88 protein-coding genes and 1 tRNA gene are annotated in these 85667 nt (G+C 69.1%); 53 read left to right on the top strand and 36 right to left on the bottom strand.

Features of this window, described 5'->3' with window-relative positions; genetic code table 11:
- The 5 genes from RIE08_05515 to RIE08_05495 all read left to right on the top strand — a co-directional run.
- Positions 1 to 438: hypothetical protein (locus RIE08_05515; GenBank protein MEQ8717051.1), on the top strand; the 438-nt coding region annotated here is incomplete at its 5' end.
- On the top strand, positions 389 to 970 hold the full coding sequence (locus RIE08_05510) for a sigma-70 family RNA polymerase sigma factor (GenBank protein ID MEQ8717050.1): 582 nt from the start codon (positions 389 to 391) through the stop codon (positions 968 to 970). The genes RIE08_05515 and RIE08_05510, both read left to right, overlap by 50 nt.
- Before the next feature lie 173 nt (positions 971 to 1143).
- A complete protein-coding gene (locus RIE08_05505; GenBank protein ID MEQ8717049.1) occupies positions 1144 to 1512 on the top strand; it encodes a glutathione peroxidase in 369 nt (122 codons plus the stop codon).
- Between the two features lie 141 nt (positions 1513 to 1653).
- Positions 1654 to 2283 carry a hypothetical protein gene (locus tag RIE08_05500; GenBank protein MEQ8717048.1) on the top strand — a complete coding sequence of 210 codons (630 nt, stop codon included), beginning with the start codon at positions 1654 to 1656 and terminating at the stop codon, positions 2281 to 2283.
- A complete protein-coding gene (locus RIE08_05495) occupies positions 2280 to 2546 on the top strand; it encodes a hypothetical protein (GenBank protein MEQ8717047.1) in 267 nt (88 codons plus the stop codon). The genes RIE08_05500 and RIE08_05495 overlap by 4 nt, the downstream gene beginning before the upstream one ends.
- A 211-nt stretch (positions 2547 to 2757) precedes the next feature.
- Here RIE08_05495 and RIE08_05490 read toward each other — a convergent pair whose 3' ends face one another.
- Entirely contained in the window at positions 2758 to 3897 is a 1140-nt protein-coding gene (locus tag RIE08_05490; GenBank protein MEQ8717046.1) for a ScyD/ScyE family protein, read from the bottom strand.
- A gap of 166 nt (positions 3898 to 4063) precedes the next feature.
- Between RIE08_05490 and RIE08_05485 the strand changes: the two genes are divergently transcribed.
- Positions 4064 to 5227 (top strand): low temperature requirement protein A, encoded by a 1164-nt coding sequence (locus RIE08_05485; GenBank protein MEQ8717045.1) that lies wholly within the window; start codon positions 4064 to 4066, stop codon positions 5225 to 5227.
- 17 nt (positions 5228 to 5244) lie between these two features.
- Here RIE08_05485 and RIE08_05480 read toward each other — a convergent pair whose 3' ends face one another.
- Entirely contained in the window at positions 5245 to 5667 is a 423-nt protein-coding gene (locus RIE08_05480; protein MEQ8717044.1) for a hypothetical protein, read from the bottom strand.
- 159 nt (positions 5668 to 5826) lie between these two features.
- Between RIE08_05480 and RIE08_05475 the strand changes: the two genes are divergently transcribed.
- Positions 5827 to 6285 (top strand): CBS domain-containing protein, encoded by a 459-nt coding sequence (locus tag RIE08_05475; GenBank protein ID MEQ8717043.1) that lies wholly within the window; start codon positions 5827 to 5829, stop codon positions 6283 to 6285.
- Positions 6286 to 6294: 9 nt separating this feature from the next.
- Here RIE08_05475 and RIE08_05470 read toward each other — a convergent pair whose 3' ends face one another.
- Positions 6295 to 6774, bottom strand: coding sequence for a CarD family transcriptional regulator (locus RIE08_05470; protein MEQ8717042.1), 480 nt, complete (start codon positions 6772 to 6774; stop codon positions 6295 to 6297).
- 127 nt (positions 6775 to 6901) lie between these two features.
- Here RIE08_05470 and RIE08_05465 point away from each other — a divergent pair, with 127 nt between their 5' ends.
- The 5 genes from RIE08_05465 to RIE08_05445 all read left to right on the top strand — a co-directional run bounded on the left by RIE08_05465 (position 6902) and on the right by RIE08_05445 (position 12388).
- Positions 6902 to 8062: a hypothetical protein gene (locus RIE08_05465; GenBank protein MEQ8717041.1), complete on the top strand. Its 1161-nt coding sequence runs from the start codon at positions 6902 to 6904 to the stop codon at positions 8060 to 8062.
- Between the two features lie 971 nt (positions 8063 to 9033).
- Entirely contained in the window at positions 9034 to 10590 is a 1557-nt protein-coding gene (locus RIE08_05460) for a DNA methyltransferase (protein ID MEQ8717040.1), read from the top strand.
- Between the two features lie 20 nt (positions 10591 to 10610).
- Positions 10611 to 10934, top strand: a complete 324-nt coding sequence (locus RIE08_05455) for a hypothetical protein (GenBank protein ID MEQ8717039.1) — start codon at positions 10611 to 10613, stop codon at positions 10932 to 10934.
- A gap of 12 nt (positions 10935 to 10946) precedes the next feature.
- Entirely contained in the window at positions 10947 to 11960 is a 1014-nt protein-coding gene (locus RIE08_05450; protein ID MEQ8717038.1) for a hypothetical protein, read from the top strand.
- The gene (locus tag RIE08_05445; GenBank protein ID MEQ8717037.1) at positions 11957 to 12388 is read left to right on the top strand and encodes an HIT family protein; all 432 of its coding nucleotides are present in this window, start codon (positions 11957 to 11959) and stop codon (positions 12386 to 12388) included. The genes RIE08_05450 and RIE08_05445 overlap by 4 nt, the downstream gene beginning before the upstream one ends.
- 15 nt (positions 12389 to 12403) lie before the next feature.
- On the opposite strand, the gene RIE08_05440 is transcribed toward RIE08_05445, so the two are convergent.
- The 3 genes from RIE08_05440 to RIE08_05430 are packed head-to-tail and all read right to left on the bottom strand — an operon-like array spanning position 12404 to position 14839.
- Positions 12404 to 13117 carry a DUF429 domain-containing protein gene (locus tag RIE08_05440; GenBank protein ID MEQ8717036.1) on the bottom strand — a complete coding sequence of 238 codons (714 nt, stop codon included), beginning with the start codon at positions 13115 to 13117 and terminating at the stop codon, positions 12404 to 12406.
- A complete protein-coding gene (locus RIE08_05435) occupies positions 13114 to 14043 on the bottom strand; it encodes a glutaminyl-peptide cyclotransferase (GenBank protein MEQ8717035.1) in 930 nt (309 codons plus the stop codon). Before RIE08_05435 ends, RIE08_05440 begins: the two co-directional genes overlap by 4 nt.
- A gap of 43 nt (positions 14044 to 14086) precedes the next feature.
- Positions 14087 to 14839 carry a DUF4389 domain-containing protein gene (locus RIE08_05430; protein MEQ8717034.1) on the bottom strand — a complete coding sequence of 251 codons (753 nt, stop codon included), beginning with the start codon at positions 14837 to 14839 and terminating at the stop codon, positions 14087 to 14089.
- 98 nt (positions 14840 to 14937) lie between these two features.
- On the opposite strand from RIE08_05430, the gene RIE08_05425 reads away from it, so the two are divergent.
- Both RIE08_05425 and RIE08_05420 read left to right on the top strand, forming a co-directional pair.
- Entirely contained in the window at positions 14938 to 16203 is a 1266-nt protein-coding gene (locus tag RIE08_05425; protein MEQ8717033.1) for a sulfotransferase, read from the top strand.
- A complete protein-coding gene (locus RIE08_05420; GenBank protein MEQ8717032.1) occupies positions 16200 to 17930 on the top strand; it encodes an ABC transporter substrate-binding protein in 1731 nt (576 codons plus the stop codon). The genes RIE08_05425 and RIE08_05420 overlap by 4 nt, the downstream gene beginning before the upstream one ends.
- Here the strand turns inward: RIE08_05420 and RIE08_05415 are convergent.
- Genes RIE08_05415 through RIE08_05400 form a run of 4 tightly spaced genes read right to left on the bottom strand, consistent with a single transcriptional unit; the run spans position 17885 to position 22657 of the window.
- Positions 17885 to 18952 (bottom strand): ATP-binding cassette domain-containing protein, encoded by a 1068-nt coding sequence (locus tag RIE08_05415; protein MEQ8717031.1) that lies wholly within the window; start codon positions 18950 to 18952, stop codon positions 17885 to 17887. The two genes, RIE08_05420 and RIE08_05415, sit on opposite strands and share 46 nt — an antisense overlap.
- On the bottom strand, positions 18952 to 19959 hold the full coding sequence (locus RIE08_05410) for an ABC transporter ATP-binding protein (protein MEQ8717030.1): 1008 nt from the start codon (positions 19957 to 19959) through the stop codon (positions 18952 to 18954). The genes RIE08_05415 and RIE08_05410 overlap by 1 nt, the downstream gene beginning before the upstream one ends.
- 38 nt (positions 19960 to 19997) lie before the next feature.
- A complete protein-coding gene (locus RIE08_05405; protein MEQ8717029.1) occupies positions 19998 to 21158 on the bottom strand; it encodes a DUF459 domain-containing protein in 1161 nt (386 codons plus the stop codon).
- Positions 21158 to 22657 (bottom strand): MBOAT family protein, encoded by a 1500-nt coding sequence (locus RIE08_05400; GenBank protein ID MEQ8717028.1) that lies wholly within the window; start codon positions 22655 to 22657, stop codon positions 21158 to 21160. The genes RIE08_05405 and RIE08_05400 overlap by 1 nt, the downstream gene beginning before the upstream one ends.
- A gap of 58 nt (positions 22658 to 22715) precedes the next feature.
- On the opposite strand from RIE08_05400, the gene RIE08_05395 reads away from it, so the two are divergent.
- Positions 22716 to 23870, top strand: coding sequence for an epoxide hydrolase (locus RIE08_05395; GenBank protein MEQ8717027.1), 1155 nt, complete (start codon positions 22716 to 22718; stop codon positions 23868 to 23870).
- Between the two features lie 95 nt (positions 23871 to 23965).
- On the top strand, positions 23966 to 24304 hold the full coding sequence (locus RIE08_05390) for a P-II family nitrogen regulator (protein MEQ8717026.1): 339 nt from the start codon (positions 23966 to 23968) through the stop codon (positions 24302 to 24304).
- Here the strand turns inward: RIE08_05390 and RIE08_05385 are convergent.
- Together RIE08_05385 and RIE08_05380 are read right to left on the bottom strand one after the other, a co-directional pair.
- Positions 24301 to 25230: an SMP-30/gluconolactonase/LRE family protein gene (locus RIE08_05385; protein MEQ8717025.1), complete on the bottom strand. Its 930-nt coding sequence runs from the start codon at positions 25228 to 25230 to the stop codon at positions 24301 to 24303. The two genes, RIE08_05390 and RIE08_05385, sit on opposite strands and share 4 nt — an antisense overlap.
- 45 nt (positions 25231 to 25275) lie before the next feature.
- Positions 25276 to 25710: a DUF983 domain-containing protein gene (locus tag RIE08_05380; GenBank protein ID MEQ8717024.1), complete on the bottom strand. Its 435-nt coding sequence runs from the start codon at positions 25708 to 25710 to the stop codon at positions 25276 to 25278.
- An 11-nt stretch (positions 25711 to 25721) separates the two neighbouring features.
- On the opposite strand from RIE08_05380, the gene RIE08_05375 reads away from it, so the two are divergent.
- The 6 genes from RIE08_05375 (at position 25722) to RIE08_05350 (ending at position 31241) form a co-directional block, all read left to right on the top strand.
- Positions 25722 to 26240, top strand: coding sequence for a GNAT family protein (locus RIE08_05375; GenBank protein MEQ8717023.1), 519 nt, complete (start codon positions 25722 to 25724; stop codon positions 26238 to 26240).
- Between the two features lie 651 nt (positions 26241 to 26891).
- On the top strand, positions 26892 to 28532 hold the full coding sequence (locus RIE08_05370; protein ID MEQ8717022.1) for an alpha-amylase family glycosyl hydrolase: 1641 nt from the start codon (positions 26892 to 26894) through the stop codon (positions 28530 to 28532).
- A 52-nt stretch (positions 28533 to 28584) separates the two neighbouring features.
- A complete protein-coding gene (locus RIE08_05365) occupies positions 28585 to 29232 on the top strand; it encodes a hypothetical protein (protein MEQ8717021.1) in 648 nt (215 codons plus the stop codon).
- 69 nt (positions 29233 to 29301) lie between these two features.
- Complete coding sequence (locus tag RIE08_05360; protein ID MEQ8717020.1) at positions 29302 to 29502, top strand: ferredoxin; 201 nt, start codon at positions 29302 to 29304, stop codon at positions 29500 to 29502.
- A gap of 36 nt (positions 29503 to 29538) precedes the next feature.
- Complete coding sequence (locus RIE08_05355; protein ID MEQ8717019.1) at positions 29539 to 30750, top strand: FAD-dependent oxidoreductase; 1212 nt, start codon at positions 29539 to 29541, stop codon at positions 30748 to 30750.
- Entirely contained in the window at positions 30747 to 31241 is a 495-nt protein-coding gene (locus RIE08_05350; GenBank protein MEQ8717018.1) for a DUF4333 domain-containing protein, read from the top strand. Before RIE08_05355 ends, RIE08_05350 begins: the two co-directional genes overlap by 4 nt.
- A gap of 38 nt (positions 31242 to 31279) precedes the next feature.
- Here RIE08_05350 and RIE08_05345 read toward each other — a convergent pair whose 3' ends face one another.
- From RIE08_05345 to RIE08_05335, 3 genes are all read right to left on the bottom strand, one after another.
- Entirely contained in the window at positions 31280 to 32734 is a 1455-nt protein-coding gene (locus RIE08_05345) for a DUF222 domain-containing protein (protein ID MEQ8717017.1), read from the bottom strand.
- Between the two features lie 89 nt (positions 32735 to 32823).
- A complete protein-coding gene (locus RIE08_05340) occupies positions 32824 to 33966 on the bottom strand; it encodes a hypothetical protein (protein ID MEQ8717016.1) in 1143 nt (380 codons plus the stop codon).
- An 8-nt stretch (positions 33967 to 33974) separates the two neighbouring features.
- On the bottom strand, positions 33975 to 36497 hold the full coding sequence (locus tag RIE08_05335) for a M1 family metallopeptidase (protein ID MEQ8717015.1): 2523 nt from the start codon (positions 36495 to 36497) through the stop codon (positions 33975 to 33977).
- A 68-nt stretch (positions 36498 to 36565) separates the two neighbouring features.
- Here RIE08_05335 and RIE08_05330 point away from each other — a divergent pair, with 68 nt between their 5' ends.
- From RIE08_05330 to RIE08_05310, 5 genes are all read left to right on the top strand, one after another.
- Positions 36566 to 37591: an adenosine kinase gene (locus RIE08_05330; protein MEQ8717014.1), complete on the top strand. Its 1026-nt coding sequence runs from the start codon at positions 36566 to 36568 to the stop codon at positions 37589 to 37591.
- Positions 37588 to 38400: a purine-nucleoside phosphorylase gene (locus RIE08_05325; GenBank protein ID MEQ8717013.1), complete on the top strand. Its 813-nt coding sequence runs from the start codon at positions 37588 to 37590 to the stop codon at positions 38398 to 38400. The genes RIE08_05330 and RIE08_05325 overlap by 4 nt, the downstream gene beginning before the upstream one ends.
- 4 nt (positions 38401 to 38404) lie before the next feature.
- The gene (locus tag RIE08_05320) at positions 38405 to 40066 is read left to right on the top strand and encodes a phospho-sugar mutase (protein ID MEQ8717012.1); all 1662 of its coding nucleotides are present in this window, start codon (positions 38405 to 38407) and stop codon (positions 40064 to 40066) included.
- 10 nt (positions 40067 to 40076) lie between these two features.
- Positions 40077 to 40760, top strand: a complete 684-nt coding sequence (locus tag RIE08_05315) for a methyltransferase domain-containing protein (protein MEQ8717011.1) — start codon at positions 40077 to 40079, stop codon at positions 40758 to 40760.
- A 113-nt stretch (positions 40761 to 40873) separates the two neighbouring features.
- Positions 40874 to 41056, top strand: a complete 183-nt coding sequence (locus tag RIE08_05310; protein ID MEQ8717010.1) for a DUF3796 domain-containing protein — start codon at positions 40874 to 40876, stop codon at positions 41054 to 41056.
- A 25-nt stretch (positions 41057 to 41081) separates the two neighbouring features.
- On the opposite strand, the gene upp is transcribed toward RIE08_05310, so the two are convergent.
- Positions 41082 to 41705 (bottom strand): uracil phosphoribosyltransferase, encoded by a 624-nt coding sequence (upp, locus tag RIE08_05305; GenBank protein ID MEQ8717009.1) that lies wholly within the window; start codon positions 41703 to 41705, stop codon positions 41082 to 41084.
- Between the two features lie 23 nt (positions 41706 to 41728).
- Here upp and RIE08_05300 point away from each other — a divergent pair, with 23 nt between their 5' ends.
- A complete protein-coding gene (locus RIE08_05300; protein ID MEQ8717008.1) occupies positions 41729 to 42421 on the top strand; it encodes a hypothetical protein in 693 nt (230 codons plus the stop codon).
- A 9-nt stretch (positions 42422 to 42430) separates the two neighbouring features.
- On the opposite strand, the gene RIE08_05295 is transcribed toward RIE08_05300, so the two are convergent.
- Positions 42431 to 44362 (bottom strand): sigma-70 family RNA polymerase sigma factor, encoded by a 1932-nt coding sequence (locus RIE08_05295; protein MEQ8717007.1) that lies wholly within the window; start codon positions 44360 to 44362, stop codon positions 42431 to 42433.
- Positions 44363 to 44577: 215 nt separating this feature from the next.
- Between RIE08_05295 and RIE08_05290 the strand changes: the two genes are divergently transcribed.
- Positions 44578 to 45966 (top strand): hypothetical protein, encoded by a 1389-nt coding sequence (locus RIE08_05290; protein ID MEQ8717006.1) that lies wholly within the window; start codon positions 44578 to 44580, stop codon positions 45964 to 45966.
- A gap of 130 nt (positions 45967 to 46096) precedes the next feature.
- Positions 46097 to 46624: a methylated-DNA--[protein]-cysteine S-methyltransferase gene (locus RIE08_05285; GenBank protein ID MEQ8717005.1), complete on the top strand. Its 528-nt coding sequence runs from the start codon at positions 46097 to 46099 to the stop codon at positions 46622 to 46624.
- Positions 46625 to 46629: 5 nt separating this feature from the next.
- Here RIE08_05285 and RIE08_05280 read toward each other — a convergent pair whose 3' ends face one another.
- The 11 genes from RIE08_05280 to RIE08_05230 form a co-directional block, all read right to left on the bottom strand.
- Positions 46630 to 47541 carry a pseudouridine-5'-phosphate glycosidase gene (locus RIE08_05280; protein ID MEQ8717004.1) on the bottom strand — a complete coding sequence of 304 codons (912 nt, stop codon included), beginning with the start codon at positions 47539 to 47541 and terminating at the stop codon, positions 46630 to 46632.
- A complete protein-coding gene (locus RIE08_05275; protein ID MEQ8717003.1) occupies positions 47528 to 48394 on the bottom strand; it encodes a carbohydrate kinase family protein in 867 nt (288 codons plus the stop codon). Before RIE08_05275 ends, RIE08_05280 begins: the two co-directional genes overlap by 14 nt.
- 24 nt (positions 48395 to 48418) lie before the next feature.
- Positions 48419 to 49141 carry an HAD family hydrolase gene (locus RIE08_05270; protein ID MEQ8717002.1) on the bottom strand — a complete coding sequence of 241 codons (723 nt, stop codon included), beginning with the start codon at positions 49139 to 49141 and terminating at the stop codon, positions 48419 to 48421.
- Positions 49138 to 50214 carry an adenosine deaminase gene (locus RIE08_05265; protein ID MEQ8717001.1) on the bottom strand — a complete coding sequence of 359 codons (1077 nt, stop codon included), beginning with the start codon at positions 50212 to 50214 and terminating at the stop codon, positions 49138 to 49140. Before RIE08_05265 ends, RIE08_05270 begins: the two co-directional genes overlap by 4 nt.
- Complete coding sequence (locus RIE08_05260) at positions 50211 to 51065, bottom strand: phytanoyl-CoA dioxygenase family protein (GenBank protein ID MEQ8717000.1); 855 nt, start codon at positions 51063 to 51065, stop codon at positions 50211 to 50213. The genes RIE08_05265 and RIE08_05260 overlap by 4 nt, the downstream gene beginning before the upstream one ends.
- Positions 51062 to 52348, bottom strand: a complete 1287-nt coding sequence (locus RIE08_05255; GenBank protein MEQ8716999.1) for a thymidine phosphorylase — start codon at positions 52346 to 52348, stop codon at positions 51062 to 51064. Before RIE08_05255 ends, RIE08_05260 begins: the two co-directional genes overlap by 4 nt.
- Positions 52349 to 52399: 51 nt before the next feature.
- Positions 52400 to 52798 (bottom strand): cytidine deaminase, encoded by a 399-nt coding sequence (locus tag RIE08_05250; GenBank protein ID MEQ8716998.1) that lies wholly within the window; start codon positions 52796 to 52798, stop codon positions 52400 to 52402.
- The gene (locus tag RIE08_05245; GenBank protein ID MEQ8716997.1) at positions 52795 to 54102 is read right to left on the bottom strand and encodes an ABC transporter permease; all 1308 of its coding nucleotides are present in this window, start codon (positions 54100 to 54102) and stop codon (positions 52795 to 52797) included. Before RIE08_05245 ends, RIE08_05250 begins: the two co-directional genes overlap by 4 nt.
- Positions 54099 to 55229 carry an ABC transporter permease gene (locus RIE08_05240; protein ID MEQ8716996.1) on the bottom strand — a complete coding sequence of 377 codons (1131 nt, stop codon included), beginning with the start codon at positions 55227 to 55229 and terminating at the stop codon, positions 54099 to 54101. Before RIE08_05240 ends, RIE08_05245 begins: the two co-directional genes overlap by 4 nt.
- On the bottom strand, positions 55226 to 56749 hold the full coding sequence (locus tag RIE08_05235) for an ABC transporter ATP-binding protein (GenBank protein MEQ8716995.1): 1524 nt from the start codon (positions 56747 to 56749) through the stop codon (positions 55226 to 55228). Before RIE08_05235 ends, RIE08_05240 begins: the two co-directional genes overlap by 4 nt.
- Before the next feature lie 103 nt (positions 56750 to 56852).
- On the bottom strand, positions 56853 to 58067 hold the full coding sequence (locus RIE08_05230) for a BMP family ABC transporter substrate-binding protein (GenBank protein ID MEQ8716994.1): 1215 nt from the start codon (positions 58065 to 58067) through the stop codon (positions 56853 to 56855).
- Between the two features lie 247 nt (positions 58068 to 58314).
- Here RIE08_05230 and RIE08_05225 point away from each other — a divergent pair, with 247 nt between their 5' ends.
- From RIE08_05225 to RIE08_05215, 3 genes are read left to right on the top strand one after another with little or no spacing between them, the layout of a single operon-like run.
- The gene (locus RIE08_05225) at positions 58315 to 58929 is read left to right on the top strand and encodes a helix-turn-helix domain-containing protein (GenBank protein MEQ8716993.1); all 615 of its coding nucleotides are present in this window, start codon (positions 58315 to 58317) and stop codon (positions 58927 to 58929) included.
- On the top strand, positions 58919 to 60055 hold the full coding sequence (locus RIE08_05220; GenBank protein ID MEQ8716992.1) for a ferritin-like domain-containing protein: 1137 nt from the start codon (positions 58919 to 58921) through the stop codon (positions 60053 to 60055). The genes RIE08_05225 and RIE08_05220 overlap by 11 nt, the downstream gene beginning before the upstream one ends.
- Positions 60052 to 60915: an enoyl-CoA hydratase-related protein gene (locus RIE08_05215; protein ID MEQ8716991.1), complete on the top strand. Its 864-nt coding sequence runs from the start codon at positions 60052 to 60054 to the stop codon at positions 60913 to 60915. Before RIE08_05220 ends, RIE08_05215 begins: the two co-directional genes overlap by 4 nt.
- 20 nt (positions 60916 to 60935) lie before the next feature.
- On the opposite strand, the gene RIE08_05210 is transcribed toward RIE08_05215, so the two are convergent.
- Positions 60936 to 61511 (bottom strand): hypothetical protein, encoded by a 576-nt coding sequence (locus tag RIE08_05210; protein MEQ8716990.1) that lies wholly within the window; start codon positions 61509 to 61511, stop codon positions 60936 to 60938.
- Positions 61512 to 61664: 153 nt separating this feature from the next.
- Here RIE08_05210 and RIE08_05205 point away from each other — a divergent pair, with 153 nt between their 5' ends.
- Positions 61665 to 62465 carry a metallophosphoesterase gene (locus RIE08_05205; GenBank protein ID MEQ8716989.1) on the top strand — a complete coding sequence of 267 codons (801 nt, stop codon included), beginning with the start codon at positions 61665 to 61667 and terminating at the stop codon, positions 62463 to 62465.
- Between the two features lie 156 nt (positions 62466 to 62621).
- Here RIE08_05205 and RIE08_05200 read toward each other — a convergent pair whose 3' ends face one another.
- Complete coding sequence (locus RIE08_05200) at positions 62622 to 63668, bottom strand: PHP domain-containing protein (GenBank protein ID MEQ8716988.1); 1047 nt, start codon at positions 63666 to 63668, stop codon at positions 62622 to 62624.
- A gap of 52 nt (positions 63669 to 63720) precedes the next feature.
- Here RIE08_05200 and ychF point away from each other — a divergent pair, with 52 nt between their 5' ends.
- The 10 genes from ychF to RIE08_05150 all read left to right on the top strand — a co-directional run bounded on the left by ychF (position 63721) and on the right by RIE08_05150 (position 72694).
- A complete protein-coding gene (gene ychF / locus RIE08_05195; protein ID MEQ8716987.1) occupies positions 63721 to 64794 on the top strand; it encodes a redox-regulated ATPase YchF in 1074 nt (357 codons plus the stop codon).
- A 99-nt stretch (positions 64795 to 64893) separates the two neighbouring features.
- Positions 64894 to 65223, top strand: a complete 330-nt coding sequence (locus RIE08_05190) for a DUF192 domain-containing protein (GenBank protein MEQ8716986.1) — start codon at positions 64894 to 64896, stop codon at positions 65221 to 65223.
- Complete coding sequence (gene rsmI / locus RIE08_05185; protein MEQ8716985.1) at positions 65220 to 66041, top strand: 16S rRNA (cytidine(1402)-2'-O)-methyltransferase; 822 nt, start codon at positions 65220 to 65222, stop codon at positions 66039 to 66041. Before RIE08_05190 ends, rsmI begins: the two co-directional genes overlap by 4 nt.
- Before the next feature lie 38 nt (positions 66042 to 66079).
- Positions 66080 to 66451 (top strand): hypothetical protein, encoded by a 372-nt coding sequence (locus RIE08_05180; GenBank protein ID MEQ8716984.1) that lies wholly within the window; start codon positions 66080 to 66082, stop codon positions 66449 to 66451.
- A gap of 71 nt (positions 66452 to 66522) precedes the next feature.
- The gene (locus tag RIE08_05175; protein ID MEQ8716983.1) at positions 66523 to 67749 is read left to right on the top strand and encodes a DNA recombination protein RmuC; all 1227 of its coding nucleotides are present in this window, start codon (positions 66523 to 66525) and stop codon (positions 67747 to 67749) included.
- 45 nt (positions 67750 to 67794) lie between these two features.
- Positions 67795 to 69291, top strand: a complete 1497-nt coding sequence (locus RIE08_05170; GenBank protein ID MEQ8716982.1) for a class I tRNA ligase family protein — start codon at positions 67795 to 67797, stop codon at positions 69289 to 69291.
- On the top strand, positions 69288 to 70058 hold the full coding sequence (locus RIE08_05165) for a TatD family hydrolase (GenBank protein ID MEQ8716981.1): 771 nt from the start codon (positions 69288 to 69290) through the stop codon (positions 70056 to 70058). The genes RIE08_05170 and RIE08_05165 overlap by 4 nt, the downstream gene beginning before the upstream one ends.
- A 172-nt stretch (positions 70059 to 70230) precedes the next feature.
- Positions 70231 to 71088: a transglycosylase family protein gene (locus tag RIE08_05160; protein MEQ8716980.1), complete on the top strand. Its 858-nt coding sequence runs from the start codon at positions 70231 to 70233 to the stop codon at positions 71086 to 71088.
- A gap of 31 nt (positions 71089 to 71119) precedes the next feature.
- The gene (gene rsmA, locus RIE08_05155) at positions 71120 to 71941 is read left to right on the top strand and encodes a 16S rRNA (adenine(1518)-N(6)/adenine(1519)-N(6))-dimethyltransferase RsmA (protein MEQ8716979.1); all 822 of its coding nucleotides are present in this window, start codon (positions 71120 to 71122) and stop codon (positions 71939 to 71941) included.
- 9 nt (positions 71942 to 71950) lie between these two features.
- Positions 71951 to 72694: a 4-(cytidine 5'-diphospho)-2-C-methyl-D-erythritol kinase gene (locus RIE08_05150; protein MEQ8716978.1), complete on the top strand. Its 744-nt coding sequence runs from the start codon at positions 71951 to 71953 to the stop codon at positions 72692 to 72694.
- 117 nt (positions 72695 to 72811) lie between these two features.
- On the opposite strand, the gene RIE08_05145 is transcribed toward RIE08_05150, so the two are convergent.
- Positions 72812 to 72913: an AURKAIP1/COX24 domain-containing protein gene (locus RIE08_05145; GenBank protein MEQ8716977.1), complete on the bottom strand. Its 102-nt coding sequence runs from the start codon at positions 72911 to 72913 to the stop codon at positions 72812 to 72814.
- Between the two features lie 95 nt (positions 72914 to 73008).
- Between RIE08_05145 and RIE08_05140 the strand changes: the two genes are divergently transcribed.
- From RIE08_05140 to RIE08_05100, 9 genes are all read left to right on the top strand, one after another.
- Positions 73009 to 73081, top strand: a tRNA-Gln gene (locus tag RIE08_05140).
- Positions 73082 to 73142: 61 nt separating this feature from the next.
- On the top strand, positions 73143 to 73910 hold the full coding sequence (locus RIE08_05135; protein ID MEQ8716976.1) for a hypothetical protein: 768 nt from the start codon (positions 73143 to 73145) through the stop codon (positions 73908 to 73910).
- Positions 73911 to 74037: 127 nt separating this feature from the next.
- Complete coding sequence (locus tag RIE08_05130; protein ID MEQ8716975.1) at positions 74038 to 74733, top strand: SDR family NAD(P)-dependent oxidoreductase; 696 nt, start codon at positions 74038 to 74040, stop codon at positions 74731 to 74733.
- A 109-nt stretch (positions 74734 to 74842) separates the two neighbouring features.
- Positions 74843 to 76426 carry a hypothetical protein gene (locus RIE08_05125; protein MEQ8716974.1) on the top strand — a complete coding sequence of 528 codons (1584 nt, stop codon included), beginning with the start codon at positions 74843 to 74845 and terminating at the stop codon, positions 76424 to 76426.
- Positions 76427 to 76585: 159 nt separating this feature from the next.
- Complete coding sequence (mftD, locus tag RIE08_05120; GenBank protein ID MEQ8716973.1) at positions 76586 to 77758, top strand: mycofactocin biosynthesis FMN-dependent deaminase MftD; 1173 nt, start codon at positions 76586 to 76588, stop codon at positions 77756 to 77758.
- Positions 77759 to 77857: 99 nt separating this feature from the next.
- Positions 77858 to 78586, top strand: coding sequence for a hypothetical protein (locus RIE08_05115; GenBank protein ID MEQ8716972.1), 729 nt, complete (start codon positions 77858 to 77860; stop codon positions 78584 to 78586).
- Positions 78583 to 78792: a hypothetical protein gene (locus RIE08_05110; protein ID MEQ8716971.1), complete on the top strand. Its 210-nt coding sequence runs from the start codon at positions 78583 to 78585 to the stop codon at positions 78790 to 78792. Before RIE08_05115 ends, RIE08_05110 begins: the two co-directional genes overlap by 4 nt.
- Positions 78793 to 79001: 209 nt before the next feature.
- The gene (locus RIE08_05105) at positions 79002 to 80804 is read left to right on the top strand and encodes a PhoX family phosphatase (protein ID MEQ8716970.1); all 1803 of its coding nucleotides are present in this window, start codon (positions 79002 to 79004) and stop codon (positions 80802 to 80804) included.
- 101 nt (positions 80805 to 80905) lie between these two features.
- Complete coding sequence (locus tag RIE08_05100) at positions 80906 to 81853, top strand: oxygenase MpaB family protein (GenBank protein MEQ8716969.1); 948 nt, start codon at positions 80906 to 80908, stop codon at positions 81851 to 81853.
- Positions 81854 to 82022: 169 nt separating this feature from the next.
- Here the strand turns inward: RIE08_05100 and RIE08_05095 are convergent, their stop codons facing one another.
- From RIE08_05095 to RIE08_05075, 5 genes are all read right to left on the bottom strand, one after another.
- Positions 82023 to 82814 (bottom strand): Stf0 family sulfotransferase, encoded by a 792-nt coding sequence (locus RIE08_05095; protein ID MEQ8716968.1) that lies wholly within the window; start codon positions 82812 to 82814, stop codon positions 82023 to 82025.
- A gap of 114 nt (positions 82815 to 82928) precedes the next feature.
- Complete coding sequence (locus RIE08_05090; GenBank protein ID MEQ8716967.1) at positions 82929 to 83525, bottom strand: hypothetical protein; 597 nt, start codon at positions 83523 to 83525, stop codon at positions 82929 to 82931.
- Between the two features lie 12 nt (positions 83526 to 83537).
- Positions 83538 to 84506 (bottom strand): glycosyltransferase family 2 protein, encoded by a 969-nt coding sequence (locus RIE08_05085; GenBank protein MEQ8716966.1) that lies wholly within the window; start codon positions 84504 to 84506, stop codon positions 83538 to 83540.
- Positions 84503 to 85354 (bottom strand): sulfotransferase, encoded by an 852-nt coding sequence (locus RIE08_05080; GenBank protein ID MEQ8716965.1) that lies wholly within the window; start codon positions 85352 to 85354, stop codon positions 84503 to 84505. Before RIE08_05080 ends, RIE08_05085 begins: the two co-directional genes overlap by 4 nt.
- A 24-nt stretch (positions 85355 to 85378) precedes the next feature.
- Positions 85379 to 85667: IS30 family transposase (locus tag RIE08_05075; protein ID MEQ8716964.1), on the bottom strand; the 289-nt coding region annotated here is incomplete at its 5' end.

Genomic DNA, 85667 nt, shown 5'->3' with positions numbered 1-85667 from the left:
GTCCGCCGGATCATGCGGGGCCGCCGGATCATGCTGGGCCGCCGGATCATGCTGGGCCGCCTGAGGGTGCTGGTCCGCCGGAGGGTGCGGGGCCTCCCGATCATGCTGGGCCGCCTGAGGGTGCTGGTCCGCCGGATCATGCTGGTCCGCCTGAGGGTGCTGGTCCGCCGGAGGGTGCGGGGCCTCCCGATCATGCTGGGCCGCCTGAGGGTGCTGGTCCGCCGGATCATGCTGGTCCGCCGGATCATGCTGGGCCGCCTGAGGGTGCTGGTCCGCCGGATCATGCTGGTCCGCCGGAGGGTGCTGGTCCGCCGGAGGGTGCTGGGCCGCCGGAGGGTGCGGGGCCGCCGGATCATGCGGGTCCGCCCGCCGGGAAGGGCGGCCCGAAATGACCGACCAACGGTCGACGCCGACCCCGACCCCGGAAGCCAGCGGTGACGCCACGCCGCCTCCGGACAGTGGCGATGCCGAGGTCGTCGAGCTTCCCCTGGAGGATGCAGGTGACCTGTACAGACTGTTCTCGCCCGCCGTCCTCGGCTACATCCGGGCGCATCGGTTGCCGGATCCCGAGAACGTTCTCGGCGAGGTCTTCTACGAGGTCGCCCGGGATCTCGACGGCTTCAGAGGCGACCGGGTGGCGTTGCGACGGTGGGTATTCGCCACCGCGCACCGCAAGGTCGCCGAAGCCGAAGGTGGCCCGGCCGACCGTGAGGATCTACGGGCCGACATGGTTGATTCCACACCAGGTCTGCCGGCGTCGTCAGGGCCGGACCCGGACCTCGTGGAGGCGCTCGGCCGACTCACCGAGGACCAGCGTGAGGTCCTCGCTCTGCGCTTCGTCGCCGACCTCCGCCTCTGGGAGGTGGCGGACATCACGGGCCGTTCGCTCAGCGCCGTCAAGGAGCTCCAGGCCCGGGCTCTTCGGCGCCTGAACAGACTGCTGTCCTCGGAAGCCCTGCCGTCCGAGTGAATCAAGAACGAACCCACTTCACGGGGCGAGTCCGGTGCCGGCCAGCGCCTACGCTCTCATCCATGACGACCATGCATGACTTCCACATGACATCGATCACCGGCGACGACGTCGATCTGGCGGACTACGAGGGCACCGTGTGCCTCGTCGTCAACGTCGCCAGCCGCTGAGGTCTGACCCCCCAGTACGCAGGTCTGCGTACCCTCCACGAAGACAACGCCGATGCCGGTTTCGCCGTACTCGCCTTCCCGTGCAACCAGTTCGGCGCACAGGAGCCGGGCACCGACGCCGAGGTCCTCGAGTTCGCGACCTCCAACTACGATGTCACGTTCCCGATGTTCTCCAAGATCGAGGTCAACGGAGACGGCGCCGCCCCGCTGTACGACTTCTTGAAGGCGGACGCACCCGGCGACGACGACCACGGCGACATCACCTGGAACTTCGCCAAGTTCCTCGTCGGCCGTGACGGGCACGTGATCGCCCGGTTCGATCCACAGGTCACCCCCGAGGAGATCGCCGAGATCCTCCCGCAGCACCTCTGACCGTCACTCGTCTGACGACTGTTGCAGTTGACGCGCGAAGTGGTTCTGTGACTAATGGCCGCGCCCGCTCGGTGCGACAATCGCGCCAATGGTGCCGAGTGGTTCACGAAAGGGCGAGCCGCTGTGAGATTGTCGCCCATCGTGATTCTCATCGCCTTCGTAGCAGCGGCATGTGGTTCGGCGGCTCCGACGGCAACCGACGACACGGCGTTCGGTCTGATCCGCGATCGCCAGGACAAGCTCGACGTCCTCGATGTCGACGGGACACTGGTCGAGATCCTCACCGAGCCCCAGCAGCCCGGCCGGGTGATTGTCGAAGCGACCGTCGCCGAGGTGGCCAACGGCGTCGGCATGTTCTGGACCTTCGACGACGAAGAGAACGAGCTGCGCCGCATCGTCGCGTTCGACGACGAGGAGGCCGAGGTCCGCTCGGTTCACCTGACGCTCCGGGTGAACCATGTCGTCGCAGCGGCGGCCGACGTCTCCGTATCGGCGGGCGACGAGGTGGTGGCGGGGCTCACGGTCGACACAGCTGCTGAGACCCAGGTGTTCCGAAGGGACCTGGAGGACCGGTCGTTCGTGTTCTTCCTCCAACCCAGCGTGGTCTTCGACTACGAGCCGGACCTCTACGGGATCGCTCTTGCCGGTTCCCTCATCTGTGAACGCGGTGACACCGTCGAACTCTCGTGCCCGGGCCTGCAGCCCGACATCGCGACGACCATGAAGATCGCAGAGGTCACCGAAGCGATGCTCGTGGCGGTGCCCGGGTGAGGGAGGTCGCCGCGGTCGGCATCCTGTTCGCCGTCGTGATCGTCCTGTTGATCGTTGTGCCACTCGCCGGGGTCGATTCCTGCAAAGCGGAGAACGACGTCGATGTCGACGAGAGCTCGGAGGATGTGCTCATCAGAGTCCCTGTCCGCAAGGAGGAGTGCGACGTGGGTAACTCGGCCAGCGTCGTTCTTGGCGCCCCACTGGGGGAGCGAGATGTCGTCGATGCCTTCACCGGCGAGGTCGAGCCCGTCGCAGATAGCTAGCCCTCGGTTCAGCGAGCGAGGAGTCGATTGGACGGATGCCTCGCCCTACGGCACGGACGGGATGGGCCAGCCTGACAGGTTGCGGATTACGAACCCGTCGAGGAGCGGCACGCGCGGGCCGAACTGCCCGCACGGGCCCGCCACAGGGCGGGTCCGAGCCGCGGAGTCAACCGCGGCGGCGGACCCGCCCTTCACCTGATCAGTCCCGGGGTCAGACGCCGGTGAGCTCGACCACCTGGCCGGCGCCGGTGAGGATGCTGTTGACGGTCATGAAGATCCGTCCGCCCTGCGAAACGTAGAGGCCACCGGGGAAGAACAGGCCGTCCATCAGGAGCTCCGCGTCGCCCTTGTCGCCGCCGCCTGGAGCGAGCCGCCACAGCGCTCCCAACGTGTCGCTGAGCAGTCCACCCGTGGAGAGTTCCAGCACGTAGAGACTGCCGTCCGGGCCGAAGGCGAGGTCCATGATGTTCGTGAAGCCTGTCGCGTACGCGTCCATGGCGCCGGTCCCCGGGTCCACCCGGTAGACGTTCGCGGAGCCCGGTGCGAATGGGAAGCCGGTCAACTGGCCCACGTAGTACCGGTTGTCCGGCCCGCGCACGACGCTCGTCGGGACCGCCTGCGCCGGAATCTGACCCGGGCCGAACGGGTTCGGTTGCATCTGGGTGGGGAACGTCGCGATCGCTTCCACCCGCCCGTCGCTGTGAACCCTGACGAGAGAGTTCCCGCCGGCATCCGCCACGACCACACGGCCTGCCTCACTCACGAGCGAGTTCGGGTTCGAATCCGGGCCTGCTCCATCGGGGTCCGTCTCCTCGAAGGCGGCGGGGTCACCGAGGACCCTGAATCCGCCGCGCATCGGATCCTTGCGGATCAGGACGGTGCCGAAGCGTGCTGCGTAGGGGAGCCCGGCGGCGACCTCCGCCCGTTCAGTTGCGCCGGCGCCGAGGCCCATGCTCACGAGCAGGCGTCCGTGTTCGTCGAACGCCACGTCCGAGGGGCCGCCGCCCTCGCTTCCGTCGGGCGCCGCCGCGGACGGCAGACGATCCGCCACGCGACGGACCAGACCGCCCGACAGGGTCACCTCAGCGACCGAGCCGGTCTGCCCGAAGCAGGTCTCGCCGCCTTCCGGCCCCTCGGTCACGAAACAGAAGTCGGTGCCGCCGCGACCGGACTCGGCCACGAACAGTGTGTTCCACGGGCTCAGCGTGAGACCGCGGGGGTTGTTCAGCCCGTCGGCGACGACGGTCAGCCTCGGGCCCGGGCCAGGCCCCGCGAGCTGCAGGGCATTCGCGGTACCGAAACCTGAGGCCAGGACGGCAACCGCCACGAACAGTGCTGCGAAGGTTCTCATGGGCAACTCCTCCCGATTGGACCGGGCGGTGGGTCGAGATGACGTCGCTACGGCCCCATGGCGCGCACGCTACACCTGCGTGTGGCAGCGTGCCGGCGCGTCGTTACAGAGGTCGGAAGTGTCGGGATCCTGCGGTCCACAGGGTCGCCTTCTACACTCCGCCGCCATGAAGGGCATCGAGGTTCCCGAGCGCGAAGAGGACTTCACCGCCGATCCGGTCGAACTGTTCTTCGACCTGGCGTTCGTCTTCGCGTTCGCCCAACTGGTCGGCCATCTGATCGGGAATCACGACTGGACCGGGGTCGGAGAGGCCGGGCTGATCTTCCTGTTGCTGTGGCTTCCGTGGTCACAGTTCACCTGGGCGGCCAACGCTGTCTCCGGGAACGGTCGCCTGGTGCGGCTTCTGTTCCTCGTCGGTACGGCCGTGAGCATCCCGATGGCGGCGTCGGTGACGACGGCCTTCGACGACGGCGGCCCCGTCTTCGCGATCAGCCTGTGTCTGATCTACGCCCTGGCCCAGGGCACGCAGTTCCTCGCCGCCGAGCGGGGGAGCGCCTACCACGTCGCGGTGCTCACCTGGGCCGTTCCCCAGACGCTCGCCCTGGGCGTGTTGTTGGTGGGGGCCTTCGTCGACGGGTCGGCCCGCGTCGGGTTCTGGGTGGCCGCACTCGCACTGGTGACGATCAACATGATCCGCGCCGGGCGCAGCGAGTGGATCGTGCGCACCGGACACTTCGCCGAGCGCCATGGCCTCATCTTGATCATCGCTCTGGGCGAGGTCATCGTCGCGATCGCCAAGCCCGTCGCCGACCTCCTCGAGGAGGGCGAAGGCCTCTCCGGTGTGAGCGTCACGGCTCTGGTCGCCTCGGGGGCGTTCGCCGCGCTCCTGTGGTGGTCGTACTTCGACCGGCCGGGCCCCGCGCTCGAACACCGGGGCGAGGGGCTCGAAACCGACCGGGACCGGGGGCGCTACGCCCGCGACGTCTACTCGTGGGCCCACGCTCCCGTCGTCGCCGGCGTGATCCTGTCGGCCGCCGCGCTCGAGGAGATCACCCTGCATCCCCGTGACGCGGTTCCCGACTCTTTCAGACTGATGTTCTTCGGGGGCCTCGCGCTCTTCGCCTTCGGCGTCGCGATCGGAGTGTGGCGGGCCTTCCGTGCCGTGGCGATGGAACGGCTCGCTGCGACGGCACTCATCGCCGTGGTCCTGGCGGTCGCCGGATCCTGGGATGGCATCGTCGTGTTGATCGTGGTCGACGCGATCCTTCTGGTGATGCTGATCGCCGAGCACGTGCGGATCGAGCGACCTCGTGAGGCCGCCGGCGCCTGACGCCGACGGCCCCGGGGTCACTCTCCGAGGACGTCGCGCCAGGTGCCGTTGGGCGGCGGCTGCGTCTCGGGATCACAGACGTCGAAGGGACCGACGCTGACGATGTAGAACTCGCAGCCGTCCGGGCCGGCGCTCTCGGAGCCATAGGCGGTACCACCGCGGACCCAGCGGATGTCGCCGGGGACGTAGGTGCCCTCGCCCTCCACGCCGAACTCACCCTGGGTGATGATGTAGATCGTGTCCGAGGGGTGCCAGTGCCCCGGGAACTTCGAGTTGGGTGCGAACTTCGTCAAGAGGAAGGTGTTCCCCGACTCCGGGTCCACGAGCGTCTTCGTCGAGGCACCGGGCGGGATGAATCCCGTCTCGTCCACCACCTCTTCCCACGGCTGCGCGTCGACGTTGATGATCTGCATCTGTGAGAGTGGACCGCGTTCGGCCATCGTTCGTCCCCCTGTCATCTCGTCCGGTCGATCCGGACGACCGCTGATCGTAGTGACCACCGACGGCCGCTGGCGAAGCCGGTCATTGGCACCGGCGGTGTTCGCGGGGCATTGTGATGGGGCTGGCAGATGCCGGTTGCTGTGACAGAGGAGAGCGACATGCCCGACGCCTATGACCCTGTGCGGTCCGTCGCCGCGTTCGACGTCGTGTCGGCGACGACCCACCACACGGTGCGCGACCTCGCTCAGTTGATGGCTGAGAACAACTGTGGTGCGATCGTCGTCACGATGCGCGACGGTCAGGTGGCGATCGTCACCGAGCGCGACATCGTGATGTGCCTGGCGTCAGGACAGGACTCCGACGACGCCTGGGCGGTCGATGCCATGTCGCATCCGGTGCTCGTCGTCGACCCCGACGACGACATCATCGACGCCGCCGAGCTGATGATCGAAGGCGGCGTGCGTCACCTCATCGTCGAGGACACCGAGAACGAGCGGATCGGCGTGGTTTCGGTGCGTGATCTGCTCGAGCCGCTCGTCGAGAGCATCGACGATGCGGATCTCGACGACGATGATCTGGACGACGACGAGGAATCCGAGGACGACGGCGAGGAATGACCCGCCCGGTCAGGTGAGGGTGCCCTCGACCTTTTCGAGGGCCTCGTCCTCGGTCACGTCGAGCGCGAAGCTGAGCTCGGACACGAGAACGCTCTTGGCCTTGGTGAACAGCGTCTTCTCACCGGCGGACAGGCCCTTCTCCTGGTCCCGCAGAGCGAGGTTCCGAACCACCTCGGCCACCTGGTAGACGTCGCCCGACTTCAGTTTCTCCTGGTGGTTCTTGAAACGCCGGCTCCAGTTGGAGGGCTCGCGGATGTCGCGTTTGCGCAGCACCTCGAAGAGGTCCTCGACGTCTTCCTCGCTGATCGGCCAGCGCATGCCGACCTCTTCGGCCTTGTCCACCGGGACCGACAGCATCATCTCGCCGTGGGCCATCCGCAGAACGAGGTATTCGGTCTTCTCGCCGAACACCTCCTTCTTCTCCTTGCGCTCCACCACGGCCGCGCCGTGGTGGGGGTAGACGACTCGGTCACCGACGTTGAAGGTCATCGTTCTCCCGCTGATGCGGCCTCGACAGGGGCGTTCCAGCATGCCAGCACCACGGGCCGGTTGCACCCCCCGGATCCCCGACGGCTGCGCCCGGTCACGTCGTCGGTCGGTCTGTACCGTAGGGGCCGTGAGCGACGACGCCATGACGCCTGACGCAGCGGCACCCGCGGACGCCGTGACGCCTGACGCAGCGGCAGGCGGCGCCGTGACACGTCGGCGTCGCCCGCTGGCGTGGATCGCCGCCGCCGCTGTGGCCGGTGCCGCCGCGGTGCTGTCGGCGGTCCTCGTCGCCGAACCGGATGTCACCCTGGTGCCCGCGCGGGTCGTCTCGGCAGATGTCGAGGTGACGGTGCCCGAGTCGGTAGCGGCGATGGGGGTCCCTGCCGTCCGCACGACCGAGCCCTACGAGGGTCTCGGCACCTGGCTCGACGTCTTCGACTTCTCGCCGCCGTACGGCCCGGGGGGAGAGGCTGCTCTCGACCCGATCGTCCTCGATGAGATGGCGGCGCAGGGTGTCCGGACCGTCTTCATCCAGGCGGCGCGTCTCGAGGAACGGTCGCCTGACGTCCTCGAGGACCGCTGGGTGCTCGCCGAGATGCTCATGCGCGCCGATGCAGCCGACATCGACCTCGTCGGCTGGTACCTCCCGTTCTGGGGCGACGACGGGGAGGACCTGGCTCACCTGAAGGCGATCGCAGACTTCACGTTCATGGGGTTGCGATTCGACGGGATCGCCGTCGACATCGAGTGGAACGCCGACGGTCTCGAACCGGCGGAGCGCAGTGATCGCCTCGTGAGGTTGTCCCAGCAGCTGCGCGACCATGTCGGTCCTGACACGGCCCTGGGTGCGATCACCATGCCGCCGGTGCTGCTCGAGGTCATCAACGAGGACTTCTGGCCCGAGTTCCCCTGGGCCCGGCTCGAACCGCTCTACGACGTGTGGATGCCGATGAGCTACTGGTCGTTCCGGTCCGACGAGTCCGGCTACGGCGACGGCTACGCGTACAACGAGGAGAGCACCCGGCGGCTGCGCAACAACCTCGGTGACCCCGAGGCTCTGGTGCACGGCATCGGCGGCATCGGTGGCGTGGCCGACAACGCCGCAACCCTGTCGGGGCCGGAGCCGCTCGCTGAGGTCGAGGACCTGGTCCTGTTCGCACAGTCACTCGTGGACACCGCTTCGATCGGTGGCTCCATCTATGACTGGCGGACCCTGGACCCCCTTGCACGTGAGACCCTCGACACGCTGTTCTCGGACGGGATCGCAGCCGGCCTCGGCGCCGGCTGAGAGCGTTCCACCGCACAGCGCCGGGTCTGCGAGCACGGCCTGGGAGTCGGCCGGCAACAGGGCGCGTACGGCTTCCGCCAACTCCGCCGGTTCCGGAACGAACGACGCGACCCAGCGGGCGAAGGAACCGGCGTCGAACCACGCGGCCACCGCCGGCGCGACGTCCAGCCAGCGGTGGCGGCCGGCCACGACCTCGGTGCGGACGTTCTCCCATGTCACCGGCATCTGGTCTCGGGCCGTCACCAGAGCGCGGGGCTCGGGTCCGACCTCGGAGGCGAGCGGGTGGGCGGCGAGGATCTCCGACCGCCGCAGCCCCGTCCCGTCCTCCAGGGCCATCGCCACCACGTTGTCGAGCCACAGCGCGAGGACCACCTCGTCCACCGACACCCGTGCCGGTGGGGTGGGTAGACCCAGCACGCGGCGCGCGAGGTCCAGCGCGGTGCCCGCGGCCGCCTCGCCGACCGTGGACACCACGGCGCCACGTCCGATCTGCACGCTCGCCGCGCCAGCCCGTCCGACGCCCAGCGCCATGCGCACAGGGTCACCATCGGGAAGGGCCGGGTCCGGCCGGGTGGTGGCGACGATGATCCCCTGCCAACGGCGGGGGGCCGTGGCCCCCAACATGTCGTCCACCGTCGCGCCGAGAACCTCGACGTCGATGGGTCCATCGTCGTGGGGGTGGACGCCGACGACGACGTCGCCCATGTCGGTCGGTGCAGCGGCGAAGCGGGTGGTGAGCGATACGAGCGCGTCCTCGGGAATCGTGCGGCGCATGGGTTGCCTCCGTTGTGAAGAGTTGGAGGCGACCGCTGACGGGGACCGCGAACCGGCGACCAGCAGTATTCACGGGATGTGTGACAGCGGCCCGGTGCCGTGCGGTGGCCGCGCCCGCTGTCACACCCCCTCCCTAGGATCGCCGTCGTGGGGAGTCACCACTCCTACGATTGGACGATCACAGAAGGGGAACCGAGGTGAGCGACGCGGCCGACGCGGGCGAGGTGAGCGAGGCGGGCGGTCGCCCGTCGCGTTCGAGGTCGACGGCCACCCAGAGCTTCGGGGCGGGCCGGCGTGAGAGCCATGACGCCACCGCGTTCTACGAGCGCTTCACCCCACCCGTCATCTCCGACGACGACGACGTGCGTCGCCACGACGTCCCGGCGGCCGTGCTCGGGTCGCCGTGCCGCCACGGGGACGCCCGTGACATGGCCGATCTGCCCGACGGGTCGGTCGCCCTCGTGGTCACCTCGCCGCCGTACTTCGTGGGCAAGGACTACGAGCAGATCGTCACCGGTGGCGACGACGCCATCCCCACCTCGTACCTCGAGTACCTCCAGATGCTCCACGACGTCTTCGCCGAGTGCGTCCGAGTGCTCGAGCCAGGCGGGCGCATCGCCGTCAATGTCGCGAACCTCGGGCGCAAGCCGTACCGCAGCCTCTCGGCGGACGTCATCAAGATCCTCCAGGACGACCTCGGCCTGCTCCTGCGGGGCGAGATCATCTGGCAGAAGGCGGAGGGTGCGAGTGGTTCCGTCGCATGGGGTTCGTTCCGTTCGCCCGCCAACCCGGTGCTGCGTGACCTGACGGAGCGGGTGATCGTCGCGTCCAAGGGCCGTTTCGACCGGGCCCTGTCGGCCCCCTCACGCCGCAAGGCCGGCCTTCCGAACGAGGCCACCCTGCCCAACGACGAGTTCGTCGAGACCACGCTCGACGTCTGGAAGATGCAGGCGGAGTCGGCCACACGCATCGGACACCCGGCGCCGTTCCCCGTTGAGCTGCCCCGGCGCCTCATCGAGCTCTACACCTACGTGGACGATGTCGTCCTGGATCCGTTCATGGGTTCGGGCACCACGCTGGTCGCCGCGGAGCGCACCCGGCGCGCCGGGGTTGGTTTCGACCTGGATCCGGAGTTCGTGGCACTCGCCGAGACGCGCCTCGCCCGCGAGCGCGAACGGGGCACCCGGCTGCGTGCCGTGCGCGGCGAGCAGGGTTCGTTCGACCTCGGCGAGCTCGACCTGTCCGAACTGGACGACGACGAGCGCCAGGATCACTTCCAGGCGCGGGCGGTCAAGGAGGGCAAGAAGGCCCACGACATCGCCGAACGCATCCTCACCGAGGCAGGCTTCGTGGTGGACGCCGTCAAGGCGAAGGTGAGTGCCGCCGGCGTCCAGTTCAACTTCCGGGTCACCTCCTCCGACGGCGGCAACGAGTTCTACGTGGACGTCTCCGGCGCGTTCACCACCGTGCGGCCCGGCCTCATGCGCACCGACACGCTGTGGAAGACCCTCGGGCGGATCCACGCGCTGCACGGGGTGGACCCCGACGCCCGCGTGCTCGTACTCACGTCGAATCTGCCCCGCCGTGGCTCGGAGGGGGACAAGGCGATGCGGGCGGTCGGTCCCGCCGCTGTCTTCGACGCCATCGAGATGTTCGACCCGACTGCTCTGGACCGCCTCGTCGCCTACGGGACCGAAGGCGTGCGTGAATCCCTCGAGGGGTTCTGGGACGCCGCGGACCTCGACCGGCTCTGACATGGTCCGTCGGCTCTGAGATGGAGGGCGTCGCCTACGCCGTCGTGCGCGAGGACCCGCCGCGTGTCTTCCTCGCCACCGACGTCGAGGTACTCCAGCGTGTCCTCGCCTTCGAACTCGTCGGTCGGCTCGACCCGGCCGGAGTCTCGCAGGGAGTGGTGGAGGACCTGCGGGCGGCCCTGCTCGACGAGCGCTGGGCCGACGCCGTGCTCACATGGATGGACCACTTCGAGGTCGCCGTCGACGTCTATACGCACCTGCCGGTGCACTCCGCCGACGAGTTCCCGGCCGAACTCATCGGCGCGCAACTCCAGTTCGCGCCCATCTTCCGCGGCTCACCCTGATCTAATCGGACCGTGCCGGCGCTGCGAACCGAGATAACCGAGATCGTCACCGGGCTCGCGATGCTCGGCTACAGCGACCTCGACCACGCCCTGTCCGTGCGGCCCCACGTCGTCCACAACGTCACCGACGACCACTTCGCCCGGCTCAGCGCCGCCCGGCGCTCCGGCGACTTCGACGACGAGTTCCGGCTCGCCTGGACCAACGGCTTCACCTTCGCCGCCGCCGATGACGGCCTGCGTGGCCGTCCCCCATGGCGTCTCGAATGGAAGGGCCCGCACAGACCGCCCGGCTACGAACAACTGCCGGCGGACCTGCGGGTGGACCACGTGTACCTCATCAGCTGCAAGTACGGCTCGAACATCCTCCACAACACCTCACCCGCCAACCTCTTCGACCGCCGTCTCGCCGAGCGGGGCGGATCCGGCGCCGACTGGTTCGCCGAGGTCGCGCCCGAGGCCTACCAGGCGTTCTACGACGTCTGCCGTACCGATCTCGGCGGAGACCTCCCCGGTCGGGTCAGCGACCTCGACGCCGGGCACCGGGCCACGCTCAAGGCCGGCCTGCGCTCCGGGCTCTCCGAGGCGGCCTCGGAGGCCTACCGCTGGCTCGCCGCCACGGTGGGCACGATGTCCGCGCGTCGCTGGCTCGAAGGTCTCGACACACCCGCGAGACGTCGCGAGATGCTGTGGCGGCTCCTGCGCCTCGAGGCGGCGCCCTACTTCGTGCTCGGCGCCGCGGCCGACGGGACGCCGCTGCACTACCGCCTCGGTACGCCGTGGGACTTCGACGAGCGCTTCGCCGTCCGCAGTTTCGACGCATGGGGTGACGCCGTGGGACAGCCGCTCGTGCGTTGGCGGGCGGACATCACCGACAAGGTCCGGGGCAGCCGCCGCCGCGTCGAGGGTCACGTGGAGGTCCGCTGGAGCCACGGCCGCTTCGCCAACGTGCCCGAGGCCAAGGTCTACCTCGACACGGCCCACCACGACGTCGCCGGGTACTTCCCACTCACAGGAGATCAGCCGTGACCGTGTCGGACCCGCGGTGTCTGTTCTGCCGCATGATCGCAAGCGAAGAGTCCGCTCACGTCGTCGCCGACGATGAGGTCGTCTTCGCCATCTTGGACCACGCGCCGCTCTTCGTCGGCCACGTCCTCGTGATGCCACGTGACCACCACGTCACGCTCGCCGACCTGCCGGCAGACCTCGTCGGGCCCTACTTCACCCGCGTGCAGCGGGTGGCGGCGCTTCTCCCGGAGGTGACCGCGGCCACCGGCACCTTCGTGGCCATGAACAACCTGGTCTCGCAGTCGGTCCCGCACCTGCACACCCACGTCGTCCCCCGCCGTCGGGGCGACGGCCTCAAGGGGTTCTTCTGGCCGCGGACCCGCTACGACTCCGATGCCCACGCGGCCTCGGTCGCCGCCGACCTGCGCGCGGCCTACGAGGCCGCCTGAACCCGGCGGCTCAGCTCACACCGACAACCCCAGGGTGAAGCCGGCGTCGTCCACCCCGTCACCGAGACTCAGCGCCGTTCCCGTAGCGATCCGCCGCGCGGTCCACGCAGCCGCCGCCGCGTCGCACACATCGTCGAGGGCCGCGCCGGGTTCACCGGGTCCAGCGTCCGCGAGGCGGGCCGTCGCCTCCAACAGCCCCGACATCTCGGCCTCGATGGCGTCGAGGCGGGCGGCGATCCCCGGGGCGGTCTTCTTCGACGCCGCCATCGGCCGGCCGGCCATCGCGACGAAGGAGGTCTCCGGATGGACCTCGTGCACCGCCAGCGCCCCGAACCGGCCGCTGCGCAGAGCCGCCCGGACCTCGCGGATCCGGGGTACGAGATTCCAGGCCTGCTTCGACGGCGCCTTTCCGCTCGCCGCACGGGACCGGGCGCACGCGTCCGGGTAGTCCACCGCGTCGAGCACCGCGCGCACGGGCGTCGGGAAAAGCGACGACGACCTGGGGCCGAGCATGCGGCGTGCCTCGTTGTCGCCGGGACGGTCACCGTCGAAAGCGAGACCGATCGGCATGTCGATCCCGACCACGACCGCCCCGGCAGCCACGGCGGCCTCGAACACCCCGACGATGTGGGTGTGCGTCACGACTGTGCTCACGCGATCACCGGTGAGCGTCACCGCCACCCAGCCGTCGCGACATCCGTCGACACCGACCACCGTCGCCAAGGTCATGCCGGGACGAAGACCACCTCGAACAGCGACGGCCAGAGCTTTCCGGTGATGAGAAACGTCCCCGCCGCCTCGTCATAGGCGATGCCGTTGAGGACGGCTCCGCCTTCGTCGGGGACTCCGGTGCGGTCGAGCGCAGACGTGTCGACCACCGCCGTCACCACTCCGGTCCCGGGGTCTATCCGGACGATCGAGTCGCTCCTGAAGACGTTCGCCCAGATTTGCCCGTCGACGCACTCCAACTCGTTCAGCAGGAGAAGCGGCTCTCCGGACAGGGTGACCGAGACCGTCGAGAGCACCGAGAAGTCCTGCGGACTGCGGAACGCGATCGTGTCGGACCCGTCCGACATCGCCAGCCGCTCGTCGAGCAGGCACAGTCCCCAGCCTTCGCCCTCGTAGGGCACCTGGCCGAGGGGTTCGAGCGATTCGACGTCGAACACGATCAGGCGCTCGTCCTTCCACGTGAGCTGGAGGAGCCGGTCGCCTATCCACTCGAGGCCCTCGCCGAACACGCCAGGCACCGATGTCTCGTCGAGAACCTCGCCTGTGAGCGGGTCGACCTCGCGAACGACCGTCCCGAGCGGTGCCACGTCGCCCGTGCTCTCGAACATCCGTCCATCCTCGAGGACCAGGCCCTGGGTGAACGCCTCCGGGTCGTGGGGTCGGACGTCGAGGACCTGCGCGGTCAGCATCTCGGGGGCGTCACCCACGGCGGGGACCCTGGTCGACTCCGGGGTGGGGGCGGGCGCATCGCCGGCGTTCGGCTCAGGTGTCGGGGTCCCTGTGAGTGCTGGCGTCGGCGATGGCGTCGTGAGTTCGTCGAGCGTCGACAGGGTCGGCCGGTCCGCCCCCCCGCATGCGCCGAGGAGCACCACGACCGCGACGCCCGTCGCGAGGGTGCGTACGCGGCTGGGGGTCGGGATCGCCACGCCGCAGAGTCTGGCAGCCGCAACGGCGATAGCGGCTGCGGGGCTACTTCAGGCCGAACTCGGGGTACTTCGTCTCCACCATCACGGTGTAGACCCAGATACGGAACCAGTAGTTGCCGAACCGGACCAGGAAGTCGCGCATGCCTTCGGGCCAGCGACCGGTGAAGAGGACCGCGAACCACCCGATGAGGGCCACGGCGGCGGCCCCGATCGCGATCACGAAGAACACGATGTAGTGGGGGATAGCGAGGATGAAGTTGAACAGGGCCGATCGCGGGGTCTGTTCCGGGGCTGCCGGCAGTTCGACACGGACGGGGGCGAAGCCCCTGTCGTCGGTCGGTCCGCTCGGGAACTCGAACGGGGGGTACTGCTCCGTGAACCCGTAGAGGAACGCGTTGGCGCGGGTCTCATAGCGCATGTGCATCGCGAGGAATCCGTAGAGCCCCGGGGGGATCCGGCCGGTGAAGAGCACTGCGAACCAGACGATCACGCCGACGACGCCGACGGCGTAGCGCAGAACCCCGGCGATGATCAGATGTGGGATGGCCAGGATCCAGTTGACGAGCGGGCGCCAGTTCGCGACCTCGTAGGGGGAGTCGACGATGAACGAGGGTGCATCGGCGGCCGGGGTGCTCGATGCGTAGCCGACGCCCGGCGGCGGCCCCTGTGGCGGCATCGGCTGCCCGGTCGGCGCGGCGTAGCGCGCCCGGTGGGCGGGATCCTGGTGCTGTTCGGGTGGGTACCACTGCCCGTCCGAGGCTTTCCACCAACCCGGTCCCGGTGGTGTGTCGGTCATCGTGTTCTCCCCGCGTGTGAGACGCCCCTGCGGTGGGTCATCGTAGTCACCGCCGGTGGGGCCGTAGCGTTGATGGTGATGGCGCACCGGCAGAGACCATGAATCCACCCCCACCGGACCACGACGAGGAGTCGCTCACGCCGCCGGGCCCGCGCGGCCTCGGCCTCGTGGGTCGCGTCGGTGCCGCGCTCGAGAACATTCGTCCCGGCTCGCGGGTCCTCGACGGCGAGATACTCCTGTCCGACGCGAAGGGCCGGGCTCTGCTCGGCGACTTCGGGTCGCCGTCGTTCCGTCTCGGCTTCGATCGACTGGTCGCGGCGCTCGAGGACGAGGCCGAACTCAGCGCCGTCGGGCGCACCGCCTGGCGTCGGGCGATCCTCGACCTGCTCGTCGCCCGCCTGCGGATCCGGGACTTCGAGAAGAAGCACCCCTTCGTCGACCACGAGGCGGTCGTCGCCCCTCTCGTGGTCATCGGCCTACCCCACACGGGCACGACGCTGCTCGGTCGACTCCTGGACCACGACCCGGTGAACCGTTCGCCGCTCGTATGGGAGGTGGAGGACCTGTGCCCGCCGCCCGAGCTCGACGGCTACTGGGAGGATCCCCGGATAGGGGCCAGCGCCCGTCGCGCGGCGCGCAACGGTTCGCCCCTCGCCGTGGCCGCGCCAGGCCGCGCGACCGCGACGGTGCCCGCGGAGTGCGACCGGCTGCTGGCCCCGGCGTTCGCCGGCGTGCGATTCGCCACCGCGGCGTGGGTGCCCGGGTATCTCGACTGGTGGCGCAACGCCGACGTCTCGGGCGCCTACGACCTCCACCGCATCCAGCTCCAGCTCCTCCAGTCCACGTTCCCGACGGAACGGTGGGCGCTGCACGGTGTCTCCCATATCTGGCACGTGTCCCTGCTGATGGAGACCTACCCCGACGCAAGGATCGTCTGGCTACACCGCGACCCGGCCGCCGTGGCATCGGCAGTGACCCGATCGACTCTCGCCCGGCTGCGCGTCAACAGCGATGCAGCCTCGGGCGAGGCGGTCGGTCGGCGCTGGAGCGAGGAGATCCCCGCGGTCCTGTCCGCAGCCTCCACCCGTCTCGGTGGTGTCGAGGACGTCTTCCATCTGCCCCATCCCGAGCTCGTCGACGATCCGGTCGGCGCGGTCGAGCGGATCTACCGCTTCTTCGGGCTGTCACTGTCGGACCTCGCCCGGCACCGGATGGAGTCCTGGCTCTACACACGCGCCGACGCCGTCGCCTCGTGGGACCGACCGGCCGCCGCCGGTCCCGCCCCCGGCGTCGATCGCGACGACGTGCGCGAACGCACCGCCGGGTACAGCCGCGACTACGAGGTCCCGGGTGAGGGGCGGTGAAGGCACGGGCGGTGCGGGGACTACTCGCTGCGATGGTGACGATGTTGATCGCCACCTCGTGTTCGGGTGGCTCCGGCCCGGAGTTGAGCGACGACACGATTCCACCAGCGACGCCGGAACAGACTCCCACCGCCGAGGCGGACACCACGCCGACGGCCACGCCGGAGGCGACGCCCGAGCCGACGCCGCCCGCACCGGAGATCCCCTGCACGGCCCCCCGGCCCGACAGTCGCGTCACGTGGGCGACGTTCGGAGAGACGGCGAGTCTCGACCCGACGCGTTCGTCGGGGGCTTTCCTCGGTGGGACCGAGATGGCGGCACTCTACGACGTGCTCATGCGCCGGGATCCGGCGACGGGGGATTGGGTGCCCCAGCTCGCCGAGTCGCTGACACCCGATGAGACCGCGACGTCGTGGACGCTCGTGCTGCGCGACGGGATCACCTTCGACAGCGGCGCGGCTCTCGACGCCGAAGCCGTCGTCGCCTCCTTCGGGCGCTTCGCTGATTCCGACATCCGCAACCCGGCCCGCGCGACGGTGACCGTCGTCGACACGGTCACCGTGGTCGACAGCCGCACGGTGCGCTTCGATCTGGTTCGCCCGTGGTGGGACTTCCCGTCGCTTCTCGCCGACGAGCCCGGGATGATCGTCGACACCGCGGTGATCGACGCCCTCGGCGAACGGTACGGATCCCAACCGGTCGGCGGCGGAGTCGGCCCCTACCGCTTCGAGACCTGGACCCCGGGGCGCGAACTCGTCCTTCGGGCCCGCGACGATTACTGGGCCGGGCCGGTCTGCGTCGAGACCCTGCGGTTCGTCTTCGTGCCGGGGCCGGGTGCGACGGCTGAGGTGTTCGCCGAGGGGACACTCGACGTGGCCTACCTGCGCGGGCCGGACTCGGGCGTCGACATCGCCCGGGAGGCCGCCACTGGTGAGTGGACCGAGCTGTTGGGATCGGCGTCGGTCCTGCTCGTCAATCATGGAGCACGCGGGTCCACCCCGGCCACCGCGGACCAGCGTCTCCGCAGGGCCATCGCGTTGGCAGTGGATCCCGAGGCCGTCGTCGCTGCCGCCGACGACCCGGCGCTCGTCGCCACCGACGTCGTCCTGCACCCCGATCAGCAGCTGTGGTCGCAGGCCCTCGCCGACGCAGGCCCGCGGGCCGGACTCGAAGACCCCGCGGTGGAGGCGGCCGATCTGGTCGCTGAGGTCCTCGCCGAGGCCGCAGACGCAGACCCCGACGTGGTGCCGATCCGCCTCGTGTGCCCCAACGACCGCCGGGCCGAGGCGGAGACCGTCGCAGATGCGCTCAGCGCGGTCGGCTTCGAGGTCGATCTGGAGATCGTGGCCAGCGTCATCGGGGTGGTCGACGCGGTCGTCGCCGCGGACTACGACCTCGCGTGCTGGGATCTGTCGCTCGCGGACCCGGCCCTCGGCACCCAACTGCGGGCGGACCTGTCCTCTGCCTCGGGAGCGAACAGGTCGGGGATCGGCATCGGAGCTCTCGACGACCTGCTCGACACCCTCGACGCAACCCGCGACGTCGACGAGCGCCGCGGCGTCGTGGCCGAGATCGGAGCGATCGTCGCCGACCGGATCCCCTGGGTGCCCCTGGCGGCGCGTCAGGACGCGCTCGTGTGGGCGGACCCCGTGTCGGGGATCGTGCCGGTGTCGGCCGGCGTCTACTCGGTGGCCGCGCTTGACGTGGTCGGGCCCTCCGAAGACTGAGCACGCGGGAGCCAGGTGACCTGCACCTCGTCGGGTTCGAAGGGGTGGTGGCATGCGACGAAGTGGTCGTCGTCGACCGAGGCCATCGTCGGTTCGGTCTCGGCGCACAGGTCGGTGGCGCGTGGACAGCGCGTCCGGAACCGGCAGCCCGACGGTGGGTCCAGCGCCGACGGCAACTCGCCGGTGAGCCCCCCGGGTACCACGGGGACGGCGGGGTCCGGCTGTGGGATCGACGTCAGCAGGGCGTTCGTGTACGGGTGACGCGGTGACGCGTAGATCGAGTCCGCCGAGCCCGCCTCGCACGCCTTTCCCAGGTACATGACCAGCACGCGGTCGCTGATGCTCTTTACGACGGCGAGGTCGTGGGCGATGAACACGAGTGTCAGCCCGAACCGGCGCTTCGTCTCCTCCAGGAGGTTGAGGATCTGTGCCTGGACCGACACGTCGAGGGCGGACACCGGTTCGTCGCACACGATCAGCTTGGGGTCGAGTACGAGCGCACGGGCGATGCAGATCCGTTGGCACTGCCCGCCGGAGAACTCGTGGGGCCGGCGGTCCCCGACGGTGGCGGCGTCGAGTCCGACGGCCTCGAGGATCTCGTCGACCCTGCTCTCGGAGAACTCCCCGGTCCGGTGCCCCCATATGGACAGCCCTTCACGCACGATGTCGCGGACCTTGCGGCGCGGGTTCAGCGACGAGATCGGGTCCTGGAAGATCATCTGGAGCTGAGGGCGGGTGCGGCGCAGCTCCTCGCCGTCGAGTTCGGTCAGCTCGGCGCCGTCGAAGACGATCGATCCCGACGTCGCCTGGTGGATCTGCATCACCGCACGCCCGCTCGTGGTCTTGCCGCAGCCGGACTCGCCGACGATTCCCAGCGTTTCGCCGGCCTTCACGTCGAAACTGATTCCGGACACGGCGTGGACCTTGCGGCCGTGGGGCGCGTCGAACTCCACCACGAGGTTCCGCACGCTGAGGAGGGGCTCCTCGGAGGGGCGCAGGTGTGCGGTGCCGCTGCCGGCCATCAGCCACCGACCGGATGGAAGCACGCGACGAGATGGCCGGGTGCGTTCGCCGCATCGCCGAGCAGGGCCGGTTCGTTCTCGCGGCAGTCGGGCTGTGCATTGGCGCAACGCGGCGCGAACGAGCAGCCGACCCGCGGCCTGCTGAGGTCCGGCGGCCGGCCCGAGATGGCCCGCAGCGGCGTGTGACTCGGCTGTTCGATCTTCGGGATCGAGTCGAACAGGGCACGGGTGTAGGGATGACGCATCTGCGAGAACAGCGTCGCCGTGTCCGCCACCTCGACGAAGCGCCCCGCGTACATGACGGCGATCTCATCTGCCCGTCCGGCCACGACACCGAGGTCGTGGGTGATGAGGATCATCGCCATGTCGGTCGTGTCGGCCAGGTGGGCCAGGAGGTCGAGGATCTGCTTCTGGACCGTGACGTCGAGCGCGGTGGTCGGCTCGTCGGCGATCAGCAGCTTCGGCTCGCACGCGAGTGCGATCGCGATCGTCACCCGTTGGCGCATACCGCCGGACAGTTCGTGCGGGTACTGGTCGAAGCGGCGACCCGGATCGCCGATGCCGACCAGGTCGAGGAGCTCGAGCGCCCGGGCGCGGGCCTCGGCCTTCGACATCGACAGGTGATAACGCAGCGACTCGGTGATCTGGCGGCCGATGCGGACCACCGGGTTCAACGAGGTCATCGGATCCTGGAAGACCATGGCCACGTCGACGCCCCAGAAGTGGCGGGCACGTTCACGGGGGAGTGCCGTGACGTCGGTCCCCTCGAAGAGGACCTGGCCGGTCGTCACGGTGATCTGGTCGGGCAGGATGCCCATGATCGAGCGGACCGTGACGGACTTTCCCGACCCGGACTCGCCGACGATCCCCAGCGTCCGGCCGCGTTCGAGGGTGAACGACACTCCGTCGACGGCCTGGACGACCGCACGGCCGGTGCGGAGGCCCGTCCGCATCTCGCGGACCTCGAGCAGTGGTCCGCTCGTCGGGGTGGAGGTCGTCGCGCTCACGCCGTCGCAATCGTAGGTGACGGCGGCCGACGGGGTGGTCAGCCTCCGGCGACGGCGAAGGTGGTCGCGACCACGTCCCAGACGATTCGGCCGACGCGGTCGGCGCCGGTGGTGGTGAAGTGGATGCCGTCGTCCTGGCGGACCCGCTGGCCGTCGATGTCGTCGCTGTAGTTGCCGTCGGGTCCGGCGAATGCGGGGGCGATGTCGATGAAGGTGATCCAGGGTCTGGTGGCCGCCTCGGACCGGTAGATCTCGTTGAGTGCCATCATCCCGTCGGAGAGGCCGGCGCTGCGCATGGCGGGCTGGCCGATCCAGAACACCGCGGTGGCGGGCTGGTCGAGGAGGTCCATGGTGGTGGCGACCCGTTCGCGGTAGATGGCCAGCCAGCCGGGGGTTCCTCGTTGGTAGATCTCGCCGTCGGCCTCGAAGTCCTGCCAGTCGTTCGCTCCGAACATGATGACGAACGCGTCGGGTTCGTCGTTGACGATCACCCCGGCGAGACGCTGGGGCCAGTCGAGGAAGTCGGGGCGCGACAGGCCCGAGGACACCTGGGGGTCGAGAATCGGTGTGACGAGGTCGATCGGGGTGGCGCGGGCCACGCCGTTGCCCACCTCGCGGGTCATCGAGTCGCCCCCGACGTAGAGCACGAGCGGGCGATCCGCGGTGATGACCGGAAGCTGGTCGGAGGCGTCGGGGGTGGGTTGGGGCGTGGGTGTGGCGGTCGGCGTGGGTGTCGGGGAGGTCGTCTCGTCGGGCGTCGGGCCCACCGTGGGCGTCGGCGAGGTTGTTCCGTCGGGCGTCGGGTCCGCGTCCGGCGTCGGCGTGGGTGCCGGGGTGTCGCCGTCGGGGCGCCCGCCCCCGGCGATCAGGTCGAGGTCGAACGTCTCGGGCTCGTCGCGGCCAGCCAGTTGGTCGATCCAGCGGGCCGGGCGGTCGAAGCCGAATGCGGACGCGACGCGGTCGAGTCCTTCCGCGGCCTCGAGCGCGATGTCGCGCTGCCATCCGATCTCCTGGCGTTGCGCGAGCCCGACGAGGCTTCCCGAGCTCAACAGCGCGGTGAGGGCCATCGCTGCGAACGTGACCGCGATCGTGGTGGCGGCGTTGGTGCGCGCCCGGGGCCGACGGCCGAGGCTCTCCCAGTCCTCGTCGCCGCCCGGGGAGGGGCGGGTCACCGCGGGTTGGCGTCGGTCGGTGCGCATCAGAACTGAAAGTAGATGAACGGGGCCACGCCTTCGGGGCCGAGACGGTCTATGACGAGCAGCCACAGTGCGAAGCCGACCGCCTGCACCCACACCGGCAGGCGTGACAGGTCGGACTGGAGGTTGGTGAGGCCGACGCGGGGGAGGTACTGCGCCGCGAGGGACGCAGCGATCGTCCACACGAGGATCCCGGTGACGGCGGGGGAGGCGTCTCCCCAGGCGACGAAGAGACGCTCGATGACGTTCAGCGCCGCGTCGAAGGACCCGGCGCGGAAGAAGATCCAGCCGAGACACACGAGGTGGAACGTCCGGATGCGCCCGAGGATCCGCGTCCTGAGACCCGGCGCGACGATGCCGTCGGCGCGGGTCTCGGCCACCGTGCGCACCGCGCCGCCGGAGTCGCCCCCGTGGTCCGAGCCGCCCGGCCGCCTGTCGCCGAGTGCCATGCGGGCCTTCTCGGCGTGACGCTCGGCGATCATGTAGAAGCCGTGCAGTGCTCCCCAGATCACGAATGTCCACGCGGCGCCGTGCCAGAGGCCACCGAGCACCATCGTGAGCAGCAGGTTCCGGTCCCGCCGGTGCGCACCGCCCCGGTTGCCGCCCAGTGAGATGTAGAGGTAGTCGCGCAGCCACCGCGACAGCGTCATGTGCCAGCGTCGCCAGAAGTCGCGGATCGACACCGCCTGGTAGGGGCGGTCGAAGTTCGGGGGGAACCGGAAGCCCAGCAGCAGGGCGATGCCGATCGCGATGTCGGTGTATCCGCTGAAGTCGGCGTAGATCTGGATGGCGTACGCGTAGACCCCGACGAGGACCTCGAGCGACGAGAAGCGCTCCGGAAAGGCGAACACGTCGTCGACGATGGCGTCGGCCAGGTAGCTCGCGATGACGACCTTCTTGAAGAGTCCGGCGCCGATGAGTACGAGCGCCCGGGTGAGGTCGATGTCGCGTGGGTTGAGGCGCTTTTCGAGTTGGGGGAGGAACTCCGACGCCCGCACGATCGGGCCGGCGACCAACTGGGGGAAGAAGGCCAGGTACACGGCGAAGTCCAGCGGCCGGGCGGGCTCGATGGTCCCGCGATGCACGTCGAGGACGTAGCTCAGCGCCTGGAAGGTGAAGAACGAGATGCCGACGGGCAACACGATCGACAGCAGGGGCAGGTCACCTCCGACCCCCAGAGATTCGAGAGTGTCGTTGGCCGAGTCGACGAAGAACCCGGCGTACTTGAAGAAGCCGAGGGTCACGAGGTTGAACGCGACGCCCACAGTGACGATCCGGCTGCGGGTGCGTCCCGCCGACCGGTGGACGAGGTCGGCGAGGATCTGGTTGCCGATCGTGGATGCCACGATCAGCGCGACGAAGCGCACGTCCCACCAGCCGTAGAAGACGTAGCTCGCCGCGAGCATGAACACCTTCCACGCCGTCGGGCGCGAGTGCAGCAACCAGCCGACCGGCAGGACGATCAGGAAGAACGTCGCGAAGACGAATGTGGGGAAGAGCATCGGTCAGTCAGTTCCGGCCGCGTCCGGGTGTCGGTCGCACTGGCGTAGCCTCGTCGCGATGCTGGCGCAGATGGAGCCGTACACGGTCGGTCCGGCCCGAGCCGAGATCGCCGATCTCCGTCAGCGGCTCGCGGCGGCGCGCTGGCCGTCGGTCGTCGCGGCGGGATGGGACGAAGGCATCGACGTAGCGTACCTGCGCGGCCTCTGTGACTACTGGAGCCACGGGTACGAGTGGGCTGCGTCCGCGGACCGGCTGAACCACTACCCGCAGTTCGTCACCCGCTTCGAGGACGAGCAGATCCACTTCATCCACGTGCCGTCTCCCCACGCGGGTGCGATGCCGCTGCTGTTGCTGCACGGCTGGCCGAGTTCGGTCTTCGAGTTCGCCGGCCTCATCGACACCCTCACCCGGCCCGAGAGCCACGGTGGGACGGCGGCCGACGCCTATCACGTCGTGATCCCGTCGCTGCCGGGCTTCGGATTCAGCGGACCGATCTCGACCCCGGGTTGGACGCCGCGTCAGATCGCACGGGCGATGGTCGCGCTGATGCACCGCCTCGACTACCCCGACTATGGGGTCCACGGCGGGCACTGGGGCTCCTTCGTCGCCGCCCAGATGGGCTCGCTGGTCCCCGACCGGGTCGTCGGCATCCACATGACCACCGTCGCGGTGGAACGGCCGCCGCGGGCGGAGGCCGCCGGGGGTGTCACCTCCACCGAGCTCGAGGACCTCGAGTCCGGTCGGCGGCGCAACCGTCTCGATCGCGGGGTTCGCGAGATCCAGGCTGTGCGCCCCCAGACCATCTCGCTGGCCCTGAACGACTCGCCGGTCGGCCTGGCGGCATGGATCCTCGACAGGTTCCGGGCCTGGAGTGACTGCGGCGACGACCTCGACAACGCCTTCGACCGCGGTGACCTCCTCGACGACATCACCACGTGGTGGGTGACCGGGACCATCGCGTCGGCGAACCGTCTGCACCTGGAGGCCCGCCGCGCGCAGCGGGGCGAGGTGATGCCGTCGGAGCGCGTGCGCGTCCCCATGGGTCACGCCCGGTTCCCGGGTGAGGTCATCCGCCCTCCCCGGGCATGGGTGGAGCGGCTCTTCGATGTCCGGTGGTGGACCCGCATGCCCGCCGGCGGCCGGTTCGCGTCGCTCGAACAGCCCGACCTGCTCGTCGCCGACCTGCGGGGGTTCTTCGCCTCGGTCAGATGAACCCGCCCGGCGGGTCGAACGGCCCCCGGATGGTGAGGTCCGCGTCGTCGCGGGTACTAGCGTGGGCCCGAGTCGAGGCCGAGGAGGTCGGGGGAATGAAGCTCGTCTGCGCCGTCATCAAGCCGCACAGGCTCGAGCCGGTGAAGAAGGCGCTGGAACGGATCGGGGTCAGGGGTCTGACCGTCTCGGAGGTCCAGGGCTTCGGCCGCCAGCACGGGCACAGCGAGACCTACCGCGGCACCGAGTACAAGGTCTCGTTCAACCCGAAGACGCGCCTCGAGATCCTCGTCACCGACGACGTCGTCGACACGGTGGTCGACACGATCGTGACCGAGGCCCGTACCGACTCGATCGGTGATGGCAAGCTTTGGGTTCTCGACGTGGGTCGTGCCGTGCGCATCCGCACCGGCGAAGAGGGCGACGACGCGCTCTAGGCGTTGTAGTTCAGGCGCAGACCCGGCCGCGGCCAGTCGTACGCGAGCAGTTGCCCGCCGAGCGAGTCGGTCGCGTAGGCGGTCATCATGTCCGGGCCGCCCCAGCACACGTTCGTCAACATCCCCGGTCCCTCGACGTAGCTGATCTCGCCGTCGGGGCGCGCGACGCACAGCCCGTCGGGCAGAGCCGCGACCACGACGGTGCCGTCCTCCTCCACGCCGAGCGAGTCGAAGTGACCGAGGCTGTTGACCACGTTGCGCTTCGACTTGCGGTCGATCTCGCCGGGGCCCGTGACATCCCACGCCCACAGTCGCCCGGTCGACGTCTCGGCGACGTAGAGGGTGGAGCCGTCCGGCGACAGGCCGATGCCGTTGGGATGGTCGAGGGGGAAGATCGGCCGGCGGATCTCCGAGCCGTCCGCACGTGCCCAGTACACGCCCACCCGGTCCTGGTCGAGGGGGCGGGTCTTGCCGTGGTCCGTGAACCAGATACCGCCTTGCGCGTCGAACACGAGGTCGTTCGGGCCGGTCAGGCGGTTCCCCTCCCAGCTGTCGTAGAGGGTGGTCACCTCGCCGGTGTCGAGGTCCACCCGGTCGATCGATCCGGTCACGTACCGGGGCGACTGGTTGGCGCCGGTGCCCTTCTCCGACGGCAGCCAGAAGCTGTCACGCACGAGGCTCCAGATGAAACCGCCGTTGTTGCAGACGTAGAGGGCACCGTCGGGGCCGATGGCCAGCCCGTTGGGCCCTGCCGTCTCGGCGTCCCCGTAGTCCACGACGACCGACGTGGAGCCGTCGGGCGAGACCCGGGTGATGCGTGGACCGCGGACTTCCACGATGAGGACGTCGCCGTCGGAGAGCGCGACCGGTCCCTCGGGAAAGGCGAGGTCCGTCGCGATGACGCTGTGGGGCAGGCTCTGTGACATGCGCCGACACTAGCTACTGTCGTGTGGGCGCTCCCAGGAGGCTGCTCACCGGGGCGCGTCGGGGTCGGCCTCGCCGGCCGCGAGCGGTCGCATCGCGAGGTCGATCGCCGTCCAGAGGGTCTTGGACAGTGGATAGGTCACCGGCGGCACGAGCAGACCGACGACGAGCGGTGCGACGAGCAGCGGAACGACGGGTCGCTCGGGTGAGAGCACGACGAAGCTGAAGACGACGGTGAAGAACAGCGCGACGAACGAGATGATGGTGTTCACTCCGATCGCACCGACCCAGTGACCCTCCACCCGCTCGAACACCAGCCCACAGCGCGGGCAGCGTTCGACCATGACGACGCCGCGGCGGAACAGGTGCCCGGAGCCGCACACGGGACAGTGCGCGACGGCGCCACGCACCAGCATCGTGTGGACGGGTGGGGTGGTCGGCGGTGGATCCATCGCCAGCGGGTCGTCGCGGCTCGGCGTCACGTGCGACTCTCGTGATCGCCGACATGTTCCCCGTCTTCGTCGAGGGGAGACGAATCACCTTGCGCGAGGTCGAACACGGGGACCTGCTCGTCGCTCAGGAACTGTCGGATCATGTCTCGCGTGGAACACTCGGCCCGCTCGACTGGATGACCGAGGCGATGATCGCCGCGGAGAGCAGTCCCCGCACGCGCTACGCCCTCGCCGTGGAGCACGAGGGCGATGTCGTCGGGCTCGTCTCGCTCGTGGTCGAGGCTGACGAGTCCCGGGGCGAGATCGGCTATGCCATCGTTGCCGGACACCGACGTGACGGTATCGCCACCGAGGCGGTCGGGCTCCTGTGCAGATTCGCGTTCGACGTGGTCGGTCTGCGGCGCGTCTTCGCTCTGACAGCGGTGGACAACGTGGCGTCCGTCGCCGTGCTCGTGAGGGCCGGATTCGTCCGCGAGGGTCGCCTCCGGTCACATGACGGCGGTGACGTCGACACCTACTTCTTCGGGCTGCTCGTGGACGACGATCCCGGCGCCGGTTGACGCTGGGCGACCGCTTCGACGGTCGCCCAGAGCTCGTCGCCGCCCGCTCCCTCGCGGACCGCGATGACCGGGTGTCCGGCCCCGTCTCCATCGAGCAGCCGCCGGTTGCCCGCCGCGCTCGTCGCCGTCTCCGGCCCCGGCGGTGGCGTGGCCACGACGACTGGTCGACCCAGGGCACGGGCGTGGGCCACGGTCGCGAACGTCCCGCACGGCCGGGAGGCCTCCACCACGACCACCACGCGCGCCGCGAGGACCTGATGCCTGTCCCGGGGGCGCGGGTCGCGTCGTCGCCGGCGTCGTCGTCGCGCAGTACCGACACGACACCGCCGCCACCGGCGACGATCGCTCGGCCGAGTTCGGGGTCTTCGAGGGCATCGAGGCCGGTGCCCACGAAAGCGACCGTCGATCCGCCGGCTCCGAGTGCCCCGCGGTGAGCGGCGGTGTCGATGCCCGGTGCCAGGCCCGACACGACGCACCAGCCGTCCCGCACGGCGGCCCCGGCCACCGCGGCGGCCAGTTTCGCACCCCACCGCGACGGTGTGCGCGTGCCGACGATTGCGACGCTTCGATGCGAAGGCCAGCGGCCGCGGATCCTGAAAGTCTCGGCCTCATCGAATACAGATGCGCTCACGGCCAGCCATGATGGACGTCGTGAGTGGACGAGAACAGACACCGTGGTGGCGCCAGGGCGTCGTCTATCAGATCTACATCCGGTCCTTCGCGGACTCCGACGGTGATGGAACGGGCGACATCGGCGGCATCCGGTCGCGCCTGGACCACCTCGTTGCACTCGGTGTCGATGCGATATGGGTGAATCCGTGGTACGAGTCGCCGCTCGCCGACGGCGGTTACGACGTGACGGACTACCGCGCGATCGACGAGCGTTTCGGCACCCTCGACGACGTCGACCACCTGATCGCCGAGGCCCACGACCGCGGGATCCGCGTCGTCGGCGACATCGTCCCGAACCACACGTCGGACCAGCACCGGTGGTTCCGCGAGGCCGTCGCGGCCGAGCCCGGTGACCCGGTCCGGGACCGCTACCTGATCCGGCCGGGTCGCGGTCCCCATGGGGACCAGCCGCCCAACAACTGGCTGTCGGTTTTCGGCGGTCCGGCATGGACGCGCCTACACCGCCCTGACGGGACGCCCGAAGACTGGTACCTGCACCTGTTCACGCCCGAGCAGCCCGACCTCGACTGGGACAATCCGGAGGTGCGCGCGGAGTTCCTGGCCATCCTGCGGTTCTGGTTCGACCGCGGGATCGACGGGATCCGCATCGACGTGGCCCACGGGCTCGCCAAGCACAGCGGCCTACCCGATCTCGCCGAGACGGAGGTCCAGCAGATCCTCGGTCACACGAAACTCGACGACCACCCGCACTGGGACCGCGACGAGGTCCTCGACATCTTCCGGGAGTGGCGGCAGCTCACCGATGCTTACGGCGACCGGTTCTTCGTCGCGGAGGCGTGGGCACCCTCACCCGAACGTCTCGCCCGCTACGTCGCCGGTGACGTGCTGCACCAGGCCTTCGCCTTCGACGTCGTCGAGGCACCGTGGAGGGCGCCGGACCTGCGTCAGGCGATCGGCTCGACGATCGATGCCCTGGGTCGCGCCGGGACCCTGCCCACCTGGACGTTGTCGAACCACGACGTCGTCCGTCACACGACCCGCTACGGCCTCCCGCCCGACACCGACTGGCGTCGCTGGCTCCTCGGCGGCGACCGGTCCCTCCTCGACGCCGAGGCCGGCGTGCGGCGGGCCCGTGCCGCGGCCCTGCTGATGCTCGCGCTGCCCGGCTCCGTCTACCTGTACCAGGGGGAGGAACTCGGCCTGCCGGAGGTGATCGACCTGCCGCTCGAGATCCTCGACGATCCCGTCTACGAACGGTCGGGTCGGACGATGAAGGGCCGCGACGGATGCCGGGTGCCCATCCCGTGGAAATCGACGGGATCCTCGCTCGGCTTCGGGTCCGGAGCGCCGTGGCTGCCCCAGCCCGCGGAGTGGGCCGCGCTGAGCGTCGAGGCGCAGACCGGAGACCTCGATTCGGTACTCGAGCTGTACCGCTCCACGCTCGCGCTGCGGCGCGAGCTCATGGCCGATGACGAGTCGTTCGAGTGGCGTTCAGAGCCGGACGCAACGGTCCTCGACTTCGAACGGCGCCGTGTCCGATGCCTCGTCAACATGGGCCCGGCATCGTGTGCGCTGCCGCCCGGTGGCGCCGTCGTGGCGGCGAGTGGCCCTCTCGTCGACGGTGAGTTGCCGCCCGATACGGCCGTGTGGATCACCTGAACCCGCCGAGGGTGGCACGCCGCTGGTCTCCCGACGGGGCAACATGGGGCCCGTGACCAGCCGACCGCGCCGCATCATCGCCGTGGTGATCGTCGTGTTGTTGACGGCGGCAGCGTGTTCGGGGGAGTCCTCCGAGGACCCGGTCGCCTTCTGCGATCTTCTTGCCGACGGCGTCGGTCGGGCTGACGGCGATGTGTCCACCGGCGAGTTCGACCGTCTCGCGGAGGTGGCGCCCGCCGAGATCTCCGGTGCGGTCGACGATCTGCGCAACGCCGCTGTCGACCTCGCCGAGATCGCGGAGACGGCGACCCTGGCCGAGCTGTTCGCCCGGGCCTTCGACCCCGAGGCGCGCGACGCCCGCCGTGAGCTCGACCGGTGGGCGGTGGTCGAATGCGACCTCGAGATCGACGTAGAGGCGATCCAGACCGATCTCGCGATGTTCATGGAGACGAACTACGCCGGCGCCGAATGGGTGGACCTCGTGGACATCGAACTGGACGTGGTGGAGGGTCAACTCGAAGCGATCACCGCCGAACTCTCGAAGAGGCTCTTCGACCTCGAGCCGGCGTTCGAGGCATGTCGGGGCCTGTCGGTGTACCTCTACGAGATCCAGGGCGGGTCGGGCACCGTCGACGTGATGTTCGACGGCGAGACAGTCGTCAGCCGGTTCGGCCGTGACGCCGACTGCCGGGCTCCGTAGGTCCGGTAGAGTCGTGCCCGTAAGGGGGGCCGGGACCGCTCTCCGTGAGACCCGATCAGGAGAACAGCAATGGGATACCGCGTCGTCGTAGATTTCGACCTCTGTGAGAGCAATGCCGTGTGCATGCAGGTGGCACCGGAGGTGTTCGAGGTGCGAGACGACGACTTCCTCTACGTCCTCGACGAGACGCCCGGCCCTGACCTGCGCGGCAAGGTGGACGACGCGGTGGCCCGCTGTCCGAAGCAGGCGATCTCGATCTCCGAGGACTGAGCCGTCGCTGACGCGACGAGCCGTCCCAACACTTCTGTGAGCTCCGTGCAGTCCCTCATCGTCGTCGGCGCGTCGCTCGCCGGCCTGCGAGGTGTCGAGGCCGTCCGGCGCGACGGTTTCGACGGCGCGATCACGCTCATCGGCGACGAGCCCCACACGCCCTATGACCGGCCGCCGTTGTCCAAGCAGGTCCTGTCGGGTGACTGGGACGCCGACAAGACCGGCCTCGCCGACGACGACCGCCTGACCGAACTCGACGTGACGTTCCGCTCCGGTGTGGCAGCGACCGCCTTCGACGCCGCCAGCCGGACCGTCACGCTCGCCGACGGTTCGTCTCTCTCCGCGGACGGGGTGATGATCGCCACCGGGGCGCGCACCCGCACGATCCCCGGAACCGACGGTCTGGCCGGCGTTCACACGCTGCGCACCCTCGACGACAGCCTCGCCATCCGCGCCGACCTGGAGGCCGCGCCGCGCCGCGTCGTCGTGGTCGGCGCCGGTTTCATCGGGGCGGAGGTCGCAGCCACGGCGCGCGAGCGGGGCCTGGATGTCAGCATCGTCGAGATGGCCGAGGTGCCCCTCGAGCGGGCCATCGGCGCGGCCGCAGGTGAGGTCGTCGCCGACGTCCACCGCGACCACGGCGTCGACGTGCGGCTCGGCGTCGGTGTGTCGGCCATCGAGGGCGACGGTCGGGTCGAGCGGGTGACGCTCGACGACGGGACCGTGCTCGAAGCCGACGTGGTCGTCGTCGGGGTGGGCGTGCAGCCCAACACCGAATGGCTCGAGGGCTCGGGCCTGACGATCGACAACGGCGTGGTCTGTGACGAGACGTGTCTGGCCGCCCCCGGCGTGACAGCCGCCGGCGATGTCGCCCGTTGGCCGAACCCGCTGTTCGACGAGATGATGCGCGTCGAGCACTGGGACAACGCCGTCGAACAGGGCACCCACGCCGCCCGGCGACTCCTGGCCGAAGATCCCGGCGAGCCGTTCGCTCCCGTTCCGTGGTTCTGGAGCGACCAGTACGACCGCAAGATCCAACTCGCCGGTCGCTGCCGTCCCGACGACGTCACCGAACTCGTCACCGGGTCCTTCGAGGAACGACGCTTCGCGCTCATCTACGGGCGCGAGGGCCGGATCACCGCCGTGCTCGGGTTCAACCGTCCCCGCCATGTCATGAAGTTCCGCCAGCTCATCGCCGCGAAGGGTTCGTGGGACCAGGCCTTGGAACTGGCTCGAGAGATGGGTTGAGCGGCCTGCGCTCCCTCGCCGCAGTGGCCACGGCGGCCCTCTGGCTCGTCGCGTGCGGCTCCGAGACGCGCATCGACGGGAACTCCCTCGAGACGGCGATCGCCCAGGAGCTCGTGCCCGGCGCGCCGAACCTGGTCGGCAACATCAGCTGTCCCGACATCCCCGTCGACGAGACCGAGGCGTCGTTCACCTGCGTGGCCGTCCTCGACGGGGTCAGTGTGGATGTCACCGTGCGGACAGGTGAGGCCGAGGGGTCCGTCGTGATCGAGGCGGCCCCGCCCCTCGTGGATGCCGACGCCGCCGCCCGGCTCATCGCCACGCGGTTCACCGACGAGCTCGGACTGGAAACCACCGTGGACTGCGGTCCGCCCTGGGCGGTACTCACCGACGGCGAAACCCTGGAGTGCACGGCCACCGACCCGCGCGGCATCGAGCGCGTCTTCGACGTGGCCGTGGGCGAGGACGGCGAACTCGACCTGACACTCCGGTAGGGCTCACGCTCCGATAGGGCTCAACGTCGGGTAGCGCCTCACGGGGGTATCTCGGTGCCGTCGGGTCTGGTGGTGTGCCAGTTGCCGCCGGCGTCCCGCCAGGTGCGGTATCCGTGGTTCTTCAGGCGGTTGTGGAAGCCGCACAGCGGGCCTGCGTTGTCGGGGTGGGTCTGGCCGCCGTGGCTGTGGGGTGTGAGGTGGTCGATCTCGCAGTGTGAGCCCCGCCGGTGACAGCCCGGCCAGGTACAGCCGATCTGGGTTGCCTTGATGGCTTCCCGCACTGCGCCGGTGAACAGTCTCACGGGGTGGCTGCGGTCCAGGGGTACGCCCCGGGCGTCGACGAGGAGCCTGCGGATGGTCCCGGTGAGCGACGCTGCTGCGGCTTCGCGTGGTTCGAGGGCGACGCCGTCGGTGGTCTGGCAGCGCATCTTGGCCGGCGGTGCGCTTTGGTCTCGTGCACCATCGTCTGGTGCGCCGCCCCTCGGCCGGCCGCCGCGGTGATGGTCCCCGTAGGCGATCTCGGCGGCATCGCGGGCGTCGATCGGTTCGCGCTCGCCGGTGTCGAGCCAATGGAGTGCACGTTCGTACGCAGCCGCATCGAAGACGATGGTGGTCTCGGTTGGCGTGCCCGGAGGTGCCTCGGGGGAGTTGGCGGCGGCACGGCACATGGCGACGAAGGCGTCACAGCGGCGCTGGGCAGCGGTGCGGGGGAGATGGTCCTCGCACGTCTCGTCCCCGTGTTCGGCCCGGGCGGCGTCCCAGTCTGCGAGGTACTCGAGGCGGATGAAGTTCTCGAGGACCTCGTCCACCGCGGCGCCCTGTAGAGCCGCGAAGCCACCCTCGAGGTGCCAGGAACCGTCCTGGTTGCGGACCAGGGTGACGTTGCGGCGTTCGTGGTTCACTTCGTTGGTGTCGCAGGTGCCGTCCTCGTCGACGAGACGTACCCACTGGGAGATGAAGGCGTCGAAGTCCTCGAAGGAGGTCATGTCCTTGGCCGCGGCCACGAAGACGTCCTCGCAATGGCCCATCTGATCCCGGACGCGGCGGTTGGCGTGGGCGACCCCGAGGCGGCGGGCATGACACGACCCGATCTCTCCGGTACGGAATCCGGCCGCGACGTCGGGCAGGTCCCGGGTCATGCGGGCGGTGCGGCGCCGTGCGCGCGCCTCGCCCACCGAGACCCGGGCACGGTGGGCGATCATCGTCGTGGCTGTCGCCTGTCCGTCGAGACGGAACAGCCGGTCCCGGTCCACCCGGGCGGTGACCTCGACTGCCAGTGCGTCCACCCGCCGGCGCAGCCGCTCCACCGTTGCGATCGATTCGACGACCGCCGCGCCCTCCATGGCGCCCAGGTGCTCGAACAGGTTGTCGATCACCGCGTTAGCGCGTTCGACCTCGCCGACGAACGCGGTCCCTCGCAGCCGCCGCCCGTCGTCCTCAGGCGACGCCTCTGAATCCGTTCCACCCAGAGACTCGAACAGGTGTTCGACCATGAATCCACACTAACCAGCCGCAGTGACAGCCACGATGGTCCACGAGTCGTCGCGCCACGTCGCCCTTCGACCCTTCGACCCTTCGACCCTCAGACCGGCCAGCGGTGGATGAAGCAGCGGTCCTCCAGCAGCCCCGGTGACCACCGGCGCCAGAACCCTCCCAGGGCACGACCGGTGCGTTCGGTCCACTCCATGCAGTCCCGGCCCGTCACACGCCGCACCACCTGGCGGACCCCGGCCGTCGTGACCTCATAGCCGCACCACACGCCCGGGTAGTCCTTGGGGGAGCCCACCTCCACGACGGGGATCGCCCCGCGCATGTGACGGCGGTGGCGGTGGGTGTGCCCCGTCGTGACGAAGACCGCGGGGTTGACCCGGGCGAGGTCGTCGAGAAGCGGGACAGCCTCGCGGGCCCGCACGCCGCGGGGGAACGGGATCGTCGTCGGGGACGGCTCGAGGTCGTGGTGCACGAAGACCATCACGGGCACGTCCACGTCGGCCGCGGCGACGAGATCAGCGTGCAGGTGGGCGACGCTGCCGTCGTGGCGGCCGTGTACAGCGGTGTCGGCCATCACGAGCCGGAGGCCATCCAGGTCCCGGATCCGCACCGGCGCCTCCAGCTCAACGCCGAGCCGTGCGAGGCCCTCGGGGGTCGGGAGCACCGATGGCTTGGACAGGACCTCGTGGTTCCCGAGGCACACGTCGAGCGGAACCGGCAGGTCACCGAAGATCCGCTCGGCGGCATCCCACTCCTCGTGCAGGCCCCTTTGGACGAGGTCCCCCTTGATGACCAGCCGCTCGGCGCCCCACTCCAGCGCCGCAGCCACCGCCGAACGGGCACACCGGTTGGCGGAGACCTCGGCACCCGCCGGGACCCGCTCGCGCATGATCCCCGCGGCGGAGAACCAGGAACAGCCGAGGTGGACGTCGTTGAGGGTCGCGAACCGCGTCAGCGGTTCGCCGGGAAGCGACGGCAGCGTGGCGGTCGTGCCCGCGTAGATCTCAGTGCCGCCATGGCGGACCGACACGGGCAGGCGCCGACCCGCCGGGAGCCCCTCGAGGACGACGCCGCCGGGGCCGCCGTCCCAGTCGACTTCGCTGCAGCGCTCGCCCACCGCAACGACGATCTCCCCGGCGTCGAGTGACGCCCAGCAGACCTGCGCCGTCGTCGACTCGACTGCGAAGACGCCGATCGGAGCAGGTCGCCGGCCGCGCCGATCGCCGCGCCGCACGGGACAGCTCAGCCGAAGGCCGCGATCAGCCGCGGTGTCTCGCGGCGGCGCAGCTCGACGTTGATGGCCAGCTTCTCGCGGTGCTGGGCGACCGTCAGGGCGCCGGAGGAGACCGGATGGGACTCGACGAACGCGTCGACCTCGGCGGCCAGGTCCGGTGCGGACAGGCTGCGGATGCCCTCGAGCATCCGGGGTATCGAGTTGTCCGGGAAGGCGGTGGTGATCGTGTCCCAATGGGCGACCACATGACGCCAGGCCACCTCGCCGAGCTCGCGATGGCCGAGCATGCGGCCCAGCAGGTACGGGGCGTCCTGGGTGCGGACCGTGCCGTCCGTCGCCATCGTGAGAGCGCGGTCGAATGCAGCGGGATCACCGAACAGCCCGAGTGAGAACAGGAAGCGGTTCTCCTCCTGAGGGGTCGGCGCGCTCCGCCAACGCTGCACGAACCGCTCGAAGGTCGCCAGGTCACCGTGGTCGGCGGCGATCGTCGTGGCCGCAGCCGCGAGGCTCGGGTGGACGTCAGGGTCGTCGACGGCCCCGACGGCCCATTCGACGAGCGTCCCGTCGGCGCCGACCGTGCCGAGCGTGCGGATCAGTGAGGCGCGCAGCTCGTGGCGTCGTGCGCTGTCATCGGCCGCGCCGCTGCGGCCGATCCGCTCGAGGGCGGGGCCGACGAGTTCGCGCACACGCCTGGAGAAGCCCGGCAGGGCCTCGTCGGGAGCGACGTGGTGGATCGCGCCGAGTCCCCCGGTCAGCCGCTGCCACACCGACACGTCGTCCTCGGCCGCGAAGGAGCCCACCAGGTCGCAGAACCAGGTGGCCTCGCGGTCCCCGGCGACGACCGACGCCCAGCCGTCGTCCACGAGGCCGTAGCGCTCCAGCGGATGGAGATCCGCGAGCGCCCCCAGAAGGGCCGTGTACGCGGTGTCGTCGTAGGCGACCCGGTAGAAGCCGTCGCCCTGACGGTTGCCGACCACCCAGTCGGCGTCGCCGACGTCCACCGTCGTGTCGTCCTCCAACAGGACCCGGACCGTCTCGCGGGCGGCCCCCCGGCCCACGGTCATCGTCACCGGGACCGGCCAGCGGGTCTCGTCGGTGCCGCGGTAGAGGAACCTGCGCTGGCTCAGTGAGACGGTCGAGGCGTCCGGGCGGGACAGCGAGATCACGGGGTGGCCGCCCTGGAAGATCCAGTTGTCCATGATGCGACGCACCGGCTCGCCGGTGGTCTCCTCGAGGGCGTCCCACAGGTCGGTGTTCTCGGTGTTCCCGTAGGAGTGCTTCGTGAGGTAGTGGCGGATGCCGGTGCGGAAGCGCCCGGCGCCGAGGTACTGCTCGAGCATCCGCACGACCGACGCGCCCTTCTCGTAGGTCAAGATGTCGTACATGCCCTCGGCCTCGGCCGGGCTGCCCACCTCGAACTCGATCGCACGGGTCGTGGTCAGCGCGTCGACGTCGAACGCGGCCGCGCGGTCGTGGCCGAAGGTGACCCACTTGAGCCACTCCGGCCGGTACGCGTCGGTGGTCGAGGTCTCCATGAACGTCGCGAACGCCTCCTTGAGCCATACGCCGTTCCACCAGCGCATCGTCACGAGGTCGCCGAACCACATGTGGGCGAGCTCGTGGGCGATGACGTCGACGGCCCGCTCCTGTTCGGGCTGGGTCGCAACGTCGGGGTCCACGAGCAGCAGCCGTTCACGGAACGTGACGCAGCCGAAGTTCTCCATCGCTCCGAAGGCGAAGTCGGGGATGGCGAGGAGGTCGATCTTGTCGCCGGGATAGACGATGTCGAAGTATTCGGTGAGCCAGCGCAGCGCGAACGCGCCGGCGTCGAGGGCGAAACCCGTCAGGTGGGCCTTGCCCGGCGGGTGCACCACGCGCAGGGGGATGCCGTCGACGTCGACGGGAGCGGTGACCTCGAGCGGACCGACCACCCAGGCGAGCAGGTAGGTGGACAGCAGCGGCGTGGTGGCGAAGGTGGTCTCGGCCCTTCCGTCGTCGAGGATGCGACGCCCCGTCTCGCCCATGCAGCTGACGGCGAGCAGGTCCGCGTCGGCGACGAGCGTCACGTCGAAAGTGGCCTTGAGGTCCGGTTCGTCCCAGCACGGGAAGGAGCGGCGGGCGCTCGTCGACTCGAACTGGGTGGTGGCGAGAACGCGTTCGGCGCCGGATTCGTCGGTGAAGGTGGACCGGTAGAAGCCCCGGAGCTTGTCGTTGAGCACACCACGGAACGAAACATGGACGATCGCATGGCCCGCGGCCAACAACTCCGGGAACACGAACGTAGCCCGCTCGGTCTCAGCGTCGAGCTCCACGACAGCCGACGCCCTCGTCCCGTCGTCGTTCTCGAGCTCCACGCCGTCGATCTCCAGCTCCGCCGCGTTGACGACGATGAGGTCGGTGTCGTCGAGGATCTCGACGTCGATGACGGCCGAACCGACGAACGTGGCGGCGGAGAGATCCGGTTCGAGGCGCAGCGCGTAGTGCGACGGCGTCACGGTCCGGGGCAGGCGGTGGGGCGAGTCGGCTGTCACGGACGGCAGGTTACCGGTGCGGTGTGGTCGCCGAGGTCGGCGCTGCGGCGGCCGAAACGGTAGGTTCGGTGGCCGTGACCGGACACCGCTACGACGTCGTCGGCATCGGCAATGCGATCGTCGACGTGATCAGCAGGGAGTCCGAGGACTTCATCACCACCTGGGGCCTGACGAAGGGGGCGATGACCCTCGTCGACGCGGACCGCTCGGCCGAGCTCTACAGTCACATGGCTCCCGCCATCGAGACGTCCGGTGGGTCCGCCGCCAACACGATGGCCGGCATCGCCAGCTTCGGCCGTCGGGCGGCCTACATCGGCAAGGTGCGCGACGACCAGCTCGGCGCGGTGTTCCGTCACGACATCCGCGCCACCGGCGTCGCCTTCGATGTGGCGGCGGGCACCGAAGGGCTGCCGACGGCCCGCTGTCTCATCGTCGTCACCCCGGACGCGGCCCGCACGATGAACACCCACCTCGGTATCTCCCAGCACCTCGACCCCACAGACATCGACGAGGAACTCGTCGCCACGTCGAAGGTCCTGTACTGCGAGGGCTACATCTGGGACATCCCACGCACGAAAGAGGCGATCCGTCACGCGATCGATGTCGCCCACGGTGAGGGCAACGCCGTGTCCTTCACCCTCTCGGACACCTTCTGCGTCGAGCGGCATCTGCCCGAGTGGCACGAACTCCTCGACGGGCCGATCGACATCCTGTTCGGCAACGAGGCCGAGTTCTGCGTCCTGACGGGAACCGACGACCCGGCCGAGGCCCTCGAGAAGGTGCGCGGCCGCTGCGACATCGTGGCGATGACCCGCGGCGCGCGCGGCTCGGTGATCATCACGACCGACGAGACCATCGACATCGAGGCGGCGGAGATCGACGGCGTCGTCGACACGACCGGTGCCGGGGACATGTACGCGGCCGGCTTCCTCGCCGGTTGGACTGCCGGTGAGCCGCTGAAGCGCTGCGGCGAACTCGCGTCGCTCGCCGCCGCCGAGGTGATCGGACACCTCGGTGCCCGTCCCGCGACGCCACTCGATCAACTCGCCCGTGATCACCTCGGTGTGGCCGTGGCGGTGGGGAGGACCCGATGACCGAACCGTTCCAGCTCGCCTCCGAGGCAGCCGACGTCCTCGTCGACCGCCTCGGCCCCGGCCACGTCGCAGGCATCGTCCTGGGTTCGGGCTGGGGTGACGCGCTCGACGAGATCGGTACCGTCGTCGACGAGTTGGCCACCACCGATCTGCCGGGCTTCCCCGCGCCGACCGTCCCCGGCCACCACGGCCGGATCGTCTCGGCGTCGGCCGGCGATCGCCGGGTGTACGTGCTCCAGGGTCGGGTGCACCTGTACGAGGGGCATGCGCCGGCCGTCGCCGTGCACGGCGTGCGGACCATGGCCGCCGCCGGGATCAGCACGGTCGTGCTCACCAACGCGGCCGGTTCGATCAACCCGGACTTCGGCGTGGGCACACCCGTCGTCCTCTCGGACCACATCAACCTGACCGGCACCTCACCGCTCGTCGGGCCGATGCCGCCCGCACCGCACGATTTCCGGTTCGTCGATCTCATCGACGCCTACTCCCCGCGGCTGCGGGCGCTCGCCACGGCGGCGGACCCCGGCGTGGGCGAAGGTGTCTACGCGGGTCTGCTCGGGCCGAACTTCGAGACGCCGGCGGAGATCGCGATGTTGCGGACCATGGGCGCCGACCTCGTCGGCATGTCGACGGTTCTCGAGTGCATCGCCGCCCGTCACGTCGGCCTCGAGGTGATGGGCATGTCCCTGGTGACCAATCTCGCCGCCGGACTGTCCGACTCCCTCGACCACGAGGAGGTCCTCGCCGCGGGACAGGCCGCCGGTGGCCGGGTCGGGGCCATCCTGCGGGCCGTGATCGACGGGCTCTAGACCGGTGGATCGGGAACTGTTCGCCGCCGCCGGGGACTGGATGGCGGTCGACCCGGATCCCGACACCCGTGCCGAGGTGGAGGCGCTCATCGCCGCCGGGGACGAAGCGGGGCTCGCCGACCGCTTCGGCGACCGGCTGACCTTCGGAACGGCCGGGCTGCGTGGCGAGGTCGCCGCAGGACCGAACCGGATGAACCGGGTGGTGGTCCGCCAGGCGGCGGGGGCGCTCGGACGCCGCCTGCCCGCCGCGTCGCTGGTGGTGATCGGGTTCGACGCCCGGCACAAGTCCGACGTCTTCGCCACGGACACCGCCGAGGTCCTCGCCGCCCAGGGGCACCGTGCGCAGATTCTGCCCGGACCGCTGCCCACACCCGTCCTCGCCCACGCGGTGCTCGCCTGTGGCGCGGCGGCCGGCGTGATGGTGACGGCGAGTCACAACCCGCCCGCCGACAACGGCTACAAGGTCTACTGGGGCGACGGCGCTCAGATAGTCCCGCCCGTCGACGCCGAGATCGAGGCGGAGATCCTCGCCGGAGGTCTTCCACCGCTCGAGACGGGCCCTCCTGCCGACGGTGGTGGGATCGAGCGCGTCGGTGACCAGGCGATTGCCGGCTATGTGGAGGCCATCGCCGGAGCTCTCCCCGGTCCGGCGGTCGAGGACCTGGTCGTCGCCTACACGCCGCTGCACGGCGTGGGCGAGGCCACGCTGCGAAGGGTGTTCGTCGCGACCGGACTGGACGACCCCCGTCCGACTCCGAGCCAGGCCCGGCCGGACCCCGACTTCCCGACGGTCTCGTTTCCGAATCCTGAGGAGCCCGGGGCGATGGACGCCGTGATGGCCGCCGCTGACGAGGCGGGCGCGCACCTCGTCGTGGCGAACGATCCCGATGCCGACCGGCTGGCGGTCGCAGTGCAGACCCCCGATGGTTGGCGGGCTCTGCGGGGTGACGAGATCGGCACCCTGCTCGCCCACCACCTGTTGTCGGGACTCTCCGCCCTCGACCGTGACCGGTGGGCGGTGGCCACCACCCTGGTCTCCTCGTCGCTGCTGTCGAAGCTGGCCGCTGCGGCCGGGGTGACCTATGTCGAGACCCTGACGGGGTTCAAGTGGATCGCCCGCGCCGGTGACGCCTCGGGCCGTCGTCTCCTGTTCGGCTACGAGGAGGCGCTCGGGTACGCCGTGTCCGACGTCGTTAGGGACAAGGACGGGATATCGGCAGCGGTCGTCTTCGTGCGCCTCGCTGCGGCGCTGCACGCAGAGGGACGCTCCCCGCTCGACCTGCTCGACGACATCTACCGGGATCACGGCGTCCACCTGACCGGTCAGGCGACGCTGCGGTTCGCCGACATCGACATCGCCCGGGACAAGATCGCGGGTTACAGGGCCGATCCGCCGGCAGAGATCGCCGGCGTCGCTGTTGATCGTCGCGTCGACCACCTCAGCGATCCACCGGAGGGGATGATCCCCGCGGACGCCATCGTCGTGTGGCTCGCCGATGGAACGAGGGTGGCGGTGCGACCGTCGGGCACCGAGCCGAAGCTCAAGACCTACATCGAAGTCGTCGTCGCGGTCGCCGACGGTGACCTGGCGGCCGCGCACTCGGTGGCACAGTCGCGACTCGATGCCGTGGCGGCTGCGATGAAGCAGCGCTTCGGCGGTCACTAGCCTCGTCGCCGTGACACAACCACGGACCCACGCCGATGTCCTCGCCGAGACCGTCGAGTTCGCCGGCAGGCGCGTCGCGGACGTCGGCTGCGGTGCCGGCGAGCTCGTCCGGTGGCTCCGGGAGCGCGGAGCGGACGTCGTCGGGGTGGAGTGCGGAGAGATCATGCGGGGGCGGGCGCTCGAGGCCGACCCCGATCACCGCGACGACTACGTCGACGGCGTCGGCCAGGACCTACCCCTCGGGGACGACTCCTGTGACGTCGTCATCTACTCGTATTCGCTGCACCACGTCCCGGCGCAGGACATGGACGCTGCCCTCGCCGAGGTTCGGCGCGTGCTGAGACCGGGCGGCACGCTCTATGTGGTCGAACCCGTAGCCGCCGGTCCCCTTCACGAAGTCGTGAAGATCATCGACGACGAGACCGAGGTCCGCAGCCTCGCCCAGGCGGCGCTCGACCGAGCGGTCGACAGCGGGTTCGAGGCCGTTGCGGACTTCCGCTACACGAGTGAGACCCGTATGGCCGATGCCGCGGCGTTCGCCCACGTCGTGGTGGGCGTCAGCCCGAACCGGGCCGAGCGGTTGGCCGAGCATCGCGACGAGTTCGATCGCCGGTTCGTCGAGTACGGGCGCCCGGTCGACGACGGATGGGCGTTCGAGATGGAGAACCACGTACGCGTCCTGCGTCGCGCCTGAGTAGCGCCGCCGGCTCCCGGCGTGGGCTCACGGCCGACGGTCGGTTCGGGAACTGTGCGGTTTCACGACTTCGGGCCCTGCTCGGCGGATGCCGGGACTTCTAGGGTGGAAGCATGGCTCGGATCGTGGATCACCTCAGACCCGGCTCCGGCGAACCCCGGTCGCTGGGTTGGCTCGGCTTCCTGGGGTTTCTCGGCGTCACGGGTTTCACGACGAGCCCCTGGTTCTTCGCCTTCTTCTCCTTCTTCGCGTTCTTCCGCTACTTCCTGCCCAGGCGCACAGAACACCGCCTCTGACAAGAAGATCGCGGGCGCCGCCGGCTCAGTTCAGGCCGAATTGGCGGTCGCCGGCGTCGCCGAGGCCGGGGACGATGAAGGCCTTGTCGTTCAGGTGACTGTCGATCGACGCCGTGAAGATGGACATCGCCAGGCCGTCGTCACGTACCGCGTCGAGTCCTTCGGGCGCGACGAGACAGCACACCACGGTGATCGCTCCGCAGTTGGAGTCGTCGAGGAGGTGACAGGTGTGGAGCAGGGACCCTCCGGTGGCCAGCATCGGATCGAGAACCAGCACGCGCCGACCCTCGAGATCGTGCGGGACGGTGTTCACGTACGCGTGGGGCATGTGGGTGATCTCGTCGCGCTTCTGGCCGATGAAGCCGACTCGGGCGTTGGGAAGGCACGACAGCGCGCCGTCGAGCATGCCGAGGCCCGCCCGCAGGATCGGCACGATGATCGGCGGCTCGTTGACCTGGACGCCCTTGGCCGGGGCGAGCGGTGTGTCGATCTCGATGGTCGCCACCGGCATCGAGCGGACCGCCTCGTAGACGAGGAACGCCGACAGTTCGTCGAGGTTGCGCCGGAACTCGGGTCGCTTGGTGTCCTTCTTGCGCAGGCGCGTGAGGCGTTCGCGCACGAGCGGATGGTCGATCACGTTCACATCCATGGGCCCGAGGCTACTGTCCGACCGTGAGTGACGCCCCGGCCGGCCCGGCTCCCCGTGATGAGTCCCGCGCCCGCCCCTTCGTCCTCGGCGTCGACCTGGACGGCGTGTGCTGTGACCACACGGTGGCCTTCCGACGGATCGTGGCGCTCGAACGTGGTGTGCCGGAGGCCTCGCTCCCGCTCGAGCGGTCGTGGGGATTCGAGGAGTGGGGTCTCGACGACGAGACCTTCACGGAGCTGAACCGACTGGCTGTCGTCGAGCACCGGATGTTGCGCGACGCGCCGGTGATGGAAGGGGCGTCCGACGTCCTGTGGCGCCTGTCCGACGCAGGCGTCTGGATCCGGATCATCACCCACCGCCTCTATTCCAACTGGGGCCACGCGACCGCTGCCGGTGACACCGCCCACTGGCTCGACCAGGCACGCATCCCCTACCGCGACCTGTGCTTCGTCGGCGGCAAGACGGCCGTCGATGCCGATGCGTACATCGAGGACGCTCCCCACAACGTCGCGGCGATCAGGGCCCAGGGGCGCACAGTCATCGTCTTCGATCAGCCCTACAACCGTGAACTGCCCGGACCCCGGGCACGGAACTGGGCGGAGGTCTCCGAGATGGTCACCGAGCTCGTCGCTGCCCACAACGGTGGGGTGCAGACCCAGCTCCCGGGCATCGACGCCGGGGCCGATCGCCTCGACCGTCGTCTCGGGCAGGGTTGAGCCCCCACCTCAGCAGGGGAGTACCACCACCGGGACGCTCGCCGTGCCGACGTTGCTGCGGGCGTCGACCGCCCGGACCGAGATCGTTGAACCGGCGACGCCCGGCGTGACCGTGCCGGAGTAGTTCGGATAGGTGCCCGACATGGGTCCCGCCAACACGCCGTTGACGAAGATCCCCGGCGGAAGTGGTCCGGGGTTCTCGTCGCTCACCGTGGCGACGATGGCAGCCGGAGCGCTGGCACAGATGGTCGACGTCACGGGGTTCACGCCGGCGGTCACGATCGGTGGCTCCTCCAGCGTGCCGACGACGTTCGCCGTGGCGGTGGTGCCCTGGGCGACCACCGCGAGCACCGCCGCATGGGTGCCCTCGGCCAGCCCGGCGGGATTCCCGGAGATGCTCAGCGTGGCCGTCTGGCCGGGGGGGAGCACGCCCGATGTCGGTGCCACGTTGTACGCCCCGGCCGAGAGGCCATCGATTCCGGCTGCCCATGTCGCCACGGCGGTCCCGTCGTTGAAGAGGGTGACGGTCCTCGGCGTCGTCGAGATCGGGTTGAAGGTCACCGTCGCAGTCGACAGGTTCAGAACGGCGCCGCCGGGGGTGGCCGTCGGGGTCGCCGTGGCGGTCGGGCGCGGCGTGGGGGTGGGCGTGGGGGTGGGCGTGGGTGCCGCGGTGGGCGTGGGGGTGGCCGTCGGGGTGGGTGCCGCAGTCGGCGCGGGTGTCGTGGTCGCTGTCGGAGTCGCCGCGACCGTGGGCTCCTCGGTGGGCTCTTCGGTCGGTTCCTCGGTGGGTGTGGTCGTCGGGGTGGGTGTGGGGGTCGGCGTCGGCTCGTCGGTGGGTGTCGGCGTCGCCGTCGGAGTCGGTGTGGTCGGGGCCACCTCCGTCGGTGTCGGAGTGGGCGCTCCGGAGACCGTGGTGTCGTCGCCGCCGTCGTCGCCGGCCGTCAACAGCAGGAACCCGACCACGATGACGACGATGCTGGCGGCGATGGCCAGCCAGTGCACCGGCCGGCCCGGAAGTGCCGACCCGGAGCGCTTGCGCGGGCGACGGGCCCGGCCACCGCCACCGGACTGAGCCAGCAGCGCAGCTGCGATCTCGAGGTCCGACATCGGCTCTCCGCCGCCCGCTGCCAGGCCACCGGACGTCCCGGTGCCGGCGCTGCTCCCGCCACCGGCGGCGGACAGGGCGCCGGCCAGCACCCGGTCCCGAAGGAATGCGGGGGCCGGGACGACGAGAACGGCGGGCATGAGCTGCCACGGGAGGGCCACCGTGCCGCGGGTGTTCTCACAGATCTCGCAGCCGTTGACGTGGCGGGTGACCCGCGAACGCGTGTCGACGTCGAAACGGCCGTCCCAGTCTGCGAGCAGGGCGGCCAGATCGTCGCAGTCGTCGCGGCCGAGCCGTGCGACGAGGAGGGTGCCGAGGGCCTTGCCCATCCGGTCCCGCATCCGCGACGTGAGGACGTGCAGGTGCGACGGCTCGACCTCGAGGACCTCGGCCATCTCGTCGGTGTCCATGTTCTCGCGCAACTGCAGATCGAGCAGTTCGCGGTCCCGGTCCGTGAGCGATTCCGCCGCGGCCCAGACGATCTCGCGGAGTTCGTGGCGTGCGATTCCGGTCGACGGATCAGCCACGTCGGCCTCTTCGGACGCAAGGAGGTCGTCGTCGAGCACGACCCGCGACCGGGCACGGCCCCGATTGGTGATCTCGTTGCGCGCGATCGAGTACAGCCAGGGCCGCAGCCGCTCGGGATCTCTGAGCTGTCCGAGCCTGTCGAACGCCTTGAGGAACGTGTCCTGGGTGGCGTCGGCTGCGTCCGCATCGCTTCGCAGGGACTGCATGCAATACGAGTGGATGCGGTCGGCGTAGGTGTCGTAGAGCTCGCCGAACGCGTCGGCGTCCCCGGCGCGTACCCGGTCCACCAGCGCTGCGTCGTTGCTCATCGAGGTCCTCCCGCATGCCAGTGAGACGGCGTAGCGGCGCACCCATTACACCCCAACGGAGGGGAGTTCTCCCAGGCAGGACCTTCTCGGGCGGACGGCGAAGGGGAGATCGGGAAATTTCCGGATGTGGGGTGTAAGGACCGTCGGGGGAGCCCGTCTCAGTGGTGTCCGAACGGACGAACGACCACCGGAAACCACACGAAGAGGTAAGTGAGATGACGAACCCCACGATCCAGATGCCCCACCCGGCCGACGCCTTCGCAGAGATGGACGCGGCCGTCACCCGCCGGCGCTACATGGCGGCCGCCGCTGTCGTCGCCGTGCTGGCCGTTCTCGGCGCCGTCGTCGGTTTCGCACTGTCGGCAGGCGGGGCGGACTCGCTGTTGGACGAAACCGACGACACGACCTCGACCGACGGCTCGGCCGACGGCGGTGACCCGGGGACCCTCGAGGTCGGCACCTCCGATGGCGACGACACCGACGACGACGACGGTCCCGCAGCGGGGGACGACGAGACCGACGCCGACGACGAGGACGGCCCCGATGCCGGCGACGTGGACGACGAGGACTCCGCCGCTGGCACCGACGACGGCACCGATGACACGGCCGACGGTGGGGACTCCTCATCTGGTGGTGCAGCCGTGCCGCCGGCCCCTGCGCCCGATCCGACGCCTGCGCCGACGCCCGATCCCACCCCGGTGCCGCCGGTTGTGGCTCCGGCTGAGCTCGTGGTCGCTCCGACGGTTCCCCTGGGAGCGCTCACCACCGGCAGCTTCGACATCACCAACGCCGGCGAGGCGGACCTCACCATCGGATTCGGTGTCGTCGACCCCGAACTCGAGATCACCGGTGACACGGCCACGGCGCTGCCCGGCGGCGCCACCCGGAGCTTCGACGTTTCGGTCGACACCTCGGGCTTCGGGCCCGGACCGTGGAGCATCGGCTTCGACGTCCTCACCAACGGCGGTGACGCGAACGTCGACGTGACCGGGACCAAGTTCGTCCTCGTTCCGCTCGGGCCTGTTCTGACCGGCCCCGAGGTCCTCGACTTCGGCAACTCGGGTCAGGCGACGCTGACCGTGGAGAACATCGGCACGGAGACCGTGCAGGTGCCGGTCCTGTTCCCACTGCCGGGCAATCCCGTCACCGTTCTGGGTGCGCCGGCCTCCATCGCCCCCGGTGAGACCTACGACTTCACGGTCAAGGTCGACCGGTCGGACTTCGAGTTCGGCGAGTGGACCAGGAGCCTGACCATCCCGAACAACGGCGAGAACCTCCAGGTCGACCTCGTCGGGGTCAAGGAGTTCATCATCATCCCGATCGACCTGGACGTCGAGCCCGCAGCCTTCGTCCAGGCTCCGGTCGAGTCCGGCACGGCCGTCATCCCGATCGGCAACGCAGAGGGTGGACCCGTCGAGGTGGACGTCACCTACGGTCCCGGCACCTGGGGCCCGGCGACCCAGTTGGTTCCCGCAGGCGGCGGCGTCCTCGTCGTCCACTTCCCGGCGCAGGATCTGCCTCCGGGAGTGATCCAGATGCGCACCGTCACCATCGAGTGGTTCGGTGGCTCCCAGCAGGTGATGATCACGACGATCGGCACCTGAGCCTCCCCGGGTCGTTCCCCGGTGGTCGGGGCGGGTTCCCTGCGGGGGACCCGCCCCGTTGCGCGTCCCGGGCCCGCTGTCGTGTCGGATTCCGCCGGTGCGCCGGCCAGGCCCGAACTAGCGTGGCGGGATGGACGATGCAGTAGGCACCCGCGTGGCCGTGCGAACCCCACCTCTGATCCGTGGCGGCGATGTCACGACCGTCCGGACGCCTGCGGGACCGCTGAGCATCGCATGGGACGGGGAGGCCGTCGTCGCGGCGGGGTTCACGACGGACCTCGACCGCCTCGACGTCCCGGACGGGCCGACCGAACCCGTACCGGACACCGTCCTGGACGCGGTCGGCCGCTACTTCGCGGGTGACGTGACCGCCATGGACGAGGTGCCCGTGTCTCAGCGGGGGACCCCCGTGCAGGAGGAGGTCTGGCGGGCGTTGCGCTCCATCGCACCGGGGACCGTCATGAGCTACGGCGACGTGGCCCGTGCCATCGGTCGTCCCCGCGCCGCCCGTGCGGTGGGTTCGGCGTGTGGATCGAACCATGTCGCCCTCTTCGTGCCCTGTCACCGGGTCGTCCGCTCGGACGGAACTCTCGGCGGGTACGGCTGGGGGCTCGACGTGAAAGAGGTGCTCCTGGGCGTCGAGGCCACCGCTGGCTGACGACGTCAGTCGGTGAGGGGCGGCGCAGTCGCGATCAGGGTCGCGAGGCGGGCGTTCGACTCGACGAGAGCGACGTTCGCGGGCAGCGTCGCTCCGCCGGTCGCCGCGGCCACCCGGGCGAGCACCAGAGGTGTCACGGCGCCTCCCCTGACCCCTTCCTCTTCGGCCTCGGCGAGGGCTTCGGCGATGGCCGCGTCGACGACCTCTGCGGTCAGCGCGTCGGCCTCCGGACAAGGGTTGGCGACGAGAACCCCTGTGGTCGCGTGCGCGGCGATGGCCGCTGCGGCCGCGGGATCGTCCACGCGGTGCGAGAGGGGGACGCCCGAGGATCGCACCCAGAACGCAGGGAAGTGGTCGGTGCCGAATCCGATGACGGGCACGCCGAGGGTCTCGAGCACTTCGAGCGTGCGGGGCAGGTCGAGGAACGACTTGGCGCCCGCCGACACGCAACAGACGCGGTGTCGGGCAAGGGCGCCGAGGTCTGCGCTCACGTCGCCGGTGTCGTCGACATCGCGGTGCACCCCGCCGATCCCGCCGGTGGCGAAGACCCTGATTCCGGCCCGGGCGGCGATCGCGAGCGACGCGGAGACCGTGGTGACACCCACAGGCCAGTCGAGTCCGACGGCCACGGGAAGGTCGCGTTCGGCGACCTTGGCGTCGGCGGCGAGGATCCGCTCGTGGTCGGCCACTTCGACTCCCACCCGGACGGTCCCGTCCACGACGGCAGTGACAGCGGGGGTCGCCCCGCTGGCACGGATCACCGACAGGGACCGGTCCAGCGCCTCGGCGTTGTGCGGCGCCGGCAGACCTAGCAGCGAGTAGACCGTCGACTCGAGAGCGACGACGGGGCGGCGCTCCGCGAGCGCGTCGGCGACTTCTTCGGAGAAGCGCACTGCGTCCAGGTCACCGTGGCGCACGGGATGTCTCCTGTCGGTGGAGGTGGGCGGCGGCGGCGGCGTGCCCCGATCGTGTGGCGTCGAGGGCGTCCGCGCCGTTGAGAAAGGCCACGGACCAACCCGCGACGAAGGCGTCGCCGGCTCCCGTGGAGTCCGTGACGTGCTCGACGACGAGCGGCGGCACGCCGGTCGAGTCGACGCCCCTGTGCACCATCGCCGGGGCGTCGCCGCGGTGTACGACCACCGTGCCCGCGAGTTCGCGGACCGGTTGGACCGTCGCAACCAGCTGAGCCTCGTCCTCGTTGCAGTGGACGACCGTCGGTGCGACGGCGGCGAGGCGGGTGAGGAACTCGTCCACGCCGAGCGTGGCGACGGCGCCTGCGGAGGCGATGTCGACGATCACGGGGATACCCGCGGCCAGAGCGCTCGCTGCAAGTGCGGTGACCGTCTCGCGTTCCGGGTCGGCGAGGAACGAGTAGCCCGTCAGGGCGAGGGCGTCGGCTTCGTCGAGGAGGCCGGCGGGCAGCTCCGCCAACTCGGAGGCGGAGGCACGGTCGTTGAGCATCGTCCGCTCACCGCTGTCGTCGACCAGCACGACGATCGTGCCCGTCCGTCCGCCCCGGCTGAGTCTCGGCTCGACATCCGCGGCACGGAGAGCGTCTTCGAGCGCGCGTCCGTCGGCGTCGTCACCGACGTTTGCGACGAAGCGGACGTGGGCACCGAGGCCTGCCGCGGCGACCGCGAAGTTGGCGGCCGCTCCACCGCGACGGTGTGTGATGCGGGCTCGGGTGTCGGTCCCGAGCGCGATCGGGCCGCCCAGCTCGACGACGATGTCGGTCATCAGGTCCCCGACGGCGACCACCGTGGGGGTCATCGCGTCGGTGTCATCGAGCGCAGCTCACAGCGCCCCGTCGGCCATCTGTGCGAGCACGGTCGGGAGTGCGGCGAAATCGTCCAGCTCCACGTAGCCGTTCGCGTGGGCCGCCCGGGTCTGCGCATCGACCGTCTCGAGCTCCCACGTGTACTGCGCGGCGACGTGGATCGCGCGGCCGCCGATGGCAACCACCGGCACGATGTCGGAGCGCATCGAGTTGCCGACCATGACGAAGGTGGCCGGATCGATGTCATGCGCGTCCAGAACTCGCCTGTAGGTGTCGGTGTTCTTCTCAGCGACGATCTCGACCACGTCGAAGTGGTCAGCGAGTCCTGAACCGGCGAACTTGGCCTCCTGGTTCAACAGGTCGCCCTTGGTGATGAGCACGAGCCGGTACTCCGAGGCGAGTGTGGGCACGGTCTCGGCCACCCCCGGCAGCAGCTCGACGGGGTGGTTGAGGATCCATTTGCCCCATTCGACGATCTCGTGGATCTCCCTCGCCGGGACGCGGCTGTCGGTGAGAGTGATGGCGGTCTCGATCATCGACAGCGTGAAGGCCTTCACGCCGTAGCCGAAGATCTCGAGGTTGGAGCGCTCCACGTCGGCGAGAGCGGCATCGACGTCGAGGTCCGGTCCGCAGTACCTGGTCACGAGCTCACGCAACCGGTCGTGTACCGCGGCGAACATGACCTCGTTCTCCCAGAGGGTGTCATCGGCGTCGAGCGCCACCACATCGACGGCGGTCACCGTGCGGCGAGCAGTTCGGCGTAGCCGGGCTTGATGACGTCGTCGATGAGAGCGAGGCGTTCGTCGAAGGGGATGAAGGCGCTCTTCATCGCGTTGATCGTCATCCACCGAAGGCGGGACCAGTCCCAGCCGAACGCCTCGGCGCACGTCGCGAACTCCTGAGACATCGTCGTGGCGCTCATCAGGCGGTTGTCGGTGTTCATGGTCACGCGGAATCGGAGGTCGGTGAGCATCTTGATGGGATGCTCGGCGATCGACGCCGCGGCCCCGGTGTGCACGTTGGAGGTGGGACACAGCTCCAGGGGGATGCGGAGGTCACGGATGTAGGCGGCCAGTGGTCCGAGGACCGGTTCCCCGTCGTCGCCGGTGGTGATGTCGTCGACGATGCGTACACCGTGGCCGAGGCGCTCCGCGCCGCAGTACTGGACGGCTTCCCAGATCGACGGTGGGCCGTAGGCCTCTCCGGCGTGGATGGTGATGTGGAAGTTCTCGCGGTGGATGTACTGGAAGGCGTCGAGGTGACGGGTGGGCGGGTTGCCCGCCTCGGCGCCGGCGATGTCGAAACCGACGACGCCACGGTCACGCCAGCGGACCGCGAGCTCGGCGATCTCGAGTGAACGGGCCGCCGTCCGCATGGCTGTCAGGAGGGTGCCGATGCGGATTCCCCGGCCGGCGGAGCCTTCGGCGAACCCGGCGGTGACGGCCTCCACGACGGCGTCGAGGGACAGCCCGGCCTCCACATGGAGCTCCGGGGCGAAGCGGACCTCGGCGTAGACGACGCCGTCGGCGGCGAGATCCTCGGCGCACTCGCGAGCCACCCGGGCGAGCGCCTCGGGGCTCTGCATGACCCCGACGGTGTGGGCGAAGGTCTCGAGGTACAGGGTGAGGTCCAGGCGATGTGCGCCGCGCACCATCCAGGCGGCGAGTTCGTCCACGTCGGCCGTAGGCAGACCCCGGTAGCCGGTCTGGTCGGCGAGTTCGATGACGGTGGCCGGCCGCACGCCACCGTCGAGGTGGTCGTGGAGCAGTACCTTCGGCGCAGAGCGGATCTCGGTCAGTGTGGGTGTGGTCATGCCGCCACCGTGAAGTACGGCCGTAGGGGCAGGGTGTCGTCCCGCCGGAGCCAGTTGTCCGCGGGGTACTCGGCGGTCGCGTCGATCACGTGCAGCGTGTAGGCGTGGCGGGACCGTTCGGAGCGGTTCGGCTCGCTGCGGTGGGGGAGGGTGCCGTCGAGGACCACCAGCGTGCCCCGGGGCGCCTCCAGCGGGACGAAGCCCTCGGTCGGGTACGGCTCGGGGTCCAGGACCTCGGTCGTGGTGCCGTTGCCGACACGACGGAACCGGGTGCGGGCTCCGAGGCGGTGGCCGCCAGGGAGGGCCCACAGGCAGCCGTTGTCGACCGTCGCGTCGTCGATCGCGAACCACAGGCCCACGACGGACTGCGGTTCGGTCCACAGGAACGTGTGATCACAGTGAGCGATGACCTCTCCGCCGGTGCCGGCCGCCTTGCAGATGTACATGGACTGCAGGGCGGTGGGTTCGGTGAAGCCGAGCGACGCGAGCACATCGGCGAGGTCGGGCGTGTAGGAGAAGGCCTCGAACACCGGATCCCGGTCGTGCATCGCGTGGCCGATCTTGTTGACCGCCCGGTCCTTGGGAACGCTGAGGCGGCCGTCGGCGAATACCCCGTCTTCGAGGAAGCAGCGGATCTCACCGCCGGAGGTGAGAAAGTACTGCTCCTGGGCGTGGGTCTGATCGGTCGTGGAGAACACGGCCGCCGGAACGGTCGTCGGATCGAAGGCGTCGATGATCTCGAGGGCCCGATGCCGCAGTGTCTCGCACCTCTCGGCTGACACGAAGTCCGGGAGCACGACGAAGCCGTCGCGCTCGTAGTCGGCGAGCCGGGTGGCGTCGAGGCCGCTCATCGGCCTATCCGCCCGAGTACGAGCTTGCGGCTGCCGCCGTCGCCGTTCGTCGTGTCGATGTCGTAGGCCTCGTCGAGGGTGTCAACGGCGACGGGGATTCGGCTCTCGTCGTCGGCGTGCAGGGTGAACAGGGGTTGCCCGGCCTCGACCGTGTCGCCTGGCACGGCGTGCCAGAGGACCCCGGCGGCGGCCGCGACCGGATCCTCCTTGCGGGCGCGGCCGGCACCGAGTCGCCATGCGGCGAGCCCGACGTCGAGCGCGTCCAGGCGGGTCAGGGTCCCGGTGTGGGGAGCGACGATCGTCTCGGTCTCACGCGGCTCGGGGAGCGGCGCGTCGGAGTCGCCGCCCTGGGCGGTGATCATGGTGTGCCAGGCGTCCATGGCCCGACCGTCTGCGAGGGCATCAGCCGGGTCGACGTCGTCGATCCCAGCGAGCGACAACATCTCACGCGCCAGGGCGAGGGTGATCTCCACGAGGTCGGCGGGGCCGCCACCGGCGAGCGTCTCGACGGATTCGGCCACTTCGACGGCGTTGCCGGCGCTGCGTCCCAGCGGCGTCGACATGTCGGTGAGCAGGGCGGTCGTGCGCACGCCGGAGTTCCAGCCGAGTGCCACCATGGTCTCGGCCAACTCGGTGGCGTCCTCGAGGGTCTTCATGAACGCGCCGGTACCGACCTTGACATCGAGCACGAGTGACTCGGTCCCCTCGGCGATCTTCTTCGACATGATCGAACTCGCGATGAGCGGGATGGATTCCACGGTCCCGGTGACGTCGCGCAGGGCGTACATCCGGCGATCGGCGGGCGCGAGACCCGACCCGGCCGCGCAGATGACCGCGCCCACATCGCGCAGGACACGGATCATCTCGTCGTTGGACAGAGCGGCCTTCCAGCCGGGGATCGCCTCGAGCTTGTCGAGGGTTCCGCCGGTGTGACCGAGACCGCGCCCCGAAAGCTGGGGGACCGCTGCGCCGCATGCCGCGACGAGCGGGGCGAGGACGAGCGACACCTTGTCGCCGACGCCGCCGGTGGAGTGCTTGTCGACCGTGGGTCGGTCGAGCGAGGAGAGGTCCAGCCGTTCGCCGGAGTCGATCATGCGGGCCGTCCAACGGGCGAGCTCGTCGGGCTCCATGCCGTTGAACAGGATCGCCATCAACAGCGCGGAGGCCTGCTCGTCGGGGAGGGTCTCGTCGGTGAAACCCTCGATGAACCAGTCGATCTGGTCATCGGTCAGGCGCCCGCCGTCGCGCTTGGCGACGATGAGGTCGACCATCGCGTGTGTCATCGGCGGGCTCCCGGTCGGGCGGCTGGTCTCCGGAGGATACGCCCGGCGGGACTACTCGGGCAGGTCGTCCGGGCCGAACGCACCGGGAAGTAGTTGGCCGACCGTGTCCGTCTCGTTGACGACGAGTTCGGCGCCGCCGTGTTCGAACAGGAGCTGGCGGCACCGGCCACACGGCGTCAGGGGCTGGCCGTCACCGTCGGTGACGGCCAGCGCCACCAGACGTCCGCCCCCGGTGGCGTGGAGTTGGGAGACGATGCCGCACTCGGCGCACAGCGTCAGGCCGAACGACGCGTTCTCGACGTTGCAGCCTGTGATGATGCGTCCGTCGTCGACCACCGCGGCCGCGCCGACCGTGAGGCCCGAGTAGCCGGCGTAGGCGCGGGCCGCCGCGGCGTCCGCCTTCGCTGTCAGAGCGGGCCAGTCGATACCGGGGACGGCGCGCTCGGTCACTGGTCGCCCTTGCGGTACTCCAGGCCGTTCGCGGCAGGCATCCGTAGGCGTTTGGCGTAGAAGACGAGCACCACCAACACGGCGATGTTGGGGATCACCGGTGCGAGCTGCTTCGGGACGCTGTCGGTCGAGAGGTACCAGATCAGGAAGCCGACTGACGCGACTGCCAGCATCATCGCCGGCCGGTGGCGTCGGCGCCACAGCATCCACAGCATCCCGGCCGCCAGGCCGAGGCACAGGACCAGCAGCAGAGCGTGCTGGGCGGGGCGGTCACGCAACTGGAGGACGTCGGTGAAGCCGAACAGGACGCCTCCCAGCATGGTTCCCACGGGGCGCCAGTTGCCGAAGATCATCGTCGCCAGGCCGATGAAGCCGCGCCCGTTGACCTGGTTCTCCTTGTAGATACCCGTCAGCTCGGTGACGAGGTAGGCACCGCCGAAACCCGCCAGAGCGCCCGAGATGACGCAGCTGTAGTACTTGTACTTGTACACGTTCACGCCCAGTGAGTCCGCAGCGATCGGGTGCTCACCAGCGCTGCGGAGCCGCAGACCGAAGGCGGTCCGCCACAAGATGAACACGGTGAGCGGTACCAGGGCGAACGCCACGATCGTGAGCAGCGAGAGGTTGGCTGTGAAACCGCGTGCGATTCCGGCAGCCGTCGACACGAAGAACCAGTCCCAGCTCTCGATGCGCCCGAGGATGTCAGGTCCGTCGAGACCTCCCGAGAGGAGTGGGATGTCGATCCTGCGCGCGGCGTCGACGCTCGGGGACTGGCTGATCGAGCCACCGTCGTAGTCCGAGAAGATCTCGCCGGCGAGGAAGCGCGTGACGCCGGGGGCCATCAGGTTGATCGCGACGCCGGAGATGATGTGATTCACGCCGAAGCCGACGGTGGCGACGCCGTGGATGAGGCCGAACACGGCGCCGCCGAAGGCGCCCAGCACAGCTCCCCACCAGGGGCCGAACTCGAGTGCGCCGTAGGCCCCGCACCACGTCCCGATGACGAGCATCCCCTCGAGACCGATGTTGATGGTTCCCGAACGCTCCGCCCACACCCCACCGAGGCCGGCCATGAGGATCGGCACGGAGTAGCCGAGCGCCGTGGACCACGTGCCGCTGGACGCGAGTTCGCTGGTGGTCGGGGAGGCGATCTCTTCGGTGATCGCGATGAGCAGGACGCCGAGACCGGCGAAGAGCATCCACGTCATCGGCTTCGACAGCGTGAGGCCACGGCCGGGCGGCGTCGGCTCCTCGGGCGATGCGGGAACGGAGTCGGTCGGTGGCGGGGGACTGGTGATGGTCATGCTCCCAGCCCCTCGGGAATCGGCTCGCCCTGCTTCTTTGCGAGTGCAATGGCCGCTCGACGGGTTTCGTCCGCCTCCCGGCGACGCCTCACGACCTCGTAGACGATGACGGCGGCGAGAACGATGATCCCCTGCATGATCGCGATGATCTCCGGTGGCGCCCCTGCCTCGAACTGCAGCGACGCGCCGGTCGAGTCGAGAAAGGCGAAGATGAGCGCCGCGACCATGATTCCGCCGGGGTGGTTGCGTCCCAGCAGTGCGACGCCCAGTCCGAGGAAGCCGAGGCCCTTCGTGAACTGGAGTCCGTAGGCGTAGTCGACGCCCAGGATCTCGGGGAGGCCGATGAGGCCGGCGACGGCGCCCGACAGCACCATCGCCTGGATGACCATCCGGGATTCGGCGGCCCCACTGACCTCGGCGGCGAGCGGATTCATACCCGAGGCCCTCAGGTCGTACCCGGCGGTGGTCCGGTTGACGTAGAGGTGGAAGAGGACGCCGACGATCGCCGCGACGATCACGAAGCCGAGGACACTGCGTCCTGCGCCGATGTCACGGGTGAACCACTCGACGAACCTGTTGAGCTCGGGGAAACGACCCGACTCGGGGATGGTCTTGGTCTCGGTGTTGAGCGACGCGTCGGGTTCGTCCCACCGCGGGAGTAGGTAGGCCACGACGAAGCCGACGCCGATGGCGTTCAACATGATCGTGGAGATCACGATGTGGACGTTGCGGGTGACGGCGAGGATCGCCGGGATGAGCGCCCACACGGCGCCCGAGGCCATTGCGACGAGGATGATCACGAGGAGATGGAGGGGAGCCGGAAGGTCGATCTCGGCGCCGGTCTTGGCAGCCAGTAGCCCGGCGACGATGTACTGGCCCTCGACGCCGATGTTGAAGATGTTCATCCGGAAGCCGATGGCGGCGGCGACCCCGGCGATGTACAGCGGCGTGGCCCGGTTGACGATGTCGACCATGACCTCGAGGCGCGTGGCGGCCTCGAACATCGTCGAGTAGGCGGTCCAGGGGTTGTTGCCCGAGACGGCGAGGATGACCGCTGCGATCCCGAAGCCGATCACGAGCGACGCGGCCGGCGCCGCGGCGGTGTAGCCGATCCGTCGCAGGATCATGCCGCCCCCTCCACGGTCGCGCCGGTCATGTGAGCGCCGAGGTCCCGCGGCGTCACCGTGTCCGGGTCCAGTTCGGCGACGAGACTCCCACGCAGGATGACCAGGAGTCTGTCCGAGAGCCCGATGAGCTCGTCGAGGTCCGCCGAGACGAGCAGCGTCGCCAGTCCCTCGGCCCGGGCGTCCCGGAGCAACTCCCACACCGTGGCCTGGGCTCCGACATCGATGCCCCGGGTCGGGTGTGCCGCGATCAGGAGTTTGGGCTTGCGGACCATCTCGCGGCCGATGATCAGCTTCTGCTGGTTGCCACCCGAGAGCGCATGGGCCGGGACGTCGGCACCGGGTGTGCGCACGTCGTAGCTGGCGATGACCTCGTCGGTCGCCTCGTGCGCGGCCTTCGGATCCAACCAGAAGCCGTGGCGGGCGTAAGGCTCGGCGCCCTGGTACCCGAGCATCGTGTTCTCCCACAGCGGCGCCTCGAGGAGAAGGCCCCGACGGTGGCGGTCTTCGGGGATGTAGCCGATCCCGGCTTCGCGACGGCGCCGGACGTTCCAGTCGGCCATGTCCTCGCCGCCGAGCTCGATCACCCCGGAGGTGACCGGGCGCAGGCCCAGAAGGGCATCGACGAGTTCGCCCTGGCCGTTCCCCTCGACACCGGCGATGCCGACGATCTCACCCGCGTGGATGGTCATCTCGACATCGTGGACGACGGCGCGGCCGTCCTCGTTCGCAACAGTCAGGTCATGCACCGACAAGACGACCTGATCGGTGACCGTCGACTCGCGGGTCTGGGGGGAGGGGAGCTCGGAGCCGACCATCATCTCGGCCAGATCCCCGGCGGTGACGTCACCGGGCTTCACGGTCCCGACGGTCTTCCCCCTCCGGATGACCGTGATGGAGTCGGATATCTCGAGGACCTCGTCGAGTTTGTGGTCGATGAACAAGATGGTGTGGTCGTCGGCTTTGAGCTCCCGCATGTTGCGGAAGAGCTCCTCGACCTCCTGGGGGACCAGAACGGCTGTGGGCTCGTCGAGGATGAGGATCTTCGCGCCGCGGAACAGGACCTTGATGATCTCGACCCGTTGACGTTCGCCCACCTCGAGGGATTCGACGAGATCGTCGGGGGCGACGTCGAGCCCGTAGTTCTCCGACAGTTGCGCGAGCTTCGCGCGCGCCCCGTCGAAGTCGATCGTCCCGTGACGTCCCGGCTCTGCGCCGAGGATCACGTTCTCGAGCACGGTGAGCTGATCGGCGAGCATGAAGTGCTGGTGGACCATGCCGATGCCGGCGGCGATGGCGTCCTTGGGGTTCTTGAAGTGCACCTCGGCGCCGTCGATGAGCATCCTGCCCTCGTCGGGCGGTTGCATCCCGTAGAGGATCTTCATCAGCGTCGACTTGCCGGCGCCGTTCTCGCCGCAGATGGCGTGGATCTCGCCGGGGGCGACCCGCAGGTTCACGTGATCGTTGGCGATGACGCCGGGGAACCTCTTGGTGATGTTCTCGAGAACGATCTTGTCCGTCATCACCGGCCCGTCGGGTTCCTCACAGGTTGCTACCGAAACGCACGTGGGGCCGGACATTAGTCCGGCCCCACGATGTCATGCTGGTTCAGCCCTACTCAGGTCATCAGAGTTCGGCTGGGACCACGATGTCGCCCGCGATGATCTGGGCCTTGTAGTCCTCGATCTGCGGGAGGATGTCGTCGATGAAGCCACCGGAGGTGCTGACATCGATACCACCGCTCTCGAGGTCGAATGCGGTGAAGCCTCCGACGAACTCGCCGGCCACCTGCGCCTCGATCGTCGCGTAGACGGCGTTGTCGACCCGCTTGAGCATCGACGTCAGGATGTACTCCTGGACCTCGGGGTCAGCCGTCAGGTACTGATCGGAGTCCACACCGATCGCCCAGACCTTCGAACCCTCGGCCTCGGAGTACTCACGGGCGGCCTCGAAGAGGCCACCACCGGAACCACCGGCGGCGTGGTAGATGACGTCAGCGCCGCTCTCGTACATGGACGTGGCGATGACGCGGGCCGAAGCGGGATCGCCGAAGCCGGAGTCGTCCGGCGGCTCGGAGATGTACTGGACCTGCACCGTGATGGACGGGTCGACCGCGGCCACGCCGGCCTCGAAGCCGGCCTGGAACTTCTGGATCAGGCCGATGTTGACGCCACCGATGAACCCGACGTTGCCGGTCTCGGACTTGAGCGCGGCGGCCACGCCGACCAGGAACGAGCCCTGCTCCTCGGCGAAGGAGATCTGGGCCAGGTTGTCCGGGGCATCGGGCACGAACACGTCGATACCGGCGAAGTTCGTGTCGGGGTTGTTCTCCGCCACGGTGCCGATGGACTCGGCGAACAGGAAGCCCACGCCGAAGACGAGGTTGGAGTTCTCCGCGGCGAGCTGAAGCAGCTCAGGGCGGTTCGAGCCGTCAGGGTTCGGGGTGGCCTCGTTGAACGAGATGCCGAAGTCCTCGACGGCGCGGTCCACGCCGGAGGCGGCCGAGTCGTTGAACGACTGGTCGCCACGGCCGGTGGTGTCGAAGACGAGACCGATCGTGGTGTCGCTGCCGTCCATCATCGGCTCGTCGCCGTCGTCGGAGGGCTCTTCGGTGCCGTCGTCGGAGGGCTCTTCGGTGCCGTCGTCGGTGGGTTCAGCGGTGCCGTCGTCGGAGGGTTCTTCGGTGCCGTCGTCGGAGGGCTCTTCGGTGCCGTCGTCGGATGGTTCCGTGGTGCCGTCGTCACCGCCGGCCGAGGTGTCGTCGTCGTCGTCGCCGCAGGCCGCGGCGATGAGACTGAACGCCAACAACAGCCCGAGCAACATCATCAATCGCTTGCGCATTCGTTCTCTCTCCTTCCACACGGCGGCGGTACAGCCGCGTGGACGTCAATATGTGTAGTTGGGTGACCGTAGTCGCCGAACGAGCAGTTCGTCGGTCGCAGTCGCCCCTGTCACATGGTCGTCACACGCCTGTCACGGCACGTGTGGGCGATGGTGGAGAGGGCGGTAGCGGCCACGGACGCTGGACCGGTGGGATAACGAGCGTTATCGTCGCCATGTGAGCGCCCCGGGTCCAGGGTCTTCTGTCATGATCGACCAGACGGCCACGTCGCCGGACGGGCCCGGCGACGACCTCGGTGTCTCCCTGGTTGCAGCGGCCGCGCAGCTTTTCGCGGAACGCGGCTACGAGCGGGCCGGCGTGGCCGACATCGCCGCCCGCGCGGGCGTCACCACGGGCGCCATCTACTCGCGATTCGACGGGAAGGCGGCGCTGCTCGCGGCAGCGGTGGACGCCAACCTCACCCGAGACCTCGCTGAACTGGTACGCCTCGACCTCGAGCCCACCGAGATCCTCACCCGTCTCGGCGAGGGACTCGTCAGCGGCGACGTGGGGGCCAACTCCCTCCTGCTGGAGGCCTTCGCCCTGGCCCGGCGTGAACCTGCGTTCGCCGACCTCCTGCGCCAACACGTCGATGAGGCGGGCCGACGCCTGGGCGACCTCGTCGAGCGGGCGAAGCTCGCCGGCACGGTCGACGTCACGGTCGACACGGCGGCGGTCGTGGCGTTCTCGCTGTCACTCGCCTTCGGGTCGGCACTCATCGCCAGTGTCGGCGTCGCCACCCCCTCCCACGACGGGTGGGACCAGCTGATCGGCCGGCTCGTCGCGGCCACCGCTGCGGCCGGGGGTGACGATGCGACGTAGCGACGCCGAGATCCTCGGCCGTGCCTGCGTCGACGACGTCGACGCGATCGTCGCCGCATGCGAGACCGCCGCCGGCGACGGGGCCGGTCTGCACGCTGTTGCGGATCCGGCGCCCGCGACATTCACCTGGGACTACGACAAGGGTGCGAGGCCCCGGCTCGACCGGCTCTACGAGAAGGCGAAGGTCTCGCAGTGGAACGCGTCGACCGATCTCGACTGGTCCATCGAGGTCGACCCGACCACCATCCTCGGTCAGATGGAAGAGGAGCTGCCTCCCACGCGCGACGACATCGCAGGTGACCGGTCCTCGCCGTTGCACAACTGGGGAGACGCCGAGTGGGAGCGCTTCGGTGTCGAGTCCGTCGTGTGGCGGATGAGCCAGTTCCTCCACGGCGAGCAGGGCGCGTTGTTGTGTACAGCCAAGATCGTCGAGACCGTGCCGTGGATCGACGCGAAGTTCTATGCCGCCACCCAGGTCGTGGACGAGGCCCGCCACGTCGAGGTCTTCGGCCGGTATCTCGAAACCAAGCTCGGTGACCGTTACCCGATTTCGCCGCACCTCGGATCGCTCCTCGACGAGATTCTCTCCGACAGCCGTTGGGACATGACCTACCTCGGCATGCAGATCATGGTCGAGGGACTTGCCCTGGCCGCCTTCGGCTTCATGCGGGAGGTCACCGCCGAGCCGCTGCTGCGTGAGCTGCTCCGACTGGTCATGCGCGACGAGGCCCGCCACGTCGCCTTCGGTGTCCTGTCGCTGTCGGAGGTCTACGAGCAGCTGAGCGCCGCCGAGATCCGCGAGCGCCAGGAGTTCGCCTTCGAGGCGGCCGTACGGATGAGGGACCGCTTCCTCCAACAGGAGGTCTACGAACGCATGGGGGTCCCCGTGCGTCCGATGGTGGAGCGGATGCTCGCCCTGCCGCCGGAGCGCCAGGCGTTCCAGCGGATGCTGTTCTCGAAGATCGTCCCCAACTGCTCCAAGCTCGGCCTCCTCGACGCCGGCGACGGCTGGCTACGTACGAAGTTCGGTGAGATCGGCGTGCTCGAGTTCGAGGACTGGCCCGACACCGAGGCGGAACTCGATGCGTTCAGTGTCGGCCCCCGACCGCCGATGAGTCCTCGATGAGCTACGAGACCTTCGAGATCAGGGGCCACGGCGCGGACGGGAAGGTCGCGCACCTCGTGCTGAACCGTCCCGACGAGCTCAACTCGATGACGCCTGCGATGTGGCGTGAGCTCCCCGCCGTCGTGGAGCGCATCTCCGCGTCGGGGCGGGCACGGGCGCTGGTCATCTCGGCCGAGGGGCGCCACTTCTGTTCGGGGATGGACCTGGCGGTCTTCACAGGTTCCTCCGACGAGCCGTCTCCGTTCGAACCGGCCACTGCCGCGAGTGGCGCGGCGCGGGGACTCGCGTTCGCGCACCTGGTTCGTGAACTCCAACATGCGATCTCGACGGTCGAGCACGCGCGGATGCCGGTCCTGGCCGCCATCCAGGGGGGGTGTGTCGGCGGAGCGTTGGATCTCGCGGCCGCCTGCGACATGCGCTACTGCACGACCGACGCGTTCTTCACCGTCCAGGAGACGAACATCGGCCTGGTCGCCGACCTCGGTTCGCTGCAGCGACTGCCCGGCCTGATCGGTGACGGCATGACGCGTGAGCTCGCCTACACGGGACGACGCCTCAGCGCCGACGAGGCACTGCGGCTCGGACTCGTCAACGCCGTGTTCGAGGACCACCGCCGACTCGTCGAGGGTGTGCTCGCCATCGCCGCCGAGATAGCGACGAAGTCCCCGGCGGTCGTGCACGGGTCGAAGGTCGCGGTTCGCTACGCGCGGGACCACGGGGTGGTCGAGGCCCTCGACCATGTGGCGCTGTGGCAGGCGGGGATGCTCTCGCCCGAGGAGATGGCCGAGGCGATGACCGCCCATGCCGAAGGACGCGACGGCGACTTCGCCGACCTCCCACCCGAACGCCCCGTCTTCTGAGGGGATCGCCCGAAACTCGCTCAGTCGAGGACGATGTCGCTCAGCGTCACCAGCGTCGACGCGATCCATCCGCCCATCGCGGAGAAGTGCTTGTCCAGGGTGGAGCCGTCCCCGAGCGCCTCCTCGTCGAGGGGGTAGCTGCCCTCGTAGGTGACCTCGACGGCATGGCTGACCGCGTCGAGTCCGTCCGTGTAGGAGGCCTCGATGGTGGGGCCGGACCGGTCGAGTTCCTCGGTGCCGAGGATGGGGCTCACGGCCGGCATGGCTGCCAGGAGGCGCTGAGGGTCCGGTGGCGAGTCGAGGCTCTGCACACGGTAGGTCACCTCGACGTCGATCCTGGGGGGTTCGTCGATCTCGGTCCCGAGGATCCAGTCCCGGTACGCGGTCTGTGACCAGGTCGTCCAGTCGAGGCGCACGTCGGCGCGTGCCCGGGGAGGTGTGCCCTCGCCCGGCAGCCCGTAGGTGGTCTCCCACGTGATGTCGCCGAGGAGGACGTCGGCCTGGAAGCGCTCCTCGAGAGCCTGGCGTTCGAGGCGGGCCTCTTCCATCGCCACCCGTAGCGCGTCGATCGCGTCGGTGAAGACGTGGTCGAGCATCTCTGCGACCCTACCCGCCTGGACCGACATCACCCGCGGGGAACAGCATCACCCGTCGGGAGGGCATCGTGAGGGCACGGCCCCGACATTGCGAACGCGGGTGGTTGCCGGTGTACTGGTGCACCAGCCGAAGCCGACCCCCCGGACCATCCGATGCTCGTCGCGCAGATCAGTGATCTCCACGTATCGACCGACGGGTCCCTGGTGCGGCGGTTCATGGACACCAACGTGTGTCTCGAGGCGGCCGTCGGCGCGCTGAACCGTTTCGCCCCCCGGATCGACCACGTGGTGATCTCAGGGGATCTGGTGGAGGACGCGACGGCACAGGAGTACGAGATCCTCTTCGATCTGCTCGATCCCCTCGAGATCGATGCGACCCTCATGCCGGGGAACCACGACGACGCCCGACTCCTCGCAAGCCTCGCCCCGCCCCGCTACCGACTGGCCGGGACGCAGGCCCCGCTGCACCAGCAGGTGGACCTCGGCGAACTGGTCGTCCTCGCAATCGACACGAGTCACGTGAGCACCCAGGCCGCCGTGTTCGACGAGTCCCACGTGGCATGGCTCGACGAACGACTGACGGATCTGGCCGGCCGACCGGTGATCGTGTTCACCCACCATCCGCCCTTCGCCACGGGCATCGAGTTCATGGACCGCTTCGGCATGACCCACGAGTCGCGCCGCCTGCTGCGGATGGTCCTCGAGGCCCATCCCAACGTGCTACGGCTGGCGTCTGGTCACATCCACCGGTCCATCCACACATCGCTCGGCGGGGTGCCGGTCAGCGTGTGCCCCTCCACCGCGCACCACATCGGCCTCGGGCTGGACGGGCTGGGCGCCTGGCTGAGCGCGGAACAGCCCGGGTTCCACCTCCACTGGTACGACGGGGAGGCGCTCACCACGCACCTCGCACCCATCGACGACGTCAAGACCTTCGACCTCGGCGACATCTGAGCCGGGGTCGCCTGCCGTCGGGGTGATGGCACCCGACGGCGGGAGGGTCAGGAGTTACGACCCGCGTTCGGCTTGCGGCCGTGGTTGGCCTTGGAGCGGCGGGCCTTCGCCCTTCTCTTCTGCGTCTTCTTCGACATGGGTGCGGAGGGTAGCGACTCAGCCGTGCGATGCCGTCCAGGCGAGGAGTTCATCGGCGTCCATCGTGTTCACGACGGCTGCAGGTTCGACCCCGGCCCGGGTGGCCTTGTCGGCGCCGTACGCGAGCCATTCGAGCTGACCGGGGGCGTGGGCGTCGGTGTCGATTGCGAAGCGGCACCCCCACTGCGCTGCCGTCCGGATCATGTCGTCGGGAGGGTCCAGTCGCTCGGGGCGGCAGTTGATCTCGACCGCGGTGTCGAAGCGGGCGCACGCGGCGAAGACGACGTCGGCGTCGAAGTCACTCGGCGGGCGGCCGCGCCCGACCACCTTGCGGTTCGTCGGATGTCCCAGCACGTCGGTGTGGGGACTCGCCACGGCCGAGACGAGGCGTCGGGTCATCTCGGCGGGCGGCATCGAGAGCTTCGAGTGGACGCTGGCGACGACCAGGTCCAGGCGCGCCAACATCTCCCCCGAGAGGTCCAGCGTGCCATCGGCGAGGATGTCGACCTCCATTCCCGTGAGGATGCGGAACGGTGCCAGCCGGGAGTTGAGCGACTCGATCTCGTCGAGTTGCGCCGCGAGACGTTCCTCGTCGAGGCCGTGGGCGATCGTCAGGCGCGCCGAGTGGTCGGTGACGACGATGTAGTCGCGGCCGAGGGAGGTTGCCGCGTCGGCCATCGCGTCGATCGGCGCGCCGCCGTCGGACCACACCGAGTGCGTGTGGCAGTCCCCGCGGAGCCGGGCGAGTAGTTCCCCGCCCACCTCGGCGGTCACCGTCGAGCGCTCCTCGAGGTCCGCGAGGTACGTGCCGGGTCGACCGAGCACGGCGTCGGCGATGACCGAACCGGTGCTCGGACCGATCCCGTCGACGTCCGTGAGCGTGGCGGCCGTCACCCTCGCCGTCAGCGCGGCGTCGCCGAGGTCGGTGACGATCTGAGCGGCGCGCTGGAAGGCCCGCACCTTCGCCGACGGTGCCAGGGAGCGGTCGAGCAGGTACACGCAGCGCCCGAGCGCGCCCAGCGCCGCCGCCACGGGTCCGGGCACTGCGCTCACGTCGGGGGACACGATCCGAGCCTAACGACGACCCGGGTTCGCACGCCGGTACCCTGCGCGCCTCGTGGAGCGCTTCGGATTCGTCGGTCTTCCCAATGCCGGGAAGTCGTCCCTGTACAACGCCCTGGCGGGAGGCGGCGCCCTCGCGGCGCCCTACGCCTTCGCGACCACCGACCCCAACGTCGGGGTGGCCAAGGTGCCCGACGGTCGCCTGGATCAACTGGCCGAGATGAGCGGGTCGCGCAACGTCGTGCCGGCGAGCGTGCAGTTCACCGACATCGGGGGTCTCGTCGAGGGTGCGAGCAAGGGCGAGGGTCTCGGCAACAAGTTCCTCGCCGGCATCCGTGAGGTCGACGCGATCGTCTTCGTGCTGCGGGCCTTCGACGACGCGGACGTCCCCGGTCCCTCCGATCCCCTGGAGCACCTGCGCGTGCTCGAGGTGGAGCTGAGCCTCGCCGACCTGGACTCCGTCGAGCGACAGATCGACAAGACACGCCGCGCGGCCAAGGGTGACAAGACCCTGGCCCCGGTCGTCGCCGCACTCGAGGCAGCGGAGGCGGCCCTGGGTGAGGGCACGCCGCTGTACCGCAGTGACCTGTCCGTCGAAGTGAAGGAACGCCTCGGCCCGTTCTTCCTGTTGACGAACAAGCCCGTGCTGGCCGTCGTCAACGTGGGCGACGGTGATCTGGACCGCATCGACGAGATCATCGAGCCGGTGCAGGCCGAGCTCGCCGGCGCCGAGGTCGTCGGCATGTGTGTCCAGCTCGAGGCCGAGGCGGCTCAGCTGTCCGCCGACGAACGCGCCGAGATGCTGGAGGGACTGGGGCTCGGCGAAGGCGCCCTGGACCGCTTCATCCACGCCGCCTACCACCGCCTGGGGCTGCGCACCTTCTTCACGACCGGTGAGAAGGAGTCCAGGGCCTGGACCTTCCGGGCCGGTTCGACGGCGCCCGAGTGCGCCGGCGTGATCCACACCGATTTCCAGCGCGGCTTCATCCGCGCCGAGACCATCCGCTGGGACGAACTGCTCGCAGCCGGGTCGTGGCACGCGGCGCGTGACGTGGGCAAGGTCCGTTCCGAGGGCAAGGACTACGTGGCTGCGGACGGCGACGTCATGGAGTTCCGCTTCAACGTCTGAGGTGACGTACGCGGCGGGCGGGGCGGATGACCGAGGTACCGGGCGACGCAGTGACCGCCGACCTGCCCGGGTAGGGCCGAGACGTGTGAGACTTGTGCGATGGCGTGGTTGGTGCGCGGCGACAGGGTGCTCGCGAGCTGCGAGATCGCAGAGCGCTTCGGCGCGCGCACGAAAGGGCTGCTCGGTCGCGACGGCTGCGAGGGGGCGATCCTGTTGACCCCTGCGAGAGGTGTGCACACGTTCGGCATGCGCTTCGCCGTCGACGTCGCGTTCTGTGATGCGGACATGGTCGTCATCGACACGGTCTCGATGCACCGCAACCGCATGGGTCGGCCCAGGCTGCACGCGCGTCACGTGATCGAAGCCGAGGCGGGCTCCTTCGCCCGCTGGGGGCTCGAGGTCGGCGACGAGCTCGAGATCAGACGGTGAGCGGGGTACTCGTCGTCGTCGGCACACCGATCGGAAATCTGGAGGATCTCTCGCCGAGGGGTGCGGCCGCGCTCGCCGCTGCCGACGTCATCGCCTGCGAGGACACGCGGCGTACCGGCCGACTGGTGACGGCGCTGGGGCTCGGTGGAGCGCGCTACCTGGTCGTCAACGAACACACCGAGGCGGACGCGGCTGACGATGTGGTGGCCGAGATCCGCGCCGGCCACAGGGTGGCGCTGGTCACGGACGCGGGAATGCCGGGCGTGTCGGACCCCGGTGAGCGCGTCGTGGCCGCCGTGGCGGCCGCCGGGCTGCCGATGGAGGTCGTTCCGGGCCCTTCGGCTGTCGCGACCGCGGTGGCGGTGAGCGGATTCGGCGGTGGGCGGTTCGTGTTCGAGGGCTTCCTTCCCCGGCGTGGCCGTGCTCGCAGCGAACGTCTCGCCGAGATCGCCGTCGAACGGAGGGTCGTGGTCGTCTACGAGTCCCCGCACCGGCTGGGGGCGACCCTGGCCGACATGGCCGAGGCGTGTGGTGGACGGCGCCGTGTCCTCGTGGCGCGCGAGCTCACGAAGCTGCACGAGGAACTGTGGCGCGGAACCCTCGACGAGGCGCGCGAACACTGGACCGCGGCCCGTGGTGAGGTGGTGATCGTCGTGGAGGGTGCGGCGCCGCCCGCCGAGCCCGACGACGCCGAGATCGCAGCTGCGGTGAGCGCGGAGATCGCCGCGGGGGCCTCGAAGCGGGACGCGGCGCGCGCGGTGGCCGAGCGTCTCGGGGTGGCCCGCCGCCGCGCCTACGACGCGGCACTGGGCGGCTGAGCCGGGTCCCGCGTCGGTCCCGCCCGTAGAATCGGGCCGTGGCGTCCACCGGTCCTGATCCCCGAGACGGCCCCGACGACGGGTCCGGGCAGGACCGCGGCACCGGGCGGATCTCGTTCGCTGACCTGTACGACGAGGCCACGCTGCGCGCGCTCGATGCGGCAGTGGAGGGTCGCCCGGTGGTCGAGCCGCCCCGCGGGGTCGCCGGCATGCCGGCCCTCGCTCTGGCGACGGCACTCGTCAGCGGTGTCCGGGAGGCCTTCGAGCCCGCTGAATCGGAACCTGTTGTGGAGCACGCGGACGACCCCGGCGACGCGCTCGAGCCGGTCACGGTGCTGTTCGTCCCCGGTGACCCCGATGCGACCGTGGCGATCGTGCGGCCCTGGCTGCTGGCGGCGGCCGGGGTCTGAGCGGGTTCTGAGCCGGGACCGCGCGCCGGGCATCCCCGACGCTGTCACACCCCGTCTCTACCGTCGGGGCCATGATCATCGTCACAGTTCTCGCGGTCCTCGCCGCGGTGCTCGTCGCCGCAGCGGTCGCCGCCTTCGTCCTCATGAACCGCTCCCACCGTCGCTCCCTGGAGGACGTGCAGGAGGCCAACCGTGCGGCGCTGGCCTCCATCGCCGCCGACCGTGACGCCGTACTCGCAGCGCTCGATGCCCGCCACGACTTCACCGTCACCGCAGCCGGGTCCGCCGCCGCCGACAAGGCCCTCGAGCTGGCCGGCGCGACTCTCGACGACCGCCTGAAGTCGACGGGGCGTGAGATGGAGCTGCGCCACACCGGCTTCGAGTCGCGCGTCGGCGAGATCTCCGCGGCACTGGAGAAGGTCGGGACTGCCGTCTCACAGCTCCAACGGGAGAGGGCGAGCCAGCACGGCGAGCTGGTCGAGAAGCTGAAGGGTGCGGCCGAGATCACGTCGGCTCTGTCGCTGACCACGGCATCACTGCGCGATGCCCTGGCCCATCCCAAGACGCGGGGCCAGTGGGGCGAGCGCATGGCGGACGACGTGCTGAGGTCCGCGGGCTTCGTCGAGGGCGTGAGCTACCGCCGCCAGACCGCGGGCGCCGCGGGCACCGTTCCGGACTTCACGTTCCTCATGCCCAAGGGCCGGGAGCTGAACATGGACGTGAAGTTCCCTGTCGACAACTACCTGCGTCACCTCGATGCCACCGACGATGCCGAGGCGGAGCAGTTCGCCAAGGCGTTCACGCGAGACGTGCGGAACCGTGTGAAGGAGATCACGACGCGCGACTACATCGATCCGGAGCGCACGGTGGACTACGTCGTGCTGTTCATCCCCAACGAGGCCGTGTACACGTTCCTGCACGAACGCGACAGCGCTCTCGTGGACTGGGCCATCTCCCAGAAGGTCGTTCTGTGCTCGCCGTTCACCCTGTTTGCCGTGCTCGCCGTGGTGCGCCAGGCGATCGACTCCTTCGCGGTGTCGGAGACGTCCGGTGAGATCCTGGACTGCCTCGGGCGCTTCTCGAAAGAGTGGCGCAAGTTCTCGGACCACATCGACAAGGTCGAGAAGCAGTTGGGGACGGTGACCTCGTCCTTCGAGTCGCTGAGCGGCACACGGCGTCGCATGCTCGAGCGTGAGCTCGCCCGCATCGACGACCTGCGTACCGAGCGCGGGCTGGTCGACGACCCCGACGAGACCCTCGTCGCCCGGCCGACGCTGCGCGAGGTCGCCGGGGGCTGAACGACACCGGCGGGGCGTCCGCGGCGCGTGGCTAGGGTGTCGGCCGTGGCCCACTACTACATGACGACGCCGATCTACTACGTCAACGACGCACCCCACGTCGGTCATGCGTACACGACCCTCAACGGTGACGCCGTGTGTCGGTGGCATCGGCTGCTCGGCGACGAGACGTTCTTCCTCACCGGAACCGACGAGCACGGCCTCAAGGTCCAGCGGGCAGCCGAGTCGAACGGGCTCACACCGATCGAGCAGGCCGACCGGACCAGCGAGAGGTTCCGCGAGGCGTGGCGGGAACTCGACATCGCCAACGACGACTTCATCCGGACCACCGAGCCCCGCCACTACGAGGCGGTCCGGACGTTCCTGCAGCGGGTCTACGACAACGGCTACATCTACTCCGACGTCTACGAGGGTCTGTACTCGGTCTCGGACGAGGCATACGTCACCCAGGAGGATGTCGACGAGGGCCGGGTGTCGGGCCAGGTCGAGCAGATGCGTGAGGAGAACTACTTCTTCCGTCTGTCGGCGTTCACCGACCGGCTCCTCGAGTGGTACGAGAACACGCCCGACAACATCGCCCCCGAGGGCTACCGCAACGAGGCGCTGGGACTGTTGCGTCAGGGCCTCGACGACATCTCGATCACGCGCACGTCCCTGTCGTGGGGGGTGCCGGTGCCCTGGGACGAACAGCACGTCTTCTACGTCTGGTACGACGCGCTGATCAACTACGCCACTGCTGTGGGCTTCGGCGCCGACGAGGACGGTTTCGCAGCGTGGTGGCCGTCGGCGCATCACCTGATCGGCAAGGACATCCTGCGCTTCCACTGCGTGTACTGGCCGGCGATGCTTCTCGCCGCCGGGGTGGAGGACCTGCCCCGCTTCCATGTCCACGGGTGGCTCCTCATCGGCGGGGAGAAGATGTCCAAGTCGAAGCTGAATCAGATAGCACCGTCGGACCTGATCGCGGATTTCGGTGTCGACGGGTTCCGCTACGCGATGTTGCGCGACAACCCGTTCGGACCCGACAGCGACTTCAGCTACGAACACCTCATGTCGCGCTACAACAGCGACCTCGCCAACACGTTCGGCAACCTGCTCCAGCGCGTCACCACCGTCGTCGGCTCCAAGTGCGACGGGATCGGGCCGGCTCCGGATGCGGACAGCCCGCTCGCTGCCATCGTGGCGGACGCCTACGCGGCGACGGCGGAGGCGTGGGACCGCGTGCAGCCGGCCATCGCCCTCGAGGCGACGTGGCGCATCGTGCGCGACACCAACGAGTACCTGTCCGACCGTGAGCCGTGGAAGCTGGAGCCGGGCCCCGAGGTGGACACGATCATGGGCGACGCTCTCGAGGCCCTGCGGATCGCGACGATTCTCGCCAGCCCTGCGATCCCGTCCTCAGCGCAGACGGCCTGGGCGCGCATCGGGATGACGGGATCGGTGCTGGACCAGCGTCTGCCCGGTGCCGCGCTCTGGGGCGGCTATCCGGGCGGCCTGGCGGTCTCGAAGGGCGATCCGCTCTTCCCCCGCCTCAAGGGATGAACGGCGACGGCGTCCGTTTCGCCGACAGCCACTGCCACCTCGCCTACGGGCCCGATGACGATCCCGTCGACGTGGCGGTCGCCGCGGCGGCCGAGGCGGGGGTGCTGCGTCTCATCGACGTCGGAACCAACCGGGCCACGTCGCTGGCGGCGCTGCAGAAGGCGGCCGGCCGGGAGGGCGTCTACGCGACGGTGGGCCTGCACCCCCACGATGCGAGCGACGGCACCGAGACGCTGGCCGACCTCGTCGATGCGCCCGGCGTCACCGCGATCGGTGAGTGTGGTCTGGACTACCACTACGACAACTCTCCACGCGAAGTGCAACGTGAGGCTTTCGCGACGCAGGTCGGTTGGGCCAACGAGCGTGATCTCCCGTTGGTGATCCACAGCCGCGACGCCTGGGACGACACTTTCGCGGTGCTCGACGATGTCGGCGTCCCGGCGCGCACCGTCTTCCACTGCTTCACCGGCGGACCCGTCGAGGCAACCAGGGCGCTGGAGCGTGGTGCGCACCTCTCCTTCAGCGGGATCGTGACGTTCCGCAACGCCGCCGATGTGCGGGCCGCTGCGGCGTTGTGTCCCCCGGACCGTGTCCTGGTGGAGACCGACGCGCCCTATCTCGCGCCCGTCCCGAACCGGGGTCGGCCCAACCGCCCCGCATGGCTGCCGTTCGTCGCAGCGGGTCTGGCCGAGGCACGCGGCGAGACGACGGCGTGCGTCGCGGGGCTCACCTGGAGAAACACGGAGCGGGTATTCGGCCTGGGCTGATCGGACCCCGCCGGGACCCCGAAAGGTTGCATTTACGTTACGGAGTCCCTAGTTTGTGCACTTCGTGGCCGTAGAGCGGAGTGTCCCGACCACGGGACCGACGCAGTCCGTCCCCCGAACGTCATCGGGTTCATTCGCGCGCCGCGTCGGTTGGTGGGGCGTCGTCTCGCTGATGACGGTCATCGTGATGGTCGGCGTCATCGTCGTGCAGGCCGACGGAGCGGGCACTCCCCAGCTATCCCCGCCGTCGGAGCCGACCCCCACGGTCGAGCCGACGCCCGAGGTCTCGCCGACCCCCGAATCCGACGACGACGATGAGGTCGCCACCGACCTCCTCGAGACCGCCGCGGATTCTGGCCCCTCGGATTACGACCCGCCTCCGCCGTCGGCCTTCTCGGTCCAGGAAGCCCGCGAAGCGCAGGCCGCGGCTGATGCGGCCCTCGGCTTCGACTTCGGTGTCGAGCCCGAGCCGGCTGTGGCCGCTGCCGACGAGGACCCCGGCGAACCGTCGCCCGAGGCCGCCCTCTCCGTGGCCGCGCCCGTCGAGCCGGCACCTGAGCCCACTGTGGCAGCGGCCGCTGAGCCGACGCCAGAGCCCACTCCGGAGCCCACCCCCGAGCCGACTCCTGAGCCGACGCCAGAGCCGACTCCTGAGCCCACCCCCGAGCCGACTCCTGAGCCGACGCCGGAGCCCACTCCGGATCCGACCACCGCGCCGACACCTCAGCCGACTCCGGACCCGACCGCTGAGCCGTCTGATCCCGGCCTGCCCACGCCTGCGCAGTGGGAGGCGCTGCGCCAGTGTGAGGCGGGAGGCCGCTACGACGCGGTCAACCCCGCCGGCCCCTACTACGGCGCCTACCAGTTCTCCCAGGCGACGTGGAACTGGATCGCCCAGGACCACTACCCGGCCCTCGTCGGCGTGAAGCCCATCGATGCCACTCCCGCCCAACAGGACGCGATGGCCCTCGAGCTCTATCTCCACAACGGCGCCGGTCCGTGGCCCCACTGCGGCGTCCACCTTCTCTGAGCGCACCTGTAGCGACCGGACAGGTCCCGCGATGACCCTGGGAGCCGGCCGGGTTCGAGAGCTCCTCGACCGACACGACGTACGCCTACGCCAGTCCCTCGGCCAGAACTTCGTCGTCGATCCCAACACCGTCGAGCGGATCGTGCGACTCGCGGGGATCGAACCCGGCGACCGGGTCGTCGAGATCGGTGCCGGCTGCGGATCGCTGACCGTCGCCCTGGCGGATGCCGGCGCACGGGTCACCGCGATCGAGATCGACGGCCGCCTGATCCCGGTTCTCGCCGAGGTGCTCGACGGCCTCGCCGTCGAGGTGCTCAATGTCGATGCCACCGGACTGGACTGGGATGCCCTTTGCGGCGATGACCGCTGGGTCCTCGTCGCGAACCTGCCCTACAACGTGGGCACCGGGATCGTCCTCGATGCGCTCGTGGACGCACCTCGGATCGACCGGATGGTCGTCATGGTCCAGCGCGAGGTCGCCGAACGCTTCGTCGCCCCGGCCGGCTCTGCGTTGCGTGGCATCCCGTCTGTCGTGGTCGACCACTTCGCCACAGCGGAGATCGTCGCCCGGGTGCCACCGACCGTGTTCTTTCCGACGCCGCGCGTCGACAGCGCCGTGGTCAGGCTCGACCGGCACGACGACGCGGACGCGTTCGCACGCTGGGTGGGCGTGGAGCCGCTGGTGCGGGCCGCGTTCGGGCAGCGGCGCAAGATGGTGCGCCGGTCACTGGCGGCTCTCGCCGAGCCCGGAGATTTCGTGGCCGCCGACGTGAACGAGTCGGCCCGACCCGAGGAACTGACGGTGGCGCAGTGGCTCCGTCTCGCCGAGGCCGTCGCCGGCGGCGCGTCCTAGGGTCCAAGCGTGACCATCTTCAGGGCCCATGCGAAGCTGACCACACGGCTGCGGATGGCAGGTGTGCGTGCCGACGGCTACCACCTCCTCGACGCGGAGATGGTCAGTCTCGATCTCCACGACACGCTCGAGATCACCGACGGTGACGGCCTCGAGGTGGCTGGCGGATCGCTCGGCGACGCAGCGACCGGACTCTTCGTCCCCGAGACCACCGGGGACAACCTCGTCTCGGCCGCGCTGCAGCTCGTGGAGCGGCGTGCCCGGGTGCGTCTGACGAAGGCGATCGCTCCGGGCGCCGGGCTCGGAGGGGGTTCGGCGGATGCCGCAGCCGTCCTCGTGTGGGCCGGTTTCGACGACCTGGACGCCGCCGGCGGGCTCGGCGCCGACGTGCCCTTCTGCATCGTCGGCGGGCGGGCCCACGTCACCGGCATCGGTGAGATCGTCGAACCGCTGCCATACGAGGAACGCACCTACACCCTGCTCACGCCGCCTTTCGGCTGTTCGACGCCCGCCGTGTATCGGCGCTGGGACGAGATGGGTGCGCCGGTCGGGGAGCGGGGGAACGACCTCGAGCCCGCCGCGCTCGACGTCGAGCCGCGCCTGGGGGAGTGGCGGGACCGGCTGGAGCAGGCGACGGGAGAGCCTGCCAGGCTCGCCGGGAGCGGCTCCACCTGGTTCGTCGAGGGTTCGTTCCCCGGTGGCGGCCGGGTGGTCGTGGCGACGGTCCCGGCGGGTGTGACGACCGTTCCATGAAGTGGCACCCGCGGTGGGTGATGCACGCGTCGCCAAGGCGGGGTAACGCAGACGACCCAGGCCACCGGCCCGGGTCGTCGCAGTTCTGACTGCCGCCCCGAAAGAGGCGGAGAAGGGCTACTTGCCCTTTGCTCGACGCTGGAAACGCGTGCGCTTGAGCATCTTGCGGTGCTTCTTCTTGCGCATGCGCTTGCGGCGCTTCTTGACGAGAGATCCCATGAGGGCGCCTACGCTATCGCCGCCCGGCGCCGTGCCAACGCCCAGGCGAACTTCCCTGGCGCGGATCTCCCCGGGCGGTACCGTGGGCCCGTCAGTGGCCGGTAGTTCAACTGGCAGAACGCCTGACTTTGGATCAGGAGGTTGGTGGTTCGAGCCCACCCCGGCCAGCAACCCCGTAGCGCGCGTGCAGCTACTCGTGGGGTTCGGCACGAGTGGCTACGCTTCGAGCATGCACCGTGACCGGGATGATGCAGGCGCCGACGCGGCCACCATCAGCCGGATCCGTGAGGTCCTCTCACAGCTCGACGAATCGGACTTCGAACGGGTCGACCCGCCGCCGGAACTCTGGGACCGCATCGATGCCGCGGTCCGTTCGGACGCGGCACGGGCACGAAAGGAACCGCCGTCACGGGTCTCCTCGACGGGCACAGTCGTCGAGTACCGCATCGACGCCGACGACGTCGTGATCGATGTCGGGCAGAGTTGGGCCGAGTTCGCGCGTGACAACGACGCCCCGGAGTTGGCGAACCCGGCGTCAGACCGCACGCTGTGGACCTACTTCGACAGCAGTGAGATCCGCGAACTGTGGCGGCTACTCGTCGGGCGCGTCCGGGTGATGGAGAGAGCAGCTGTGGTTTCGCTCCGCTGCGACGCCCCCGATGCCCGGCGGTGGTTCGACATGACGGTCACGCCGGAGTCCGAAGGCCGGGTGCACTTCCGGTGTGCCCTGGTCTTCGAGGAAGCCCGGCCGCCCGTTTCGTTGCTCGACCCCGAGTCGGAGCGCGACGACGGTCTCGAGCCCGTCCTGGTGTGCGCTTGGTGTGGGGGAGCCCGGCACGGCTCTGGCTGGATGGACATCGAAGCGGTCGTTCAGGCCGACCGACTGTTGGAGCGGGCGTCGATGCCCCCGCTCTCCCAGGGGATCTGCGCGTCGTGTCGCGAGGACATGTCCGCGGAGCTGCTCGTTCCCGAGAAGGTCGCCGAATCCACGACGTGACTGACGGCTCCCTCGGTGGTCACCGCCGTACAGACCGGGCCGGACCGCATCTACGGGCACCTGGTAGGCCGTAGAGAAGGCATCCGCCTCGCTGTTGGAGGATTCAGATGCCTGATCAGGAAAGCCTGTGAGCGACCTGCCCGAACACCGCATGGACGGATCGTCGGTCCTGGTCGCCGGGGCCACCGGTGGGTTGGGGTCGGAGATCGCCCGGGACCTCGCCCGACGAGGAGCGAAGCTCACTCTGGTCTCTCGTCGTGAGGACCGACTGGCCGCTCTCGACGTCCCCGGTCACCGGATCGCACTGGACCTCCGGGATCCCGACTCGAGCACCGCAGCGGTACGCGCTGCGGTGGAGTACGCGGGCCGCCTTGACGTCGTGATCAACGCTGTGGGCGTCGTGGCGTTCGGTCCGATCGACGAGCTCTCGGTCGACGCCGTCGAAGAGCTCTTCATGACGAACACCTTCATCCCGATCTTCCTGGCGCAGGCCGCACTCGGCGCAATGGACGGGGGGGGTGTCATCGTCAACATCTCCGGTGTCATCGCGGAACAGAACCTGCCCGGTATGGCCGCGTATGGTGCATCCAAGGCAGCGGTGCGCTCGTTCGACGAGGCACTCGGGCGTGAAGCGCGCCGCCGGCGCATCCGGGTCATCGATGCCCGCCCCCCACACACCGAGACCGGTCTGGCCGGGCGCCCCGTCGAGGGCGAGGCACCGGCGATGCCGAAGGGTTTGGAACCGGCGGCGGTTGCGGCGACGATCTGCGCCGCCATCGCCGGTGACGTCGCCGACCTGCCGAGCACGGCCTTCGCGACCTGAGTCGGCGGCGCGCCGGCTGAGGGCGCGGGTCGAGGGCGCCGGTTGTCCAGCCGTGGCAACCTTCTCAGTGTGAACGTGCGCCCTATCCAACCCGCGCTGCGTCGTGTCGGTGACGCTAGGTGAACCCCGGGGTGGCCCCGACGAGGGCAGCCGCCCGCTCCCGGGTCGCACCCGTGGCCTCCTGTTGTTCTGCGCATCCGCGCTCGTCTTCCAGGCCGCCATCGCGAGCGGGCGGATCGGCAACATCGACACCTTCAACCAGCTCGTGGCTTCGGTTCATCTCCTCGACACCGGTCACCTCGCCATCGATGGCGACGACTTCGAGTCGAGGATCGTCCCTGTCCTGCCCGAGAGTGCAGGTCCATCCGGCGACGGCACGAATGGCTGGGTCCGATCGTCCGACGGTGACTGGTACCAGGCCCACGACCCGGGAAACAAGGTCCTCCTGACCACCGGAGCCCTTGCATCACGTGTCGCCGGCCGGCAGCCTGTGGGCCAGGCCGATCCCACCGACACCACGAAGGTTCTGGCGAACGTGGCGACGGGCGCGTTCGCCGCCCTGCTCCCGGTTCTGCTGTTCCTCGGCCTCCGCTTCGTCATGCCCGTACGACGAGCGATGAGCTGGGCGACGCTGGGCCTCGTCGCCACGATCCTGCTGCCCTACTCGAATCGGACCTGGGACGTCTATCCGGCGGCGGTGCTCGTCGCTGGGGTCGCATGGCTGGGCGTCCGCCGTCTCTCGCAGTCGGACAGCTCGAAACGGGGCTGCGCCGCGATGTTCGTCGTCGCCGCGCTCGCCAGTTGGTTCCGGTTCTCACTCGCCGCCTTTCTCCTGGCCGGGTGCGTGCTCACCGAGGTCGTCTCAGCGCGACGAGCCCGGACGCTCGGGCAGCCAGCCACCTGGTGGCGGCTTGCGGGCGGAACTGTGGCCTTCGCCGTCGTGCTGACGCCCGTCCTCGTGCTCAACGCGGCAGCGACGGGCAACCCGCTACGCCCACCGATCGCGACGTTCGCGGAGAACCAACCACTCGAGCGTTTCCCACTCGCCGGGGCGTTCGGGCTCATCGGCTCACCCAACCGTGGTCTGCTGTGGTTCTCGCCGATCCTGCTGCTCGCGTTGTGGCTCCCCCTGGCCTGGCGATCACTGTCCCCGGTCGTGAGGGCGTTCACGCTCGCCTGGGTGCTCCCGGTTGGGGGGTATCTCCTCGCAGTGGGTTCGATATCGAACTGGGGCGCGTTCGGGTGGGGACCGCGCTACCTCGTGCCGGTCATTCCGCTCCTGTGGCTGCCAGTGGCCGCAGTCGGGTCCCATCTGTTGAGCGTGTCCTCTGCAACACGACTGGTCACGGTGGTGCTGTTGAGCATGTCCGTGATCATCGGTGCGGTGGCAGCCGTCACGAACTGGGAGGGGGTCGCCGGGCTCTCCTCCGCTGCCATCGCTCGTGACCGGGCGTACCCGGCGCAGATCGTCGAGACGTTCTCATATGTCGGACGAGACATCCCGATCGAATCCGACGACGTCGCAGAGGACGGAGTCGATGCGGGGCGCTGGCCGGACCTCGCCCTCCTGCACGGAGCCCGTGATGCGGGCGTGCCCGATGCCCTCGGATACATCGGTTTCGCGATCCTGATCGCCGTCGCGGCGGCGCTGCTGCGGGCGGCGCGTGACGCATCGCCGGCTCATCACACTTGACAGATCCGATCGTCGTCTCCGTGATGGGCAGACCTGCCCGGAGGATCCACGCGCGCGGACGCTCCCCATCGCCCGGGCGGCTGACAGTTCGTCCCGCCCGGCCTGAGGCCGGTACCGTGCTGCCTCGTCCGAGAACCGACGTCCACAACGGGAGACGCAGTGCCCAACGCCTGGTTCGAGTCGATCGCCGTCGCGCAGCGTCGTGCCAAGAAGTTCCTGCCGGCGTCGGTGTACGGCGCGCTCGTCGCCGGATCCGAGGCGGGCGTGTCGATGCGCGACAACACCGCGGCCTTCGACGAGTTGGGCCTCCGGCCGATCACCGCAGGTCAACCGGGCGAACGCGCCCTGGCGACCACGGTGATGGGTCAGCCGATGTCGATGCCGGTCATCATCTCTCCCACCGGCGTGCAGGCGGTCCATCCCGACGGTGAGGTGGCCGTCGCGCGTGCAGCCGCCGCCCGTGGGGTCGTCATGGGACTCAGCTCGTTCGCGTCGAAGCCACTCGAAGATGTCATCGAGGCGAATCCCCAGACCTTCTTCCAGATCTACTGGGCGGGCGACCGCGATTCGATGCAGGCCCGCATGGACCGAGCCCGTACCGCCGGCGCTGTCGGTCTCATCGTGACCCTCGACTGGTCGTTCTCGCACAGCCGCGACTGGGGGAGCCCCGACATCCCCCAGGGCATCGACCTGAAGACCGTGATCAAGCACGCACCCGAGGTCGCCCTGCGGCCCCGCTGGCTGATCGAATGGCTCCGCTCCGGGGGACTTCCCGGCCTCGGGGTTCCGAACTTCGTGCCCCCCGGTCAGCGTGTGCCCGGTTTCTTCGAGGCCTACGGCACGTGGATGACCACGCCGCCGGCCACATGGGACGACATCGCCTGGCTACGCGAGCAGTGGGGCGGCCCCTTCATGGTGAAGGGCATCGCCCGGGCCGACGAGGCCCGCCGGGCCGTCGAAACCGGCGCCACCGCCATCTCCGTGTCGAATCACGGCGGAAACAACGTGGACGGCGCGCCGGCGGCGATCCGGGTCCTCCCCGAGATCGTGGCGGCGGTCGGCGACGACATCGAAGTCGTCATGGACAGCGGGATCCGGCGCGGTAGCGACGTGGTCAAGGCACTGGCGCTCGGAGCGAAGGCCGTCATGATCGGGCGCGCCTACCTGTGGGGTCTGGCTGTCAACGGTCAGGCCGGTGTCGAGAACGTCCTCGACGTGCTGCGCATGGGGATGGACTCGACGATGCTCGGACTGGGCAAGTCGTCCATCGAGGACCTCGGTCCCGACGACGTCGTCATGCCCGACGGGTTCACGCCGCCGCGCATCACCTGAGCGAGCGTTCGGGTTCGCTGCGCCCCCGGCTGCGCGGCTCGCCAGCACGCTCGACGACGGCCGACTACCGTTTGGACGCAGGCAATTCGGGGGTGCACGATGAGACGAATCGTCGTAGCGGCAGTGGTCGGTCTGGGAGCGCTTCTTCTCGCGGCCGGGGCGGCCGCAGCCCAGGGGTTCCCGGACGACTATCCGGCGAACGCCACCGGCCGGTGCACCGCGAGCGCGGATCTGTCGAACGGTGTGAGGGTCGACCCGTACGAGTCCGGTGGCGTCTACGAGCTTCCGATCTCGGGGAGCGCGACCTACGAGGGTACGACCCCCTACTCCGGCCCGGAGCGCCGGATCGAGGGCTTCGTCAAGATCAAGACACCGCCGGGAATCCCCGACATCAGCTTCGATGACAGGTGGGTGTGGGACGACGATGCCACGGACAGCTCCGACCGGGGGACGGTGACGTGGGATTTTCCGTCTGCGATTCCGCGCAACGTCGAGATGACCGTTGTCGGCCAGCACGTCGACGCCGACGGGATCCGCTGTAACGGCACGATCAAGATCAGGTTCGAAGGCGGGTTCTTCGACACCTTCGTCGGCTGGGTGGCCGTGGGCGGGACAGCCGTCTCCGCGACGGGCGTCGCGTTCTCGGCTGTCTCGAAGGCGACCGGACCGCAGGGGAAGATCAAGCCGGGGGGAGCCGCGACGACCATCGTCGCCGATCCGCCGGCCGCCGCGCCGCCGCCTGTCGACCCGAAGGCGACGGTCGTGGATCCGGACGCGCCGACCATCGTGAACCCTCCTCCCACGGACTCTCCGGGAGGTGAGTCGTGAAGGACCGACGAACCGCCTGGTCCCGGGGCCGCCCGATCCTCGGGCTCGTCAGCGGACTGCTGTTCGGGATCTTCCTCGCGGTCGACCTGCTGCTGGCCGGAGTGGTGCCGCTCGACAGCGTCGCGCTCTACATCATCCCCGCTGCCGGCCTCCTCGGCGGCTTGGCGCTCGGCTGGTGGGCGCCGGTGCGACTGACCCGCGGGTAGCCCGACCGCACAGCGGCCCGGATCCAGTCGACGCAACTGTCGATCTGTGTGATTCGGTCAGCTTCCCGTAAGTCATCTGAACTTCGCTTCCCTGTCCTCCAAGCTTCGGCTCGGCGTCTCGCTGCAGCCGCCAGCGCGTAATCGACGGGTCATTTCGCACTTCTAGGTTCGGCGGCGTCTGTATCGACCGACCCCCGAGGTGTTGAGAAATGACCGTTGACGACGGCGTCAGTAACCCGACTTCGAGCCGCCCCTTCGAGGAGATCGCCCGCGCCCGACTCTCGCGCCGCGGCATCATCGGCGGTGGCCTCGCCGCCGCTGCAGCCGGCTTCATCGGCACCGGTGGACTGAGCGGAACCGCAGCTGCCGCGAACGCGTCCGCCCCCGCTGTGTTCAACGACCCCCTCGTGGGTTTCGACCCGATTCCGCTCTACGGCGGGACCGGCGTGTCGATCTCGTCGGACTACGACTACTCGGTCATTCTCCCCTGGGGCGATCCGGTCCGGCCCGGCGGGCCCGGCTTCTCATGGCCCCCGACATCGGCCGCCCAGGAGAACCAGATCGGTATCGGCCACGACGGCATGTGGTTCTTCGCGATCAACAACAACCACGGTGTCTTGTGTGTGAACCACGAGTTCGGCACGAACCCCCACGTCCTGGGCAAGGACTTCCCCGAGAGCCTCGAGGACGTCAGGGTCTCCCAGGCGGCGCACGGCATCGGCTGCTACGAGATCAAGCGAGTGGGCGACACGTGGGTCACGGTGAACTCGAACAAGACCCGCCGTGTCACCGCGAACACCCCCGTCACCTTCTCGGGTCCCGTGGCGGGTTCGCCGCTTCTCGATACCCCGGCGGGCAACGCTGCGGCGGGAACGGTGAACAACTGCGCCAACGGGTACACGCCGTGGGGCACGTACCTCACCTGCGAGGAGAACTTCAACGGCTACTTCGGCTCGAGTGAGGGGGAAGGGTTCTCTCCGTCGGAGGCGCAGAGCCGCTATGGGCTGAGTGCAGACGGCTTCGGCTACGGCTGGCACGTCTTCGACCCCCGCTGGGACCTGTCGAACCCGGCCTACACGAACGAGTCCAACCGGTTCGGCTGGATCGTCGAGGTCAACCCGTTCGACGGGAGCGCCGTTCCGGTCAAGCGCACGGCTCTCGGCCGATTCAAGCACGAGGGTGCAGCTGTGAAGGTCACCGGCAACGGTCACGTCGTGGTCTACATGGGCGACGACGAGCGCTTCGACTACGTCTACAAGTTCGTCTCGTCGGGGCCGTGGCCCGAGATGGTGGCGAACGGCCAGAGCCCCCTCGACAGCGGCACCCTCTACTGCGCCCGCTTCAACGAGGACGGCACGGGCGACTGGCTGCCCCTCACGCTTTCGAACCCGGCGGTCGCCGCCAGGTTCTCCAGCATGGACGACGTCCTCGTCCACGCCCGTCTCGCGGCTGACGCTGCCGGCGCGACACCGATGGATCGCCCCGAATGGGGCACGATCGGCGCCGACGGCTGCGTCTACATGACGATGACGAACAACAGCCGTCGTGAGGTGGCCGACGCAGCCAACCCGCAGGCCCCCAACCCCGACGGCCACATCATCAAGTGGATGGACGCCGGCGGAGGCACAGGCACGACATTCCTGTGGGACATCTGGATCCTGGCCTCGGACACGCACGGCACCGACTGTGCGTTCGGTTCGCCCGACGGTCTGTGGGCCGATCCCGATGGCCGCCTGATCATCGAGACGGATGGTGGCCAGCCCGACGACGGCAACAACCAGCTGCTCGTCGGCAACGCCTCCACGGGCGTGATCAAGCGTCTACTGGCCGGGCCGAAGGATTGTGAGATCACCGGCTTCGCCGTGACCCCGGACCGGCGGACGGCGTTCTGCAACGTCCAGCACCCCGGTGACGGCGATCCGGCCACCACCACCTGGCCGACAGGCAGCGCGGTGCCCCGCGACGCCACCATCGTCTTCTGGCGTAGGGACGGCGGAATCATCGGTTCCTGACCGTCGAGGCTCCCTCTCCCGGTCCGCCCCTGGCCCCCGCCAGGGGCGGACCGGGTTTTCGGCTGCGTCCGAAATCATTCCTCCGCCGTAGAAAGGAGGTGATGGCCGCCGTGTTCACATCTCCCATGTCGGCGCTCGCCGACGCCTACAGGTCCCGCGTCGTCGATGCGACGACGTCACTGTTCTCCCACGCCGACTATCCGCTCGCCGACACGATGTCGTACCGCGGTGACCCGGGCCTTTTCGGTCCGGACTCGATGACCTGGCCCGTCATCGGTGACGTGACGGCCTTCGTCGGCGGCCTGCGTGCGCTGTTGGTCCAGGCCGCGCATCCCGAGGTCGCGGCCGGGGTCGCAGACCACTCCCGCTACCGCACCGATCCGCTCGGGCGACTCTCACGCACGTCGTCGTGGGTCACCGCCACGTCGTTCGGGGCGATGGCCGAGGTGGAGGCGGCGGTCGCCGTCGTCCGAGGCGCCCATCGGCCCGTGCGTGGCCGGTCTCACAGGGACCGGCCGTACTCGGCCTCCCACCCGGAGATGGCGGCATGGGTGCACAACGCCTTGACCGACTCGTTCCTCGCCGCCTATCGGCACTACGGCCCCCGCCGGCTGACCGAAGGCGACGCGGACCGGTTCGTGGCGGAGCAGACGAAGGTCGGCGCTCTGCTCGACGCGGCGCCACTGCCGACCACCGCCGCCGATCTGTCGTCCTGGATCGTCGACCACCCCGATCTCGCCCGGTCGCCCGGTCAGGCCGAGGCGATCAGATTCCTGCGCAACCCGCCCCTGCCCCTCGCGGTGCGGGCCGGCTACGCGGGCCTCTTCGCTGCGGCAGTCGCGACGTTGCCGACCGAGCTGCGGCGTCTTCTCGGGCTCGTCGACGTGCCCGGCGCCGAATTCGCCGGGCGGGCGATGGTGTCGTTCCTGCGGTGGTCGCTCGGTTCGTCACCGACCTGGCATCTCGCCCTCACCCGGGTCGGTGCGGAGATCCCCGATGGTCTGTTCCACCGCTCGCTGCTCGACTCGGAATCCCTCGTCGCCGACTGAGACAGGCCCTGCGCGCTTCGAGCGCCACCACCGGGCCGGGAGTCGGGACGACCCGAGTCATCTCCGGCCCCGCCGAGGCCAACGCCGATCATCTCGCTTCAAAACCGCAGCAGCGATAGCTAAGTACATCAGCACCTGATGCGACCTGTACGAGGGAGAGCGATTGCGCTTACGGTGTCGGCGGGCCAATTAGTCGCCCGGGCAGGAACTCGACCGGTGAGTCGCGTCCGAGGTCATGGCGAAACCGGTCGCAGAAACTCTGGGCCAGGTCGCCCGCCTGACGTTCGAGGGGCAAATCAGCCGGTACTCTTGTGCGGTCGAAATCGAGCCCGAGATGTGCCATGGATAGCTCCATATGACCCGTGACATCGTCCACTAGATCTTCGTAGTAGATCAGAGGCGCCTCTGGATCGGCGGAAGCCAGGAATTCCGCCCACAATGTCTCAAACATGATGAAATGCATATAGTAGTCTTTGATCTCGGCGAAATTGTACGAGACCGGACCGTCCAGTTCCCTGGTAACCTGCGACGAAGACCACACGTTGCTGTGTCGCGCTATATGAAACGATACCGCCTGGGCCACCTTGTCCCGGCGCGCTACGTGGACAAACCGCGCGCGCGGGAATATCTTACGGAAGTCGGCGACGGCATCAGTCGTGTTATGGCCCAGAACCCGCGCCAGATTATTTCGGTGTGGCCACATCAACTTGGAAGCCATGCACCCGAGCCGAACTGGCCCGAGCGCCGCCAGGACTGCCTGCCGCAGAGGCGCTTCCTGCATGAAATGCCACGTTGGCACTGTGTTGAAGGACTCCCGTTGGAACGGGAGTCCAGTTTGCATCTCCAACAGCCTTCCAATCAGTGTCGAGCCCGTACGAAAATCGCTCGCCAGGAAAAGCCCAGTGTCAATCCCCTTTTCCCGTACGGCGTCACGGAAAATCTCTCCTGTACGGATGGGCATTGTGGGCTCCTAGAACATTCCATGGTTTCGGTTAACAACTGGCTGCAGGGAACGAGTTTCGCCTGGCCTCACGTGCAGCACGGGTGTCGCGTCTCGACAACGACCGAGGGCTCGTCATGGTTCACTTTGTTCTGCCTCTAAGAAGACCAGTCCGGATTGAGCGAAGAAGCTGTCGGCCCGCTCACGTCGGGCAGTGTCGCGCAGAACGTCGATGTCGACTGTGGGCCGATAGCCATAGCCCGCGAATTTCTCAATCCAATACTCCGGGGGCTGCAAATTGACGTGGTGGTACCCTCTCTGGCCAGGCAATGCGTGGGTCATCGCAACCACTGGTGCGTTTGTCAGTGTCTCCATCAAGTGGTCGAGATACTCCTCCGCAATATGCTCCACCACCTCCGCGCAATACACCAGGTCGCAGGGGTAGGTGTATGGTCCGGCTTTCAAGTCGTGCAGAGCAATTGGGTGCATCGCTCGCGCGATATTCTGTTTCAATCCGTCGAATCCGTGGGCGATGATCCCCTGGCGAGCGAAGAAGGCCGCAGCGTGTGCTTCTCCGGCACCCACATCGAGCATCGTACGCGGCGCAAACCGATCGATTAGAGCTTGCCAAAGGCCCGGCGTGATCGTGTTGCCATCGCCGTGGCGAAGATTACCCCCGAGGTCGCGCGCGTTCTCGTCGACAACAAAGAAGTCCTTCCAGGTTCCCTGCACGATGCCGTTCTCCTATGCTACGCCGTTCGTCTCAGTGTTCACAGCTGCCGGCACAAATGGATAGCCTTTCGGCACGCTCATGAGCTTCAGTTCGACTAGCTTGCGGCTATCGCTGAAGCGCACTGAGCCGTCATGAAATGCGGTCAGGCCTGTGTCCGCAGCGAGAACCTCTCGATAGGCGACGTACTGTCGAGCACCCATGAAATGCTCTGCCCGACGGGACTCGCTGTCGGCGTTGTTGGCGAAATCCTGGAGAAACTTGAAGTGGAGAAGGAGCCCGGTCGCCTTTGCCAGTGTGGCACCCTTCAGCGCATGTGTGGAAGCCGTCAGTGAGAAGCGGGTCTGCCAGCGTACAAGTGGAATCTTGTGAAGCACTGGTGAGGGAAAATCTGCTCGGCGGCCGTCCCAAAACAGGCGCTTCCGTGGGCCGCCGCGATGAATGACTTCGAGCCCGGGAGCGATGGACTGGCGGCTGTATCCGGTGCTGTCGAACCAAGGGCAGGTTTCGAGCAACGAGGCACCCGGTTGGTAGCCGACGTTGGCGATGGGACCATTTGGGTACATATCGAGCATCGGAGCGGCGACCGCGTCGGCGCGACGTTCCGAAACCCAATTGACGAACTCCGTAAGAGACGTCCGCTCGTAGCCCGGAAAGATAAAGAGCTCGTCAGCGTCCAAGATCAGGGTCCAATGCCCGACAGCGGCATCAGCCAACACGGCATTCTGCCAGTCGATGCCACAGCCGCTTTCCGAATACGGCTGGTTCGTGTGGTAGAGCCGCACATCGTCTTGGGCCGTGAGGAACTCCGTCGTGCCATCGTCCGAAGCGTTGTCGATGATGAGGAAGGACGAGACACCCAGTCGCCTGTGATGCGCAAGGAAATCAGGTAGACGCAGGGCCTCGTTTCGAACGCAGGTCACCACGACTAGCGCGGCTGGCGCAATGTCAGGGCCATTGGTGAGCTGGGTCAGACTGCTCACGCCTGCCTCAGGTTTGCATCATAGCCCAGCTCTGATAAGAGCCTCATGGGGCGCGGGCCAAAGTCCTTCAGCACCTCTACTGGTCGGACACGGCCCAGACCCCGACGAGGATCGACGAATGTCGGCACCCTGGCAAGCCATGAGGGATCGTTGGCGAGACCGGCGAATTGGGCAATCCTGGCGAGCTCGGACGCGGGGTCTGCGATGACCGCTTCATGGCGCACCTCCAGGTAGCTGCCTGGGGAGAGCCGCGTTGCCTCATCGCGAGCGCGCACCAGCCGATCGTGCCATAGGTCCGCGAAATGGCTCATCTCGGTTTCAGGAAAAGGGGATGAGGGCGGGTCGTAGTCAAGTGAGAGTGGGCACCAATGCACTCGCCTTGCAGCAGCCAAGCCGCGATAACCTATGTGCTTCGACATTGAGGCGGCCGTCGCGACACCATCTCGCACTAAATGCAAGATCCGGACGCCAGGCCAATGGAGTTGGAGCGGCCCGAGAAAGTACCCGTAATCAGGAGTCTTGTCGCCCCAGAAGCGCTTTCCGTGTATTTCCGCATGACTTTCTCCCAGAGCGTCCGCGAATGAACGAACCGTCATTTCGGGCCGGTACCGTGAACTGGAGCGGAAGGCATCCACATCGAACGGGGTCGTTGGTTCTCCGGTGACGAAGCGAGTACGCGCTACCAGATCGAGCATGGCTTCTGTAGACCCAATCGTTGTCCCGAAGGCGTCGTGCAATGCAGGCAGCCAATGGGTCTCGCGGAAGACGAAGAGATCGGGGTGGTCGTTCAGCATCTGCCAGATCAGAGTTGTGCCGCACCGACCCGTACCAACGATACATAGCTTCATCTGTCCACCCAATTGTAGGCGGTCTCACGCGGTCGTCGCAACAGCTTGGGCGAACGCTTCGGATGGTGTCATCCAGCCGAGGGTCTGTCGAGGGCGGCCGTTGAGCTCTGCGGCGATCTCGTCGAGCCGGGCCTGGTCGTGCCGGCTGAGGTCAGTGCCCTTTGGGAGGTATTGGCGGATGAGGCCGTTGGTGTTCTCGTTGGTGCCGCGCTGCCATGGGGCGTGGGGGTCACAGAAGTAGACGGCCATGCCGGTGTCGATGCTGAACTCGACGTGCTGGCCCATCTCTTTGCCGCGATCCCAGGTCAACGAC

The sequence above is a fragment of the Acidimicrobiales bacterium genome (assembly GCA_040219085.1).
Taxonomy (GTDB): Bacteria; Actinomycetota; Acidimicrobiia; order Acidimicrobiales; family JAVJTC01; genus JAVJTC01.
Note: the sequence above shows the minus strand (reverse complement) of the source record. Positions and strands in the feature narration are given on the sequence as shown.

Bases quoted from the DNA above. Each gene is read 5' to 3' on its own strand.
- rsmA (MEQ8716979.1), top strand. From the start codon at position 71,120: ATGACCCTGGGAGCCGGCCGGGTTCGAGAGCTCCTCGACCGACACGAC.
- RIE08_05400 (MEQ8717028.1), bottom strand. From the start codon at position 22,657: ATGCTCTTCCCCACATTCGTCTTCGCGACGTTCTTCCTGATCGTCCTG.
- RIE08_05275 (MEQ8717003.1), bottom strand. From the start codon at position 48,394: ATGACCCCCACGGTGGTCGCCGTCGGGGACCTGATGACCGACATCGTC.
- RIE08_05475 (MEQ8717043.1), top strand. From the start codon at position 5,827: ATGCCCGACGCCTATGACCCTGTGCGGTCCGTCGCCGCGTTCGACGTC.
- RIE08_05470 (MEQ8717042.1), bottom strand. From the start codon at position 6,774: ATGACCTTCAACGTCGGTGACCGAGTCGTCTACCCCCACCACGGCGCG.
- RIE08_05165 (MEQ8716981.1), top strand. From the start codon at position 69,288: ATGAACGGCGACGGCGTCCGTTTCGCCGACAGCCACTGCCACCTCGCC.
- RIE08_05385 (MEQ8717025.1), bottom strand. From the start codon at position 25,230: ATGTCACAGAGCCTGCCCCACAGCGTCATCGCGACGGACCTCGCCTTT.
- RIE08_05260 (MEQ8717000.1), bottom strand. From the start codon at position 51,065: ATGAGCGGCCTCGACGCCACCCGGCTCGCCGACTACGAGCGCGACGGC.
- RIE08_05240 (MEQ8716996.1), bottom strand. From the start codon at position 55,229: ATGATCCTGCGACGGATCGGCTACACCGCCGCGGCGCCGGCCGCGTCG.
- RIE08_05175 (MEQ8716983.1), top strand. From the start codon at position 66,523: ATGATCATCGTCACAGTTCTCGCGGTCCTCGCCGCGGTGCTCGTCGCC.
- RIE08_05230 (MEQ8716994.1), bottom strand. From the start codon at position 58,067: ATGCGCAAGCGATTGATGATGTTGCTCGGGCTGTTGTTGGCGTTCAGT.
- RIE08_05115 (MEQ8716972.1), top strand. From the start codon at position 77,858: ATGAGACGAATCGTCGTAGCGGCAGTGGTCGGTCTGGGAGCGCTTCTT.
- RIE08_05080 (MEQ8716965.1), bottom strand. From the start codon at position 85,354: ATGAAGCTATGTATCGTTGGTACGGGTCGGTGCGGCACAACTCTGATC.
- RIE08_05135 (MEQ8716976.1), top strand. From the start codon at position 73,143: ATGCACCGTGACCGGGATGATGCAGGCGCCGACGCGGCCACCATCAGC.
- RIE08_05425 (MEQ8717033.1), top strand. From the start codon at position 14,938: ATGAATCCACCCCCACCGGACCACGACGAGGAGTCGCTCACGCCGCCG.
- RIE08_05395 (MEQ8717027.1), top strand. From the start codon at position 22,716: ATGCTGGCGCAGATGGAGCCGTACACGGTCGGTCCGGCCCGAGCCGAG.
- RIE08_05225 (MEQ8716993.1), top strand. From the start codon at position 58,315: ATGATCGACCAGACGGCCACGTCGCCGGACGGGCCCGGCGACGACCTC.
- RIE08_05485 (MEQ8717045.1), top strand. From the start codon at position 4,064: ATGAAGGGCATCGAGGTTCCCGAGCGCGAAGAGGACTTCACCGCCGAT.
- upp (MEQ8717009.1), bottom strand. From the start codon at position 41,705: ATGGATGTGAACGTGATCGACCATCCGCTCGTGCGCGAACGCCTCACG.
- RIE08_05440 (MEQ8717036.1), bottom strand. From the start codon at position 13,117: ATGACCTTGGCGACGGTGGTCGGTGTCGACGGATGTCGCGACGGCTGG.
- RIE08_05390 (MEQ8717026.1), top strand. From the start codon at position 23,966: ATGAAGCTCGTCTGCGCCGTCATCAAGCCGCACAGGCTCGAGCCGGTG.
- RIE08_05205 (MEQ8716989.1), top strand. From the start codon at position 61,665: ATGCTCGTCGCGCAGATCAGTGATCTCCACGTATCGACCGACGGGTCC.
- RIE08_05310 (MEQ8717010.1), top strand. From the start codon at position 40,874: ATGGCTCGGATCGTGGATCACCTCAGACCCGGCTCCGGCGAACCCCGG.
- RIE08_05430 (MEQ8717034.1), bottom strand. From the start codon at position 14,839: ATGACCGACACACCACCGGGACCGGGTTGGTGGAAAGCCTCGGACGGG.
- RIE08_05345 (MEQ8717017.1), bottom strand. From the start codon at position 32,734: ATGGTCGAACACCTGTTCGAGTCTCTGGGTGGAACGGATTCAGAGGCG.
- RIE08_05255 (MEQ8716999.1), bottom strand. From the start codon at position 52,348: ATGACACACGCGATGGTCGACCTCATCGTCGCCAAGCGCGACGGCGGG.
- RIE08_05235 (MEQ8716995.1), bottom strand. From the start codon at position 56,749: ATGACGGACAAGATCGTTCTCGAGAACATCACCAAGAGGTTCCCCGGC.
- RIE08_05215 (MEQ8716991.1), top strand. From the start codon at position 60,052: ATGAGCTACGAGACCTTCGAGATCAGGGGCCACGGCGCGGACGGGAAG.
- RIE08_05415 (MEQ8717031.1), bottom strand. From the start codon at position 18,952: ATGGCCGGCAGCGGCACCGCACACCTGCGCCCCTCCGAGGAGCCCCTC.
- RIE08_05510 (MEQ8717050.1), top strand. From the start codon at position 389: ATGACCGACCAACGGTCGACGCCGACCCCGACCCCGGAAGCCAGCGGT.
- RIE08_05455 (MEQ8717039.1), top strand. From the start codon at position 10,611: ATGGAGGGCGTCGCCTACGCCGTCGTGCGCGAGGACCCGCCGCGTGTC.
- RIE08_05105 (MEQ8716970.1), top strand. From the start codon at position 79,002: ATGACCGTTGACGACGGCGTCAGTAACCCGACTTCGAGCCGCCCCTTC.
- RIE08_05290 (MEQ8717006.1), top strand. From the start codon at position 44,578: ATGACGAACCCCACGATCCAGATGCCCCACCCGGCCGACGCCTTCGCA.
- RIE08_05145 (MEQ8716977.1), bottom strand. From the start codon at position 72,913: ATGGGATCTCTCGTCAAGAAGCGCCGCAAGCGCATGCGCAAGAAGAAG.
- RIE08_05245 (MEQ8716997.1), bottom strand. From the start codon at position 54,102: ATGACCATCACCAGTCCCCCGCCACCGACCGACTCCGTTCCCGCATCG.
- RIE08_05100 (MEQ8716969.1), top strand. From the start codon at position 80,906: ATGGCCGCCGTGTTCACATCTCCCATGTCGGCGCTCGCCGACGCCTAC.
- RIE08_05295 (MEQ8717007.1), bottom strand. From the start codon at position 44,362: ATGAGCAACGACGCAGCGCTGGTGGACCGGGTACGCGCCGGGGACGCC.
- RIE08_05490 (MEQ8717046.1), bottom strand. From the start codon at position 3,897: ATGAGAACCTTCGCAGCACTGTTCGTGGCGGTTGCCGTCCTGGCCTCA.
- RIE08_05360 (MEQ8717020.1), top strand. From the start codon at position 29,302: ATGGGATACCGCGTCGTCGTAGATTTCGACCTCTGTGAGAGCAATGCC.
- RIE08_05325 (MEQ8717013.1), top strand. From the start codon at position 37,588: ATGACCGAACCGTTCCAGCTCGCCTCCGAGGCAGCCGACGTCCTCGTC.
- RIE08_05190 (MEQ8716986.1), top strand. From the start codon at position 64,894: ATGGCGTGGTTGGTGCGCGGCGACAGGGTGCTCGCGAGCTGCGAGATC.
- RIE08_05220 (MEQ8716992.1), top strand. From the start codon at position 58,919: ATGCGACGTAGCGACGCCGAGATCCTCGGCCGTGCCTGCGTCGACGAC.
- RIE08_05405 (MEQ8717029.1), bottom strand. From the start codon at position 21,158: ATGCGCACCGACCGACGCCAACCCGCGGTGACCCGCCCCTCCCCGGGC.
- RIE08_05265 (MEQ8717001.1), bottom strand. From the start codon at position 50,214: ATGACCACACCCACACTGACCGAGATCCGCTCTGCGCCGAAGGTACTG.
- RIE08_05285 (MEQ8717005.1), top strand. From the start codon at position 46,097: ATGGACGATGCAGTAGGCACCCGCGTGGCCGTGCGAACCCCACCTCTG.
- RIE08_05480 (MEQ8717044.1), bottom strand. From the start codon at position 5,667: ATGGCCGAACGCGGTCCACTCTCACAGATGCAGATCATCAACGTCGAC.
- RIE08_05160 (MEQ8716980.1), top strand. From the start codon at position 70,231: ATGACGGTCATCGTGATGGTCGGCGTCATCGTCGTGCAGGCCGACGGA.
- RIE08_05210 (MEQ8716990.1), bottom strand. From the start codon at position 61,511: ATGCTCGACCACGTCTTCACCGACGCGATCGACGCGCTACGGGTGGCG.
- RIE08_05095 (MEQ8716968.1), bottom strand. From the start codon at position 82,814: ATGCCCATCCGTACAGGAGAGATTTTCCGTGACGCCGTACGGGAAAAG.